Source organism: Streptomyces sp. NPDC091682 (assembly GCF_044756625.1).
Classification (GTDB): Bacteria; Actinomycetota; Actinomycetes; order Streptomycetales; family Streptomycetaceae; genus Streptomyces.
Genome location: NZ_JBIVTH010000010.1, coordinates 137,684 through 246,635, shown reverse-complemented (window position 1 = coordinate 246,635; position 108,952 = coordinate 137,684). Strand labels below are relative to the sequence as shown.

The following is a 108,952-nucleotide window of genomic DNA, read 5'->3' as shown; positions in this document are numbered from 1 at the left end:
CTACATCTGGGTAGAAGAGCCGGACCCCAACAAACAGGCGCTCCAGCAGAGCAACGTCTACAAGTACTCAGACGGCACGATCATGGCCAGCAAGGGCAAGGTCAACCGCGAGATCCTGCCGATCGACAAGATCCCGATGGACGTTCAGGAGGCGTTCATTGCGATCGAGAACAAGTCCTTCCGCAGTGACCAGGGCGTGGACTTCAAGGGTCTGGCCCGCGGTCTGTGGAACACGGCGACCGGGCGCGGCAAGGCCGGTGGCTCCACGATCACCCAGCAGTACGTCAAGAACTACTACTTGACGCAGGACCAGACGGTGACCCGCAAGCTCAAGGAGCTGGTGATCTCCCTCAAGGTCGACCAGAGCAAGGAGAAGCCCGAGATCCTCGCGGGCTACCTGAACACCAGCTACTTCGGGCGCGGCGCGTACGGCATCCAGGCGGCCGCCCAGGCCTACTACGGCGTCGACGTCGGCCAGTTGACCCTGGAGCAGGGCGCGTACCTCGCCACCCTCGTCCAGGCCCCCAGCCAGTACGACTGGTCGACCGCCAGCGAGGAAACCAAGAAGCGGATCACGATCCGCTACAACGCCACCTTCGTGAACATGGTCGAGAACGGCAAGCTGGACGAGGCCAAGCGCAAGACGCTGAAGTTCGTCGAGCCGCAGCCGCCGCAGCCGGCGATGGGCATGGACGGCCAGAAGGGCTACCTGGTCCAGGCGGCCGAGGCCGAGCTCAACGCCCAGGGCGTCGAGCGGAAGCTGATCGAGGCCGGCGGCTGGACCTTCACGCTGAACATCGACGCCAAGAAGCAGGAGGCGCTGGAGAAGGCCGTCCAGGACGAGCTGGAGTCCAAGCTCGACCGCAAGGACACCAAGGGCAAGCCCCAGGACCAGAGCGTGCAGGCCGGTGCCACCTCCGTGGACCCGAAGACCGGTGCGATCGTCGCGATGTACGGCGGTACGAGCCTGAAGGAGCACTGGTCGAGCAACGCCCTGCGCAAGGACTACCAGCCGGGCTCGACCTTCAAGCCGATCGTGCTCGCCTCCGCCCTGGAGAACGGCGCGAAGACCCAGGACGACAAGCCGATCACGCCGAACGCGCTCTACGACGGCACCAGCAAGCGCGCGGTCGTCGGCAGCGACATCCACTTCGCCCCGCAGAACCAGGAGGACCGCAACTTCGGCACCCCGATGATGACGGTCCAGGAGGCGACCAACTTCTCGGTCAACTCCGTCTACGCGCAGATGATCGTGGACACCAAGCCGCGCAACGTGAAGAAGACGGCCCTGGCCCTCGGCATGAAGGACCGCGAGGGCTGGCCCGAGGACAAGCCGGCCATGTCGCTCGGCACCATGAGCGCCAACACCGTGGAGATGGCGGGCGTCTACGCCACCTTCGACAACCACGGCAAGAAGGTCACGCCGACCATCATCAAGAAGGCCGAGCACAAGGACCGCGAGGTCGAGCCGGCCCAGCCCATCGGCTCCCAGGCCATCAGCCGGCAGACCGCCGACACCGTCACCAAGGTGCTCACGGGCGTCGTCAACGACGAGGGCGCCTCCGGCAACAAGGTCCGCAGCAGCTCCTACGAGGCCGCCGGCAAGACCGGCACCACCGAGAACAACGTCTCCGGCTGGTTCTCCGGGTTCACCCCGGAGCTGGTCACCGTCGTCGCGATCTTCGGTGAGGAGCCCGGCACCGCCAAGCAGGTCACCCTGACCGGTACGGCCGGCCTCGGCCGACTGGGCGGCTCCAGCTTCCCGGCCTCGATCTGGAAGGCGTACACGCTCGCCGTCCTCAAGGGCAACGCGGGCAAGTTCCAGCTGAGCGAGGCGGAGATGGGCGCCGTGCAGACGCCGTCCCGCAGCGCCTCGCCGACGCCGTCGACGTCGCCGTCCTCCAGCGCTCCGGCGGCCAGCACCAGCCCGACGACGCCGACCCCGTCGACGTCCACGTCCCCGTCGCCCACCGCGACCAAGACGTCCCCGTCGCCCACGACGAGCACGTCCCCGTCGCCCACGGCGACCAAGACCGGCGGCCCCAAGCCGCCGGACCCGCCGCTGCTGCCCGAGAACTAGGCCCTGCCGGTAGACCACGCACCGCCGCCCCGCAGCCTTCCAAGGCTGCGGGGCGGCGGTCTTTTCGTTCTCGCGCGATCAGCGGCGCTCGGGCGTCGCCGGCAGCGACAGCTCGAACCAGACGACCTTTCCGCTGCTGAGTCGCGTCGCACCCCAGCGCCGGGCCATCCGGTTGACCAGGAACAGGCCGCGGCCGCCCTCGTCGGTGTCCCGCGCCCGCCGCTGGCGCGGCAGCTGCGGCGAGTCGTCGCCGACCTCGCAGCGCAGGACGTCCGTACGCAGCAGGCGCAGGGTCACGGGCCGCTCCGCGTACCGGACGGCATTGGTGACCACCTCGCTGACCAGCAGCTCCAGCGAGTCGCTCAGCTCCTCCAGGCCCCACCGGGTCAGGGCGCGGCGGGCGAACCGGCGGGCCCGCCCCGGGGCGGTCTCCTCCGGGTCCAGGAACCAGTAGGCGACGTCGCTGGGCGCGATGCCGTCGAACCGGGCCGCGAGCAGCGCGATGTCGTCGTCCCGGTCGCCCGGGCCGAGCATGTCCAGGACGTCGTCGCAGAGCGCCTCCAGCGGCGGCGGGTGGTCCAGGCCCGTCAGCTGGGCGGTGGTGGCCAGGCGCTCGCGGAGCTGCTCGATGCCGGTCCACACGTCCCGCAGGCGCGATTCCACCAGACCGTCGGTGTAGAGCAGCAGGGTGCCCCCGGCGGGCGCGTCCAGCTCCACGGCCTCGAAGTCGACGCCACCGACGCCGATGGGGGCGCCCGGGGGTACGCGGAGCACCTCCGCGCGGCCGCCCAGGTGCAGCAGCACCGGCGGCGGATGGCCCGCGTTGGCGATGGTGATCCGGTGCGCGACGGGATCGTAGACGGCGTACAGGCAGGTGGCCATGCGGTCGGAGCCGAGGCGCTGCGCCTGCTCGTCCAGGTGGTGCAGGACCTCCGCGGGCGGCAGGTCCAGCTGCGCGAGGGTCTGCGCGGTGGTGCGCAGCTGACCCATGATCGCGGCGGAGGTCATGGAGTGGCCCATGACGTCGCCGACGACGAGCGCGACCCGGCTGCCGGGCAGCGGTATGGCGTCGTACCAGTCGCCGCCGACCCGTGCCGTCTCGGCGGCGGGCAGGTAGCGGGAGGCCAGCCGCACCCCGGTGGGCTGCGGGAGGCCGTCGGGCAGCATGGTGCGCTGCAACTCGTCGGCGATGTACGCCTCACGGCCGTACAGGACCGCCTTGTCGATGCCGAGCGCGGTGTGCGTGGCCAGCTGGGCGGCGACCAGGAGGTCGTTCTGCTCGAACGCGGGACGCTCGGGGCTGCGCAGGAACACGGCGGCGCCGATCACCCGGCGGCGGCCGCGCAGCGGTGCGAGGACGGCCCGGTTGCCGCGCGGCAGCGGGTGCTCCACGCCGAGCAGCTCGGGCAGCGCGGCCCGGGCGGCGGCGGAGGACCCGAAGACGGGCCGTACGCCGCGCAGCACCTCGGCGAGCGCGCCGCCGGGCCGGATCTCGCACAGCTCGGCCGCGGGCAGGTCACCCTGCGGTCCGACCAGCGGCAACTGGCTGAAGTCGAGCTCGCCGGTGGCCCCCGCGGCCCCGGCGAGGTCCATCCCCGCGCCGATGGTGCTGCTGATGTCGGTCAGGTCGTCGATCGGTCGGAGCCGATCGGTGCGCCGGAGCCTTAATACGACCGGGCCGACGGGCCGCTCGTCGCCGACCGGGAGCGGGTCCCGCAGGTAGACGAGGATGGCGTCCGAGAAGGTCGGTACGGTCGCCCGGCACAGGCCGAGCACGATCTCGTCGAGGTCGATGCCGCGGGCGATCCGCCTCGTTGCGGCGCCGACGAAGCGCAGCCGGTCCCCCTCGCGGCGCGCGACGGTCACCTCTGCGACCGGTACGCCGCCCGCACCGCCCCCGTGGCGTCCGGCGCCGCCGTCACCGCTCGTGAGCGTGCCGGCCGCGGGGCCGATTCCGTCATCGGCCATGTCGTCACTCCCGCCGCGCGGGCGCGGGGCCTCGTCGGGACCACCGTGCCCGGCCGCGCCGATCGACGCGTCCAGGCCGCTCGCACCGGGCCGGGGGCGGGCCGCGCCCTGGCCGGGCTCGGCCGCGGCCGGCACCTCGCCGGGGACGGCCGCGTTGCGGCGGGGCCGGGGGAGCCCGGCGCTGCCGCCCGCGCCCGCCGCGGAGCGGGCCGCTCGCGCGTCGGAGGCGGCCGCGGCAGCCGTGCCGTCCGGCTCCGCCGCCGCGCCGGTGCCCGCGGCATGCGTGCGTACGGCCTCGGTGGCGGCGATGGGCGCCTTGCCGTGGCCGGCCTCGTCCGTACCTCCGCCGGAGGCGACGGGCTGCGGGCCCTCCTGGGAGGTGGGGTACTCCGTCACGCGTGGATTTCCGTCCGTTTGCGCTCGATGTGCGCTGCACTCAACTCGGTCAGTCGCGGTATACCCGCTCAGCGGCCGGGGCACCATCACCCCGAGGTTCCTGCCCCAAACTTCTCTCCCAACCTCCGGCCGGGAGGTGCCCCTGACGGACCCCCGCCCCCTCGTCGCCTCTCGTCGTGCGTCCGACCTCCGGTCAGATCCCGTGTGCGGAGCGGCACTTGCGCAACGGCGCAGCGGCCGCACCGTCCCGCGCGCGTGACCTCGTGGAGGACGATCCTACGTTTGAACCCTGGGGGCGCATCAAGGGTCTCATGAGGTCATATGCGCCGGGGTGGTGTCCCAGTCATCCGGAAGGGCCGGAATCCTCCAGGCTGGATCCGGCCGCCAGTTCTCCCAACCGCCGGAGAACGGGGCTCCCCATTCCTCGATCACCTCGACCGCCGCGCGGCCGGACTCGCGTACCCGGTCGGCCTGCTCACGGTCCATCAGACCGCACTGCTGGGCCTGGGCGAACTCGTCCTCGTCCAGCCACTTCCAACTGCGGTCCGGATGGACGGCGATGTCCAGGAAGTGGTCCACGGAGTCCACTCCGCCGGCCCAGCGCGAGCGCGGCTCCTCCAGGTTCACGTACCAGTTCTTGAACTGCCAGCCGGGGCCCCAGAACAGCCACACCGACCAGGGTTCCCCGGGCCGGGCCAGCTTCAGGACGCCGCTGCCGAACCAGCGCGACCGCGCGGTCGTCCGCGGTGCCGTGTAGCGGGTGGCGAGCGGCTCCGCGTGGACGGAGGTGCCGTCGGCGAGGACCGGCTTGACGCACTCGGTGCCGGGGGCCATCCACACCGCCAGCAGCTCGTCCGTGTCCTGTACCACGGTCACCGGGCGGCAGATGTGGACCGGGCCCTTCAGCCCGGGGGCGTGGTCGCGGTAGCGCCAGAGGACCTGCTCCCCGGGTGCCCAGCGCGGGCCCTGCGCGGGACTCCGCGGCGCGCTCGGCGCCGCGGAGTCCCGGGGCTTGAAAGTACCTGTCATGCGCAGATCTTAGGGCGGGGGTCCCCGCGCCCGCTGCGGCGCAGGTCACCGGGGGGGTTCGGCGGTGACGATCGACCGGATCCGGCCCCCGTCCGCGGGTGCGCCCGGACGGGTCAGGGACGCGTCATGCGCAGCACGTCGAGGGCCTCGTCGAGCTGCTCCAGGGTGAGGGCGCCGCGCTCCACGTAACCGGACTCCAGGACCACCTCCCTGATCGTCTTGCGCTCGGCGAGGGACCTCTTGGCGACCTTCGCGGCCTCCTCGTAGCCGATGTAGCGGTTGAGCGGGGTGACCACGGAGGGCGAGGACTCGGCGTATTCCCTGGCCCGGGCCTCGTTGGCGGTGATCCCGTCGATCGTGCGGTCGGCCAGCAGACGGCTCGCGCTGCCGAGCAACCGGATCGATTCGAGGAGGTTCCTGGCCATCACCGGGAGCATCACGTTGAGCTCGAAATTGCCGGCCGCGCCCGCCACGGCGACGGTCGCGTCGTTCCCCATGACCTGTGCGGCGACCATCAGAACGGCCTCCGGGACCACCGGATTGACCTTCCCGGGCATGATCGAGGAGCCCGGCTGGAGATCCGGGAGATTGATTTCGGCCAAACCGGTGCGCGGTCCGGAAGCCATCCAGCGGAGGTCGTTGGAGATCTTGGTGAGGGAGACGGCGATCGTGCGGAGCATTCCGGAGGTTTCCACGAGGGCGTCCCGGGCCCCCTGCGCCTCGAAGTGGTCGCGGGCCTCGGTCAGCGGCAGCCCGGTCGTGGCGGCGACTTCGGCGATCACCGCGGCGGAGAACCCGGGCGGGGTGTTGATGCCGGTGCCCACGGCGGTGCCGCCCAGCGGCAGCTCGGCCAATCGCGGCAGGGCCGCCCGCAGTCGCTCGATGCCGTAGCGGATCTGGGCGGCGTACCCGCCGAACTCCTGGCCGAGGGTGACCGGGGTGGCGTCCATCAGGTGGGTCCGCCCGGCCTTGACGACCTGGGCGAACGCGTCCGCCTTGCGCTCCAGCGCCGCCGCCAGGTGTTCCAGGGCCGGGATCAGCTCGCCGGTGACGGCGGCGGTGGCGGCGATGTGGATGGACGACGGGAACACGTCGTTGGAGCTCTGCGAGGCGTTGACGTGGTCGTTGGGGTGGACCTCGCGGCCCAGGCGCTCGGTGGCGAGGGTGGCGATCACCTCGTTGGCGTTCATGTTGGACGAGGTTCCGGAGCCGGTCTGGAAGACGTCCACCGGGAAGTGGTCGTCCCAGCGGCCGTCCGCGACCTCCGCGGCGGCGGAGCGGATCGCGTCGGCGAGGTCCTGGTCCACCACGCCGAGCTTCGCGTTCACCACGGCCGCGGCGGCCTTGATCCGGGCGAGCGCCTCGATGTGGGCGCGCTCCAACCGCTGCCCGGAGATGGGGAAGTTCTCCACCGCGCGCTGGGTCTGGGCCCGCCACTTGGCGTGCCGGGGTACCCGTACGTCGCCCATGGAGTCGTGCTCGGTCCGGAACGCGTCGGCCTGCTGGTCATCCGTCATTTCTATGGCCTCCTCAAAAACTTGAGCAATTGTCTTGTTCGAAGTGTTCCCAACTCCCCTACCGGCCAGTAAATACCGGGGGTAACACCCATATCCGGGGAGGCGTTCCATGGCACGTGTCCGTACGAGACCAATGCTCAGATCTACCTTCGCCGCCGTCCTGGCGATCGCGGCCGGCCTGGGGGGTGCCACCGCCGTCACCCCCATGGCCCAGGCGGCGCCCGCTTCGGGGGCCGTTGCAGTGCCGCTGTCGCCCGAGCTGGAGGCCGTCCGGGCCGCGGAGGCGACCAAGATCTACGGCGATCCTGCCGTACGTCCGCTGAACGAGCGCAAAACCGGCTTGATATCGCTGGGCGACAGCGAGATTTCGGGCGAAGGCGTCGGCACCTACGACCCCGCGACCAACACGCCGAACAACCAGTGCCACCGTTCGCCGGACGCGGCGATCCACCGCACCGGCATCCCGGCCGACCTGACCTTCAACGTCGCCTGTTCCGGCGGCTACACCGGCAACATCAGGATCGGCGGCACCAAGCAGTACGCCGACGAGCTGGTGCAGAGCGACAACCTGGCCGTCAAGGCGCGCAACACGAAGATCAAGATGGTCCTGCTGGTCGCCGGGGCCAACGACGACCTGCAGTTCGGCCCGGTCATGACCGACTGCGTGACCCGCTGGGTGCTCATCCAGGGCACCTGCGAGCCCAAGTACGGGCCCGGCTGGCCGGCGCGCGTCGACGGGCTGAAGCCCAAGGTGGAGGCCACGGTCGCGGACCTCAAGACCGTCATGCGCGACGCCGGTTACGCCGACTCCGACTACAAGCTCGTCGTGATGGGCTACCCCAGTCCCATCGGGCCCGACTTCTACGACAACCCGAACTTCCCCGGCAAGCTCCCCGGCGGCTGCGCCGGATACGACTCCGACGCCGCCTGGGGCCGCAACCACGCGGTGCCCGCCTTCGAGAAGGGCGTGCGCGCCGCGGCCCTCGCCTCCGGCGCGGTCTACCTGGACAACTCGCGGCTCTTCCACGGCCACGAGGTCTGCATGGAGGACACCTGGGCCCGCGGCCTCTATCTGGACCTCGGGGACCACTTTCCGTGGGACGAGAACACCGCCCGCCAGTCCTTCCACCCCAACTACCGCGGCCACGGCGCCTTCGCGTCCTGCCTGACCCAGCTCTACGACTCGGGTCTGCGCGAGGCCTCCTGCGCCGACCCCGCGAGCACCGGGACGCCCGTCCTGCAGGCCGGCGCCTGGGACGACAAGTTCAAGGCCCTCAAGAACGAAGCGACCGGCAACTGTCTGGACTCCTTCGGCGGCTCCAGCACCAACGAGACCAAGATCGCCGGATGGGACTGCCACGGCGGTCGCAACCAGGGCTGGTGGTACGACGGCGTCCGCAAGTCCGTCCACATCGAACTGACCCAGGACCGCTGCCTCGACGTCCCCGGCGCCCGCTACGGTTCCGGCACCGGCCTGATCATCTGGAACTGCCACGGCGGCGCGAACCAGCAGTTCGTCCGTGACGGCGCCACCTTCCGCCCCGCCGCCGCCCCGGGCATGTGCCTGACGGTGGCCGCCGCCCACGAGCCGCTGCGCCTGCAGACCTGCAACGGGTCGGCCGACCAGCGTTTCGTGTAACCGCCCCGCACCCGCGGCCCCCGTCACCCGCAGCCCCCGCACCCGCAGCCCCCCACACCCGGCCGGCGCACCCCGGCCGGGTGTTTCCCGTACCGGTCCCGCCGACGGGCCGCGCGTCAGATGCCCGCCAGCTGCTCCCGCACCTGCCCGGGCCGGTTGGTGATGATCGTGTCCACGCCGAGCCGGACGCACAGCTCCACGTCCTCGGGCTCGTCGACCGTCCACACCCGCACCCGCAGCCCCTTCGCCTTCAGCCGCGCCACCAGCCCCGGATCCTTGCGGACCAGATCGATGCCCGGCCCGGCGTGCCCCGCGAACGGCGGCCGGAGCGGCCGCAGCCGCCGCTCGATCAGGTAGACGGCGGGCAGGCCGGGCGCGAGCCGGTTCAGCCTGATCAGGGCGTTGCGCGAGAAGCTCATGACCTCGACCAGACCCGACGAGCCGTCGGCCAGACCGTGGTCCTTCAGGACCCGTACGAGTTCGGCCTCCAGCCGGCCGCCGGCGCGGGTGGGGTGCTTGGTCTCCACGGCCAGCCCGACGGGGCGGCCGGCGGCCAGCGCCTCCTTCAGCAGGTCCTCGAAGAGCAGCACCTGCGCCCCCCGGTGCTCCGCGCCCTTCCAGCCGCCGAAGTCGAGCGCGGACAGCTGTGCGTGGGTCATCTCGGAGACCACCCCGCGGCCGTCGGAGGTCCGCTTTACTCGCCGGTCGTGCACGCACACCAGCTTGTGGTCGGCGGTGAGGCGCACGTCGCATTCGAGCGCGTCGGCCCCGTCGGCGATGGCCTGCCGGTAGGCGGCGAGGGTGTGCTCGGGGTGCTCGTGGGAGGCCCCGCGGTGGGCGATGACCCGGACGGCGCGGGCGGTGGCGGGGAGCGCGGTGGCGGGGAGCATGGACTGCCGGTTCATGGGACAGACGTTATCCGGATGCGGTGACCGGCCCGGTGCCGCATGCTGCTCGGATGCCGGAACAGGAGATGTACGCCGTCCTGCGAAGGCGCGGTCCACCTGCCGGTCGGCGGCCCCGACGGGGTGCCGATCGCCCGGCTGCGCCGGATGTACGGGCTGACGATCGCCGAAGTGGCGGCCGCGGAAGACGGGGTACCGGGCCACCCCCGTTGAGGCCCGGTACCTGGTGGGCCCGACGCCGTGACTACGACGTCGGCCGCGGGGCCAAGGGCGCAGGCGACCCGTTCGACTACGGGAACAGCCTCGCCGGGCGCCCGCCGGCCTGCCATCTGCCGATGGGCGGAGATGCCTGAGGGCCCCTCCCCCGAACGGGGGAGGGGCCCTCAGGTCATCGCGGCCCCGGTCACCCCAGGGCGGAGTCCGCCGCCACGTGGAAGACCCGCGAGAGGCCCGCACGCACGGCCCCCCGCCTGGTCAGTACGGACCGGTCGACCCCTGCGAAGACGAGGGCGAGCGCGATGTCGGCCCCGAGGGCCCGGCCGGCCACGTTCACGTCGACGCGCTTCCACTTGGCGATGCCGGATTCCTTGACCTTGACGGTGACACCGCGGTCCTCGTTGTCCGCCTCGCGCATGAGGACGTACTCCCGGCGGTTGACCGCCCAGAGCCGGTACCGGTCGCCGGCGTGCTTCATGTGCAGGGCGCGGCCCCGATGCGTGGCTCCCCACCGGTTCCGCTTCAGGTACACCACGGCGTCCCCGATGCGCAACGTCGCCCCGTTCAGCGTCGGCCGCTGGGTTGTCGTCACGTGCATGCCGCGCGATTCGAAGACGGCCTCGGGGATGTGGTGACCGGCGACCTCGGTGGACCGGACATCGTCCCGCGCATGCGGCAACGAAGCCACGGTGATCTCACCCCACTCGGGGGACTTCCCCTCCCATTCGATCCGGCGGCGTTCGTCCTTCTCCCCGCCCTGCCATGCGCGCAGCACGAACGGGGCGCTCTGGGTGTGCACGTCCTGTCCTCCCGGTCGGCCGGGTGCCCGGTGGCGTCGCAACGCCCCGGGCTCCCGGCCGTCGCGCTACAGACCCGGACCGCGGACCGGGATGTGGGTGAAGGTCGGCTCCGGGGCCGGGTTCTGGAAGAAGTCGTTGCCCTTGTCGTCGACCACGATGAAGGCCGGGAAGTCCTCGACCTCGATCTTCCAGACCGCCTCCATGCCGAGCTCCTCGTACTCCAGGACCTCGACCTTCTTGATGCAGTCCTGGGCCAGGCGCGCCGCCGGCCCGCCGATCGAGCCCAGGTAGAAGCCGCCGTGCCGGCCGCACGCGTCCGTCACCTGCTGGGAGCGGTTGCCCTTGGCCAGCATGACCTTGGAGCCGCCCGCCGCCTGGAACTGCTCGACGTAGGAGTCCATGCGGCCGGCCGTGGTCGGGCCGAAGGAGCCCGACGCGTAGCCCTCGGGGGTCTTCGCGGGGCCGGCGTAGTACACCGGGTGGTCCTTCAGGTACTGCGGCATCTCGGCGCCCGAGTCCAGCAGCTCCTTGATCTTGGCGTGCGCGATGTCGCGCGCCACGACCAGCGGGCCGGTCAGCGACAGCCGGGTCTTGACCGGGTGCTCGGTGAGCGTCGCCAGGATGTCGTCCATCGGCTGGTTCAGGTCGATGGAGACGACGTCCGAGGCCTCGTTCAGGTGCTCGTCCGTGGTCTCTGGCAGGAAGCGCGCGGGGTCCCGCTCCAGCTGCTCCAGGAAGACGCCCTCGGCGGTGATCTTCGCGGTGGCCTGGCGGTCCGCCGAGCAGGACACGGCGATGGCGACCGGCAGGGACGCGCCGTGCCGGGGGAGGCGCACGACGCGGACGTCGTGGCAGAAGTACTTGCCGCCGAACTGCGCGCCGATGCCGATCTTCTGGGTCAGTTCGAAGACCTGCTGCTCCAGGGCCTCGTCGCGGAAGCCGTGGCCCAGCGGGGAACCCTCGCGGGGCAGCTCGTCCAGGTAGTGCGCCGAGGCGTACTTGGCGGTCTTCAGCGCGTGCTCGGCGGAGGTGCCGCCGACCACGATCGCCAGGTGGTAGGGCGGGCAGGCCGCCGTACCGAGCGAGCGGATCTTCTCCTCCAGGAACTTCATCATGGAGGCCTCGTTGAGGACCGCCTTGGTCTCCTGGTAGAGGAAGGACTTGTTGGCCGAGCCGCCGCCCTTGGCCATGAAGAGGAACTTGTACGCGCCGCCGTCGGTCGCGTACAGCTCGATCTGCGCGGGCAGGTTCGAGCCGGTGTTCTTCTCCTCCCACATGGTGAGGGGGGCCATCTGCGAGTAGCGCAGGTTCAGCCGCGTGTAGGCGTCGTAGATGCCGCGGGAGAGGGCGGCCTCGTCACCGCCCTCGGTGAGGACGTTCTGGCCGCGCTTGCCCATGACGATCGCCGTGCCCGTGTCCTGGCACATCGGCAGGACGCCGGCCGCCGCGATGTTCGCGTTCTTGAGGAGGTCGAGCGCGACGAACTTGTCGTTCGCGGAGGCCTCGGGGTCGTCGATGATGCGACGCAGCTGTGCGAGGTGCGCGGGGCGCAGGAAGTGCTGGATGTCGTGGATTGCCTCTTCGGCGAGCTTGCGCAGCGCCTCCGGCTCCACCTTGAGGAACGTACGGCCGTCCGCCTCGAAGGTGGACACGCCCTCGGCGGTCACCAGCCGGTACGGGGTGGTGTCCTCGCCCAGGGGCAGCAGGTCGGTGTACGCAAACTCTGGCATGACGGCAGTCATTCCTCACTCGGCAGACGGCGCTGACGACCAATTGGCAGCGCGGCTAACCAGCGTAGGACCTCTCCCCGGGGGCGTGTCTGTGAGGTAAGGCTCACTCGGCAGTATCGCGATCTATCGTGTCTGGCTATGCTGGGCGTCGTGGACCTGGAAAAGCACCCCGCCGCCCCCGCATCCGCTCCCGCGGGCGCCGCCCCCGCCGAGCTGCGCGCCTCCGACGCGGACCGGGACCGGATCGCGCAGATCCTCGGCGAGGCCCTCGCCGAGGGCCGACTGACGGCCGAGGAGCATTCCGACCGCCTGGACACGCTCTACGCGGTCAAGACCGTCGGCGAGCTGGAGGTGCTCGTACGGGATCTGCCCGCGCCCGGCGGCGCCCATGCCCCGTCCGCCTACGCGGCTCCCGCGACCGCCCCGGGCGGCCCCGCCGAGACCATAGTGGCCGTGTGCAGCAGCTCCGCCCGCAAGGGCCGCTGGCGGCCGGGCCCGCACACCCGCGCGATCTCGGTCATGGGCGACATCAACATCGACCTCACCGAGGCGGTCTTCGAACAGCAGGTCACCGAGATCAACGTGACCTGCGTCCTCGGCAACGTCGAGGTCCTGGTCCCGGAGAACGTCACCCTGCGCGGCTACGGCAGCGGAGTCCTCGGCAACTTCGAGGTGCGCGGCGAGGGGCGCGGCGAGAGCGATCCGCAGGCGCCGGTGGTGATCGTGCGGGGTTTCGCCCTGCTGGGCAACATCGAGGCGCGACCCAAGCTCGGTGCCCGACTGGTGGACCTGGCCCGCAAACTGCGCAAGCGCCTGGACGGCTGAGCCCACAGGGCCTGACGAGGCTGCGGATCCGACGGAATTCGGCCGACGGCCAGCCCGGTCACAGCACTAGGGTCCGGACCATGACGACGACCGAGTGGGAACTGCTCGACCAGGCGTACGCGACGCTGCGCGAGGCCGCCCTGGGGGTACCCGCCGATGGCTGGCACCGCCCGACCCCCTGCGCGCAATGGAACGTCACCCAGGTCCTCCAGCACGCCGCGGGCGACCAGTTGGCCTACGCCGCCCGGCTGACCGGTGGGCCCGGACCCGCCGAGGACCCCTTCGCCCCCTCCGGAGCCCTGGCCGGGACCCCGGCGGGCCTGCTGGACCCGGCGCTCGCGGCCGCGGCCGAGGCCTTTGCCGGGGTCACCCCCGGCGACGTCGAGGTGCCCGTGCCGCTGCCGCCCTTCTTCGTACCGGCCGAGACGGCCATCGGCGCCGCCGCCCTCGACGCCGCCGTGCACGCCTGGGACATTGCCGTCGCCACGGGCCGCCCGCCGGGCCTGACCGACGCGCTGGCCGCCGCCCTGCGCCCGGCCGCCGAGGTCCTCGTCGACCCCCTGCGCGGCTTCGCCTACGGTCCGGTCCGCTCCCTGGCGCCCGGCGCGGACGACGGCGCCGCGGCGCGCCTGCTGGCCTTCCTCGGGCGGGATCCCGACTGGGTCGCACCCGCGGGGTGACGGCCGCCCGGCGGGGTCTCGTTTCGGACGAACCCCCGGCGGCCCGTGGCGCGTGGTGCATAGGGGCGCCTACAGCGGGTAGGGACAGGTGCGTCGTCTCTCGCTCACGTATACGTCGTCAGGAGTAGACCGTGCCGCATCCGCCGCATCAGTCCTTGCAGGTAGCCGCCGTCCAGAGTCTTCCGGGGCGTGCGGCGGCCGTGCCGAAGCCGCGGGTGCCGGCGAGGGCGGAGGACGGCCCATGGCATGCGGAGGCGGTGTGCCGCCGTGACGAGGCGGGGCTCTTCTTCGCGCCGTCCAAGGAGCCGACCGCGGCCCGGCTCTCCCGCGAGGAGGCCGCCAAGCGCGTCTGCGCCCGCTGCCCGGTGATGGTCGCCTGCCGGGAGCACGCGCTGCTCCAGCCCGAGCCGTACGGGGTGTGGGGCGGGCTCACCGCGGCCGAGCGCCGCGTGGTGCTGGCGCGGATGCGGCGCAGGGCCGCCGAGCTGCGCCAGGCCCCGGGGGCCGGCCCGATCGCCGCGGCGGGCTGAACCGGTCGCGGGCCGCCGGTCGCGGGTCGCCCGTGGTCGACCTCCAGGACGCCGGACACCGGACGCAGGACGCCGGACGTGGGTGTGCGAGAGGGGCGGTCCCGCCGCACGCGGTGACCGCCCCTCTCGCTTCCTCACGCCGGTGGCTAGTGCGCGCGGTCGAAGTCGATCGCGCTGTACGCGCGCAGCTTCGACAGGCGGTGCGTGGAGTCGATCCGTCGGATCGTGCCCGACTTCGAGCGCATGACCAGCGAGGACGTCGTCGCGGTCTCCGAGCGGTAGTGCACGCCGCGCAGCAGTTCGCCGTCGGTGATGCCGGTGGCGACGAAGAAGACGTTCTCGCCGGACACCAGGTCGTTCGTGGTCAGGACGCGGTCGAGGTCGTGACCGGCGTCGAGCGCGCGCTGGCGCTCGGCCTCGTCCTTCGGCCAGAGCTTGCCCTGGATGGTGCCGCCGAGGCACTTTATGGCGCACGCCGAGATGATGCCCTCGGGGGTGCCGCCGATGCCGAGGAGCAGGTCGACGCCGGTGCCCTCGCGCACGGCCATGACCGAGCCCGCGACGTCGCCGTCGGAGATGAACTTGATCCGGGCGCCGGTCTCGCGGATCTCCTTGACGATGCCCTCGTGGCGGGGGCGGTCCAGGATGACCACGGTGACGTCCTCGACGGCCATGTTCTTGGCCTTGGCGACCCGGCGGATGTTCACCGAGACGGGCGCGTTGATGTCGACGAAGTCGGCGGCCTCGGGACCGGTGACCAGCTTCTCCATGTAGAACACCGCGGACGGGTCGAACATGGTGCCGCGGTCGGCGGCCGCCAGGACGGCGATGGCGTTCGGCATGCCCTTGGCGTTCAGGGTGGTGCCGTCGATCGGGTCCACGGCGATGTCGACCTCGGCGCCCGTGCCGTCGCCGACCCGCTCGCCGTTGAAGAGCATGGGGGCCTCGTCCTTCTCCCCCTCGCCGATGACGACGACGCCGTTCATCGAGACGGTGGAGATCAGGGTGCGCATCGCGTTGACCGCGGCACCGTCCGCGCCGATCTTGTCACCGCGTCCGACCCACCGGCCCGCGGCCATGGCTGCGGCCTCGGTGACCCGTACGAGTTCCAGTGCGAGGTTGCGGTCGGGGGCCTCCGGAGAGACTTCGAGCTGGGGCGGCAGGTTGTGCTCGGTCATCGGAGCGCACCTTTCTGTACGGCGACGGCCGGGAAGTGAGGGTGCTGGAACTCTATCGGTACGTCGACATATTGAGCAGGGCGGGTCACGTATGAGCGGCATATCGGTCAGTCGATTGTCCTGAGCGGACGTCTTGCGGTCCCCCAGGACTTCCCGGGCCTTCCGTGACCTTCCGGGATGTTCCGGGACTCTCCAGGGTCCGCCGACGCGCGCCGCACCGCGACCCCGGCGGTGATCGCCGCCCCGCGATGCGGGACGATGGGTCCCGTGGCAGGTATGAAAGGCAAGCAGACGGTCTGGGACATGGTCCGGTCGCTGGGGGTGATCGGCATCGTCGTCGCCGGGATCTACCTCTTCGTCCCGCATGACGAGGAGGCCGACCCGACGCGGACGGTCGACTACCGGGTGGAAACCGTGACGGCCCGGCGCGCGGCCCCGTATCCGGTGGCGGCCCCCGTCGGGCTCCCGGAGCAGTGGCGGGCGACCTCGGTGACGTACGAGCGCAAGAACGCCAGCGCCTGGCACCTGGGCTTCCTCGACCCGGAGCGGCAGTACGCGGCGGTGGAGCAGTCCACGGACACCTCGGCGAAGTACCTCGCCAAGGTCACCCAGCACGCGACGGCCACCGGGCAGACGCAGCAGGTCGGCGACCTGGCCTGGGAGCGCTGGGACGGCGAGAAGTACGACGCCCTCGTGCGGCAGGAGCAGGGCTACGTCACGGTGGTGACCGGCACGGCCTCCTTCGAGCAGCTCGGTGCGCTCGCGGCGGCGCTGGAGTTCAAGCAGGGCAAGTAGGCCGCGCAGGGCGAGCGGACCGCGCAGGGCGGTCGGGGCCGAGCGCCCCTGCACGGAACCCGTGCGGGGGCGGGGCCTCGCGGAACCTGTGCAGTACGTGCATGCGAGAAGGGCCGTGCGCCCCGGAATCCCGGGGCGCACGGCCCTTCTGCGCGTGCTGCGGCGGCGTCGGCGCCGATCAGACGGTGGTGATGACCTCGTCGAAGCCCAGGCGCGGGGAGCGGTCGAACCAGGCGCCCTCGGCGGCCGGCTTGCCGATGTTGATGACCATGATCGGGGTGTGGTCGGCGTCCAGGAACTCCTTCTGGATGCCGCCGAAGTCGGCGCCGGTCATCGGGCCCGCGGCCAGGCCGGCGGCGCGGATGCCGATGATGAAGTAGGCGGCCTGCAGCGCGGAGTTCAGCAGCGCGGACTGCTCGCGGACCGGGCGCTCGGCGAAGAACGCGTCCTTGGCCTGCGGGAAGTGCGGCAGCAGCTGCGGGAGCTCCTCGTGGAACTCGTTGTCCGCGGAGAGGATCGCGACCAGCGGGGCGGTGGCGGTCTTGGCGTCGTTGCCCTTGGCCATGTGCTGCACGAGGCGCTCGCGGGCCTCGGGGGAGCGGACCAGGGTGATGCGCAGCGGGGTCTGGTTGAAGGCGGTGGGACCGAACTTCACCAGGTCGTATATCGCCTGGACCTGCTCCTCGGTGACCGGCTCGTCGGTGAACGAGTTGGCCGTGCGGGCCTCGCGGAACAGCAGGTCCTGCGCGGCGGAGTCAAGAACGAGAGACATCGGAAAGCCTTCTTCCATACGGAGGTGAAGCGATGTCCCAGACTCTACGGCGAGGTAGATGAATTTTCAACTAAATCGGCGTCCGGGTGACCGGGCTCACTCTCCGGTCAGCCCCCGGTCAGACCCCGGGCCGCTCCTCCCCGGTCACTCCTCCTCGGCCGGCTCGCGTGCCGCCAGCGCCGAGTCCAGCCGGGCCCGGGCCCCCTCCAGCCAGTGCCGGCACACCTTCGCCAGCTCCTCGCCGCGCTCCCAGAGCGCGAGGGAGTCCTCCAACGAGGTCCCGCCGGCCTCCAGCTTGCGGACGACCTCGATGAGCTCGTCGCGGGCCTGCTCGTACCCCAGCGCCGTTCCGGCCTCTGTCATTCCCGTACTCCATCCTCTGTGTGTCGTACGACCGCGTGATTGCGGCCGTGTGTCGCTATTCCGAAGCGACCGTTGCGTCCTCGGGGGCCTCCGGACCTTCCGGGGCGTGCGGCGAGGGGACCTCCACGGAGAACGTGCCCTCCGCCACCCGCGCGCGCAGCACGTCGTGGGGAGCGACTTCCCGCGGCGAGCGCACCACGTGGCCGTCGGCCCGCTGCAGCACGGCGTACCCCCGCTCCAGGGTCGCCGCCGGGGACAGCGCCACCACCCGGGCGAGGGTGTGCGCCAGTTCCGAGTCGGCCCGGTCCAGCAAGTGCCCCAGCGTGCGCCGGGCCCGGGCCAGCAGGGCGTCCAGCTCGTCCTCGCGGATCTCCACCATCCGCTGGGGGTGCACGAAGACCGGCCGGGCCAGGGCGTGCGCGAGCCCCCGCTCCTCCCGGTCGAGCAGCCCGCTGACCGCGCGCAGCCCCCGCGCCTGCAGCTGTCGTACGCGCTCCAGCTCCTCGCCGACGTCCGGCACCACCTTCTTCGCCGCGTCCGTGGGCGTGGAGGCCCGTACGTCCGCGACCAGGTCCAGCAGCGGGGAGTCCGGCTCGTGGCCGATCGCCGAGACCACCGGGGTACGGGCCGCCGCGACCGTCCGGACCACCTCCTCGTCGGAGAAGGGCAGCAGGTCCTCCACGCTGCCGCCACCGCGCGCCACGATGATCACGTCGACCTCGTCCAGGGCGTCGAGCTCCTTGACCGCCTGGACCACCTGGGGCACCGCGTGCACCCCCTGGACGGCGACGTTGCGCACCTCGAAGCGGACCGCCGGCCAGCGGCGCCGGGCGTTCTCCAGGACGTCGCGCTCGGCCGCCGAGGCCCGCCCGACCACCAGCCCGATCAGTTGCGGCAGGAAGGGCAGCGGCTTCTTGCGCTCCGGCGCGAAGAGCCCCTCGGAGGCCAGGGACCGCTTGAGGCGTTCCAGCCGGGCGAGGAGTTCCCCGATGCCGACCGGCCGTATCTCCGTGGCCCGCAGGGACAGCTGCCCGCGCGGGGCGTACCACTCGGGCTTGGCCAGCAGGACGACCCGGGCACCCTCGGAGACCACGTCCGCGACCTCGTCGAAGACCTGGCGGAAGCAGGTCACGCTGACGGAGATGTCGTGCGAGGGGTCGCGCAGCGTCAGGAAGACCACCCCCGCTCCCGGCCGTCGCGAGAGCTGCGTGATCTGCCCCTCCACCCACACCTGGCCGAGCCGCTCGATCCAGCCCCCGATGAGCCGGGACACCTGACCTACCGGCAGCGGCGCCTCGGCCGACGTATTCAGAGCCATGTGCGCAGGCTATCCGGCGCCGCCGACAGTGCGTCAGGCTCTGGAGCCGACACCGGTGCCGGTGCCGGTGTCGTGGGGCGCTTCCCGGCGGCCGCGCTGGACGAGCAGCACGACCAGGCCGACCGCCAGCCACACCGCCCCCACCCGTTGCGCCGTCCAGGAGGCCTCGAAGATCACCGCGATGGTCACGGCCGCGCCCAGCACCGGCATCACCAGGTGCCCGAACCAGTTCGGCGGGCCCTCGCGCCGCTTGATCACGAACCAGCCCACCACCGAGGCGTGCAGCAGGGTGAAGGCCACCAGCGCCCCGACGTCCACCACCGACACCAGCTGGTCGAGCCCGTCGTCGCGCCGGGCCGCCCATACGGCCGCGACCAGGGTGATGGCGGCCGCCACCAGCAGCGCGGGTCGCGGGGTGCCGTCCGAGGCCCGGGCGAGCGCCCGGGGCAGCCGCCGCTCGCGGGCCATCGCGAAGACCAGCCGGCCGGCCGCCGCCTGCCCGGCCAGCGCCGCGAAGGCCGCCCCGATCGCCTTGCTGACCGCCACCAGGTCGTGCAGCCAGGAGCCGACCGCGGACTCCACCGCGTCGTAGAAGGCCGGTCCCTGCAGCTCCGGCTCGGCCGCCAGCTCCGCCGCGGACACGGGCACGAGCAGCGCCGCCAAATAGCTCTGGGCGATGAACAGCACCCCGGCCAGCGCCAGGCAGAACAGCACCGCCCGCGCCACCCGCTCCGATCCGCCCGTCACCTCCTCGGCGAAGGAGGCGATCGCGTCGAAGCCGAGGTAGGACAGGACCGCGACCGACACCGCGCCCAGCACCGCCGCCGTGCTGAAGCCGAGCGAGCCGTCGCCGGTCAGCGGGGACAACCAGCCGCGCCGCGCCCCGCCCCCGACCAGCACGGTCACCGCGGCGACCACGAAGACGAGCAGGACCACCAGCTCCATGGCCAGCACGGCGAAACCCACGCGGGCGGCCGCCCGTACGCCCCACAGGTTCAGCAGGGTGGTGATCACCACGGCCAGGGCCGTCCACACCCACCGGGAGACCTCCGGAACCAACGCGTTCATCGCGATCCCGGAGAAGAGGTACGCGACCGCCGGGATCAACAGGTAGTCGAGCATCGCCATCCACCCGGCGATCAGCCCGGCGCCCTCGCCGAGACCCTTCCGGGCGTACGTGAAGACCGACCCGGCCTGTGGGGCGACCCGCACCATCTGCGCGTAGCTGAAGGCCGTGAAGGACATCGCGACGGTCGCGCAGAGGTAGACGAGGGCGACGGCGCCGTGCGACTTCGCATCGAGCGTGCCGAACACCCCGACCGGGGCCATGGGGGCGATGAACAGCAGGCCGTAGACGACCAGATCCCGGAAGCCGAGGCTGCGCCGCAGCGCCGCGGGCGCCGCCGCGCCGGGATCCGTAACGGAAGCCATCCGTCCTCCGGGGTAGGGGCAGGTGTGCGGGGTACGGGCTGTCGGGCCAGTGTGTGCCGTACGGGGGACGCCCGGCCTCCTGGAGACCCCCGTACGATGGAGCACATGACTGCTCCCGCCCCCGCTCCTGCTTCCCGCCGTGTCCTGCTCGCCGCGCCCCGCGGCTACTGCGCGGGCGTGGACCGAGCCGTGATCGCCGTCGAGAAAGCCCTCGAGCAGTACGGTGCGCCGGTGTACGTCCGCCACGAGATCGTGCACAACAAGTACGTCGTCCAGACCCTGGAAAAGAAGGGGGCCATCTTCGTCGAGCGGACGGAGGAGGTGCCCGAGGGCTCCATCGTGATGTTCTCCGCACACGGCGTGGCGCCGGTGGTGCACGAGGAGGCGGCGCGCGGCAAGCTCGCGACGATCGACGCGACCTGTCCGCTGGTCACCAAGGTGCACAAGGAAGCCATCCGGTACGCGAACGAGGACTTCGACATCCTCCTCATCGGCCACGAGGGCCACGAGGAGGTCATCGGCACCTCCGGCGAGGCCCCGGACCACATCACGATCGTCGACGGCCCGCACGACGTGGAGAAGGTCACCGTCCGTGACGAGTCCAAGGTCGTCTGGCTCTCCCAGACCACCCTCTCGGTCGACGAGACGATGGAGACGGTCGACGCGCTGAAGACCAAGTTCCCGCTGCTGGTCTCGCCGCCGAGCGACGACATCTGCTACGCCACCTCGAACCGGCAGGCCGCCGTCAAGGTGATGGGCGCCGACTCCGACCTGGTCATCGTGGTCGGTTCGAAGAACTCCTCGAACTCGATCAGGCTCGTCGAGGTCGCCAAGGACGCCGGCGCCAAGGCCGCGTACCTGGTCGACTTCGCGAGCGAGATCGACGAGGCCTGGCTGGAGGGCGTCACCACGGTCGGCCTCACCTCGGGCGCCTCGGTGCCGGAGGTCCTGGTCGAAGAGGTCCTGGAGTGGCTGACGGTGCGCGGCTACGCGGACGTGGAGATCGTCAAGACCGCCGAGGAGTCGATCGTCTTCTCGCTGCCGAAGGAACTCCGCCGCGATCTGCGCGCCGAGGCCGCCGAACTGGTCGCCGACAAGTAACTCCTTTCGTACGGTATGTCCATGCAGATCTTCGGTGTGGACATCGGCGGAACCGGGATCAAGGGCGCTCCCGTGGACCTGGAGCGCGGCGACCTGGCTCAGGAGCGCCACAAAGTACTGACACCGCATCCGGCCACCCCCGAGGGGGTGGCCGAGTGCGTGGGCGAGGTGGTGCGCCACTTCGACTGGGACGGGCCGCTCGGGGTCACCTTCCCGGGCGTGGTCACGGGCGGCGTCATCCGTTCGGCGGCCAACATGGACAAGTCCTGGATCGGCGTCGACGCGGCGGCGCTGATCGCGCGCGAGCTGGGCGGAGCGCCGGTCACGGTGCTGAACGACGCGGACGCGGCGGGCGTCGCCGAGATGACGTACGGGGCCGGGCGCAGGCGGGGCGGCACCGTTCTCCTGCTCACCCTGGGGACGGGCATCGGGAGCGCCCTGTTCACGGACGGGCGGCTGGTCGCCAACTCGGAGCTCGGTCACCTGGAGCTGAAGGGCCACGACGCGGAGACCCGGGCGTCGGTGAAGGCGAAGGAGGACCACGACCTCACGTGGGAACGCTGGGCGCACCGCGTGCAGAAGTACCTCCAGCACGTGGAGATGCTGTTCTCCCCGGACCTCTTCATCATCGGTGGCGGAGTCAGCCGCAAGCCGGAGAAGTTCCTGCCGCTGATCGAGGGCGTGCGGGCCGAGATCGTCCCGGCGAAGCTGCAGAACAACGCGGGCATCGTGGGAGCGGCGATGGCGGCGAAGGATGCGAAGGCGACGGTGGCGAAGAAGGCGACGAAGGCGACGAAGGCGACGAAGGCTGTGGGCAGATAGAGGTCGGACCTACGGGGTGAGACGGCGGGGCGTCCGCCGCCTGCCGATCAGTACGGCCTTGCGCACGACGGCGATCAGCGCGGCGACCAGCGTCCCGGCGTACAGCCAGCCGGCGTGCAGGGACAGCGCGGACACCAGCCCCATCAGCTGCCCGCCGATGCCGCCGGAGCCGCCCGAGATGGGCCACACTCCGGCGGCGAAGGCGATGGGCACGCTGATCGGTGCGGTGATCAGGTCGGCGGGCCGGACCCAGAGCGCGGTGGCGGCCGCGACGGGCAGGAAGAGCAGTCCGTAGACGAAGAGCGAGGAACCGAACAGCAGCCAGCAGATCCCGCCCACCAGCACCATGGCGGTGCAAGCGAACAGCCCGCCACCGAGCCCGGTCAGCCGGGGCCGGGGCATCCGCCGCGCGAGCGAGGACTGCCGCGGACCGCCGCCGGCCTGGGCGGGCACCGAGGCGGGCCGGGGCCCCTGGCGCTGGGCCGGAGGTCGCTGCTGGTGAGGGGCCGATCGCGTGCTGTATTGCTCCACCCCACCAAACTAGGCGGGGAGCGGGCCGGATCGGGCCCCGGACACGCGTACATCCACCCCCGCTCATCGGAAAGTAAACTGTCCGGTGGCCCACTCCCGGGCCGCCGCCCCCTCCAGCTACGGGAAGTCGCCAACGTGTCGCTCACGATCGGAATCGTCGGCCTGCCGAATGTCGGCAAGTCGACCCTGTTCAACGCCCTGACCAAGAACGACGTGCTGGCGGCCAACTACCCGTTCGCCACCATCGAGCCGAACGTCGGCGTCGTCGGTGTCCCGGACCCGCGCCTGGCCGTCCTCGCGGGCATCTTCGGCTCGGCGAAGGTCCTCCCGGCGACCGTCGACTTCGTCGACATCGCGGGCATCGTGCGCGGCGCCTCGGAGGGTGAGGGCCTGGGCAACAAGTTCCTGGCGAACATCCGCGAGTCGGACGCCATCTGCCAGGTCATCCGCGCCTTCAAGGACGAGAACGTCGTCCACGTCGACGGCAAGGTCTCGCCGAAGGACGACATCGAGACGATCAACACCGAGCTGATCCTCGCCGACCTCCAGTCGATCGAGAAGGCCGAACCGCGCCTGACGAAGGAGTCCCGCCTCCAGAAGGAGAAGGTCGCGGTCCTCGCGGCCGTCGTCGAGGCCAAGAAGATCCTCGAAGCGGGCGACACCCTCTTCTCCAAGGGCATCACCAAGGGCACGGAGCAGGGCGACCTCCTCCACGAGCTCCACCTGCTCACGACGAAGCCCTTCCTCTACGTCTTCAACGTGGACGAGGACGAGCTGACGGACGACGCCTTCAAGGCCGAGCAGAGCGCGCTCGTCGCCCCGGCCGAGGCGATCTTCCTCAACGCCAAGCTGGAGCAGGACCTCTCCGAGCTCGACGACGAGGAAGCCCTGGAGCTCCTCCAGTCGGTCGGCCAGGACGAGCCCGGCCTCGCCACCCTCGGCCGCGTCGGCTTCGACACCCTGGGCCTGCAGACGTACCTGACGGCCGGCCCGAAGGAAACCCGCGCCTGGACGATCAAGAAGGGCGCCACGGCTCCCGAGGCGGCCGGCGTGATCCACACCGACTTCCAGCGCGGCTTCATCAAGGCCGAGGTCATCTCCTTCGCGGACCTCGTCGACTGCGGCTCGGTCGCCGAGGCCCGCGCCAAGGGCAAGGCCCGCATGGAGGGCAAGGAGTACGTCATGCAGGACGGCGACGTGGTCGAGTTCCGCTTCAACGTCTGATGGGTCCCATAACACGGCACTGCTGATCTGGCAAACATGCAGGTCAGATGGGGTCCACCCCCTCCGGGGTGGGCCCCTAGTTTTTTCCCGTGCTGACTTGGTGCTGACCTGGAAGCACCTCTGAACACCCCTGATCACCCGTCCCGTGCTGACTTGGTGCTGACTTCTGCCGTTAGCGTCGGCAGCCCTGGAAAAGGGAACTCAGCTGACGGAAGCTGGTCGATGCAGCGCCGGACAAGGAAGGGCACCTCCTCGGGAGCTTGGTCCAGCGAGAAGGTGCCCTTGGTCTGTCCCTTGCCGAGCTTTTGATCGCTTCCGCAACGCGCTACGGGCAGAGGAGGACGTGCGTTGTTCTCTTGGCCATGGGCCGATCGGCCCAGCTATGGCCGGACGGCCCGAACGACGAGCGTGCCGATGTGGTCAGCCTCGGGTGCGTCGAGAACCTCGGCGCGGACATCGGTGAACCCGGCTGCGCGGAGGAAGTCCGCCCAGGTTTCGGGGGTGTAGCTGTACCGGTAGGTGAACATCGCCGGTCCGGCGAAGCCGCCCTTGTACATCCCCTGCGGCCCATACGCGCCCGGGATCGCAGGCGGCTGGGAGAAGGCGAACACGCCGCCCGGGTTCAGGGTGCCGGCCACGAGCGGAAAGAGCCGCTCGGGGGCAGCGAACCAGGCAGCGCCGAAGATTGAATAGACCGCGTCGTAGGTGGCCTCTCCGCCAGCGAGGTGAGCCAGGATCTCCGCACACACGAACTCGGCGCCGAGGTGGCCGTACCGGTCGGCGCTCTTGGCGATAGCCACAGGGGACAGGTCGACGGCGGTGACCTTCACACCCTGCTCGGCAAGGTACGCGGCAGCACGGCCGGTACCGCTGCCGATCTCCAGGGCGGTCGCCGGATTCCCGAGGATCTTCAGGCCCGGGTCGGCGGGGTGATCTTTGTACTGGGTCCAGCGGAGCACCGGATCGCCGTTGGAGGGGTCTTTCCACGCGCTCTCGGCGAAGGCGTCCCAGAGGGCCGTCTCGTGCTCATAGTTGTGCGGTGCGGTCATGCTGGTGTCCTTCGTGGAAATGAGTGCGGGGCCCCGCCGGTCGCGCTGGCGAGGCCCACACCCTAGGGCGGATCGGTCGGGGCGGCGGGTGAGATCAGCCGCCTGTCAGTCGTCAGTGGGAGTCGGGCACCTTCGAGTCGCACGGAGAGCAGTTGGCGCCGTCCTTGGCCCACAGCTCCGTGTCCGGCGAGAACCCGCAGGAGCGGAGGAAGTCCGCGGTGCGGATGACCAGGCCATCCGTCCGGCGCTTGATGAAGGGGGCGTGGTGCTTGTACCGGCCCCCGTTGTAGAGGTCGCAGAACGCGAAGTAGACGGGCGTGTCGAGGATGACCTGGTGTACGCCCTTGTCGACGACCTTGCCGACGCCGATGTGCACGTCCGGGTGCTCCATCGACGCGATCATGTACATCACGGCGTTGCCGAGGATGCGCTCGGCCGTCTCGCGGGTGTCGACCTCGTCGCGCAGCAGGAGTTCCACCTCGCGGTCCCAGATGGACATCCCGTCGTCCAGGATGTTCACGGTGAGGTGCTCGATCCGGTCCTGAACCGCGTTCAGCAGTTCCTTCGGGTCGCGCGAGCGGGTAGTGGTGTTCGGCTTCTCGATCATGATGGTCATGCGGTGGTGCTCCTCTCGATCGGTTCGAGTGGTGCAGGGTGTGGTGCGGCCCGCCCCGGCCTCGGGGCCAACGGCGGGAGTCTGGGGAGTCAGGCGGTGGCGAGTTCGCGCGCCCCGCGCTGGGTGAGGAGGTCGCAGACAGCCAGCGCGGCCGTCGTGGCGTCGTCGCCGGTAATGCGGGCGTCGATCGTGACGCTCCCGTCCGGGCTGAACGCGCGGGCGCGAACGGTGTACGTGCTGCCCTCGTCGTGGTGGTTGGTGGTGCAGTAGCCCGCCAGCGGGGCGTTACAGAAGCCGCCCATCTGACGGAGGACCAACCGCTCGGCCTCGGCCTCGACCTCGGTGTCCGCGTGGTGGAGCTTGAAGACCCGCTTGCGGGTTTCCATGTCGTCCTCGCGGGTCTGGAGGGCGATGATCGCGGCGCCGAGCGGGGGACAGATGATCTCGGGATGGATGCGGTGGTCGATCCGGTGGGACTGGCCGAGGCGCTCCATCGAGCAGGTCGCAACGATCAGGCCGTCCACTTCGCCCTGTTCCATGGCGCGCAGGCGGCTGTTGATGGGGCCACGCATGGCAACAACCTCGACATCGGGTCGGATGTGCTTGAGGGCTACGGTGCGCCGCACGGAGGAGGTGCCGATGCGTGCACCTGGCGGCAGAGTCAAGAGGTTCAGGCCGGGTTCGCGGGTCACGAGGGAGTCGCGGCGGTCGTCTCGCGGGAGGTAGGCGGCCATGACGGTGCCGGCGGTGTCGTGGGTGGGCGCGTCTTTGAGGCAGTGCACCGCGACGTCGATCTCGCCGGAGAGCAGGGCAGCCTCGATCTCCTCGGAGAAGCCGCCGTCCGCCTCCAGGGGTGCGCGGTTCCGTTCCCGGTCGCCTCCCGCACCATGGAAGGGGCGTAAGAGCATGGGAGTGGGGCCGAGCTTGGCCATCAGGGGCGCGGTCTGCATGAGGGACATCAGGGACGCGCGAGCGCCGATGCGCAGTGGCTCCACCGGGTTTCTCCTTTGGTGACATTCTGTCGGAAACTGCATGGTTCTGGTGCAAGTAGGCTTGGGGCCCAACAAGCCTGCCAATGCGAGGAGTTGAGCCGGATGAGCGATGTGCTTCGAATCGGTTCCAGAGCGAGCAAGCTGGCCCGAACGCAGGTCACAGAGTGGCTCGCCCCGATCGCCGAGCAGTTCCCCGGCGTGACGTTCAAGCGAGAGATCATCCTCGAAGGTGGAGATCAAGATCGCGTGACCCCGACGCTCGCCGAAGTCGCCAAGACGACCGGCGGGAGCGCCTTCTCCACCAACCAGGAGGCAGCCCTCGTAACTGGGCAGGTCGACGTGATTGTGCACTCGCTCAAGGACCTCCCCACCTCGGTGCATGAAGGCACGCTCCTGTTGACGACTCCCGGCCCGCGCGAAGATGTGCGGGACGTGCTTTGCGGCTCGACGCTGGACGACCTCCCGAAGGGGGCCCGTGTCGGAACTGGTGCTCCGCGCCGGATTGCCCAACTGCTTGTGCTGCGGCCCGACCTGGACGTGGTGCCGATCCGTGGAAACGTTCCCGGGCGGCTTGCCCGGACGACGAAGGGCGCCCTCGATGCCGTGGTGCTGGCGGCAGCGGGTCTGAACCGGCTCGCTCTGACCCCCGAAGTGCACGAGGTTCTCGACCCCGCTGTCTTCCCTCCGTCCCCAGGGCAAGGCGCGCTCGGCATCCAGGTTCGTGCCGGCTCCAAGGCCGCCAGCCTCTTGGCGTGGACCGGGGACGCGCATGTCGACGCATGTGTGCGTACCGAGCGGGCGCTCTTGGCCGAACTTCATGGAGGCTGCTCCGTCCCGGTTGGCGCCTGGGGGCGGATCGGTCCTGACGGACTTCTGCACCTCTTCGCCGCCGTGACTTCCTTGGATGGCGCACAGCAGGTCACGGCATCTGGGGAGGGGCCGATCGACGACCCTGAGAAGTTGGGCGCATGTGTCGCGGCCGACCTCCTCGCGCAGGGTGCGGCCAGCATCCTGGAGTCGATCAGGAAGCCCTGAGTTCGCGGGCGATCTCAAGGGCGCCGTACGTGATGACTCGGCTGGCGCCCGCGCGCTTCAGGACGGTGTACGCCTCGATCAGCCCCTTCATGTCCCGCTCGCCGTCCTCGCGGCGATCGGTCAGGCGCAGGTATTCGCCCGACACGGAAAAGGGGACCAGGGGGACGGGGACCTTGTCCTTGAGGTGGACAAGGGTGTCGACGGTGTGGAGGGCTGGCTCGGTGAGGATCATGTCCGCGCCCTCGTCGACCATCTCGCGGGCCACGTGAACGGCCTGCTCGGGCCGACCTGGGTTGATCTGGAATGCGCGGGCTCCCGAGCGCGGAGTGGCCCCCATGGAGACCCTGTACCCCTCGTACAGGGATGACTCGAAGATCAGGTGCGGCATGATTCCCACACGGTTGTGACCTGCCGCGTCGAGAGCCTCGCGGACGGCACGGACGGACCCAGGGATCATCGCCGCCGGGCCTACGATGTCCGCCCCCACATCGGCCTGCATTACCGCCTGGGCCGCCAGGACCTCGACCGTCTCCTCCAGGTCTATGTTGCCGCGCTCGTTGGCGAGCCAGCACTCGCCGGAGTCGTTGTGCGAGCAGACACACGTCTCCGTCATCACGAGCATGCCTGGAACGGCCTTCTTTGCCGCACTGATGGAGCGGGCCATCAGGCTGGTGGGGGACGTGCCCTGGGATGCGCGGGGGTCCCTGACCCTGGAACCCGCGAAGATTTTTACCGACTTCACGCCGAGGGACTCAAGAGCCCTAACGGCTCCGGGCACCTCCCGCACGGTCAGCGTGGGCATCGGGCGCGGCCTCGTGTCGTCGTCCTCGCGCATAAGAAAGACCATGGCCAGGTCCGCGGAGGTTAGGCCGGGACCGTCAAGGAAGCTCCGAACGGCTAAGCGGTGGGCGCGCATTGCTCCTCCTGCATGGTCAAAGACGGTTGACTGCGTGGGGGGCCTTGGAAGCCCGCCCCGGCTGGATCACTCATGCCGTGGGGGAAGTACGGATCTGAGTGCGAGACACAGCCGAGGCGGGCGGTCGGCGGGGGTGTTGCGCTACGCGATGAGCAGCGAGTAGCCGTCGAGCGGCTCGGCTACTCCGTGGCCGTTCTCGTCGCCGTCCGGCTCCGTGGCGATCTCGGTGTCACTCGTGGTGACCGTGGGCTTGGCGGTCTCGGTATCGGTGGTCGCGGCCATTGCGCGCCCCCTTCTCTTGTCGGTCCCGGCCCGGTCGGGCGCGGGAAACTGGTGTCAGTCGTCATTGACCGGTCGTGCCGGCGAGGGCCAAGGCGACCACCGCAGCACTGACGGCCGCGATGTAGAGCAGGACGGCGAGGCGCTGACGCATGAGTCACCGACCGTCTGCCTGTCGGAGGACCTCGGGAGCGACGATCCATTCCATGCCCCCACCCTCGGGCCGCAGGAAGACTGCGCAGGGCATGATCCGTCGCGTGTAGGGGTCCTCGTATGGGCCGATGAACTGCACAATCGCCTCGCAATCCCTGCCGGGGTCGAAGATCCGGGCGCCCTCATGCAGCCAGTCGGGAAGATCCCGGTGGGCCGTGGGGCGAGGCCGGGCCTTCACGTGCGACTCTCCTGGCCGAGGTCGAAATCGGCCCCGAGCATGAACCTCTTCAGGCCGTGGGCCGCCCGCAAACGCAAGGGCCTGCTGGGCGCTCCGGGCTGAACTTCGGGTTCGGCGTGGGTGCGTCCAGCGGCGCGAGGGTTATGGCGGGGCAGTTCGGAGGCGGTGGTCACGGGTCGCTCCTCTCCGGCGGGCGCAGCGGGCCGCAGGGCGGCAGGATGGACTGCGGCCCGCTGCAAGGGGGAACCGCCCGAGGTCCTCGTTGCCCCGGTCGGCTGTGATTAGTAAACGACCGTCAGGCGTGACGAAACAGGAAAGGTTGCCCGCCGTGGCAACGCGCGCAAGCGGAAAACTTTACGCGCGCTTTGCAACTCAGCTAGGCCGGAGAGTGAGTGCGGGGCTACTTTCGGTGCATGGGCGAGAACGCTGTCTTACGCGCGCGGATGGCCGATCTTGGCTTCAAGCAGGACGAGTTGGCACGTCAGATGAACGACGCCCTCTTGAAGATCACCGGTCGGCCCGGCGATGTCTCGGCGCGAACGGTACGGAACCTGATCAGCGGAGCAACTAAGCGCCCGATCGGTCGTACACGCGCCGCGCTTGAGCAGGTGTTCCAATGCCCGATCACGGAATTAGGCTTCGTATCAACCGCAACCGCTGCACCACCGGAGGACCCCGTGCTCCGCCGTTCGTTCTGCAACCTCACTGCCGGCGTGCTCGTCAGCCCCCTCTCCGGGCCTGCCGCGAGACGGACGGTGGGGATGTCGGATGTACTCCGGCTGCGTGACGGTATGGCCGCCCTGACGGAGCTTGACCAGTCTCGGGGTGGGCATTCCGCGCTGGAGAAGGCCGCACTCGCGGGGGCGGCAGAAGCGATCGGTTTGCAACAGAACGCCGCGTCGCAGACCGTTCGGCAGCGCCTGCTGTCACTGGGCGCGCACTACACAGCATCGGCAGCCTGGTCCTGCATTGATGCCAGGCAATTGGACCGAGCCCGGTCTCACCTGGCCGAGGCCCTCCGCATGGCGGGCATGGCACAAGACCCCGTGGCACAGCTCCGGGTGTGGAACTCAACTGCGATGCTCGCGCATCAGCGGCACGAGTACGGCGAAGGCATCGCTGCCTCTCAAGCTGCACAGGCCACTACCGCGGCTCGCCGCGACCCGATGTTCTCCTCTCTGGCCCACGCGCGTACCGCGATTGGGCATGCTTCATGCGGTGACAGCAAGCCTGCACTGCGCTCGCTGGGGTACGCGGAGGCCGCCCTTGCGAAAGCCGATCCAGGCACACCGCGCCCCCCGTGGATTGGCTTTTACGGCCGCGCCGAACTTGCCGCGCTTACCGCGATCGTTCACGAACTGCTAGGTGCGCCTGCGGATGCAGAGGCCGCATCGCATCGAGCCCTCGCCTCCCTGCCCAAGGAGCTGCGGCGAAACCGTTCGATGACGATGGTCCGGCTCGCTGTCGCCCAGCTCCGCCAGGGCGAGGTGGAACAGGCGTGCGCTACGACCGGGAACGCCTTCGACTTGATGGCCGGAGACCCCCTCCCCGGGCGCCTGCGGACGATGCTGGGGGACTTCCACCGCAACCTGTTCACGGTTGCCCCCTCGGCCGAGGTTGCTCGAGAGTGGGCAGATCGCTACCGCACTGAATGGAGAACTTCGTGACCACCGAGATAAGGCACTACGGGCACGGTGACCTCGGCGACATCCGGCAGACCCTTCTAGACGTACACGAGGACGCATATGCCGACCGTCGGCATGAGGAGTTCGTGCAGCGGTTCCCGTGGTTCGTGGATCACTGGGGTGGAAACCCCGGCTTCTCCTGCGTGATCGCCTGGGAGGGGGAGGTGCCGGTTGGATTCTCTTACGGAGCGCCCGCTGTGCCGGGTAGGGAATGGTGGCAGGGGCATCTTTCCGCTCCTCCGGGAAACACGGCCACTTTCTCTGTGTCAGAACTGATGGTGCGTCCGAAGTGGCGGAAGACCGGACTCGGCCCCAGCTTGCATGACGCGCTCCTTGGCGGGCGGGAAGAGGCTTGGGCGGTCCTCACTGTGGACACAAAGCGCCCGAGGCTCCAGGCGATGTATGAGGGTTGGGGATACCGGAAGGTCGGGGAGAACCAGCCGTTCCCGGACTCACCGGTCTACGCGGTGATGATGAAGGGGCTCGCCGCAACCGGCGAGTAGACGGCGAGGCGCGCAAACGCACACCTGCGTCAGGATGCCGGGCTGAGGACGACGAGGAGGGGACCGGCCGCACCATTCCAACCACGTCCTGCCTTGACCGCCTCCTTGCCGCCGCCTGCTATCCCGTTGCAGAGCGGAGCAAGGAACGTCTCGCGGAAGTGCGTCTGAGCACCTTCGTTCATGCCGCTTGCTGAGACAGCGACGCCGACCTTTCGGTTCAAGACGGATGCAGCCTCCGTGAAGTCCTCGCCGGTCCAATCGTCCACGTGCTCAGCAAGGAGTGCCCAGGTCATCTTGAAGGTCATGCAGTCATTCTACCTGCGGAAACGCCAGAAGGGCCCTCGCATGAGGGCCCAACTGGCCTAAAGGCCAGGGTAGTTGCCTGCGTCGGTAGGCGGTCAAGGTTAGATCGGCTTGTTCAACATGACGGCCAGGACCTTGATCAAGCGCTTGAGAGTCCCAGCGCTGTAGGCCGAGAGGTCGGACAACACCCGAACCTGTGCTGCCGTCTCCGCGTCGGTCGGTGCGGGCAGGGCAAGATAGGCGAGGCTCAGGTCGATTCGTCCGTCGAGATAGTCGATCGCGAACCCGGCTTCGTCGTGCAGGCTGTCAAGCGTCAGCTCCTCCTCATGGTGCGCGACCTCGGTTCCTGAGTAGGGCCGGGCAACGACTATGCCGTCTGAGCGGCGCTCGTAGAAGGTCAGCGTCGCGTCGTCCCAGAACTCGAAGTCTTCCGGGTTCATGCCGACGGGCGGGTTCACGGAAGGCTGGGGCGGTTCAGCCGGCGGCTCCTCGGGCAGGGCTTCGCTCATGCTGCGGTGTCCAATTCGTCGTAGCTGTCGATGTACTCGCCGCCGTTGAGGTGCGCCGCGAGCTTGCCCACCCCACGCTCCAGGCGGTAGCGGACGGCCCGGTCAGTAACCGTCTCGCGGGCTGCGATCCGCTGGTCGTCCCAGTCGAGGGCGAAGCGCATGAACAGTGCTCGTCTCTCGGCGAGGGACAGCGGGGCCGCCTTCCACCCCCGCCGGATGTCCGCGAGGTGGGCGAACAGGGTTCCCGCGGCTTTCCTGTCCACCGTGCCCCGCGGCATGTCCGCATCGGGGGCCTGCGGGTTGCGGATGCCATACGCGGCTTCCGCGTCCCACACGGCGGGAAGCAGGTGTTCGACGAGGCGTCGCTCGTATCCGCTCACACGCGCCCCCTCTCGGCTGCTTCGCAGGCCGCTTCGTAGGAGGTGTGGCGGATGCGCCGCTTGGCCTCCGTCTTCACGCGGTCGACCAGATCGAGGACCAGGCGGTGATAGAGCACGCCCAGGCCCAGCGAGGGGTCTGCCAGGCACTCGTTCACCATGGCGGGCTTCGTAGCCAGGATGATCAACGCTTCCTGCCGGGCGTCCTCGTATTCCATGGTCAGGGTGTCCTCATAGCCGTCCGCGATTCGGCGGGCGGCGCGGCCCGCAAGGGCCACGACCGCGGGCAGGTCGAGGATTCGCCAGTCGGCGACGGATGAGGTGCTCACCTGACGACCTCCTTGACTGGCACTTCGCCGTCCTTGGTGATGAGGACCATCAGGCCGGGGGCACCACGCGAACCCTTCCTGTGCCGCCACCACGTCGACTCCGACTCCATCGCCGGCACCTGCGCGAAAGTGCGCGGGCCATCCGTGTCAATGAACTCGTGGTGCAGGTGACCGGCCAGCAGGAGATCGGCGGTGTGCATGGCGCTCGTCTTGTCGAATGCCTGGCCCCGCCACCAGTCGAAGTGCTTGCCGGCCTTCCACTGATGGCCGTGCGCGTGTGCGACGACTGTGCCCGAGCAGTCGACGACGACCGTCAGCTCGTCCGTTTCGGGTACGTACACCTCTACGTGTGCGAACTCCTCGCCCGCGAGCGTGAGGGCTTCACTGACGGAGATCAGGGCGTCGGTGTCGTGGCTGTCGTCGTAGCGGGTGATGCCCTTGCCGAACCGGACGGCCTCGCCGTGGTTTCCGGGGACGGCGGCGACGGTCAGGCGGGATGCCTCGGGAGCGAACTTGATGATCGCGTGTGCCATGAGGCGCCGGGTAAGGCGGATCTGCTCCGTGAGGGTCAGGCCCGTACGCCACGCGTTCGCGCCGCCCTGGCTCTGGAATCCCTCGATGTGATCACCGAGCCACGCGAGGTGAACATGCTCGATCTTGAAGCGGGTCCGGTACACGTCGAGGAGATCCGCGGCCTTGTCGATGCACTGCATCGCCCGCAGGAGCGTGCCCTCGTAGCCGTCGCCGTCGATCTTCCCGAACTGCATGTCGCCCAGCGCGACGATCAGCGTGTGCTCACCCTCCATGTGCAGGGGCACCCAGCCCGGCGCCTCGTCGAACACCTTCAGCAGCTCGTCGATACTCGGTCGCTCAGCATTTGCCAGCGCCTTGCGGCGATCGAAGGAGAACCGGGCGGAGACTCCCGGCTCACCGTTGGCCATGGTCCACTCCGAGGATCGGAAGCCCGTGACCTCCCACTCGGCAGGGTCGAGTTGGTGTGCGCGGAGTACGTCGGCCGCCGTCGACTCGGGGTCGATGCCCTCGGGGCCCCGGACGGTCACCTCGGCCGCGTCGCCAGTGATCTTGATCTGACGGGTGAAATCCCTGTCGGGGTCGGTCTGCCGTACCGCGACGGCCGGTGCGGTCGGTGTGGCAAGCAGGTCGTTCAGCAGTTCTGTCTGGTTCAAACTTTACACTCCATCGCGAAGGGATCGGCGGTACGTGCGGATGGTTGACGCGCTCACGGTGTGCCCGTGCCGGCGCAGGACCAGCGCCAGGCGCTCGGCCGATGAGCCGTCCAGTAGCCGGATGAGGACGGTCTCGCGCACATCCGGTTCCAGCTCCCCGTACAAGCGGGTCAGGGTCGGACCTGGGCTGCCGGGCAGAGGCTCGCTCACTGTTCCTCCCGGTCGATCTGCTCAATGGCGGCCACGGCGAGCGAGGCGAGCTGGACCAGGCCCTCGCGGATCTCGGCTGGGGAGCGTCCGCCGAATGCGGCGAAGGCGACCTGTACGGCCAGGCCGTCGACACCGAGCCGTCCCTGACTTGCGCGGGCCCGGTTGATCTCGCGCCAGTCGGCGCCGCGCTGGTGGTAGATGTTCACGGCGCTGTCTGGGTATTTGCCGCCGACCAGGTGTGCGGGAAGGTCGGGTGTCGCCCGCGCCCCGGCCCGCACTTCGGCCAGGATGCCGGTCAGCGGATCGGTCTTGCGGCCTGTTGCCTTCCTCGCGGTCGTCTCGCTCACTGTTCGTCCTCCTTGATCAGGTTGAGCAGGGCTTCGGCGCCCTCCTGCATGTAGGTCTCGGTCACGTCGCCAGCCCGAAGGCGCATGCCTTTCGCGGAGCGCAGGGCGCGGCAAATCCGGGCGGTGAACTCCGCGCCGGCATCATCGGGATCACCCCAGACGCGGACCCTGTTGAAGCCCGCCAGCATCCGCCGATGGCGTCCCTGCCAGATGGAGGCACCGGGAATCGCGACCGCGTGCAGCCCGAGCTTCTCCAGGATGATCCGGTCGAGTTCACCCTCGGTCACCTCGATCACGCCGTCGGCTTTGTGGACGGAGGCGACCCCGTACATGCGAGGCAGATCGTCCTTGACCGTGGCGTACTTGCCGTGGCCCAAGGCGCGGTGGTCGTGCTCTTGCAGGCAGCGGAAGCGGATCGTCAGCGGGTTGTTCTTGCGGTCGAGGTACGGGATGGCCAGCATCCCCTTGTACTTCTCGTGGCCGGGGTAGGGGTGGCTACCCACGACGCCAAGCCGGTACGTAGCCGCCTCCGCGCGGCCGATTCCCCGGCCGAGGAGATACCGTGCGGCGTCCGCCGTAAGCGCTCCCTGATACGCCGCGGTCGCTTCCTCCAGCATCTCGCGTTGCGAGGGAGACAGAGGCCGCAAGGGCTCGCGCTCCGACAAAATCAGTGCCTTCCTTTTCCATGATCAGAGTGAATGAGTCGCCGCCCCTCCCGCAGGAGTGGCACTTCCAGACCTGCCGGTCCGTGTTCCACGAGAAGGACGGGGTCTGGTCGTCGTGGAGCGGGCACTCGGCCATGCCGGATGCGCGCTGGTCGTTGAAGTCGACTTCGTAGTAGGCGAGTACCGATTCGAGCGTTGGCTTCTCGCGCTCCTGGTCGTCGCTGTCGATCCGGCTGAACCTCATGGCACACGCCTGCCGACGAACCAGCCCTTGTCATCGTCGTACCCGAGTTCGTCGAGGCCCTGACCGGCGGCCGTGCTCAGGTCGAAACGGCCCAGCTCGACGACCAGCCGGTTGCGTTCTGCTTCCTCCTCGAACGTCACCGTGATCACTCGGCATTCAGCCCGAGATACGCCTCGACCGTGGTCAGGACGAACGCCTTGCGCCAGCCCTTGCCCCGGCGCTTGACGATGACGATCGACTCGACCTGGTCCGGGCTGATGCCGCGGTGCTTCGCGAAGTTGAGCCGCTCGCGCTCGGCCTCGTCGAGGAATGGGCCGGGCTCGAAGCGGGCGTTCTTCGTCTCGATGACGATGAAGAGGCCGCCGTCCTCGCGGATGACGAGATCCCCTTCATCCTCGGCGCCGGTCAGTCGCAGCCGCTCGGCGTCCTCGCCGACGGACCGCAGGCCCGCAAGGAGTTCCGTCTCCCAGGCGGCGCCCTTGCGCCGGTTGGCCTTGTTTCGCTCTGCAATCGTGGTCAATCTTTACACTCCTTGCTTCTGGAGGACTGCGGTCGGCGACCAGGGCTGCGCCGACACCGAGGCAGGGGCAAGGCGTTCGAGCTTCGAGAAACGGGTCAGCTCGGGGTGACAGCGCATAGACGCGTACCGCTTCGCGGTCGGGTCAGAGGGCCCCATCCTTTGCTTGACCACGGCGACCCGGTACTCGTGCGAGGTCGGGTCGAGCGCCACGGACAGGCTCAGCTCGGGCTTCTCGCTCAAGCCGCCCTTGATCTGATCTCGGGACGGCGGTGCCCACGGGTCGCTCTTGGCCTCCCACGACTTGTCGGAGGCGTGATGCAGGACGATCACGGTCGCACCGGTCGCGCGGGCCAGTTCAGTGAGGCCGCTCATGACGGCCATCTGCTCGACGTAGTCACTCTCCGCCGAGTCGAAATCCATCAAGTTGTCGAAGACAAACAATTGGGGATAGGCGTCCCACAGCTCTACGAAAGCCTCCAGTTCCTCGTCGACGTTCTTCCAGGTGATCGGCGAGCCGAAGGCGAAGGTGATGTTCGACTCCGCAAGGGCATCCAGATACTCCTGGCGGTGCCGTCCGCCCGCGGCCATACCGGCTTCGACCATCTCCGTGGTGTCGCCGGACGCCATCGACGCCAGACGCGAGCTTGCCGTGAAGGGGGACATGTCCGCCGAGAAATACAAGGTCGGCAAGTTCATCATCGCCGCCCAGAACAAGGCGAATCCGCTCTTCTGGGTGCCGGAGCGGCCCGCGATCATGATGACCTCGCCGTGCCGTGGGCGGCACCCCATGGCATACAGGGCGTCGAAGGCTTCGACCCTCGGCAATTCCTTGCCGGACTCGGCGTGCAGCGCGAGCGATCTAGCGGGGGTCAGCACTGCTGTCTCCTCTCTTGAGCAGTACGGATGAGGCAGCGGGCTCCTTCCGGGCCCGCGGGGGCGGGGGCCAGCCTTGATGCCGGCCCCCGGCTCCCCACGTCGATCAGTCGAAGTCGGGGGCTTCGGTGACGGCCGCCTCGACTGCGGCTTCACGCTGTTCGGCGTACTTGATAACGGCCTGCCGTACGCTCGCGTCCGCCACCGGCCGCCACACCCAAGCCGGGTAGGACCCCGGCCGCTTGGGCGGGATCTGGGCGAGGGTCACAATGGTCGCGCTGCCCACGAGCGGGGCCAGGTCGCGGGCGAGGAGGGTCTGCTCAATGCGCATCCCCTTGTTGATCTCAGGGTTGAGGGCCTCCAGCGCCGCGCGGTCCTTGAAGACCGTCACCGTGCAGAGCGCGCTGTCCTTCGGGCCGTTCGGAGTGGGGCGCTGGGCCTCGTAGGAGTTGACCTCAATGAGCAGGGCGGGGGCGTCCTTCACGTCAGCGGGCTTCAGCCAGCCGCCACCAGCGGTCGCGATCTCGACGAGGTTCAGGGGCACTCGGTTTCTCCTTCAATTCGGAAATGGGGGGTCGGCTCGGAGAGCCGCCGTGTGATCGCTGCGCCCCGTACGGAGACAGCAAAGATGAGGACAAGGGCGACGACAGGCACGCCTACTGCTCCTTCAGCGCCCGGCCTCGGGACTTGTAGGCGGCCATCACGGCGGGGTCGCCGAACATCGACTGGTTCGCCGCCCAGAGCAACTGAAGGTCGGCGATAGTCCCCTGCTTCTCGATCTCCCCGAGAATCCAGGCGGACCCGCTGTCGGTCTTGGTTCCGGGCTGAACTGCCGATGCGGCTGCCCAGGGATCGTCCTCCGGGGCCTGGGCAGGAGAGTCCTCCGGAATGATCCGGGCATCGAGAAGTGCGGCGATGTTGCCCTTCCCGTGGGCGAGGTTCGTCGCGTTGACGACGAGGTCACTCAGCGAGAGGTCGGTTACATCTTTACTCTCGAACCCGAAATAATCACAGATCAGCACGCGAACCTGCTTCACGGAGCCGCGGAAGACGGCCCAGGTGTCCTCGTAGCTTTTGCCGTATTTGATGGTGACGCCGATCGTGCCGTCCGCGTATGACGCGACGGGGTCTGCCTGGTCTGCCTTCACTTCAACTCCTTCATCTGGTTACAACTTAACACTTGCGCCGACGTTATGCATCTCCCGGCTTCGTGACGCCGGTCACCCAGGGGCGCATGGCGCCCTTCACGCTCCGCATGGCACGGATCTCGCGGGCGAGCCGGGCTGCGGCCCATCCGATCTCAAGGTCCACCCAGTGGAGGGTGCACTCGGCCGAGCCTGACGGGAGGCTGATGATGACGCCCCACTTCCGCGACACCTGGGGGAGCGGGTTGTACGCCGCCGCGGCCTCGTCCGCCGGCACCGGCCGCTTCTTCCAGGCGGCGAACGCCTTCTTGTCCGCAGTGTCAACCGGGAACCGGCTGAAGTCGTACAGCTCCCCATGCGCGTAGACGGCAAGCTGTGTTGCCATCTTCAGGGCGCCGTACTCGATGCTGCCCGTCTTCAGATCGCCGATGAAGTGGCCTTCGATCGGCTCGCCGTCCGGGCCTGGGCCGCTGTAATCGAGCAGCCGATCGAACGTGCCGCCCGTGCCCAGCTCGGGCACGACGACGAACTTCTCCACGGCCTTCACGTCGAACGCGACGGTGGTTCCCATGTAGGCGGCTATGTCGAGCTTGTCGTTCACAGTGGTGCCGGCGGGCAGGGGGTCGCCTCGGTCGGCGTACTCCGACAGCGTGTGAAGGTGGGTCCCCTTCTCGCGCTTGGCGTTGGCGCCGGAGATGTCCATGGCCTGGTCGGCCAGGGCGTTCAGCCGGCGCTTGTCGCTGGCGTCCTCGGGATCGAGCTGCCGCACCACGTCCAGCAGGGACGGGCGCTTCGCCGCGCCAACCAGGGTCATCCGGGACTTCCAGCCGGACAGGGCCGTCTTGTCCTCAATGCAGTCGATGTACGTAGTGGTCCGGGTGAGGGGAACGGGCTTGCCGCCCTGCTTGGGGACGACGAGGGGGCGGTCCCAGCCGTCCCGGGGGACGGTCTGGGCGGGCGTCAGGTCAACAATCTTCAAGCGGCGGACTCCATGTCTTGTGGCGGGATGACCTCGGTAAACGGGTCGTCGGGATCGGTGGGAACGAGCCAAAGGCGGACCGTTCCGTCTTCGAGAAGCTCCGGCTCGTGCTCCTCATCGGGCAGCGGCTCCAGGCCGCACAGGCGTACTGCGCTGACGGCTTCCAGCATGTCGGCCGCCGGGGTCTCCGGGCGGACGATCAGTGCACAGTTCCACTCGGCGGGGTTGCCGACGAGGCGGATGGTGTGCGGAAGCGTCAACGAGTCGACACCGATCATGAACAGAGGCCCCCCTACGTGTAAACATTGAACTACTCGGTCCGTTCTACGTGGACCGTGAAGGTGGTGTCAACCTGCATAAATCCCCCCGCAGGTGATCACTACGACATGCCTGACTCGCCAGGGTTGCCGATGGTTGTACGAATCCGAACGTGGCCTACCGAACGGCCTTGAACACTAGCGCGTCGCAGGTCAGGGGCGCTATGGGCATAAACGGAAGCACCCCCGCCGGGGTTCGGTGGGGGTGCATGCGAACGCACGTTCGAGTATCATTCGAGCATCAGTCGCGGGCCTGATTACCGGTCTTCTCCTTGGGTGCGCGGATGAGGTCAGAGTCCTGCTCCTCGCGGGGCACGAGGAAGAAGCCGTCGGAGGTGTCGGGGTCGTAATGGACGACAAGGCCGTCTTCGGTGAGGTCCTTCTTCCAGCTCGCGAGGCGCTGCTTGTCGCGGTCCGAGACTGGACGTGCGGGGGTGTCGCCACGTGAGAGAGCGTCGTTTTCGGCGCGCAGGCGCGCTTCAGCCCGCAGCATGATCGCCGGGTATTTGTGCCTGTGCTCCGGCTTGACCTTCCAGGGGATCAGGTCGTCGGCGCGGAGATTGCGCCGGTCAAGGCCTCTGCGGCGGCGGAAGGCCGCCCACATGGGGATGCTGGTCTCCTCGTTGTAGACCTCGCGGTAGTACTTCTGCATCTGCGTGTAGGTCCAGCCGTCCCTAAACCAGCCGAGGACCTCCGACTCATTCCGGATCTTGCTGCCCGCCATGGCGTCCCCTTCACGTGACCCCCGCCTTCTTCTGTTCGAGTAAAGGTTGACCCGGAGAAGGCGATCATGTCAAGCTGTGACCGACGCACAGCGTCCTTGTTACACAACATCTGTACATAGGTGACCCCGGCGGTGCGCTAACACCCCGGGGTCCGGCACCAGGAGCTAGCACTCCCCATGCAGATCCATCGTATCCCGACGCATGAGCGGGACTTCGTGATCATCGCCAATCGGGCGATCCAGGACCCGCGCATCAGCCATACAGCTCGCGGCATCCTCGCACTCGTCCTCTCTCTGCCCAGTGGGGTGAAGGAGAACGTCCGGACCCTCTCGGACAACTACCCGCAGGGCCGGTCCGCGGTGGCGAAGGCCGTGACCGAGCTGCGCGAGTTCGGGTATTGGGTGACGAAGACCGGCCGCGACGAGGAGTCGAACCAGATCGTCTCGTCCGTGGACGTGTACGAGCTGCCGAACCTGGCCTCGTCCCCGGTTCCCACCCGCCCGGTCACCAGTCCCTCGGCCACCGCCGCCACGGGCACGTCCCCTAACGGGGAAAAGGACTCTTTCAAGGACGGGCGAAAGAACCCTCCCAACCCTCCCGCCGCCGAGCCTGCACCGTCCGAGCACGGCGCCGGCACGGAGAGGGAGGGCGAGAGCCAGAAAGACAGCAGGCAGGAGACCGAGGCCGCCCGCCTTCTCCGCCGGTTCGCCGCGATCGACCCCCGGCTCAAGCTCACCGAGCGCCAGATCGGCAAGCTCGTTCCGTCCCTCGCCGACTGGCTGGACCGCGGGGCGACCATCGCGGAGATCACCGACGCCGTCACGCAGGGCCTGCCCCGGAAGCTCTACAGCGCCTCGAAGCTGATCGAGGACCGCCTCGACCGTAAGCGTCCCGAGCGCAAGCGCCAGTGGCGCACCTACACCGACTGCGCCACGAGCGGCTGCGGCCGCCTTTTGCCCGCAGGCCAGGACTTCGGCATCTGCGGCGTCTGCTCCGGCGTCGAGCCGAGCGACTTCGCCCGCGAGCTGCTTGCCGCATCCCAGCCCGAGGCCGAACAGGCCCAGCCCGGCGAGAACGCCTTCGTGGCCAACTACCGCGAGCGCGCCGCCGAGGCCCGCGCGGCCATGGCCCGGCCGTCCCACGCCTGACGGCCCTCGCACCCCTCCTGCTGCACTGCCCTTGAAAGGCACCCCCATGTCTCAGCCTGCCCGTATGCCCTGGTACGCCCACGTCCTCGGCGGCCTGGTGCTCGCCGTCGCCCTCGCAATGTCCGCCCCCGGCGAGTACCAGCTCGCCCGCACCGCCGGATGGGGCGAATGGGTCGCGGCCGGAATGCCGGTCTGCATGTCCGTCTACGCCTGCTTCGCCGTCTGGTTCGTCGAGACCAGGAGGAAGGGCGAGAAGGGCCGCGGTACCGCAGTCGTCGGCACGGTCGGCGCCCTGGGCATGACCGTGGTCGGCCAGATCATCGCCCACTGGATTGCCGCGGGATACATGCAGTCGTCCATGGCGCTCACCGCCGCCGTCTCCTGTGTTCCCGGCATTGTCGCTGGCCACGTCGCCCACATGATCATCCGTGCCGCGAGGATGGTGCCGGCGGAAGCCAGGCTGGTCGTTGAGGACCAGGAGCAGCACCTCGGCGAGAACGCCGAGCCGGTTCAGCCGACGCTCGACGGCAAGGAGCTGCCAGTCGACGAGGTGGCGAAGGCCCGCAGCAGGCGCCGTCCTGGCCGTCCGACCCCCAGCCTGGATGAAATCAAGGAGGCGGCGAGGAAGCTGATGACCCAGGGCCGCGAACTCAACGGGCCCAACCTTGCCGAGGTCATGGGGCGAGACCGCCGTACCGGCAGCCGCTACCTCGCCAGGCTCAACGAAGCGACCGCCTGACGACTGCGACCCCGTCCCCTCGGTGAGGGACAATCTCTGCCCAGAGAGACACGCTTACCGAGGGGCAGCGGAGAATGGACCTGACGATCACGATGCGCGTATGCGACATCTGCAAGAGCGGGGACCGACCCACCTCTCGCTACACGCTCACTCCTGAAGAGGGAGAGCCCCGCGCGAAGGATCTGTGCGACGAGCACGCGGCGCCGGTGAGGGCTGTCTTCGGCAAGGACATCACGGCCGACAAGACCGGCGAGCCTACCCCCCTGGAAGCCGCTCTCACTCAGACGAAAGCGGCCATCGCAGAGGAGCTGAAGCAGCACGGCACTCCCGCCCAGAAGGCGCAGACGGCCCCCGCCGGGGCGGAGCCGTCCGCGGCGAAGCCGCCGGCAAGGAAGGCTTCGGCCAGGAAGGCGTCGCCGGGGAAGGCCGCAGCGAAGAAGGCGGATGCTGCGCCTGCTTCCCGGCGCTCCCGGCGCACCCCGGTCATGACCATGGAGCAGATCGAGGCCATGAAGAAGGCCAGCCAGTCCTGAGACGACGAAAGGCGCCCCTCCGCCGACCGCAAGGTCAGCAGAGGGGCGCCGGGCTACTCGGTGTCGTCGGTGTCGGGTGCCTCCACGATGCCCAGGGCGGTCGCAACCTGGACGATCACGGCAACCTCGGGCCTGTCCGCGTAGACGATGGCCGCAATGGACACACCCACGCCCAGAGCTGCGAGTAGAGCCCCCGCTCGCGAGCGGTAGCGGACGGGCAGCAGGCTGGTAAGGGTGATCGGCTTGGAGCCGGGCATCAGCATCTTGCTCATCAGCGGCCCGCCGGGGCCATCAGGCGGGACCAGGTCGTCGGGCCCGGGTATCCGTCTGCGTCGGAACCGCTCCAGCCCTGCGCCCGCTGGAACGCAGCGGTGGCCGAGCGGTCGACCTCGGTGAAGCGCGGTCCAGGGCCCTCCTTGTAGAAGTGACCGAAACCGTGGGCCACCAGGCGCTGGCCGAGCACGGTCACCGCGGGGTGGGTCTTGCCCAGGACGAACGCGCTGCGGCCCGGGAACGGCGTGCTGTCCCCGCTGTCGTGGCCGGAGCCGCTGACCGGCATGCCCGCCTGCACCCAGGCGTAGAGCCGCGGACCGGGGCACTCGGTGGCGAACCCATCCTTGTGGCCCTTCTTGGCCAGAGTCCGGCCGGTACGCCGGCACGCCTCTTCGTACAGGGCTCGGGCCGAGCGCAGGGCCGCCTCCGAGGGGGCCTGGTCGCCGCCGATCGCGATCTGCACGCCAAGCCCACTTACGTTGTGCCCCGGGCAGTGCGCGCCCTGAAGGGTCCAGCCGCGGCCTTCGAAGACGGTTCCGCCCTGGTCGATGACGAAGTTGTAGCCGATGCCAGCCCAACCCTGGGCGCGGTGGGTCCGCTCGATCGCCTGCGGGACCGCGATGCCCGTCCGGGTGACAGGGTCGCCGCCGTCGTAGTGGATGAAGTACTCGGTGCGCTGGCCGAGGCTGACGTAGCCGGGGGTGTCGTTCCACGGCTTCGCGCCCCAGGACGCGCGGGAAACAATGTTGATGCTCAGGGCTGTACTCCTATGGATATGGAAAAGGCCCCGTCCCGGATCGGGAGGGGCCTGCAAGAAAGGTGTTAGGTCAGCCGGTCTGGGGGGCTGACGCAAGGTGGTGGTCGAGGCGCTCGGACACGGCAAGCCGTTCGGTGCGCTCGTGGGCCAGGTCGGCACGGAGGTCGCGAATGTCCCGGCTGTGCCGGGCCTGTCCCGCAAGGACCTGGTCGAGTCCCGCGATCACCCTGTCCAGGTCGTCTCGCAGGTTCGTCGTGTGATCGTTGGAGACTTGCTCGCGGGCTTCCTGCGCGTGTTCGCGGACCTCGGCAAGCGCTGTCCCCTGGCGCCGGACAAGCTCAACCAGGACGCCCACCAGAGCTGCTGTGACCACTCCGCCGGCGGAGACAAGTGCTACCTGAACGGCCGGGTCAAAACTCATCGGGCCATGTCCCTGACGAGCTGTTCCAGGCGCTCGATCCGCTTGGCCTGTTCCTGCACTACGGGTAGGAGCGCCACGCCGATGAGGTCGTATCGCACGCTGTCAATCTGTCCCTCCTCGTCATGGAGGACGATCTCGGGCAGCGTCTCGTTGACCTCTTCGGCGATCAGGCCGAACTCGTCCCGGCGCCCCTCGACGGTCTCGCCCTCGTCGTTGACGGTGGGCTTGCGGTCGTAGATGCGCGGGCGCAGGGACAGAACTGCCTCCGGGGCAATGTCGATGTCCCGGATGTTCTCCTTGAACCGCCGCGCGCTGGTGTTGCGGCAGAAGTTGTGGTTTCCATCGACCCACACCGCGTACCAGGTGGCGCCCGTGGGGGAATAGCTGTGAGGGCGGTCCGAGCCGTTCGCGCGGTGGATCGTGCCTCCGGAGTCGAGGTATTGGCCGTGCCAGTGGTCGGTGGGCGGGAACTGGCCCGGCTTGCCCTGGATGTCGTTCCAGTTGTGCGCGTGGCCGGCGGGCGGATACGTCGAAGGCGTCCCGCTGATGTCTGCCCAGGCGTGGCCATGGGCGGTCGGGACGAAACTCGTCGGCTGGCCGGTGACCTGGGACCAGTCGTGCGTGTGTGCCGCGGGGGGCAGGGTCGAAGGTCGGTCGCTGATCTGGGACCAGGTGTGCGTGTGCGTGGACGGGGCGAAAGTCGCGGGCTTACCGGAGAGGTTTGCCCAGTCCACTGTCGAGAACAGCGGCTTCCAGGCGGAGCCGCTCCAGTACTCCCAGGCGTCCGTGGAGTCGTTGTAGCCGAGCTGTCCCACGCGCGGCGACGTGGGACGAGTTGCGGTGATCCACGCGCCGACCCGGTGTCCCACGAACGGCCGGGTCGTAGCGATGTCCCCGGAGTTGATTCCGGTGACGCTCGCACCGACCGTGATCGACGCAAGAGGCAGCTCGTAGATGCCCGTGTCCGTCTGCACGAGGGCAGCCGGGGTGGTGGACCCCGCGGTGCCGGCCTTCACTGCCAGGGTGATCGAGTTGGTTGCCGGGTCGAGCCTGAGGACCACGCGGTCTACTCGGACCTGGGCGCTGGAGGCCGCGAGGGTCACGTTCTCCGTGGCCGTCGACTGCACCATGTGCCCCCGCAGGAAGGCGAGGCCCGGCCCGACGGTAACCGTCATGCCGGTCCCGGTGCTGACGGCGAACCCCGAAGCGCCGAGAGAGCCCGCAATCCCCGAGTCCTGAAACTCGCGGAACATCTGGCTGAACTGCGTCTCCGTGACGGCCTGGTTGTCAAAGGGGTACGACGTGATTGCCAAAGGTGAAGCTCCTTAAATGGCCGCGCCTGCGTCTTCGATGACGAGCGTCGACAGGCCGCCCGGTATGTAGCGGACCATGCCGTAGGTCGCAGCGGCTCTGCGGGTGTTGAGCGTGATGCCGACCGTGATCGGTCCGGCAGGGGGATTGTTGATGTAGCAGTTGATGTCCAGGCCGTTCGACGTGTTCGAGTCGTCGTCGAAGGTCGTGCTGTATGCGTCCCCGACGAGGGTGCTTGAAGTCGTGACGGTTGTCCCCGAAGCCCATCGGACGGTTGTGTACGCGCCCTGCTTCGCGTAACGAGCGGTCGCGCTGTCGCCCGCGTTGTCGGTGTCGACGGACGCAATCCTGAGGGCGACCTTGTAGCAGCGGCCCGCCTCGGCCGTGAACTGCTGGGTGTATACGAGGGTGGCGGAATCGGCGACATAGGCCGAGAGGGCGAGGTTCTGGATGGCTATAACGCCCTTTGCAGCCTTCTCGTTGTGGGCCGATGTGCGCCATGCCGTCCAGCCGCCTGCATCGTTTCCCGATCGGGTCCACTCCTCGGTGACCGTCGGACTCAGGCGTAGCCAGGTTTGATGGGCGAAGGTGGAACCCACGGGGTGGACGGTTCGAAGCACGCCGTACCGGCCGCCGGAGCCGAAAGCCCAGCCGCCCGTGATCGCCTGCGTCTCGTTCATGGTGAGCGTCGACGAGCCGAACGGGTAGGCGTTCGGCAGCGAGGCGGAAGTGAAGTCCGCCGGCGCCAGGTTGGTGTCGAAGCCGACTTGGCGCCAGGCACTCCAGCCCGTAGATCGGTTACCGCCACGCACCCACATCTCGTGTGAGGTGGCGCTTGCGTGCACACGGCGCCAGGTTTGGGACGCATCGCTGCCCTCCCAGACTCGGGTGGTCACGTAGCCGTACTTGCCACCGAAGTCCCATCCGCCTGCCGTGGCGGCGCTGCCGGTCAGGTAGAACTCGGTGGTCTCTCCCTGTGGGTAGTCGACAGGCTGCGTCGCCTGCGTAATGCCGGTCGGCAGGATGACGCGGGGGCCGGGAGGGGTGGCCTCTGCCGTGCGCTCGAGCGAGGAGACGCGGGACTCCAAGTCTTTCCTGTTGGAGGCGGCAGCCGCTTCGGGAGAGAGCGGGGTCGGGTCGCCCAGGACGGCGCCGAGCCTGTAGCCGTCAGAGTCGACCTTCAGCACCATGCCTGTGACGACGGCCGTCATCTCCGCATCGCCGACGAGCACGGAGACCTTGTCTCCGAGGAACCAGTCGCGACCGAAGTCGAGTGCGCTGTCTTCCATTGGTACGGCCTGTGCAGCCCGGAGGGTTGCGCCGCCATCAGCAAGGGCTTCCGTACCCTTCTGGGTCAGCGCGGCCATGTCGGTAGAGGACCGCTCGTCGATGAAGGACTCGATGCGGCGTCCCCAGTCGGTCTCGGCCGCGATGGAGTCCGCGCTGTCGACACCGACGAACAGACGGTTCGAGCCGTCGCCGTCTCCACCGACAATCACCCGCGTTCTCTGGGGTGTCGAGACGGAGACCCGCTGGCCTGCAAGGGTGTTGTTCACGACGCCGAGGCGGGCTTCCTTCGTGCGGTCGGCGACCGCGTATGTCTCGAAGACGAGGTTCGCGCCTCGTTGGACGATGCGGAAGCCGAGACCCGCAGGCTCGGCCAACTCCTTGCACAGCTCCCCTAGCTGCTGGAAGCGGGCAGACTTGCTGAGGATCGAGCCCCCGGCGCCGTTCGCTCCCATGATCAGCTCTGGCCTGCGCCGGTTGATCGGGGCTCCCGGTCCGCAGTTCGCATTGACGTACGCGTGCATGAGTGTCTCGGCCCTGTCGGTGCGCTCATCGAACGCGAAGCCCTGCGTGGCGGCGTCCCCGTTGCCGGGATCGGGCCAGGCGAGCATGTCGGACAGGATGACCGTGTCGTCCACGCCCTCGACCTTCAGCGTGCCGAGCGGGTCGGTGGCGGTGGATGCGTTCTCCGTCCTGGTGACCGGTCCCGAGAACAGGACATCGGAGGGGCCGGTCACGATGATGCCCGCCCCGGGCGTCGAGAGGACCGTCGCAAGCGGGTGCTCGGCGTTGATGCTGAGCTTCCACGTGCCGACGTTGTTGTGTATGTCCTCCGCTTCCAGGGTCAGGAGATCCGCGGGAATGGCGCCGACCCGGGTCAGGGCCTTGTCCCGCACCTCAACGAGGAGGTCCTCGGCTCTCACTAGATCACCACCCACTTCCGGGGACGCCAGGAGCACACGATCCGGGAGTCGGCCGTGATGTTCAGCAGGGAGGCCGTTGCCGTCGAGGTGCCCGGCGGTACAGACCAGAAGCTAGGAGCGGGCGCGAGGTAGCGATACCAGTTCGCTCCAGTCACGCCGTCACGAACGATGCCGGTCCCCATGTCGATGATCAGCTTCTTGCCGGCGACGATCGTTCCCGTCCAGTGCAGAACCTCGCCCGTGGGGCTGATCGCCTTGAAGTTGTCGCCTGGCCCCGTCACCTCCCAGACGGGATAGGAGGGAACGTCACCCTCGTTGGAGAGCTGCACTTCACCGATCGCCTGTGACGAAGCGAGCGGCATCGACGACAGGGACGACAGGAATGCGCCCGCCGGAGCGCCGCCGATCGAGACTGTCTGTGCGGCCTCGGCCATGAAGTAGGGGCTGGGTGCCCGCAGCGTGATCACGGTCTGCACGTCCCGTTCACCGGAGCCCGGGTCGATGTCCCCTCCGCCCGTCCAGTGGACGAGGGTGGACCAGCGCGCACCTTCGGCGTCGATGTAGGTCAGGGTGCACCCCGCGGAAAGGGCGCGAGCGAGCCGGTTGAGCAGCTCTGCGAGGTGCACCCTGTTCCGACCCACGATGTCGAGAGGGATGTCGATGTCACGGGGAAGGACCCGCCGCCCGCGGTAGGCGGCGCCGTCCCCCGCGCCCTCAAGCCACTGCACTGAGAGTTGGGGCAGGCCCAGGCCGGTTATCCCGGCGAGGGCCTGGAACCCGAACCCGCCCTTCTCGTACCCGTTCAGGTCCAGCCTGTCTGAGGCTGAAGCCAGTTCGAGCTTCACCAGCCGACCATCCTCGCCCGCGAGGCAGCCGCGAACAGCTCCTCCTCGGACGAGAGGGAGCTGCTGGCTGAACCCGCGTAGTAGTTCAAGACCTTCGTTACGGACCGGCCAGAGTCGGCCGCCGCCAGGCCGCCGGAGACAGCGGCCGTGACCTCGCGGGATGTCCCGGAGGCCGCGCTCATAGCGAGCGCGTTGGAAGCGCGCTTGACGCGCTCTTGCTCGTCCTGGACGCCGAGGCCGAAGCCCTTGCCGACGAAGGAGCCGAGCTTCCTGAACAGCCGCGAGGGCGAGTGGATGTCGAGGGCCTGCTTGATTGCCCTGACCATCGCGTCCGCGATCTTGAGCATCTGGGCCTCGATCGCGCCCTGCTGTGCCTCAAGGCCCTTCACCAGGCCCTCGGCCGCCTTCACCCCCGCGTCGTACATGTGGTGCGACGCGGTAGCCCCGGCCTTCCCGGCGTACTTCTCCAGCTCCTTCTGCAAGGCGTTGATCTCGGCGACGCCGGATGCGCCGGCGTTGGCGATGGCCTCGCCCGCAGCGAGCCCGGCCTCGGGGCCAGCCATGGCGATCTGGTCGAAGCTCTCGGCGTTCAGGCCAAGGGCCTTCAGCTTCTTGAGCACGTCGGCGAACTTCTTCGCGCGCTCGACCGCGTTCTTCAGCCCCGTGGAGATGCCGGTGAACGAGGCGTCGTCGACCTTCGTGACATCGCCCGTGCTGATGACCTTGTCCGCGATCGACTGCGCGTAGCGGCTCGCCTCCTCGCGGAGCTTGTCGAGCTTCGCCTGCGCTGCTTCGAGTCGCTTCGACCCGGCCTCCCACTGCGCGGCCAGCTTGAGAAGGGCCGCACGGTCCCGGTTGATCCGGTCCTTCAGGCCCTTCGACGCGGTGGCCGGGATCTTCGCAGTCAGCTCGTTGAGGGACTGCTTCACCTTGTCGTACTGGGACTCCAAGCCCTTGACCAGACCTTGGATGATGAGCCGACCCGCGTCGTAGAGGAGAACGGCGTCCTTGGGCGCCGGACCCTTCCAATCCTTGATCTTGCTCGTGAGGTCGCCGAGTGTGCTCTTGACGGAACCGATCATGCTCTTGAGTCCGTCAATCAGGCCGGTGATGATTTTCCGTCCCGCGTCCATCAGAAGGGACTTCGCGTCGCTGAATATCTGCTTCACGTTCTGCGGCAGCTCGCTGACAGACCGGACGCAGTCGGCCACCTTTTGAGAGAAGATCCGCTTGACTGCCTCCCATGCCTCACCGGCCGCGGACTTGATGTTTGTCCACGTGTCGGAGAAGAACTTCTGGATTGACCGCAGGGCTGCTCCGGGCGTCTCCTTCAAAGCCGTCATAAAGCTTGAGAAGTTTGCCCGTATAGAGTTCCAGAGACCTGTGGCGGAAGTCTTTAGTCCGTTCCAGATGTTGTCCCAGAGGGACTTGACTCCGGTCAGGATCTTCTTTCCGACGCCCAGGATTCCGATGTTCATGAAAACCATGAACAGGCCCTTGATTGTGTCCCACAGTCCTGACAGGAACGACTTGATGCCGTTCCAGAGCTGCTTCAGACCCTCGTCGAACATGCTCCAGTCGCCAGTGATGGAACCGACGAAGATTCCGATGATCACCTTGAAGTAGCCGACGATCATGTCCCAGACGCCCTTGAAGACGTTCCAGAGCCCGGTGAAGACATCAGCCACGCCGTTGATCGCTCCGACCAGGGAGCCGAGGAACAGGCCAGCGATGAACTCGATGGCCGGCGCGAGCACTGGCATCAGGAAGTTCACGACCTGGAGCAGGGCGTTCAGGAAGGGCTGGATGGCCTCCATTACCGCGGAGAAGGCTTCCGAAATCAGAGGCAGGTATTCGGCGGCCAGCGACTGCACCACAGGAATCAGAGGGAGAATCGCAGCCGTCAAAATCTGCATCAGAATTTCGATTACCGGCTGTAGCGCAGCCGACATTGCGGCGAGCGCTTCCGAAATTAGTGGAATAATCGGGGCGAGTCCAGCGACCAGCGCCTCGATAAGCGGCGCGCAGGCTTCGACCACCGTCATGATGAGCGGAGCAAGCGCGGCGACAATTCCCATCAAGCCCTCGCCCAGCAAGCCGATCAGGGGCTCGATTGCGGGGACCAGAATTGAAAATGCCTCAGAAAGCGGCGTAAGAACAGCAGCCACCAGCGGGCCGAGCGCCGAAAGGAGAGAAGAGACCAGTGTGAGAATTGCGCCGAAGGCAACCCCGAGGGGAGCCATCGCGGGGGCGAGGGCGGTTACCGCGGTCTGGATGCCGTTGAAAAGGGCGTAGACCCCAGCGAATACCTCGGGCTGGTTCAGCGCCCCGGCAATGGCGCCCAAGGCCGTGCCGAGGATGGTGCCGACCTGGGGAAGGATCTGCGTTAGCAGGCCGACGAACTGGCCGAAGAAGGCTTTCACCTCGGCGCCGCCCTGCGACGCCATGTTGGACATCGCTTCGTGGGCTGCCGTGAACAGGCCGATCAGCTTGGCCTGTACCCCGCTGCTGTCGACGGCCTCATGGACTCCGGCAAGGGTCTGCCGGATCATGCCGAGGGTGGAGCCGCCCGCGGCGGTGGCTGCGCGGGAGATGCCGGCGAAGATGCCGCCGGTCTCCATGAGGACGCCGCCGAGATCCTTGAGCGCCTGGACGCCTGCGTCGATCTCCTCGCGGAGCCCGGACTCACCCTTCTGGTTCAGCCAATCCGAAGCCTTCGCGGCAACGTCCACGAACCACTGCGCGAGCTGCGGGAGGTAGCCCGCGCCGACTTCGCCGAGAACCTTGATGATGTTGGCGAAGGAGCCGGTGCCCGTGGTGGCGATGTCGATCGACTTCGAGAGGTCGTCGAACATGCCGCCCAGAGCGGGGGCGAGAGCAGACTTCATTGAGGAGGCAAAGCCCCCGAAGAACTGGCCGAGCTGGGTCGAGGTCTGAGCGAATCCGTCACGAAGCTGCGGAAGCAGGCCGTCGATCAGGTCCTTGATCGGAGCCTTGGCCTCTGCCCAAAAGTTGGTGCTGATCAGGTCCTGGAGGGCAGAGAGCTGCCCCTTGACCTGTGGCAGGACCTTGTTGAAGTCCTTGAAGGCGGCGACCGTGGCACCAACGCCGATCGCCATGCCGCCGAGAATTCCCGGCAGTGCAAGGGACGTTGCCCCGATCTGCGCCAGCGAGGCGGACATCGTGAAGAGGTTCGAGGCCGCGGAGATGCCCCAGCCGGCAAGGCCCGCTATCGCCGTCGCCAGGGTGCCGATGATCGGCGCCGACCGGTCGAGGTTACGGACCATGTTGCCCAGGCGTTCGAACATGTCGCCCAGGACCCGGGCCCCGGAGAGGGCCTTCAGCATCGCGGCGGCCGTGGCCGCAGCGGAGGCGTTGACCTTCGGAATCAGGTCGACCACACGGTTCCTCGTGAGAACCGCCATGTGCGCGATCGTGGCCATAACACCCGTACGCGACAGCTCGGGTTCGATCTCCGCCTTCAAGCCGTCGATACGGTCCTGGAGGTCATCGATGTCCCGCTGGACCTTGCGCGTCGCGAGTGCGTCCAGCTCGGGCGTGATCTGCGCCCGCAGGTTCCGCATCTGCTCGAAGGCCGCTTCGAGCTGCCGCTTCGTCTGCGCGACCTTCTGCTCGTCCAGCTTCGGGCGGACCTGAATCTCGTCCAGCAGAGCCTGAATGCCGTCGGCTGCCTGCTGTGCCGCTGCCCGGTCCGCAGTGACCTTGGCCAGGATCTCCTGATCGAGGATCGCCTTCATCTGCGCCTGGGCGGTCAGGAGGGACCTCTTGTCCACCTTGACCTTGATCTCTTCCCGGCCCAGTTCACCGAGCTGGTCTTCGATCTGCTTCAGCGCGCCCTCGACTGAGGACATCGACTTCTTGTCGACGGAGAGATCAAGCGTCAGGTGCTTCTCAAGGCGGGCCCGCGCCTTCTGGAGCGACTTCTCGTCCATCTTGACCGAGAGGTCGATCTCCTTGAACTTGGCCAGCTCGGCGTCGATCCGCGCGATAGCGGCCTTCACCGAGCTCGAAGACCGGGGGTCGACCTTCAGCTCCAGGCGGAGCGCCTTCTCCAGCTCCCGGCGCGCGGCTTCCAGCGATGCGCGGTCCGTCTTGACCTTGATCTCGACGGCCCGGAGGTCGGACAGCTCGCGGTCGATCTGGCTGATGGCGGCCTGTACCGAGGACTGCGAGTCCTTGTCGACCCGGAGCGTGATGTGCTGGATCTCGTCTAGGCGCTCCTCGAACATGTCCACGGCCGCGGTCAGGTCGTCGGTGTTGATCCCGATCTCGATGTCGGTTTCGCCGAGTGCTTCGATCGCCGACCGCACCTTGCCCACGGCCGCCATGACCGACCCCTGGGAGTCGAGGTTGACGCCGAGGTGCAGGTCGGACAGCTCGCTCTGCGCTTCCTGCCGGGCCTGCTTCGCGGCCTGCACGACCTGTCGGCCGGTCGCACTGAAGACGATCTTGTGCTGGCTGGCACGGGCCTGGTACTCGCGGGCGGCCTTCGTGACCTCGGTGGCCATGCCGGCAAGGTCGAGCTTGGTGTAGAAGCGGATCTTGCGGCTGTCTGTCTTCTTGTTGTCGCCGTTAATCGCCCGGACCGCTTCGAGAACGTCCTTGCGCGCGCCGGTTGCATCGGCCTTGGTGCGGATGGTGACCGCGAGATCGTGCTCGATCTTTTCGAGCTTCTTCTTCAGGTCTTCCTTGAAACCGGACGTATCCGGCATGACCTTGACCGCGACACGGCCGACGATCTGAGCATCCGACACCGGCTACCTCCGCTGGAAATGCTTGTAGATATCCGCGACCGAGCGGGGCCTCTTCGGTTTCTGTTTCTCGGCCTTCTTCGCCTGCGGTCTCGGATAGTGCGGAATCTTCGGGGCTTTGCCCTTGCCCCACTGGCCGGTTGCGCGAGTATTTTGATTCAGTGCGTCAAAGAGGTCGGCGGAAAGGTGCCGGTCCTGGCCCCAGCCGAAATGCTCACGGCCGCCAGACGCGAGAGCTACCGTGAGGGATGTGTCGGGAAGCCTCTGCACGAGCAGAAGGACGAGTGCAGGGGAGGGCCCCCGGCCTGCTATCACGTCGCGCAGGTCAATGCCGAAGTGGAACAGCAGGTCGGGGTAGAGGCCCTCCCCGTATTCGTCGATCAGTCCTGCGAGGCCGAGGCTTCCCCCGCCTGGGTGCTCTCGCCGTAGTGGCCGAAGATTTCAGCGAGGATGGCGAGGTCGCCGTCCACCTCATTCAGGAGGTTCTGGGCCGCCTTTTCGGAAGCTGCGATTGTGAGGATCGCCTTGGACAGAAGCGCTGCCTGGTCGGACTCTTCCTTGCCCATCTCCTCCTGGAGCGCCATCAGTGCATCGCGCCGGGCCTTCGGCAGGCGAAGAGGGTTGAGAAGGCGGACGGTGTCGTCGCCGACCTGAATGTCAGTGCTGCCGTACTTGCGCTCCGCGGCAGCGCGGATGTCATCGAGAGAGTAAGAAGCCATGGGGTTGCGGACCTCCGGATAGAAAGCAGAACAGGGAAGCGGACCGGCGGCTGAAAGCCCGGCGCAGACGGGTCCGAAGGCATCTGCGCCGGGAGTTGGGGTTCGGTCAGGTAGCGGTGCCGGCGACCCACGCGGTCGCGTTCCACCACGCCTTGGAGCCGTCGCCGAGGATCAGGTGCTGACCGGTGGTCCACTTGGTGGCGGGCGTCGCGGTGACTCCCGCCAGGGCGGCAAGGTTGGCCGGGACGGTGGCGCCGTTAGGGGTGAAGGACCCCGGGGTGCCGGCCGTCGCACCGGTCGCCAGGACGCCGCCCAGTGGTGTGATGGCGTACGTCCACACATTGGTGTTATGGACCATCGGCTTAACGCCGATCGGAAGTCCGGCCAGGCTCTCCGTGTCCGAGATCGCCATGTCGTCCGCACGGTAGATTTCGGCGCGGGGAGCGTAGAAGGCGAAATGATTGTCGCCGTCAACGAATACCGCGAGAAATGCTGACTGGGTGGGTTCCGGATTGGTAGGAACGCCGACCGAACCGTCCGGAAGGATGGGCGCATTGGCGCCGAAGTAGAGCTTCAGCCCGGCAGTGTCAAACTGCTGCAAAGTGAACGTCATGGTCTCGGTTCGGGCAGAGTACTTCGTTCGGAGGGACTTGTTCTGGAGGCTTCCGATGGTGGTTGCCTCGCCGCCTTCGGAGGTAATGCCGAAGATGTCCTCAAGGGAGGTATGACCGATGTTCTGCCATGGGCTGAGGGGTGTCAGAAGGTCCGATGGCATCGTGGTGCCAACCGGGGCCGTCAGGTAATTGCCACTTCCTACAACGAGGGTGGCCAGGTCATTGATTGCCAAGAGGCTGCATCCTTGCTCGCGCATGCAAAAGGCCCGGCTCCCCGCGAAGGGAATCCGGGCCTCGTGCGGTAGGGACTTTTAAGGGGTGTAAGGGCGAGTCCGCGGCTTGCGGATCTGCACGTCGTAGATCGACTCGTAGCGCCAAACCCCGGTTGGGAGGTCGGCGTACTGGACGGGCCCTGTTGCCGTGGCCCAGTCCGTTGCCCGTCGCGGCGCAGAGTTCAGATCGACGCGAATGATGTGGCCGCGGCGCGGATATACCTTCTGGTTCAGCCAGGCGTTCCGGAGGACAACGCGGACGGCCTCGGAGAGGATCGCTGCTTCCTCGTCCCCATTCGGGTCCGGGACAAAGCAGTTGATGACAACGCGCGCTGCGTCGGTGAAGCGGGTGTCGCCCTGCCATTCACCCCACGTCGGATCGCGGCGGACGAGGACGAGCGGAAACTGCTCGTGGAGGTCGACCAGGGACTTCACCCGGATGCCGGGCAGGCCCTCGCGCAGCACGGCGAGGAGCAGGTCCTCGACGGGCGACAGCTCGGCCAGGGCCTTGATGTGGTCGGGAAGTCCTGCCATCAGTCGAGGTGCACCTTCCCCTTCCTCTTCTTGGGGAGGTTCGCGGCACGGGCCAGGATGAACAGGCCCTCCGCGGCCGGGATGATGTCGAGGTAGGTCTGACCGTCCTTGCCCTTGCGGACGATGAACTGCTCGGCGCGGCCGTACTCGATCGACAGGGCAGCCTTCTTGCCGCGCTCGTCGTCCAGGACCACGTACTTGTCCACGTCGCCGTCCACCACGTCGATCGACGCATGGCCTTCCTGCCGGTGCTGGAGAAGCAGGGCCTCGGCGCGCGCAGCGATCTCGAACCGCGCCTCATCGAGTGCGTCCTGTACGCCGGGCAAGGTGGCGATGTACTTCTCCAGCTTGAAGCGGCCTACCTTGTTTTCGATCTTCGCCATCAGGGCCGCTCCCTGATGTCGATCGACCAGTGCCGTGTGCGGCGGTCGCCGTGGTGGTAGGCGGGCGGCGACACGATGTCCCACGTGCGGCCCTGGTACTCGACGCGGGACCACAGGGTCACGCCCTCGATGTGCGGGTCGACAACCATGCGGACGACGTTGATCTGTTGCTGGCCAGGCACCTCGGCCTTGCCGGAGCGCTGCGGAATGAATGCGGCCTTGACGGTGACGGCACTGTCCTCGTCCACCGCGATCACCCTGTTGCCCCGGTTGTCGACGACCTCTGTAGTCCGCCACACGCGTGCGCTCTGGCCGCGCCTTCGCTGCACGCTCACCAGGGGCCCTCGTTCCCGAAGAGAGGGAAGGGCGAGGCGGGGGAGTAGTCGACGGGTACGAGACCGCTGGTATTGGCCTGCTGGGGCTTCGTGCCCCAGGCGAAGACGGCCACGCTGGTGATGCCGCGCTTGCGGCCGGCAAGTTCTTCCAGGAGGCGTATCTCCTCGCGGGTGAAGTAGACGCTGCCAGCGTCACGGCCGTGGGCGTCTGACCAGGCGAGCGTCTCGTCGCCCGCTCTCGACTGCGTGTAGCCGTTCGGGTTCCGCAGGTACCTGGCCGCGGACTTCAGGACCAGCGTCCGGACCAGTCGCGGCGCTGTAGCCTCGGGCCACTCCCGGCCGTAAGTGGCCGCCAGGTCCGATGCATCTTCCAGCGCACCGGCCGCGATGCGCAGCTCGTCGGCGTCCAGATCCCAGTCGAGACGGCCTTTGAGCTCGTCCAGGGTGGCGTACTTCAGGCTTCCTCCTTCCGCCGGGAACGGGAGGCAGCCATGCACCCATGGGTTACATGTTTACACAGCTGCCTGTTTTCAGGCGTTGGCAGGATCGGCCTCGGCCTTGTAGCCGGTCGGGGTCCATACCTTCGCGTCGCTGATGCCGGTGATGGTGGCCAGCTCGGATGCGGCTGCCGGGTAGTCGGACTTGGCGTCGAGGTGGAGCTTGATGCCGCGCACGAAGTGCTCGCCGGAGCTGATGACTTCCTTGTTGTTGGCGTTGTCCCAGCCGACAAGGATGTCCGTCACGCTCCGGAAGCCCGCGTAGGTGTTCACGACCGATCGGTCCTGCATGTACGTCGGGTCGTAGTCACGCACCCAGCGGGCCGCAATGCCTTCGAAGGACTGCGTGGCACCGAACGGAACCGACTGTGGAACAGCCGGCGCGCCGGTCACGAAGACGAACGCCGAAGAAGCGAAGGCGTAGGCGCAGTCGGCCGGGATGGTCTGGTCGACCACGATCCGGAAGCCGTACCGGTCGCCCAGGGTGGCGGTCCGGAGTGCCGACTCGGCCGCGCCGTCGCCGACGTTCTGCGCGAGGTTCATCTTGTCGTCGTTCAGGAGCGCGGACTCGAACTCAGTACCCACCAGAAGGTAGCGGTCGCCGTCGGGCACGTTGAACTTGTTGAGGACCCGGCGGGCCTCGATCAGTGCACCGCGAAGGTTCGCCTGGGCGTTGCCGATGGTGACGGCGTACGACTGGCCGGTCAGGGTGTTGACGGCCCGGCGCTGAAGTCCGCGGGCAACGGCCTTGACCTGCGGACGCAGGAGCTTGGACCAGCCGTCGAGGTCGAAATCGTACTGCTCGTCGGTGACCTTGACGGCGGAGTAAACGTTTCCGCCGAAGCTCACGGCGATCTTGCGCTCGGAGTAGACATCGAACTCGATCGGCGAGGACCGGTCGTTTCGGAAGGCGTACTCACGGAAGGGCAGGATGCCTTCCACGGTCATGTTGACCGTGTCGTTCTCGGCGCCCTTGAACTGGTCGATGCCCTCCCGGCGGAAGAGCCGGGGGACGATCAGCTCCTGTTCGAGCATGCCGACTGCGGTTGCGGCGAGCTTCTGCGGCTTGACTACCTGGTGCTGAGGGGTGGGCAAGGGGTGCTACCTCCGGGGCATAAGAAGTCCCCCGGCCGGTCAGCACGGGGGTTGAGGAAGGGGGATCACCCGAGCCGCTAAAAGCGCCGGGTTCGCCGCGCGAGCTTGCGCGGGTCCATCTCTCCGTCGTCCTCATCGGACGGGTTGAGGCCACCGCCCAGGGAAGGCGGAGTCTCGGGGGCGAAGAGCGCCTGAAGGGCCTTCGCGTCGGCTTCAAGCTCCTCGGGAGTCGCACCGCGAAGTCGTCCCGCCAGAGCCTCCGGGAGGTCGAACTTTCGGGCCACGGTGGCCACGACGAGCGAGTGCTCCAGCTCGGCGTTCTTCGCCTTCACGTCGGCGAGCGCGGCCTCGAATTCCTCCGGAGTCTTCGCGCCGGAGAGCTTCGTCTCGGCCTCGCGCAGACGCGTGCGGTATCCGGCAGACTCACCGCGGGCCCTGGCCAGCTCCTTGCGGGCCCAGTCGGGCAGGTCGTCTTCGGGGCTGGGCTGTCCGCCGGCACCGGCCTTGTCATCCGGCTTCTGCTCCTCGTCCGGCTTCTGGCCGGGCTGGGTCTCGCCGGTCGGAGGGGTCTCGTCGGGCTTCTCTTCGGGCACTTCACGCCTCCGGGGTCGTGTCGGCAGCGGTCTGCGCCTCCTGGGCTGCCGCTCGCTGCTTGCTGCGGATGAACCGGCGCCAGACGCTCACCGCGTCCTTGCCGGTGTGGCCCTTCGTGACCTGTGGCCACAGGGCCTCGTACTGCCGCGACAGGGCGGTCAGCTCGCTCGACTGGTACTGACCCCGGTTCCAGACCGGCATCGCGTAGCAGTGGCAGTTGTCGTGGTATCGGTCACCGTCGTTGAAGGTGGCCGACTCGCGGGTCTTGTAGACCGGGCCCCGGCTGATCAACATGGCGCACCAGCCGCACGGGGTGCCTGTGCGAGACAGGCGTACGTAGCCGAGCGCCCGCCGGTCGCGGGTCATGTGGTTCCAATTCGTTGAGCGGGCACCGTTCATCGCGATCCGTGCGGCGGCTGCCGCCTGTTGCGAGCCCGCCTGACGGTGGGCCTCGTCGGGATCGGCGTCTTCGAGGGTCAGACGGCGGTCAAGGTTCGTGGGGCCGAGGGCATCGAGAACGAGCCGAAGTTCCTCCTCAGCCTGACGCTCGATCCGTTCCTCGGCCTCCCGGAGCTGGTCCAGCTCCTCTACAAGGATTCGGTCCCAGTCCTGATCGTTGTCTTCGCCGTCCCCCTGGTCACGGTGCTCGTCAAGGGCCTCGTCGTCCTGGTCCTGATACTCATCGTCGTCCGGCCCCGGGGGGTGGCCCCGGGTCTGACCGTGGGCCCGCGCGGGCCGGGTCTCTTCTGCAGCGCCGGCAGGCAGCGCGCTCTCACCGTCCGCGGGTGGGGGTTCATCCAGCGGTCTGCCGGGCGGCTCGTACGTACCCGCCAGTGCTGCGAACTCCCGTCGCAGGTCAGCGAGCGTTACGTAGGTTGGCTCTGGGTGGTACGGGTCGGCAACGGTCGCTCCGGTCTGAAGGGCGCGTGCCAGCCTGAAGTAGGCCCGCGCGAGGTCGCGGGACTGGCGCCGCCGCCCCATGACGAGCGTGATGGCGCGCCGCAGCCAGGCACCAGCCGTAGCCGTTCGCCGGTCAGCCGGAACGTCCGCCCACAGCGCCAGCGCCTCCGCGGTGGTCTGCGCTCCGATCTGGGTCAGGGCAATGTGGAAGGCCGCCGAGACCTCGTCGGTCTCGGCCTGCCTCTTCGTGCGCGTCACGCTGCCGCCGGGAGCGGTTCCGCAGTGATTGGTTCAGGAGTCGCCCGTGTGAGCGCGGAGGCGAGCTGGCCGACGGAGTCTTCCTCGTCCGCGAGGTCATCCCATTCATCCAGCTCGGTCTGCGTGACGTTCGGAACCCGCTTCCACAAGCCCTTCGCCGGAATGCCGAGCTGCTCGCGCAGCTTGCCCAGTGCGTCAGCAGACTGGGCGAGAGAGCGCTGTTCCATGTCGCGCCAGATCACCTCGCCCGTGAAGTCCTCCGCGCCGAGGGCGCCTTCCAGCTCGGCGGCCAAGCGGAAGACTCTCTCCCACGCCTCGCCGAAGGCTGTACGGAACTCCTGGATCATGCGGCTCAGGCTGATTTCGGCGGCCTGGAGGGCCTCGGCGCTAAGGTTCGCGATCTGGCCCAGCATCGCGTGGGGCGGTACCTGCGCGATGGCGCTCAGGTGCCGGACGCTCATGTCGATCGAGTCGATGAACCCCTGCAACGGAGTCTCGTCCAGGCTGCCGAATCGAACATCCGGGTCCTCGGCGAACAGGAACCGCTTGGCGTTGTGGTTGATCGGCAGAGGGATGGGGTTGCCCTGCTCGTCATAGACGACCTCGCCTGTCTCCGGGTCGCGCTGTACCGGTGGCGCCATGCCCGTGACGGTCCGCACCTTCGTGCTGCCGTAGGACTGCGCGAGCAACAGGTCGAACACGGTCTGGTTGATCCGGTTCTGGAGCGGGATCATCGGCTCCACCAGACCGACCGTGCGGCCTTCAAGGTCAACCGACGCGGCGAACCGCGTCACGGGGCACTCGGCCGCACCGTGGCGCTTGCCCTTGCCGACCGTGACGCTGTCGCTGTCATCCAGGCCCTTGAAGGTCACCGCGTACTCGAGGCGGCCATCCCACATCCGGGCCCTGCCGGCCTTCTCGCCGACAGGCCAGGTGACCACGGTGAGGGCCGCGTGGGGGGTGTCGTCATTGGCCGGGTCCTCGTAGAGGGCGCTGGTCCTGAGCGCGGACAGGCCCTTCGTGAGGACCACGCCCTTCACCCGCTCGGTCAGGGTGAAGCTGTGCCCGTACGTCAGCGCGCCCTTGTAGACGGCCGACTGCCGGGCGTCGAGACGGGACCGCTGCCAGTGCCGCCACTGCGGGGAAGCAAGATCCGTTGCCGTGCCGCGGCCCACCTCGCTACCCGCACGGTAGCCGTCCACATAGAGCGCCTGGCTCGGAGTGTTGACCAGCAGCGGGGCCCAGTTCGAGACGGCCCGCTTCGCCAGGAGGCGGTACTCGTCGTCGGCCTGCGCCGGCATGTACGGATCGTCGTGCCGCCCGTGAAAGTAGTCGTCGATCCGAGTCAGCCGGGCCTTGTCCCGGCCCAGGGTGGCAAGGAGCTGCACCGCGAGGGCGGCAGGCGTGTACTCAGCCATGGTTCACCACCCTTGTTCAATGTTTACATCGCTACAGGAAGAAGCCTCGACCAGTCCGCTTGCGGACCCGCTTGCCGCGGGCTCGGAGGTCGACGAGGGCTTCGTGCGCCAACATGAGTGCCGCGTAGGCGTCGACCTTTTTGGGTGACTCCCGGCTCTCCTTGCCGAAGCTGACGCCGTAGTTGTTCACCCGGCGCCGGGCGTTCAGCACGTGCCGGCGGAGCTTGAGGTCCCCGTCGTGACGGAGCTTGCCGTCGAAGATCGAGCGCATCAGGCGCTCATGGGCCATCGTCGAAGACTTCAGCGACGACCGCATGTCCCAGCCGATCCGGTCCTTACCGAGTGGCGACCGCACCGCCAGGCCCTCGCCGTACTGCTCATCCCACTCGGAGATGTACGACTCCCAGAGAGCCACGTCGGCGTAGTAGCCCTGCACCGAGAACATGCGGAAGGCGTCGTGCACAGCCGAGTCGACCTCGATGCGCGGCACTTCCCAGTTCTTTCCGGACGGGCCGTCCGGCTTTTCCCACAGACCGACCAGAAAGGCCGCCATGTCGGAGACGCGGAGAGCGACCAGCGAGGTCGCGTCGTCGGACTTGCCGCCGTCGAAGCCGAGGACGATCTCGTCTCCGGGGTTCAGCATGAGCGAGCTGTCCCCCAAGGGGTCCCACTGCGCCGGGCCGTAGACCGCATCCTCTTCGGCGACGATCTGATTCAGGTACATGCGCCGCGAGCGCGCGGCCGAGATCGTCAGGTTCAGAACGGACTTGATGATCGACTCGACCTTGAGCCACACCGCGTCCCCGCGGATCTTCGGGATGACGATCCGCAGGGCCTCGGCCGTGAGCGGGGTCTTCGGGTGTGCCTCGATCGAGTCGTACATCGCGCTGACGTCGGCCGCCAGGCCCGCCCGGACCTTCTCGTACGCTTCGCGCATTCGCTCGGCGACGCTGTCCTCACCAGGCATGAAGGCGTTGGTGATGCTCAAATAGCGAGAATCCATCTTCGTGGCATTGCCGTCGATGGTCTCGTACATCTTGTGGCCGCCGTTGCCCAAGATCCAGTGGTGGGTTTCGTTGAGCAGGGTGAAGGTGGTCCGCTTGCCCTCGATCGCGCGGTACGAGCTGGTCACGGCCTGAAGGCGCTTGCGCCCCCGGTCGGCGCGGATCAGCTCGGCGCCCATCTTGATGCCGTACGTCGAGATCAGCTTCTCGGACATCAGGACCGGCAGGTAGCCCATGGTGTTCGTCGTCTGCTCCTGGCTGACGGCGGTCACCTGCACCCATGCCTGGGGGTGTGCCTTGGCCACCGGCTCGCCGTTCTCGTCCCAGTGGGAGAAGCGCGACGGCCCGACAAACTCCACGAGCGAGATCACTGCGAGGAGCGGGTCCTTACCCCAGCCCTTGAGCCGCTGGAGGACGCCCGTGCGGTAGATGAACTCGGCTTCCTCGTCGATGGCGTACCACCACAGGAGGAAACGGAGCTGCTCTCTGGTGAACTTCCAAGGCACGCGCCTGTCGTCGGTGGAGCCTTCGCCGTCCAGGTACTCGGCGCACCATCCGGCGATCTGCCAGCCGAGCGTGCGCGCTGGCAGCTTCCACTGTCCGAACGCGTCCTTCTGCCAGGTCGGCCCGTGGAACTCGGGCTCCAGGGCCTCGATCTCTTCGAGGGTGAGGTCTGCCGTTGCGGCCATGGCTCACCCCCCGAGATCAGGCTTCGAGGCCGAGATCCTTCTTGTAGTCAGCGATTGCGAGGACCGCAGCGGATTGCTCCTCGAGCACGGGCTCGTGCAGCTCGATGCGGACGCGGCGCCGGTCGCCCTCAGCGACGAGGAGTCGCTCGAAGGCGGAGTAGATCGTCTGGAGCATCTGCCCCGACCGCTTCCCCGACTTCTTGTAGAAGGAGAGGTCTTCGCAGAGGGAGAAGGCGAGCGCCCAGTCGGAGTCCTGGTAGAAGTCCGCTTGGCCGCTCGTCTTCAGGGAGTCCCACAGGCGCTTGGCGATGGGGTGCCAGGTGCGGTCGGCGTTCGGCACCTTCGTGGGCCGGGCGACGCCGCGCGTCACGGGCTGCGCGTCGCCGCCCTTGCGCTCGCGGGGGCGGGCCAGATCGGCTTCACGGTTGGGTACGGGGCCGGGCACTGGCTCACCTCCTTGATCAGATCAGAACGCGCCGCCGGTCAGAAAGTGCGTCCACAGCCAGGTGCAGAAGGCGAGGAGCACGAAGCGGCGCAGCCGCACCGAGCCCGTGACGGCAGGCCGAGGTTCATCGTGTCGTCCGATGCCGAACCACTTCCAGACGTGCTCGGAGAAGGTGTCTCCTCGGTCGTCTCGGGCAAGGGCTACTCCTTCGATCACAGCGAAGGCTCCGAGCCACCCGACCCAGAGCCACGACCAGATGTTCATGCAGGTCGAGAGGGACTTGAACCCCCAGCCGCCGGCTTTGGAGACCGGCGCTCTACCAGTTGAGCTATCGACCCTTGCGGCTCACAGCAGGCCGGGATGCCCCTCGGTCCTACGGAACCGCCGCTCTATGCGCTTGCGCTTCGCGGCCAGCGCGAGCGCGCCTTCGCGCGAGGATTTGGCCTGGTGATGCCACCCGCAGAGCGATCTCAGGTTGGCGTCTCGGTGGTCGTCACCAGGCACGATGTGGTCCACGTCCGTGGCAGGCTCCTCGCAGCGCTTCCCGTACTGATCACGGGCAGTGCAGCGGTGTCCGTCGCGCCGCAGAATGCGGATTCGGGTTCGCGGCCAGTCCGCCGGCAGCCTCTCCCGTCGATCGGAGCCGTGCCAGTTCGGCATCTACACCCCCAGGTCGAGGAGAGCCTTGAAGGCCGTGGTCGCCTGCTGGGGGACGACGCCGTTCCCGAGGATCTGGAGCTGCTGCCCGCGCGTCAGGCCCGGGACGCCGGTCACATGGCCGTGGGGGAGACCCATCAGCCACTCGACCCACTCAGCCGTAACCCTGGGGCCGCCCTTACGGCCGACCTCAGCAGGTGGGGGAGCTGCGCGGCCGGTCACGTCTTCCCACCGTCGAATGGAGGGGAGGTACTCACCCCACCAGTGGGAAGGGGAGCGCAGGCCGTCGATCGAGGACTCGGGTTGCCGGCCTTCCCGGATCGCCTCCGAGTAGGGGAGGAGGTAGCAGACCTCGTCGTCGAGTGTGGGGCCGTGACCGCCCGCTCGGCGTTCGTCAGGGTGCCGGGCACCGCCGTTACTGCCCAGGTTCGCGGTCGGTGTCTTCAGGGGTCGCAATACAGAACCAGCGGTCACGGAGGTGAGGAGCTTGAGCTGCGGTAGCTCGTACGCACACCCACCGCGCGCTGTACCCGATCTGGGCCAGGTCACCGAGGACAACTTCGAGCCCGCGCGTCCGGATATTCGAGACGTTTTCCAGGAAGACGAGCTTCGGTCGAATGACGCGAATTGCGTCAACGACATTGACCCAGACTCCAGAACGAGCGCCTCGAATTCCAACCCGATTCCCCGCAATACTGATGTCCTGGCAGGGGAATCCCGCCGTGATTACGTCGACCAGGCCGACAAGCTCGGTCCAGTCGATCTCGCAGATATCGCCGAGGTTCGGAGCTTCCGGATACCTCTCGGTGAGCACTGCACTTGGGCCTGGCGCGGTCTCGGCGACGTACGCCACACGACCACTGACTAGGGGAGCCACAGCCATACCCAGCCCGCCGTAGCCAGCGCAGAGTTCGAGGATCTTCAATCTGACCCCCCGCGCGAAATGCGTAATTGCGCATACGCGTCTTCCTGCTGGTGGCCCCTTCGGGGCCCAAGGCGTCTTTATGCTGGCGAGCCCTTTAGGGCTCAAGCCTCGCAAGCCTTGCGACTTACGTACTTACATATATAAGTCGCTAGTTGATCTTGATTCCGGAAAGGCGAACCCTTGTGACCCCAGTCACACTTCGGCGGCGCCCGCAGGGCGGCGGCGGTAGAGCAGCGGCGAAGGAAATGATGCCGCCCGGAAGGCGGACATGGTGAAGACGGCATGCTGCTGTGGCGGCCGTAGGCCGCGCCTTCGTGAAGCCAGGCATGCAAGCAACGGCGGAGCCTGCCGCGTTGGCAAGGCTCCGCCTCGAACTACGCCTTCGTGGCGATTCTGTCTAGGACATCCTGTGCGGGCAGCACTTCGCCGATCATGCCGTTCCAGGTGAACTGCCGGCGCCCGCGGCTGTGCTCGCGGACCCATGCCAGGTCTGCCGGGGCTGACCGCCTACCAGCCCCTTGCCGCAGTCGCTTGACGCGCGGGAACGGTGAACGGTGTTGCTCCGGTGGTTCTCGATACACGGAAGCCGCGGAAGTCGTTGCCCGCTCCGGTACCGCGCTGCCTCTGGGCCTGGCGATCGAGGCTATGGGCGGGGCCGGCTTGAGTGGGTTGTGCCCGCGCCTACAGCACCCCGAAGAACATCCCCCCGATCCCAATTTCCCATTCCCACGCCTCCCTCAACACCGGCTCCACCTCCGGGTCCGGATCCATTTTCGGCTCCGGCTTGGTCAGGAAAGTGCGGATTGCCCGGTCGATGCCAACACCACTCGGAACGTGCCTTCCGGCCTGTGAGAAGGCCGCCCACACGTCGGACTCGGGGGCGTCGGCGATGGCCTTCGCGAGGCACACGAACAGGTCCTGATCCATGTCGGTCCGGATCGGGTCGCGTTCGATGGCAAACGCACACATGCGCTTGGCCAGTTTCGGGAACGCGGAGATTTTGTCGCTGGAGGCGAGCTCGCTCAGCGCGGTGACGAATTGCTCCTTGGACAGCTTCTTGCTGCCCTTGCCGTAAGGCTCCAGCTCCAGCCAGAAGGACATGAAGCTGCTCTTCAGATTTCCGACGCGGATTTCATGGAACCTGTCAGACCCCTCGGTCAGGTCAGGCTGCTCGAATGCTTTGCCGACGCGATCGGCCATGTCTTCGTAGTCGGACCAGCCCACCACACCGTCGTTGTCCTTGTCGGTGGCATCGAAGATCTTCTCAAACCGGGCGGTGATGGTATCCGCGGCCATCAGGTGGTCCTCTCATAGCTGGGCAGTGCGGCGAAGTGCCGGTGACAGGTCGTATCTGCCAGACCTACCCGTCCACGTATACACGGACAACGATCATGGTGGCGAGCCCCACCGGCCCACTCGTCCGAGTGACGCTCCTTCGCACCTAGGGGGCCACTTGCCCACAGTTGACCTGCGTTCGGGGGCGTTCTCGTGCATGGCTTGACATGCGTAGGTGCAGGTGGCGCCGCGTATTCCGGCCGCTGGTCGACCCTGGAACCGTGGCGGAATCCGAGCTGCTAAGACGTGGCGGCCGGGAAAGCCACGCCGGCTGGGTCATACCCCCACCCCCCGGGCCATCCATCGCCAATCCGGACATGCTGTGCACTCATTCGCGGATCACCCCGATATTCCCAACTGTGGATATCTGCTCTGTCTTTTCTCATAACCATTCATGAGCGCTAGATCGGAAGCTACGGGATAGAACCTCTCGTAGAGGCTCAGACGCGCCTGCATGCGGCACACCAGGGCAGAGCGGATGCACACGCACACGCGTAAGAGGCTAAGGACTCCAGCGCTGCCGAGCGGTCGGGGTTGCGGCGCCCCACGGACAGCGTGTTAAGGTGTAGCCACATCGCACCGAACGAACCGGCAACGGGGCAGGCGGAACGACACGCAAGGCCGGTAAATCCGCAGCTCGCAAAGGGAGTTGCGGAATGATCCGGAGATAGTGTTAAGATGTAGCCACATCGAACGGATCGAGTCCGGGAGATCGCAAGGCCAGGGGTCCTGGCGGTGGGACATGGGAGTGCCTACCGCTGACCAGGCCAAATGCGAAACTCCACACGATGGATGGTGTAAAGTTGGAACCAACGCCGAGCCAAACGGTTCGGTGAAACTCTCCGGCTAGTGTAAACTTTGAACACGTCGGGTTCCGAAAGGTAAGGCCACATGAGCGAGTTCGTCTTCTCCGACTGGGAGCGGGAGAACGGCAAGGCCGTAGGGCTCAAGCGGGCGGACGGTGACTTCCGGTGCTACCAGTGCGTCGACTTCAGCTTCTACCAGCGCGGGGTCGCCGCCCAGGATGCAGGGGAGAGGTGCACCTACTGCGCCGGCTCCGTGTTCCTCACGGTCGAGGACATCGCTGCGATCGAGCGCCCCAAGCGTCATGTCAGCCTTGCGAAGAGTGAAATCCAGCGCTTCCCCCTGCTGGACATCGCCCACAACTTGGGTCTCCGGTGCGAGGAGCTGGCCATAGCTCTCGATCGAGCGAACCGCGTCATCGCTCAGCAGGCTGCCGAGATCGACCGCCTGAACGGCGTCGAGCCCAAGACGGAAGAGGAGATGGAGGTCGCCTTCATCCCGGTCGGCCTTGATGTCCGAGTGTAAACATTGACCCTGTCAAGGCGAAACGCCCTGCGGTCCCACCGTGCCCCCGGTCTGGATGCGGTGGGGGGTGTCGGCGGGAGGTTCGGTGCCTCCCCCCTGACGAGCCAGCCCGTCAGTCCATCCCTGAATGCGAGGACACATGATCAGCTACCTGTGCGACGACGACACCTTGCGGGAGTACGCCGACAAGCTCTTGGAGCGGCCGACGAACTTTGGGGGCGATGACCGGTACTACCGGACGCACGCCCCAGTGATCGGCAAGGCGGACCAGGCCGACGACCTGCTGGCCGAGTCCAACTACGACAGCGCGCTTGACCTCCTTCGAGCCGCCGCTGATGAGGGACGCAACGACACCGAGGTTTCGGACGAGCATGTTCTCGACGCCGCTATACGGCACTGGGGCTGGGGCCAGTGCTCCCAGGTCTTCGTACAGGTCTACGCCGACGACGTGATGCTCTGCCGGAAGTGCGACAGCATTGCGGACTGGGCCGTCAGCCGGAAGAAGCACGGCCGCCGTCGCTTCCTGTGCGCCTCCTGCAAGAGCGACTGGGAGTGGGACACCGAGCAGTACGGCCTTCCCGCCCTGGCCCCGATCAAGTACCGCCCGAAATTCACCGCGGCCTGGCGCGAGGCGTGCTCGATCCTCTCCGCCCTGGAGTGCTACCCGATCCTCGACGACTCGGACTACTCCGAGCGCGAGTGGGAGCGCTGGCAGTCCAACGTGAACGAGGCCCTGGAACACGCCCAGCGCGAGTACGAGGACGACACCGAGGCGGAGTCGGCCGAGATCGCCGACTCCTGCCACGACGAGATCGGCGACCTGTACGGCCACGAGCCGGACAGCGGAGTGAACTGGCAGCGCGTCGAGGACATCTACCGCGAGGCCCGCGACGCCTACTTCACCGCACTCGCGAACGAGCACCTGAACGCCCCGATCGCGGGCCAGCTCGCCTTCGCCTGACTGGCAGGGGATATCCATGCCTGCCGGCCACGAGCCCGAGTGGGTCGATGGGCTCCGTCGAGCCCTAGACGACCACCCAGCAAAGATCCGTATCTCGTTCGACAGCACCACGGGCTACCTCGCCCTTGACCTCCTGGTCGTCACACGAGTCCGACGCAACGAGGGGACGGGTACCGCGATCATGCGGGCCCTGATAGCCGCCGCTGACCTGTACAGCGCGCCGATGGCTCTTACCCCGGCCGCCGACTTCGGGGGCAGCGTGCCGCGCCTGAGGACCTTCTACCGACGCTTCGGCTTCATCGGTAACCGAGGCCGAGGCAAGGACTACGCGACCAGCCACGCCATGATCCGGCGCCCCCATTCCTGACCAAAGGCGAAACGTCCCTTCGGGGCGTCAGCGGCAGGCGGACCCTGCCCTCTGACGAGCCAACCAGCGTCAGCACCAACCACCGAAGTACGAGGACGCATGAACACCCCCATCGAATCCGCGGTGGACTCCGCCGCCGGCACCCTGCTGACCCACAGCGCGACCTACTGCCTCGCCCTCGGCTATGACCGCGAAGAGTTCCGGCTCATGGCCCGCAAGGCGGAGGACAACGGGCTCCCGCACATGGCCGAGGAATACCACCAGCAGGCCGACCTTGCGGCCGGACTGCACCACGCGGTCAGTTGGCGCTTCTGCGAGGACACCGAACTGATCCGAACCCACTGGGAGCACCTCCTCGCCGCCGTCGTGCGCCGGGAGGCGTACGAGCTGGTCGAAGCAGACCGAGCCAAGAAGCACCTCGCGGACAGCCCGGACGACGCGGCATGGGGTGACATCTGGCAGTGGGAGCACAAGCGCGCCGACCGGAACGCAACGAACTTGGCCTACCTGAAGACCAAGCTCACCGCCGTGCGTGACGCCTTCCGTACCCCCTCCGCCTGACCCCTCCTAGCTCGGGCCTCTCCGCACACAGGGAGAGCGGGGAGGCCCCTTCGGAAAGTGGCCCCAACCATGATCAAGCCCGACGATGAAATTGCCTTCCGCGCCCCCGACTGCGGCGCACACTCTCTCGTCCTTCGATTCGGCGACGTACTGGTCGCAGGACTCTTCGTGCCCTTCGCTCTCGAACCCCTTGCCGAGCTGACCCTGACGTACGACCTGCCGACCTTCGAGGAGCGCGAGGCGCAGGCGAAGGCCCAGATCGACGACCTCGCCATCGCCCACATCCTCGGCGGCTGGGACCCGATCACGGTCTGACCCTTCCCCGGATGCAAAGGCGAAACCTCCCGAAGGGAGGTCAGCGGGAGGCGGTCCCTCCCCTCTGACGATGCCAGCCCGCATCAAACCCCCGAAAGGCTCTGACATGGCTACCCCCATGCCCGAAGACGGCAAGCTCGCCAAGATCCGCGCCATCCTGGCGAAGGCTGAGGACCCGGCGACCAGCCCCGAGGAGGCGGACGCCTACTTCGCGAAGGCCGCCGAACTGATGGCGAAGTACGGCATCGAGAAGGCCATGCTCGCCGACGCGGACCCGTCGCAGGACCGTCCCGGAGACCGCATCATCAAGATCACGGGCACGTACGCCAACGACCGGGAACTTCTTCTCGGCTACATCATGGACGCGCTCGGCTGCAAGGGGATCAACCTGCGCAACGGCGAGGCGCACCTCTTCGGCTACGAATCCCAACTCGAACGCGTCGAGATGCTGTTCACCTCGCTTCAGCTTCAGGCATTCAACGCAATGCGGCATGGCCGCCCTCGTCCCGGCGAGAAGACGATCACTTACCGAAAGTCGTTCCTTGCGGGCTTCATGGTCACGGTCTATGCCCGGCTGAAGGAGATCGAGGCCCGAGCCCGCCAGGAGGCCGCGCCCAGCGCGACCGGCCGGAGCGCCGAACTGGTCCTCGCAGACCGCAAGGCCGTCACCCTGGCTCGCTTTGCCCAGGCGTATCCGAACTCGCGGAACGGCGGGGGTGTCCGTCGAGGCGGCTCCGGCAAGGCCGCCGGAGAGTCCGCAGGCCGACGAGCCGACCTCGGACAAACCCGCGTCGCCGGTCGCCGGGCTATATCCGCCTGACCCACCTTCCCCCGGGGCGCCCCTGCACACAGGGAGGGCAGAGGCGCCCCCAACCGCACCAAGGAGCAGTGCACATGATGCCGTCCATCCAGAACGCCCAGTCGATCGGCTTCGACAGGATCAAGAACCTCGTCGCCGAGGTGCTCAAGACCGCTCGCGAAGTCAACGAATGGCGCAACGACTACGACCCCGGCTCGCAGGAGTGGTACACGCTCCTCAACCTCGCCGAGACCTCCGAGAACCTGGCCCTGTCCCTCCCCGTCGAGATGCTCCCGGACTCCGAATGGCGCCACGTCAGCCCCTCCGAGTACGCGGCCGTCGACGAGATCCTCGCGATCCTCGAAGAGGTCAGCGCGAAGTGAAGCCGCTTCGAGCCGTCCCCGCGGTCCTGCTCGCCGCCCTGGTCCTGATCCTCGCCGGAGCGATGACCACAACCCACGAGCCGTCCGCCACCTTCAACCAGCGAATGATCGCCGAACGCCGCGACTACTTGGGCGACGTGGATGGACACCCGGACTGCTGGTCCCTGGTCGACGCCACCCCATACGTCCTGTGCCGCGATGGCTTCTCGATCTCGTCCTGACGCACGCGACCCCTCCTCACAGGGAGCGAGGAGGGGCCACCCCGAAAGGCTACCCGTGATCACCATCATCTGCGCCGAGTGCGGCAGGGCCCCCTTCGGCGCTACGGCCCAGGGCCTCTTCCGCTGCGACTCCTGCGCCTTCGAGATCAGCACCCGCGATCTCGTCCTCGACCCATGCGAAGCCTGGGCCGTCGACTCCGCCGGCACGCTCGGTTACCTCCCCGCACCCGACAACGCCTGACCCCCACCCCTCGCCCGAAAGGCAGGACACATGACCACCCCGTTCCTTTCCACCTTCCTGCGCGACAACAAGCGCAACCGCGACGGTCTCAAGGCCGCCTGGGTCCGGAAGCTCGAACTCGGATACACCACCCGCACCGAGCCGGTCACCGAACCCGACGGCTGCACCCGCACCCGGTGCGCCGGAGTCCACGAGGGCTACCCGGGTAGCGAACACCGCTGGGCCCTGCACTGCCTGCTGTGCGGCGTCGACATCGAGGTCTTCTACAGCCACATGCGGGAGCGCACCGGCAAGAACCCGGCCCCGCCCCGCCGCCACAAGGGATGCGAATTCTCCGGAGCCAGCCGCGCCAAGAAGCGTGCCGCCCGATATCTCGAACTCGGCCTCGCCATACCTGCATGGGATCTGGACGCCCGCGCAGCACTCATCGCCTGACTTGCTTCCCGAGAGGACCCATTACATGAACACCCGCACGATCCGCGTTCAGTTCAACGCTGAAGAGGTCTTCCTCCACACCGTTCTTGTTGACATCGAGATCGACGCCGATCAGGCCGACGAACTCCTCGAAGACGAGGACGTGCTGACTGCCTGGCTGGATTCCAACGTGAGCACCTGGGCCGACAAGCTCGTCCGGGCCAGGGGGGAGTACGCCGAATCCTCCGTCACCGAAATCATCGGCGCGCACGAACTCTGACCTACTCCAGCCCCCTGTAAGGACCGACATGACGAACGTGCTCGACACCACCGAAGACGGCCGCTACCGCGTCCGCCTGGTTCACGACGACCACGCCCCCAACCCTCGTCGCGACCGCGACACCCAGGTCCACGTGATCACCATCGACACCCACCTCGGCCAATACATGCCCGTCGACCGTGACGGCGGACCGCTTGCCGAAGCCTGGCACCGTCTGTGCTGGAACCGGTGGAAGGGCGTGGAGATCTTCACCCGCTACGTCTCCATCTTCCACGGCGGCATCGTCCTGGAGTCCGCGCCCGACAAGGGCGCCCGCTCCCTCTGGTACATGACCGGCGAGGAAATGGTTGCTCTCGACGCCGGGCTCCTCTCCGAGGGCTACATCGAAGCCGAGATGGAGGAGTACGAAGCCTGGGCCGAAGGCGACACGTGGGCCTGGGTCATCGAGGAGCGCGTCGGCTGGACCCGCGACTCCAACCCCGACGAATCCATGCAGACCTGGGACGAAGTCGACTCCTGCTTCGGCTTCTACGGCGGCGCTTTCGCCCGAGCGCAGGCCCGCAACGCCCTCCGCGTTTATGCGAGCCAGTCCGCCGACATCGCCACCTGATCCAACACGGGCCGCTCCTGTCCACACAGGGAGAGGGCAGGGGCGGCCCCCCTTCAGCACACGAAAGAGAGCACAACATGAGCACGCTGAACCTGTCCTTCGGCTCCGTCACCGTCGAGCGAGTCGAAGCCTCAAAGCCCTGGGTCACCGGGTACAGGCTGACTGGACCCCGGGTCCGTGGGACGGTTGAGATCGCCCCCGAATTTCATGAGCTGCGAGTCTCCGACTCCGAGCGGGCGTGGGAGTTCCTCCCCACAGCCTTCACGGTCGCCTACGGCCGCAGCACGTGGAATCGCTCCGGGGCATCCGGGACACTGGAAGTCTGCGGCTCCCGCCTGGCCGAGTACACCGTCGTACGCCCCGGTCAGACTGACTGGGACATACATGTCCGCCGCATGCAGACCGGCATAGGCGACTACCAGGCACCCGAGGGAGCCACCGTCCGGACCGGCGAGATCGTCCGGGCTCTCACCGAGATGCACCGGCGGGACGCTCAACTCGTCCATGAGAAGGCCGTCGAGTTCCTCCGCAGCCGCCGGAGCGACCGCCTGACGGCGATCGAGCGCGAGGCACGCGAGGTTGAGATCCAGCTCCGCACCCTCCAGAGCCGACACGCCAAGTTGCGGATGCGCGAGTCGTTGATGGCTGGGGAATGGGCTTTCGAGACCGCGATTGAGGAGGCCGCCCCGAAGGCCGGCGGAACGTGGACGCTCGGCCCGGCCGTACCCGCCTTCGGCGCCGTGGCTCAGTGATGCACGGCCTCCGTAAGCGTCCGGAAGGCCGCCTCCAGTGCACCCAGTGCCGGGCGGCCTTCCGGGACCGCGAGAGCGCGGACCGCTCCCGCTTTCACTGCCCCGGCGGACACCTTGCTCACGGACTGCTCAGCCAGCGAGAGCACGTCATCCATCCAACCTGGAGCCGCGACCACACCTGCGAAGGCTGGGGCTGTGAGGAGCCCGACCCCGAGCACTGGCACGGTCCCGACCCCTACTGCGACGAGCCCACCTGCCCGCTCTGCCTGCACGACTGCGACTGCGACGTGTGCGAGGGCCGAGAGCAGGCGCCGGGCTTGAACCGACTCAACGACAGCCACGAAGGATGAACACCATGAACACTCCGATCACCGAACTCGCGCCCGCCGGCACCGCGGAATCCGGTAGCGAGCCCGCGCTGCTCGTCGGCCTCGCGGGCGCGGCACGCTCGGGGAAGGACACAGCTGCCGAAGCACTCCTCAGCTCGGGATGGCAGCGAAAGGCGTTCGCGGACAAGGTCAAGGAGATGCTGTACGCCCTCGACCCGATCATGTTGGAGAAGGAGTGCGCCGAGGGTGTGACCAGCCTCCGATACGAAGTAGACGGCTACGGGTGGGAGACCACGAAGGACGTCTATCCCGAGGTGCGTCAGTACCTCCAGAGGCTCGGAACGGAGGGCGGCCGGGCAGCCCTCGGGGAGAACGTGTGGGTCCACGCGCTCCTTCGCGACTGCGAGACCTGGGGCCCCACCGTCGTCACGGACGTGCGCTTTCCGAACGAGGCCGACGCGATCCGTTCGCGCGGGGGCCTGGTGCTCCTCGTCGAGCGGGCCGGGCAAGACCACATTGCCCATGCCGGGCACGCCAGCGAGAACGCCCTCGCCGGATACGAGTTCGACGGGGTGATCCGCAACGACGGCACGGTGTGGGACCTCTACGTGAGCGTGAGGGAGGTCATCATGGCGGCAGGTGTAAACATGGAACATCTTTGTTAAGGTGTAGCCATGAGATTGACTCCCCGAAAGGAAGAGGTCGAAGCCATCAAGGCGCTTCTGGAGGACCCGACCTTCGAGAGCGCCGACCAGATGGCTAAGGCCGTTTACAAGACAGCTGCCGAACTCCTCCAGATGCGGGACCTGTTCGCTCTCGTCCACACCTGGAAGGACGGCCACCGCGGCCTCAACTTCGGCCCCTTTGGCTCCGAGGCCGAGATCAAGACCTTCGCTTCGAAGATGGCCTTCGGCGGGACCGGCCGGGTGGTCAAGCTCTACAGCCCCGGTGCCATGCTCGCCAACGTGGACGGCAAGAAGGGGTGGAAGGGGTACTGCTTCCACGCCGACTGCGGGCATGCCCCCTTCACCCACTCCCTTGCCGGCGCCGCCCGAGGTGCCTGCCAGATCCCCACATGCCCATGCGGCAAGTTCCAGCAGAAGTGACCCCAGATAGGGATGCCCATGACCAGCGCCAACCGGGACGACATCCTCCGCGCCCCGAGCATCACCGAGGCCGAGGTCGCTGAATTGCGCGCACTACGCGGTGACACGGCGCGGGTGACGAATGCCTTCCTCATCCGCCTTGCCGCCCACATCGCGAGGGCCGAGGCCGAAGGTGTCATCAACCCCGCCCGGCACTTCGCCCAGTACCTCGGAGTTCAGCGTCCCGCCGTCCTCACCTACATGCGGATGGTCCGAAACCGGAGCCTCACGCCACCCCGCTACTGAACACCCGAAGGAGCCAGACCATGAAGACCGTCGAATTCCACACCTGCGAGTGCTCCGACAAGCGGGGCTTCGCCAACGAACGAGCAGCCGAAAAGGCGCTCGGTCGCGCCCAGGCCAAGCGGGACCGCACTGCCGAACGCCGAGGGCAGCGCCGTGCCATCGACCGCGAGAACCGCACCTACCAGTGCGACTTCGGCATGTGGCACCTCACGAAACAGTCCCGCCGCTCCTACGGGGAGCAGACCGCACTTTACGCGGCCTAACTGTAAACATGTAGCCGAAAGGGGCTGTGTGACGGCAGGAGGAAGCAACCGGCTGCTGACGCCGGCAGAAGTGGCTGACTGGCTCAAGGTCAGCGACATCACCGTCAGGAACAAATACCGATCTTGGGGTCTCAAGCCTCAGAAGGTCGGACGACTCCTGCGGTTCCGCGAGCGCGACATCGTCGCGTACCTCGAAGACCACTACGGGTGACGGCTCCGCCCGTTCCCAACTGAGGAGAGGAGCCAGATGGCTACCGTTTTCCAGCCGTGCAAGGAGGAGGAGCAGGACCGCTTCTTCCCCTGCGAGAAGGCGCGCTGCGGCCACAAGTGGACCGTACGGTACCGAGAGCCGGGCGGGCGGACCGCGAGGCAGCGGGAGAGGAGCTTCGCCAAGAAGACCGGTCCCGACGGCGCCGACGCCTTCGCCACGAAGGTTGAGAACGACAAGGGGATGGGGGTCTACCTCGATCCCGCACGGGGAGCGATAACCCTTCGCTCGTGGGTCAAGGAGTGGCTGGAGCGGCAGGTCCTCAGCGAAGGCACCATGCGGAACTACACGGGCTTCGCGAAGAACCACCTCGTCCCCCACCTCGGCCGCAAAACGCTGGCCGGGCTCGCCAAGGCCGACTTCGAGAAGTTCGTAGCCGCTCTCCACCGATCGGGCGAGGGCATGGCGGCCTCGACGATCAACGACCGCATGAAGTTCGTGACGGCGATGATCGAGGCGGCCGTTACAGACAAGCGCATCGCCGCCAACCCGGCTGTCGGCGTCAAGATCGACCGCGTCAGCTCGCTCGCCGTCGACGAGGACGAGATCCCGACGCTCGGCGAGGTCGAGCTGCTCGCGAAGCACATCTCGCCGCAGTACCGCCTCACGATCTACTTGCAGTCAGGGGCGGGGCTGCGAATCAGCGAAACCCTGGCCTTTGCGAGTGAGTGCCGGCGGCCCGAGTTCATCCGGGTGCGGTGGCAGGTGAGCGCCAAGGCCAACCGCGGCGAATCCCGCACCACGTTCGTCCCCCTCAAGCACCGTGCCGAGGGGGAATACAGGGACATCCCCACTGCCCCCTTCCTCGAGGAGGAGATCGACACTCATGCGGGTGAGTGGGGTGGAGTGCCGGTCGTCTTCCAGGATCAGGCGGGGGACAGCCGACAGCTCGACGTCTTCTTCGCCCCGCGCGAGCGAGGCAAGGGGGTCATGCCCACGGCCACGACCTACGGCTACCACTTCCGCAAGGCGTGCAAGGCCGCCGGACTGGTGGATGCGAACGGCAAACCGAAGTACACCCCACACTCACTGCGGCACTTCTTCGCCTCGACCGCACTCGCAAACGGCATCCCGATCCACGAGGTCAGCAGGTGGCTCGGCCACAAGTCGATCAAGACGACGGTCGACGTCTATGGCCACCTCGTCCCAGGGGCTTGGCACCGATGCCGCGAGGTGATGCAGAATGCCATGAGGCCGGTGCCCGTGTCGGTGTCGACCGAGGCGCCGAGCGTGGCGGCGGGGTACGAGGAAGTTGTGTAGGTGCTGACCTTGTTTTCCCGTGCTGATTCCGTGCTGACTTGGCCCGCTCAGAACCACGTTTTCGCAGGTGAGAGCCCTGCACTGCACGTTCCGCTTCAACGTGTAGTCGTTCTCTTACTGCACGTGAGGCATTGGGTCAAACGCGCAGCTCAGAAGGGGTCGGACTCTGTCGAGTTCGACCCCTTCGCCGTCACCGTGCTGGATGGGTGCTGGATATTCTGACGTATGGTCAGCGGTGGTCAGGTGTCGTAAACGGTGGACCGGTGTCACACGTGAACGACCCCGACCACCAGTTCCCCGTTGCCGATCGTGTAGACGACGCGGTAGTCGCCAATCCGTAGCCGCCGGCGGTCTGGCTGGGACACGAGTGCGGTGGTGTTGAAGCCGAGCGGATCGCTTTCCAGCTCGGTCAGCTTGGCCAGGATGCGCAGCGCCATCTCGCGCGGGATCTTCCGAAGCTCGGCCTGCGCCTCGGGGCGGAAGACGGTTCGGTACTCACTCACCGCGCGCCAGCGTCTCCCTCATGATGTCCTCGATCGGGATGCCGGGTGCGGGGTTGGCCATGCGCTCGTCGATGATCCGATTGATCTCGCGCTCTTCCCACTCCTGGTACTTGCGCAGTACCTCGATGGAGACGACGGCGGCGACTTCCTTGCCGCGGCGCGTGATCACGGTGGGCACGTCGTCGCGATCGGCGCGCTCCACGACCTCCGCCAAATGCGCACGCACGTCGCGGATGGACTCTATGGGCAGCGGCTGTGTCATGCACCCAAGGGTACCGAGTGTCCCATGTGTACACAACAGATAGGGGTGGAGGGTGGGCCTCCTCCGTTGCAGCTGCGCGTGCTGCACGTTGGATAGTTTCATCAAGCGTGCAGGTCAGAAGGGGTCGGACTCCAGGGAGTCCGACCCCTTCTGTATTCCCGTGCTGACTTGGTGCTGACCTGGGGGCGCCTCGCGGTAGGCGCCAATGAGCGCGCCGGTGAGCGTGCGGGTGCAGATTGTTACTTTCATTGGGCGCTTGATATCCTGCGTCCAATGAAAGTATCGCCAAGCCTGCTCCCCATCCTCCGGTCTCGCATGCAAGGCGAGCTCCTCGCGCTGGTGCTCCTGCACCCGGACCGCGAGTACAGCATCACTGAGCTCGCGGCCGAGGTCGGCGTGACGCCCACTGCTGTCCTGCGGGAGGTTGACCGGTTGGCAGGCGGTGGAATCCTGGCCGATCGGCGAGTGGGGCGCAGTCGCCTCGTCAAGGCCCGCACGGATACTCCGCTGTACCGTCCGCTGAGCGAGCTCATGGCCGTCTCCTTCGGCCCCGTGCCCGTGCTCACCGATGCGCTCGCCGGACTCGAAGGCGTGGAGCGCGCCTATATCTATGGCTCGTGGGCCGCTCGGTACAACGGTGAGCCGGGGCTGCCGCCTGCCGATGTGGATGTCCTCGTTGTGGGTGCCCCCGATGCCGACGCGCTCTTCGACCTGGCCGAGGAGGCTTCACGGCGCTTGCGTCGTGAGGTCAACGTTCATCGGGTCTCCGTCGAGTCGTGGGAGGCCCGTACGGACGATCCGTTCCTCACCAGCGTTCGCGAACGTCCTCTGGTACAGCTGAATCCCGACTTGGAGGCGCAATGACGCGCTGGAATCAAGGGCGGTCGACGGTTGACGCGCTCATCGCCGGTGGCGGACTTGAGCGAGTCCCCGCTTCTCGGGAGGCGGCCGAAGCGGAACTGGTCCGGGCGCGTACCCATGTCGGCTCCGCGCGGCAGTTGGCGGCCACGGACCCGGAGGGTGCGTACACGCTGGCCTACGACGCCGCGCGTAGAGCGCTAGCCGCGGTATTGCAGAACCAGGGACTGCGTGCGACCAGTCGTGGCGGCCATACCGTCATCTACGAGGCTGTGCGGGCGCAGCTCGACCCGCCACTCGGTTCCATGCTGCGTCCTTTCAACCGCATGCGAGCCCGGCGAAACGAAGTCGAGTACCGGTCGTCGGAGGCCCCCGCCGTGACGCCGGAGGAGGTCACGGCCGACTTGGCGAAGGTGGAGGTGCTCGTCGAGCTCGCGGAGAAGGCGATCCCGAACATGCCGCGTTACTGAAGGTGGCGACTGCCTTGCCCCGGCGCGTGATCACCGCGGGCACATTGTCGCGATCGGCCCGCTCCACGACCTCCGCCAGGGTGGCGTGAGTTTGTCGAGGTCCACGCTGATCTCGAAGGGCACCGGGCGCTGGAAGATGCCGGCGGGTGCGTGGACCACGGGTGCCCCGCCCTCGTCCTCGATGCACCAGTAGTGCGGGGTACCGGCCTCCGCGTACTTGCGGAGCTTTACTGTGCGATCGCGATGGGCGGACTCGGGTGAGACCGTCTCCACGACGAGCTTCACGTCCTCCAGGTCGTACCAGGTGCGGTCGGGGTCATAGGCCAGGTTCGTCAGCAGGAGGTCCGGCTCGGGCCGGTTGCGGGCATCGAGGCGACCTCGAAGGTGTCCGACGCCTGCGCCATGAGGGTGGCGGTCAGGGCGGTGACGAGGCGGCCGTGCCAGGACCGCTGGGGCGACGTCATGAAGACGAGGGCTCCGTCGATCAGCTCGGTGTGGCGGGGTGCCTCGGGGAGGTGATCGAGGTCCTCCGCGAACCAGCCTTCCGCGCGCGGCGGGCGCATCCAGTCGGGGAGCGCGGTCATTGGGCAACCCTAGCGATTGCGGCCGTCACGAGGGGGGTGTGCAGCTGATCCACAATGGGCGCATGGACGTCGTCGGGATGCTCGAAAGAGACGGGGGAGCGCCCGAACTGGATCCTGTGCGCCTCTTGATTGAAGACCGTGCCCACTGAACGGAACATCCGCACCAGCTTCGCCTTCTACCCGCCCAAGGGAGATGGTGGAGCGTGGCGTGCCACTGCCGAGGCTTTGGAGACGGCTCTGAGGGAGGCCTTCCCCGATTCCGGGGTGGAGTATCGAATCTCCGGGATCCACGGTATGCCGGTCCTTGATTTCGAGATCGAGCTGGTGTCGGGCGTATGGATCGACGGGACGGCGTCGATGCCCAAGCCCGACCATGCCTACATCACATTGACCGATGTGACCGCGGACGAAGCCGCTGTCTTCGCGCGGTGGCTCCGGGACTTCTTCGCGCCTGCACCCCACCTCGTCCGGTTCGCGAGCAGCCTTGCCGTGGCGAACGGAGAGCAGGATCCCTGGCCACTGCCGGCCGAGGGCGGCGAGGAGGAGCTCGCGGCGGGGCTGCGCAGGCACCTCGCCTCCGTCGAGACCCTGTAGGTCGGTCCGCAGAGAGTCCGTGGGGCACCCGTAAGCGACCGTCGGAGCCCAATGTAGCCAACGCGGAGATGCCTGTTCAGGGTGTTGAATGCGACTCCGCCGCAGGTCAGGACCAGGCTTCAGGCATTCCGCTTCAACGTCTGAGCGGATGAAGTAACACCACGTCACTGACATGTCAAACATGCAGGTCAGAAGGGGTCGACTCCTCCAGGGGTCGGCCCCTTCGTGTTTCCCGTGCTGGGATGGTGCTGGGAAATCTGGCTAGCCGTCAGCCATTTGACCCGCCCGATGGACGTCGAGAGTGGTACGTTATTAGGTACCACTTGAGGGGAGAGGTCGGCCATGTCCATAACCGCGAGCGAAGCCCGCAAGGAACTCTTTCCGCTGATCAAGAAGGTCAACGAGAATCACGAGGCCATCGAGATCGTCTCCAAGCACGGCAACGCCGTGCTCGTCTCGGCCGAGGACTACGCGGCGCTGCGCGAGGGCTCGTACCTGCTGCGCTCCCCGGCGAACGCCCGCCGGCTGCTCAAGGCGTACGAGAACGCCCTGGCGAGCATCAACGTGTCGGAGCGCGAGCTGATTGATCCGGACTCGGCGGACGCGGGTGCGGGTGCCGCGTGAGGCTTGTCTTTGAGGATCAGGGCTGGGAGGACTACACGTCCTGGCTCAAGAACGACCGCAAGATGCTCGCCCGGATCAACAAGCTCATCGAGGACGTCAGGCGTGACCCGTTCTCAGGGATCGGCAAGCCCGAACCCTTGAAGTACCACCTGCCCGGCGCGTGGTCGCGGCGAATCGACGACGAGCACCGCCTCGTCTACCTGGTGACGGAGAAGGAGGTCATCATCCTCGCGGCTCGGTATCACTACTGACCGCCCGTGCTGGGATGGTGCTGGGAGAGGCCCCTCCGAAACGACGTTTCCGCAGGTCGCAGCTCTGCGCTCGAGTTCCGCTTCAACGTGTAGTCGTCTCATTGCTGCAAGTTAGTCGGTTTCGCCAAGCATGCAGGTAGGAAGGGGTCGAACTCTGTCGAGTCCGACCCCTTCTGTACTCCCGTACTGACTTGGTGCTGACTTTCAGCTGCTTCGGGGTGGCGTGAGTTTGTCGAGGTCCGTGCTGATCTCGAAGGGCACCGGGCGCTGGAAGATGCCGGCGGGTGCGTGGACCACGGGTGCCCCGCCCTCGTCCTCGATGCACCAGTAGTGCGGGGTACCGGCCTCCGCGTACTTGCGGAGCTTTACTGTGCGATCGCGATGGGCGGACTCGGGTGAGACCGTCTCCACGACGAGCTTCACGTCCTCCAGGTCGTACCAGGTGCGGTCGGGGTCATAGGCCAGGTTCGTCAGCAGGAGGTCCGGCTCGAGCCGGTTGCGGGCATCGAGGCGGATCGTCATCTCACGCTCGACCTCGAAGCCGTCCGGCGCCTGCGCCATGAGGGTGGTGGTCAGAGCGGTGACGAGGCGACCATGCCAGGACCGCTGGGGCGACAGCATGAATACGAGGGCTCCGTCGATCAGCTCGGTGTGGCGGGGTGCCTCGGGGAGGCGGTCGAGGTCCTCGAAGCTGCCTCCTTGCTGGTGCCCGAGGATGCCGCCACGGACCGGGACATCTCCGTATCCGACGTCTGGGACCACCTGGCGCGCGAAGAGTGGGAAGCGGCGCTCGACCTGCTCCAAGAGCTGGGCGACGGATGGGCGGCGCCGGCGGGATTCCGGGCACCCCACCTCGTCCGGTTCGCGAGCAGCCTTGCCGTGGCGAACGGAGAGCAGGATCCCTGGCCACTGCCGTCCGAGGGTGGCGAGGAAGAGCTCGCGACGGAGCTGCGCCGGCACCTCGACTCCGTCGAGACCCCGTAGGCCAGTCCGCATGACACCCGTGAGCGACCGTCGGGACCCGATGCGCGCCAACGGAGAAGCACCTGGTCGGGGCAGTCTGCTGGGCTCCGCCGCAGGCATTCCGCTTCGACGTCCGATGCGTTCGGCGAAAGGTCGCCTGACCTGCGGTGGAGCGGCTGCGTCTTCTCGCCGATTTGTGGCTGGGCATCGGCGGACCGGCGGGTTCGGAACGCTTGCCGGTGCCGCCGAGGCCCATGGGGGTTGTGCGGCAGGTCGGGGCGGCGCAGCGATGGTTGGCTTCGACCAGGAGGTCTCTGCTCAACTGGCGGGCATGCGCGGCAGGTTGCTCGCGCGCTAGGACACGGAGTCTGCAGGTCGGTCGAGAGACGGGTTCGGGGGCGAGGAGCGGGACCAGCCGTTGGCGAAGTCGCATTGGAGGTCCGTCCAGCGGCGAAGCTCGACGGGGGTGTAGGCGGGGTGGTCGCGGAGGTGGGCCAGGGCATTGACCCACTGGTCCCAGAGGCCGTCGGGCTGGGTGAAGCGGTCGGCGTGGTTGGTGCCGAGGTGGGCGTCGAGGCGGAGGAGGGCGCCCAAGGCGGCGGGCTGGTCGTAGCGGAGGTCGGTGCGGGGAAGGTAGTGGTCGAGGTAGGCGGTGAGGATCTCGGCGTCCGCGTGGGTGCCGAAGCGGGCCAGGGCGAAGCAGTAGGCGCTGCCGGAGAAGCAGAACTCGCTGGCCAGGAGCAGGTCGCCGATGCGTTCACGGAACGTGGCGCGTCGGCCTACGCCGATCAGCCAGGCGGCGGTGAGGCGTGAGCGCCACTCGTAGCCGAGAAGGGCCTCCAGCTCAACATCGGTGATCGTGGCCGAGTCGTCGATGAGGTGACGGGCGAAATGTTCGGCGTGAGGCCACTCGGGTCGCAGGAATCGACCACTTTTCAGGACGAGGTAGCGGGCGTGGCTTGAGTCCTTCCTCGCCGCGTAGCGCTCGATCACGTAGCCGTAGCCGATCTCCTCGGGGTGCTGGAACGGCATCGGTCACCTCTCTGGGTACAGGTCGGTACGGTCGATCCAGGTGGGGGCGACGAAGATGTTGTCGCCGACAGGGGCTTCGGAGGCCTCCAGAAGCGACCACGTGCGGGCCTCGTCGACCAGGTGCTCCCAGGGCGCGGTCCAGTCGAGTTCCCAGTCCAGGCCGGTGCCAGAGATGCCGTACGTGCGGCCGGCGTCCACCCGCCAGAACTGGGAGTAGAGGATCGCCTGGGCGTGGTCGGCCAGCGGAACTGGACCCCGTCGTCCTCCCAGAAGCAGACGGGGCAGATCTCGTAGGAGCCGGGCATGGCGTCGAGCACGCGGTGCCCGCAGCAGGGACAGGGGTAGCGGTCGCTCACCCGCGCAGTCTCGTTGGAGGTCCGGCCGGTGCGCCACGGGTTTCTCCGCCCCGGTACCCCTGGCCGGTCCGTAGCAGCCGGGCCTCCGGGCACTCGTCTGGTCCCGGCGGACACCGGCGGAGAAACGGCTACTCAAGGGGCCGTGGGCAACCGTGCGGACACGGCCGCTTCGGGTGGGGTGCGTGGGGGCTTCCCGCCCGTCGCGCGTTGCCCGCTGCCGCACCGGCTGTTGGGCAGTGGCGCGCGGGCGGGCGCATCCGGTGGGGGAGGCCTAGCCTGGGCGGGGCGCGGAACGCGGGGCGCGGGGCGCGGGTGCGGCGGGCGGAGGGGTGGGCGTGGGGCCGGGTGAGCGGGGGGAATGGCCGGGTCGGAGCCTGCTCGGGGTGCTGTCCGCGCCCGCGCGGGCGGAATTGCTCGGGTTGGGTACGGAGTTGACGCTCGGCTCCGGCGGCGTGCTGCTCACCGAAGGCGCCACCGATCGGCATCTGTACGTGATTCTCCGCGGGTTCGCCAAGGTCACCGCGACCGTCGAGAACGGGCAGGAGTCGCTGCTCGCCGTCCGGGTCGGCGGGGACAGCGTGGGTGAGATGGCCGCCCTCGACGGTGCGCCGCGGTCGGCCGGGGTGGTGGCCTGCGGGCCGTTGCGGGCGCGGGTGATCGGGCCCGGGGCCCTGCACGGGCTCATGGTGCGGCGGCCCGAGGTGGCGGTGGCGCTGACCCGGATCGTGGCCGACCGGCTGCGCTGGGCCAACCGGCGGCGGCTGGAGTTCCGCGGGTATCCGGTCAAGGTGCGCCTCGCGCGGCTCCTGGTGGAGCTCGCCGTGGCCTACGGGCGGCCCGGGGCGGCGGGCGGTCACGTGATCGGCTTCCAGCTCACCCAGCCCGAACTCGCCGCGCTCACCGGCGCCGCGGAGACCACCGTGCACAAGGGATTGCGCGAGCTGCGGGACGAGGGGCTGCTCGGCACCGGATACCGGACGACCACCGTGCACGACCTGGCCCGGCTGGCCCGGGTGGCCGAACTCGCCGGGCCCGTGGCGCCGCCCGCGCCGCGCCGGCCCCCGGGGTCAGCCGAGCAGCGGCCGTAACAGCAGGCAGAAGCCGGCGGTGGTACCCATCACCGCGGTGCACACCACGGCGGTGGTGACGCAGCGGTACTTCCGCAGGGCCACGTCGGAGAGGAAGCGGATCATCGCGTGCAACTGCCGCTCGTCCTCGGCGGCGTTGGTGGGCGGCGACGGATCCGAGGCGGCGGCCAGCCAGACGAAGCTGTAGTCGTTGGGGCCGGTGGGCCGCCAGACGCGCGGCCGGATCGCCAGTGCGAGCGAGGCCGCACCGCCGAAGAGACCGCAGGCGAAGAGGACCAGCAGCACCCCCGCCAGAGCACCGACCGGGCCGCCGCGCCGCCAGCCGTCGAGCGCCGCCTCGCTCCATGCGCCCGCCGTCCCCACGAGTGCCGCCTGCACGGCGGAGAGGATGCCGGCCTTGGCGTCGGCGTGTTGGTGCGTCGTCTGCAGGACGGTCAGCATCGTGCGCGGGGCGAGGCCGGGCGCACCCTGGACGGGGGCGGGCACCGCCGTGCGTGCGGTGGGCGGGCTGGATGTCACGGAACCTCCAACGCGGTTCGGATGGAATTCCATTGAGCCGCCCGCCCGCCGGACGAACCAGGCACTTCTACGGGATCGGACGGCTGCGCCCGATCCCGTATGTCCGCCCACGGCGGTCGCGGTGGCCGGTCACCGTCGGATCCGGCCGGGACCTGCCCTTTCGGCGTTGCGGGACGGCGGTGGGAGGATGCGGGGAAACGGAGAGAGAGGCCGGGGCCGGATGGGGCGCAGGGAGCGGGAGGCGGTCGCCGGAGGAGAGCGGCTGTACGCGGCCGCGCAGGCGGTGGCCGGTGACCACCGGCAGGCCGTCGACGCGGTTCGGGAGGCCCTGAAGCCGATCCACGACGCGGCGGCGGAGCAGGCTCTGGCGACCATCCCGGTGGCCCGGCTGAAGGAGGTCACCGAGGGCCGCCTCCGACTCGGGGAGGTCGAACGGAGCGGGCTGCGCTCGGTCGGGCAGGTGCTCGACGCCGGGTCGTACCGGCTGCGCCAGATTCCCGGCGTGGGCCAGCGGACCGCCGAGCAGGTCATCGCGGCGGCACGCCAGATCTCCGATGCCGTCCGGGAGACCATCGCCGTCCACATCGACGTGGACCGGCCGGAGCCCCGGACCACCGCGCTCGTCACGGCCCTGCACGTCCTGGTGGAGGCGGGCCCCGACGTGCAGCGCGCCCTCGACGCGGCCGTGGTGCTCGTGGAGCGGCTGGGCCCGCTGCTCGCCGAGGCCAAGCCGGCCGCCGGGCGGTTGCGGATGTTGCTGGTGGGGCAGGCCAAGCGGGACCGGGTGCTCGGCGCCGTCGCCGAGGTCCGCGGCCTGACCGAGGAGGCGGTGCAGGGGGCGGTGCCCGAGCTGCTCGCGCAGGCTTCGGTGGACCTGCTGCGCGGCCCCTCGACCGAAGTGGCGGCCTGGGTCGACTTCGAGCTGCGGTCCGCCGAGTACTACAGCCTCCTCGCGGAGATCTCCAGCCGCAGCCCCGACGCGGCCGCCGCCGAAGGGTTCCTGCCCGACGAGGTGGCCGAGCGGGTCCGCCGCCAGCTGCTCGACGACACGCACCGCAGGGTGTCGCTCCGCGGCTACCAGTCCTTCGGGGCGCGGTTCGCCCTGGCGCAACGCAAGGTGATCCTCGGGGACGAGATGGGGCTCGGAAAGACCATCCAGGCCATCGCCGCCCTGTCCCACCTCGCCGCCGAAGGGCAGAGCCACTTCGTGGTCGTCTGCCCGGCCAGCGTCCTGATCAACTGGGCGCGGGAGATCGAGGCCCGCAGCAAGCTGCGCGCGATGTGCCTGCACGGCCCGGACCGGCAGGAGGCGTTCGCCGACTGGAAGGGACGGGGCGGGGTCGCGGTGACCACCTTCGACGCCCTACGCGGATTTCCCGCGCCCGGCGGCGGCGAGATCGGGATGCTGGTCGTGGACGAGGCGCACTACGTGAAGAACCCGAAGACCCGGCGGGCCCAGGCGGTCACCGAATGGTCCGGGCGCTGCGACCGCGTCCTGTTCATGACCGGGACGCCGATGGAGAACCGGGTCTCCGAGTTCCGCAGCCTGGTGCACATCCTCCAGCCCGACCTGGCCGCGGCCGTCGGTGACCGGGACGGCGTGGCCGGCTCCAAAGCCTTCCGGAAGGCCGTCGCCCCGGTCTACCTGCGCCGCAACCAGCAGGACGTGCTGACCGAACTGCCCGCACTGCAGCACACGGACGAGTGGGAGGAGCTGAGCGCCTCCGACGAGTCCGCCTACCGCGAGGCCGTGCGCTCCGGCAACTTCATGGCGATGCGCAGGGCTGCGTACGCGCACCCCGAGGGGTCGGCGAAGCTCAACCGGCTGCGCGAGATCGTCGAGGACGCCGCCGAGAACGGTCTGAAGGTGGTGGTGTTCTCCAACTTCCGGCAGGTCCTGGGGGTGGTGAAGGATTCCCTGGAGGCCGCGCCGGGTCCCGGCGGTGGCCGGGTGTTCGGTCCGCTCTCGGGGAGCGTGCCGCCCGCCCGCCGCCAGCAGGTGGTGGACGAGTTCGCCGCCGCGCCGGGTCACGCGGTGCTGGTGGCGCAGATCGAGGCGGCGGGAGTGGGGCTCAACGTGCAGGCCGCCTCCGTAGTGATCATCTGTGAGCCCCAGGTCAAGCCGACCATCGAGAACCAGGCCGTGGCGCGGGCCCACCGGATGGGGCAGGTGCGCCCGGTCCGGGTGCACCGGCTGCTCGCCCCGCGCGGAGTGGACGAGCGGATGGTGCGGATCCTGAAGAACAAGAGCCGCCTGTTCGACGCGTACGCGCGGCGCAGCGCCGTCGCCGAGTCCACACCGGACGCGGTCGACGTGTCGGACGTCGCGATGGCCCGCCAGATCGTCGAGGAGGAGCAGGCGCGGCTGGGCACGATCGGCCGGTAGGACGCCGGACCGGAGCGACCGGAGCGACCAGTGTGACCAGCGTGCCCGGCGTGCCCGGCGTGCCCGGCGTGAGATTGTCTTGCGGTGCAAGGAAGTTGCTGACTATCTTGTACCGCATGACAAAGGAGCCGACCGCGCCCGCCGACCAACGGCGCAGCCAGCTCCTGCGCGGAGTGCTCGACCTCTGCCTGCTGTCCCTCATCGCCGAACGGCCCAGGTACGGCTTCGAGTTCGCCCAGGCGCTCGCCGATGCCGGCCTCGACCTCGTCAGCGAAGGCAGCATCTATCCGCTGCTCGCACGGATGGAACGGGCGGGGCTCATCTCCTCGTACCGTGCCCCGTCCCCCAGCGGCGGCGCCCCGCGCAAGTACTACCGACCGACCGGGGCCGGGCACGCCGAGCTGGCCGGGGGGCGGGCCGACTGGCAGGCCTTCGCCGGGCCCATCGGCCGGATCCTGAGCACCGGTACGCACTCCACGGGGGAAGACGCGCCATGACGAACGAGCAGATACTCGCGGCCTGCCGCAGCAACTGGGAGTACCGCGGCGTCAGTGACGCCGCCGCGCGGGAGATGCTCGACGAGCTCTCCGCGCACCTGGAGGACGCGGAAGCCGCCGGGCGCACCGCGCAGGACGTCGTCGGCCCGGACGTACGTGCCTTCGCCGCGGCCTGGGCGCGCGAGCGCGCCCCGTTCGCCCAGCGGGCCCTGCGCACGGCGGCCATGGCCTGCTTCATCCTCGGCGTCCTGCCGGTCCTCTCGCACCTGGTCCGGTGGACCCTCCAACTGCCCGTGACCGCCGACTACCTCGCCTTCTGGGTGGCCATGGGCTCGATCACCGTCGCCTGGGAGCTGCGCCGGGGCCGCATGCGCACGCACCAGCATTGGCTGCTCTTCTTTGCCGTCGGCCTGCCCGTGACGCTCCTCACCAAGTGGCTGAGCGGAGACGGGGTGCTGTTCACGCTCCCGCTGTGGGGCGCGATGCTCCTGCTGCTGCCCGGGCTGCCGTACGCATTCGCCGACTTCCGGTCCCACCGCAAGGCCAAGAACGCATCAACTCAGCCGTTCTGAAGACGATGTGACGATGCGTCCGGGCCCGGCGGCCGTTCCGTGCGCCGATCCGCCGGGACCGGGGCCGCCACCGCCATCGCCGTCACCCGCACCCGCTCCCGCACCCTCAGCAGCACCCGCACCGGCACCCGCACCGGCGCCGGTCACAGGCCGCGGACCGCGGCGACCGTGAACGTGGTCGGGGTGCCCGAGCCCGGGGACATGGGGCCGCCCTTGTCGAACTGGGAGCGGACCACCAGCGTGCGGCCCGGGGTGTGCGCGAGGGTCGTGGGGATCTGCAGGGACGGGTCCGCGATCGTGCGCGTCAGGCGGGCGCGGGTGCCGTCCGCGCAGACCTGCCAGCGGGTCAGCGTGTTGGTGACGTTGTGCGCCACGCGCAGGGTGCCGTCGGGGGAGAGGTCGAGGCCGTCGGCCGCCTTCAGGTCGCCGCCGCCGAGGTCGACGCGGCGGACGGCACCGGTGCGCAGGTCCACGCGGTAGAGGTCGCCCTCCGGCATGTCGACGGTGAGGAGGTAGCGGCCCGCCCGGTCGGCAACGATGCCGTTGAGGCTGAAGCCGCCCGCCGGCCGGGGGCGCAGGGCCCCGGAGAGGTCGTAGGCCTCGGTCAGGGTGCCGCTCCCGGCGGCCAACTGCTCGGGGGTCACCCGGTAGATCACGCCGCGGATGCTGTCCGTGAGGTAGGCGGTGCCGTCCGGGGTCAGGGCCAGGTCGTTGACGAAGCGGGCGGGGGCTCCTGCGCCCCGGGCCACCTCGAAGTGGGCCAGCCGGGACCCGCTGGTGGTGTCGTAGACCGCCACGCCCGTGGTGGAGTCGGTGACCCACAGGCGGCCGAGCGCGTCGACGCGCAGGCCGTTCGCCGTGCGGCGGCCGTCGGTTCCGGAGGGCAGGAACACCTCGGCCTCGGACCGGCCGGGGCGGGCCCGGTAGACGGTGCCGTCCGCGTACGAGCCGACGTAGACGGTGCGGGTGCGGGGGTCGGTGGCGATGCCCTCCGGGTAGACCTTCGCGCCGGGCAGGGTGAAGGCCGTGGATATCCGGGCGTCGCCCGCCGGGGCGTGCGCCTGCGCCGGGGCCGCTCCCAGCGTGAGGGTCACGGCCAGGGCGGCGAGAAGAGACGACTTCGTCTTCATGAATGTCCTCTAGTGAGAAGGTGAGATCGAATCTATGTGAGAGCTCTAATGCTTGCAAGGGTGGCCGTAAGATGCGGACATGACCTCCATGGCCCCCGAGGAGCGGATCGGCTCTCACCTCAAGCGTGCTGAGCAGGCGCTTCTCGCGGCGAAGAACACGGCGTGCAAGCCGGCCGCAGTAACGGTTCCGCAATACGCTGCGCTGCTCTGGCTGGCCGAGAAGCCCGGCATCTCCGCCGCTGCGCTCGCCCGCCTGTGCGGGGTGACGCCGCCGACCATGAACACCGTGCTGAAGAACCTCCAGGAGCGCGGGCTCATCGAGCGGACCCCCCACGAATGGCACCGCAACGTGTTGGAGACCCGGCTCACCGACGAGGGGCGCACGGCGATGGAGCTGGCGGACTCCGGCGCGGTGCGGGTGGAGCGGGCGCTCGCCGCCGCATTCACCCGTGAGGAGCGGGAGGTGCTGATCCAGCTGCTCGGGCGGTGTGCGGAGGTGCTCGAAGCCCAGCGCTGAGACGGCCGGCCCGCCGAGACCCACGGCAGGATTTTGCTCCGTCTTGGAACTGTGTTGGGGTTCCTCACATCAGAACAATGGGGGCGCCTTGCCGGTCGGGCCGGATCGGGGAGCGGTGTCCGGCGCGTGCGATCGCAAGGCCGCGGAGGGAGTCGACGCGGAGCGTCGGCGACCGACGAGAACGCGGTGGGCACGCGTGCCGGGCGTCGCGAGCCCGGCCCGGCCGGCAGGACGCCTCCTCGGGGATGCCAGCCGTTCTGCCCTCGGGGGCAGCATGACCGTTCGGAGCGAAGTCCGTGCACCAGTACCCGCAGCGCCCGCGGCCTGACGAGCAGCCGTCGTACCAGGAGTACCCGCCCCAGGAGCCGTACCAGGGGCACCAGGACTTCCCCGGATACCCGGGCCCGGCGCAGCAGCACCCGCCGTACGGCGAGCAGCCCGCCTCCGTCCGGACCCCGCAGCCGAAGCGCTCCCGGCGCCGAATATGGATCGGCGCGGCCCTCGCCCTCGCGCTCCTGCTCGGCGGCGGCGGGTTCGCCTCCTGGAAGCTCGACTGGTTCGCCGGCAACGGCGAGGAGGTGAGCTTCGGGAAGGGCACCCCGCCCCCGGCCACGGGCAAGACGGACCCCAGCGCCCCGGCGACCGCCGCCACGCCCTCGGGCGACCCGGACGTGGCCCTGCCGACCGGCCCCAAGTCCGGCTTCAAGCAGACCACCAAGCTCGACGACGGCACGATCATCGCCAAGACCCGCCTCGCCGGCGCGAAGTCCGGCTTCGAGGGCGACGTATGGGTGTGGGCGCCCAAGGAGTACGACGACCCCAAGTACGCCAAGAGCGGCTTCCCGGTCCTTATCGCGCTCCCCGGCGGCAACGGCTTCCCGGACAACTACTGGTCCGACCGCAGCCTCGGCCTCCAGAAGGCCATCAGCGACGGCGCCAAGGCGGGCACCAGCCTGCCGTTCGTCGTGATCATGCCGGTGCTCAACCCGGACGCCAAGTACTACTACGACGGCTCCGACATCCCCGGCCAGGCCAAGATGGGCACGTGGATCGCCGAGGACGTACCGGACTTCGTCAAGGCCAACTTCCGTACGTACAAGTCCCGTGACGGCTGGGCCTTCATGGGCTCCTCCTCCGGCGCCTTCGTCGGCATGAAGACCGTCCTGCAGCACCCGGACCGGTTCAAGGCCGTGATCGCCAGCGGCGGCGAGATCGTTCCGGACTCCCCGCTCTGGAAGGGCCACCAGGTCGAGATGGACGCGAACAACCCGGAGAAGCTCGCCCAGAAGCTGATTGATAGCAAGGGCCCCGAGGTCTACATCAACTTCCAGATCGGCACCAAGGAGAGCGGGAAGGAGCGGATGACGAAGTTCCAGCAGCAGTACGGCAAGGGGCCCGTCAAGATGACCATCCGCGACATCCAGAACGGCGAGCACAACGGCTGGCACTACGTCCGGGGCATGAAGGAAGGCTCCCTGGAGTGGGTCAGCAAGGTCCTGAAGGGGCCGAAGCCCGAAGCCGGCTGACCTGCCCGGCCGCGCCGCAGACGCGCGTCCCGGCCGGCCGCGTGGCGCTCGCCACGTCACCCCCGTCCCAGGCAACCCATCCCGTCGTTCATACCTCTGTAAAGGGTGTAAGGGGGACCGATCGGTCCGACCCGCGCTCCTGGTGGGCGCCGGAGAAGGAACGGGACAAGAAACCGTGCAGCAAGACCAGCAAGGCGACGGCAGCCCCATGACCGAGGGCGGCCGTCGCCCCCATCGCCTGCGCATGATCCTGATCAGCGGCGGGCTCGCGCTCACCCTCGCCGCAGGCGGAACCGCCGCGTACAAGTTCGGCCTCTTCTCGGACATAGGGGATCCGGTCTCCTTCGGCCAGGCCCAGGAGAAGGCCGGCGCGACCGCCGAGCTGCCGCCCGAGGTGCAGATGCCGACCGGGCCGAAGGCCTCGTTCGTCCGCACCTCCCGGCTGCCGGACGGAACGCAGATCGGCCGCACCACCCTCACCGGCAAGAAGTCCGGCTTCACGGGTGACGTGTGGGTGTGGGTGCCCAAGGAGTACGACGACCCGCGGTACGCCAAGAGCGGCTTCCCGGTCCTGATCTCCCTGCCGGGCGGTCGCGGCTACCCCACCAACTACTGGGGTACGGGTCCCGGCCTCGGCCTCCAGAAAGCCGTCAGCGACGGCGCCAAGGCCGGCACCAGCCTGCCCTTCATCCTGATCATGCCGGTGCACAACGCGGACACCAAGCACCACTTCGACGCCTCCGACATCCCCGGCCAGCCCAAGATGGGCACCTGGATGGTCGAAGACATCCCGGATTTCACGAAGGCCAATTTCCGGACCTTCACCTCACGCGACGGCTGGGCCTTCATGGGCTCCTCCGCGGGCGGATTCGGCGCCTTCAAGCACGTCCTCAAGCACCCCGACCGGTTCAAGGCGGCCATCGCGAGCGGGGTCGACATCGTCCCCGACTCCCCGCTGTGGCAGGGGAACACGCAGGCCATGGACGCCGACAACCCGGAGAAGCTCGCCGCGAAGCTGATCGCGGCGGGCGGTCCGGACGTCTACATCAACTTCCAGATCGGCACCGCGGAGAGCGGCCGCGACAAGGCCGAGAAGTTCATGAACGACTTCGGGAAGGGCCCCGTGCACACCTCGCTCCAGGTGATCCAGGATGGTGAGCACAACGGAAAGTCGTACGTGCGCGGTATGAGGGAGGGCGCTCTGGAGTGGATCAGCAAGGTGATGAAGGCACCGACACCCGACCCCGGCGTGCGATGAGCACGGTGGTGAAGGGGGCGTCGGCGGCCGCCGCGGCGGGGGTCGCGGCGGTGTTCGCCGTCGCGTTCCTCAAGGTGCCCGGCGAGCGGCTGGTGTTCCCCTTCCCCACCGTCGGAGTACTCATGGCGGGCGGCGAGCACTGGTGCACGGCGAGCGTCGTCGACAGCCCCGGGGGCAACGTCGTCGCCACCGCCGCGCACTGCGTGGCCCCCGCGGGCGAGGACGGGCAGCCGGGCGAGGTGGCCCATGACGGGCTGGCCATCGGCGAGCTCTCCTTCGCCCCGGCCTTCTCCGGCGAGGGCGCCGGCACCCGGCCGCTGGGCGTGTGGAAGGTCAAGTCGATCCACGTGGACGACCGCTGGACGAAATGGGGCGAGGACACCGCCGACTTCGCCTTCCTCACCATCGAGCCGGACGAGGACGGGCGCAGCATCCAGGACGCGGTCGGCGGCGGCGCCGAGGCCCCGAAGCCCGAGTGGACCTCGGGGTACGAGCGGGAGGTGACCGTCGTCGGCTACCCGGAGTCCGAGCACAACCCGCAGAACAAGCCGGTCTCCTGCACCACCCGGACCCGCCACGACGAGGACGACCCCGACATGCTCTACATGAGCTGCGCCGGGTTCTGGACGGGGACCAGCGGCAGCCCCTGGATCGCGGACCGGGGCGGGCCGGACCGGGCCGGTCGGCTGATCGGGGTGCTGAGCGGCGGGGACACGGACGTGGACTCCACGGCCGCGCTGTTCGACGAGCACGCGAAGGCCCTGTACGAGGCGGCCGCGCGGGGCTGAGCCCGCCCGCCCGGGCCGGCACTGCTGCCGCTACTTCTTCCGCTCGGTACTGACGATCACGCCCACCGCCGCCACGACGATCGCACCGCCGACCAGGATCTGCCAGGTCAGGGCCTCGTCGAGGATCAGCGTGCCGAGCGCCACGGCGACGACCGGATTGACGTACGCGTACGTGGACACCAGCGACAGCGGCGCGGCCTGGAGCAGCCACACGTACGCCGTGAAACCGACGAGCGAACCGACGACGGTCAGATACCCGAGGGCCCACCAGGAGGCGGTGGAGAACGCCGTCGGGTCCAGGCCGCGCTGCTCGCCGCGCAGCAGGCCGACGACCACGGCGGCGGCCCCGCCCACGAACATCTGGTAGGCGCTGCCCGTGAGGGGGTTGTCCGGCAGCTTCAGCCGCGGCGCCGAGAACGAGCCCAGCGACCACAGGACCGAAGCCGCCAGGACCATCAGCACCCCCGACAGCCGCACCGAGCCGCTGAGCCCCGGGCTGGTCAGCACCGCGAGCCCGGAGAGGCCCACCAGCACCCCGGCCAGGGTGCGCAGCGGGGGCCGGTCCCCGCTGCTAGCCCGGAGCACCACCACCCACATCGGCACCGCCGCCACCAGCAGCGCGGCGAGGCCCGACGGCACCGAGGTCTCGGCGAGGACCACCAGGCCGTTCCCGCCGAGGATCAGCAGCAGCCCGACCAGGGCCGCCGAGGCGAGCTGTGCGCGGGTGGCCCGCAGAGCGGCCGGACCGTACCGCCAGGCGACGACGGCGGACAGCAGCAGACCGGCGGTGATGAACCGGGCTCCGGCGGAGAGGAAGGGCGGCATGGTCTCGACGACGACCCGGATGCCGAGGTAGGTCGAGCCCCAGACCACGTAGACGAGGGCGAGGGCGGCCCAGACCGCGCCCGAGATCCTGCCGAGGGGGGCGGTGGCCGGCCCGGCGGCCTTGCCGTCGACCGTTGTGGAGGTGCTCATGCCCGGATCCTAAGGTCGTTGGCCCATGCACGCTTCCGGATATCTCAACCCTTGAGCAGGTCGTTCAGCTCGCCGTAGGGGAGGGAGTGCGCGAGTGCTCCGTAGCTACCCCCCGAGACCAGCTCCTCGGCGGCGCGGCGGACGACGGCGTACGCGGCTTCGGCGACCCAGGAGCCGAGGCTGACGCGGGAGACGCCGAGGGCGCCGAAGGCGGCGACGGTCGGGGCGCCCGGGCCCAGCAGGATGTTGAGGGGCGCGTCGATGCCCTTGGCGAGTTCGGCGACGGTGTCCGGGTCGAGGACGCCGGGCACGAAGACGCCGGTGGCTCCCGCCCGCAGGTACGCGGCGGCGCGGGCGAGGGTGTCGTCCAGGCGGGTGGCGTCCTCGCCGAAGCCCCGCAGGTAGGTGTCGATGCGGGCGTTGACGTAGAGCGGGACCCCGGCGGCGTCGGCCGCGGCGCGGGCCGCGGCCAGGCGCTCGACCTGCTCGGCGGGGTCGCGGTGGCCGTCCTCGATGTTGATGCCGACCGCGCCGGCGGCGAGGACCCCGGTCACGGTCTCGCCCACGGCGGCCGCGTCGGCGCCGAAGCCGCCCTCGATGTCGGCCGTGACGGGCACGGGGACGGCGGCGACCACGCGGGCGATGAGGTCGAGGGCCCGGTCCCGGGCGAGCGCGTCGCCGTCGGGGGACCCGAGGGACCAGGCGACGCCTGCGCTGGTGGTGGCGACGGCGGGGGCGCCGGCGGCCGCGACGATGCGGGCGCTGGCCACGTCCCAGGCGTTGGCGAGGGCGAGCGGGGCGGCGGGGGTGTGCAGGGCCGCGAACGCGGCGGCCTTGGCGGCGAGATCAACATGGGTGGTCATGCGCTCAGTTCACCAGACCGGACGCGTCCGGGCTCGCGGAATTCCGACATGGGCGTGGGCGTGGGCGGGCGGCGTGGCGCGGATGCCGCGCTGCCGCGCCAACTGGCCGCCGGCCCTCCGCCCGTGCACAGTCCGCTGCCTGCCTGCCTGCCTGCCTGCCTGCCCGTCGCCGGCCTGCCTGCCCGTCGCCGGCGCGCCCGTCCGTCTATCCGCCCGCGCCGCACAGAGGGAGCACGGCGGTGCGGCCCTGCAGGGGATCCCCGGGGGCCGACGGGCCCACCGCGGCCCAACAGGCCGCGGCGGTCGGCTCCACGGAGAGCCCGCGGCGGGCCAGGTCCCGCTGGGCCTCGTGCAGCCGGTCGTCCGGGACGGTCAGGACGGTGCCGCCGGACTTGCGGACCGCCGCCAGGATCTGGCGGGCGCGGGGCGGCGCCGGGATCGCGATCCCCTCGGCCAGGGTCGGCCGCTGTTCCACCGGAGCGGCTTCCTCGGCGCCGGCCGCGAAGGCCTGCGCCACCGGGGCCACCGCCTCCGCCTGGACCGCGATCAGGGCCGGCGGCCTGACCCCGCGCCGGGCCAGTTCCTCCACGGCCAGGGCGGCCCCGAGCAGCAAGGTGCCGTTGCCCACGGGGACCACCAGGGCCTCCGGGAGCCGGCCGCCCAGCTCCTCCCACACCTCGTACACGTACGTCTTGGTCCCGTGCAGGAAGTACGGGTTGAACACGTGGCTCGCGTAGAAGACCCCGGGTGCGTCCGCCGTCGCCCGGGCGGCCTCGGCGGCGTCCTCGCGGCCACCGGGGATCACCCGGACGGCTGCGCCGTGCGCCCGCATCCGTTCCGTCTTCTTCTCCGAGGTGCCTTCGGGCACGAAGATCTCGCAGTTCAGTCCGGCCCGCGCGCAGTACGCGGCCACCGCCGTCCCGGCGTTGCCGCTGCTGTCCGCCACCACCCGCTGCGGTGCGAGCCGGCGGGCGAGCTCCACGAGCATCACCGCGCCCCGGTCCTTGAAGGACCGCGTGGGCATCAGGAAGTCGAGTTTGGCGTGGATCCGCTCCGCCAGCGGGACCAGCGGGGTGTGCCCCTCGGCCAGCGATACGGAGAACGCTCCCGGCAGCGGCAGCACGGACCCGTACCGCCACAGCGAATTCGGTCCCGCGGCCGGTTCCAGTACCGCGGCCGGGTCCGGCGTGAAGTCGAGGTCCCAGGGTCCGCCGCAGACCGGGCACGCCCAGGGGGCGGTGCGGACGTCCGCGCGGGTGCCGTCCTCGGAACAGATGTAGCCGGGGAGTGCATGCGTCATGTGAGGAACACCTTTGCTCGGTCATGGCCGGTGTACAGCAAGGATGTTACGTGCCGATGATCATGATCGGGGTGAGTGTTGCGCGGCGCCGAGCGGGAGCCGCGGGCACCGGCGGGGCCGTGCGGGGCGGCGGGGGCGACCGTCCTGCCGGGCGCCCCGCTGCGTACTATTTCGCGCATCCGTTCGCGCATTCGTTCGCGCCTTCCGCGGCGCGCCCCGCGATGCCGCCCCGCGATGCCGTCCTGCGACGCCGCCCTGCGATGGAGTCCGCCCCGTGAGCACCCCGCCGAGTCCTCCTCCCGGACCGGGCCACTCCTGGCCCCCGCCGCCCCCGTGGCAGGGCTGGGGTCCGCCCCCCGGTTACGGGCAGCAGCCGCCGGCGCTCAACGGCTTCGCCCTGGCCTCGCTGCTGTCCGGGCTGCTGTGCTTCCCGCCGCTCGGCATGGCCTTCGGCATCGCGGCCCTCGTGCAGATCGCGAAGCGGGGGGACCGGGGCAAGGCCCTGGCGATCGTGGGCCTGGTGGTGTCGGTGGTGATGACCGGCGCTCTGGTCCTCACCGCCGGGCGGGTCCTGAGCGCCGCCGACGACCGGTTCCCGGCGCTGAGCGAGTACGCCGACGTCGAGGGCGACCTCACGGACCTGGGCGATCTGCGGGCGGGCGACTGCTTCAACGTTTCCGGCGGGGACCTGATCGACGAGCGGCCGGTGACGTACCGGATCGACTGCGCGCGCGTGCACCACGGTGAGGTCACCGCGGCCAAGACGCTGGACGTGCCGGACGCCCCCGAATCGCGCGAGGCCGACCGCGCCTCCGAGGACGCGTGCTGGAAGGCCCAGGACGACTACGCGATGGACACCTGGGCGCTGCCCGAGTACGCGGAGATGTTCTACTACGCCCCCTCGCGCCGGTCCTGGCGCGAGGGGGACCGGACGCTGCTCTGCGTGATCGGTACGACCGAGGAGGAGTGGCGGGGCAGTCTGCGCAAGGACGCCGGGATGCTGGCGCCCGAGCAGGTGGCCTTCCTCCGGGCCGCCAACAGCGCCGAGTTTGTCATGAGCCGGCCCCCGGACGGCGAGGTGGAGGACGTGCTGCCCGAGTACCGGGCGTGGGCGCGCGAGGTGCACGCGGCGCTGGGCGCCGAGGCGAAACTCCTCCAGGGGGACGCGGCCCGGGCGGGGCTGGAGAAGGCCGTTCCGGCGCAGCTGGGGGAAGTGGAGGCGGCGCGCGTGCAGTGGCAGCGCGCCTCGCAGGCCAGGACGCCGGAGGAGTTCGACCAGCAGTGGGACCGGGCCCTGGCCGCGATGTCCTTGGAGACGGAGCGGGCGCTGCGCGGTGCGTACGGGCTTTCGACGGTGATTCCGCAGTGGATGCGGGACAGCAAGAGCGACCCGGAGGGTTCGGACGGCGGGACCGGCGGGGGGCCCTCGTCCGAGTCGGTGTGACGTTGCACAGGTAACGCAGGGTAACGGGTTTGAGTGACCTGGCTTCATCACTTCGAGTGAAACTCTGGCCCTTGCTTGCGGTCTTCAACCGTCGGTTGCCAGGGTGTAGCTGTCTGTCAACCTGATGGGAGTGGCCAGTGACTTTCGGTGAGCAGCCGGCCTATCTGCGCGTGGCCGGGGATCTGCGACGGAAGATCGTCGACGGTTCTCTGCCCCCGCACGCCCGGCTCCCCTCTCAGGCACGCATCCGCGAGGAGTACGGGGTCTCCGACACCGTGGCCCTGGAGGCGCGCAAGGTCCTCATGGCGGAGGGGCTGGTCGAGGGCCGGTCCGGATCCGGCACGTACGTGCGGGAGCAGCCGGTCCCGCGGCGGGTCGCCCGCGCCGGCTACCGCACGGGCGGTGCCTCGACGCCGTTCCGGCAGGAGCAGGCCGACGCCGAGGCGCGCGGCACGTGGGAGTCGAGCAGCGAGCAGACGGGCGCGCCCGCGGAGATCGCGAAGCGGCTCGGCATCGAGCCGGGCGAGCGCGTGATGCGCACGCGGTACGTCTTCCGCGACGCGGGCGAGACGATGATGCTGTCGACCTCATGGGAGCCGCTGGCCGTGACCGGCCGGACCCCCGTGATGCTGCCGGAGGAAGGGCCGCTGGGCGGCTCCGGGGTGGTCGACCGGATGGCCGCGATCGACGTCGTCGTGGACAACGTGGTCGAGGAGGTCGGCGCACGGCCCGGTCTGGCGGAGGAGATCCTGCTCCTCGGCGGGGTGCCGGGACACGTGGTGCTGGTGATCGGCCGCACCTACTACGCCTCCGGCCGCGCCGTGGAGACGGCCGACGTGGTGGTCCCGGCGGACCGGTACCGCCTGGCGTACCACCTCCCGGTGCGGTAGCGGCCCCCGCTGTCGTGCGAACCCCCGGGCGCCGCCCGGGGGTTCGCACGCGCCCGCCGCAACGCCCGCGACCCGGCGGATTTCGGCGCGATGGTGAACGCCCGCGCCCACCCGCCCCCGGCGTCCCCGGACCGTTCGGTCCGCATGTCGGGACCACCGCCTCCGGCGCCCCGGCCGGCGGCGCGCCGGACGCTCCGCCACCCCCCTCGGCGCCACCTGCGCGGATGGCGGCCGAGCGGCGGCGCTGCGGTCCCGCCTGGGCCTCCCGCACGCCCCGTTCGGACCGGCGCGCACGGCCCGCTCGTACGCATGGCCGGATGCGTACGCCTGTGAGGTACCTCTTCGTGAAAAACCGTATCCGCTCCGTAAAGGTCGGGCGTAAGCTCGGGCATATGCGCAATGCGGTTTCCCGGACAGGTACGTCGGCGGAGGGTGAAACGCAATGAACGACAGCGGTGCCCTGCTTCCGTGGTTGGTCATACGCGAGGACGACAACGGCAACCGCTACCGGGTGGGTCGGTACGCCACCCGGGCCGAAGCCCAGAAGGTTGCCGGCCGCTGGGAGCTGCCGGGCGGGAAGGCCGAACCGGGTGAGTCCGTCCCCGACGCGCTGGTGCGCGAACTGCGCGAGGAGCTCGGCGTGGAGGCCGAGCCGCTGGAGCGGATCCCGGGCGAGTGGCCGCTGCGTCCCGGGCTCGTCCTGCACGTGTGGACGGCCCGGCTGCTCTCCGGAGTGCCCGCCCCGCTGGAGGACCACGACGAGCTGCGCTGGCTCGGGCCGGAGGAGCTGGAATCGGTGGACTGGCTGGACCAGGACCGGCCCGCGGTGGCCGAGGCCGGACGCAGGCTGCGCCACGGCGCCGGCGGGGGCGCGTGACGCTCGCGGTCTAGGCCGTCTGCGCCACAGTGCGCCGGTGGGCGGGGATCGAGTGGTACGACGCCCCGAATATCGGGTATGTCGCTATTAATCCCTATCTCGTCCCCCTTTCGTCCCAGACGAACCGGACTGGGGTCGCTGTTGGCCCGGGAAGTGATCGGCGTGATCGACACAGACGGTGAGTGCGCCGAGTGGGCCTTTCCCGCCGAGCCCGGTGCCGTCCGCACCGCCCGCCACGCCGTCCGCGGCACCTTGCACGACTGGGGCCTGGAGGCCGTGGGCGATGTGACCGTCCTGCTGGTCAGCGAGCTCGTCACCAATTCCCTCCGGTACGCCTCCGGCCCCATCGGAGTCCGCTTGGAACGGCGCAATCCAGCCGCCGGCGGCCCCGCGGGCGGCCCCGCACTGCTCGTGGAGGTTTCGGATCCGCTTCCGGATCCACCCCGCGAACGGGTCGCCGACCACGACGACGAGGGGGGCCGTGGCCTGCACCTCGTCGCCGCCTCCTCGCAGCGCTGGGGGACCCGGCACGGGAAATCGGGCAAGACTGTGTGGTTCGAATTGGCTCTTCCTGGTGAGTAACAAGGAGAACGGTGGCGTGTGACCTTTCGAGAACGCCTCCCGGCGGCAGCTGGGAGAAGGTGCTCGGGAGGGATCGCGCGAGATGGCTCGAAATCATCGAGACCGTGCTGTGATCGTGAACGCCGTGCCGTCCGGGGCCGTGGTGCTGAATACTTCGGTCATGGCCGGTCCGGTTGCGGTGAGCTGGAGGGGACGGTCGCGTGAGCGAGATACCTGCGCAGGCACATCAGACCGACGTGCCGCGAGAGACATGGCACGACGCCCTGTGGCACAGCAGTCCGCCTGGCTCGATATATGACTACATAAAGGTTGCATCCTTCTCGATCGGACCCGACGGGCTCATCGATCAGTGGAGCCTGCGCGCCGAGGAACTGTTCGGGCTGGGCGCCTCCCAGGTCGTGGGCCGCGACCCGGTCGACGCCTTCATGCCGCCCGAGCTGCGTCCTGACGCGCACCGCAAGGTCGCCGAGATCCTCGACGGCAAGGAATGGACGGGCCTGATCCCCTTCCGGATCCCGGGCGGCAACGGCGCGCACGGCGTGGCCGAGATCTATGTGATGCCCACCCAGACCGAGACCTCCGAGCGGGCCGCGCTGTGTGTCGTCGTCGACGTACGCGCGCTGCGCCGGATCGAATCCGACCTCGCGGCGTCACAAGCGATATTCGGCCAATCCCCCTTCGGGTTCCTGCTCTTCGGCACCGACCTCACCGTGCAGCGGGCCAACCGCCGCTTCGCCACCGTCTTCGGGGGCGCCGTCGAGGAGCACCGCGGCCGGACCGTGCACGACTACTTGCCGGCGCACGAGGCCGACCGGATGACCGAAGCCCTGCGCCGGGTACTGGACACCGGGGACTCGGTCACCGATCTGCGGATCACCGGCGCCACCCCGCGCAGCCGGGAGAACCGCCACTGGTCCATCAACCTCTACCGCGTCCACGGCGGCAGCGGCCGCCCCATCGGTGTCGCCGGGATCGGCACCGACGTCACCCGTCGCCACCTCGCCGCCCGCGAGGCCGCCGGGGTCCGGCGCAATCTGGCCCTCCTCAACGAGGCCGGGCACCGCATCGGCAACTCCCTCGACCTGGAGACCACCGCCCGCGAACTCCTCGACGTCACCGTCCCCGGCTTCTGCGACCTGGCCGCCGTCGACCTCTACCAGGGCCTGCTGCTCGGCGACGACGACCGGCCGGCCCGGCCGCAGGGCCCGGGCGTGCCCAGCCTGCCCGGCCAGGGCCCGGCGCGGACGCCCTCGGCCGCCCTGCGCCGGGTGGCCTTCGCCTCCGCCGTCTCCGACGCCCCGCTGTCGGGACCCGGCGCCCTGGTCTCCGTCGGCGACGTCCACCGCTACCCGGCCGCGTCGCCGGGCGCGCTGGCCCTGCGTACGGCGCGACCGCGGCTGATCGAGGGCGGCGGACCGGAAGACCTCGTCCAGTCCACACTGGTCGTGCCGATGGTCGCCCACGACACGGTCGTCGGGCTCGCGCAGTTCTCCCGCACCAAGGGCAGCGAACCCTTCGGCGAACGGGACCGGGCGGTGGCCGGCGAACTGGCCGCACGGGCCGCCGTGTGCATCGACAACGCCCGCCTCTACCGGCGCGAGCACGAGCGGGCGCTGATCCTGCAGCGCAGCCTGCTGCCCCCCGGTGACCCGGAGGCGGCCGGCCTCGACATCGCCTGCCGGTACTTGCCCGGCAACGCGGCCACCGAGGTCGGCGGGGACTGGTTCGACGTCATCGAGCTCCCCGGGCACCGCACCGCGCTGGTCGTCGGCGACGTCATGGGCCGCGGCCTTCGGGCCGCCGTGGCCATGGGAGAACTGCGGACCGCCGTACGGACCCTCGCCCTGCTGGACCTCGAACCGGCGGAGGTACTGACCGCGCTCGACGAGATCGCCCGCGGCCTCGGCGCCCCCGGCGGCTCCCAACAGGCCTCCCGGGCGGCCCTGCACTCGCGGGACGCGGACCGCTCCGAGGTGTACCTGGCCACCTGCGTGTACGCGGTCTACGACCCGGTGACGCGGCGCTGCACGATCGCCAACGCGGGCCACATGCCGCCCGTACTGGTCGAACCCCCGGACGAGGCCGGCGTCCCGCGGCCCGCACTGCTCCTGGAGGTGCCGCCCGGGATGCCGCTGGGCGTGGGCGGCGAACCCTTCGAGGAGGTCGAGGTCGACCTGCCGGAGGGCGCCCTGTTGGCCCTCTACACGGACGGGCTCGTGGAATCCCGCGACCATCCCCTGGAAGAAGGGCTGCGCGGACTGCGAGCGGCCCTCGCCGATCCGGTCCGGCCGCTGGAGGACGTCTGCGACCACGTGCTGAACACCCTCGACACCCGGCACGGCGAGGACGACATCGCCCTGCTCATGGCACGGGTGCAGGGCCTGCCGCTGGACGCGGTCGGCGACTGGCAACTGCCCCGCGAGGCCCGCTCGGTGGGCCGGGCCCGCGAACTGGCCCGGGCCAAACTCCCGGCCTGGGGCCTGGAGGGCCTGCTGGACACGACCGAACTGCTGGTCAGCGAACTGGTCACCAACGCCCTGCGGTACGGGGAGGGCGAGATCCGGCTGCGACTGCTGCTGGACCGCACGCTGGTCTGCGAGGTCTGGGACGCGAACCTGGTCCAGCCCCGCCGCCGGCGCGCCCGCGACACCGACGAGGGCGGCCGCGGCCTCCAGCTGGTCGGCCTGCTGTCGGCGGGCTGGGGCACGCGCCGCACCCACCGCGGCAAGACGGTCTGGTTCGAACTCCCGCTGCCCGGCGCGGCGTCGGAGGCCGTCACCGAACTGTCGGCGGAGCAGCTGCTGAGCATGTACGGATAACGAGTGGCGGCCCCGTACCGCGACGGGGCAGGGTGCGGGGCGATGAGCGACGAAGACGAGATGTTCTACGCCCCCCACGACTGTCTTGAGGGTCTGCTGCAACGCGGCCGGGGCCTGGGCGCCGCGAGGGCGCTGCGGGACCCGGCGGCGGCCGCGCCGTTCGTGTACGACGGGATCCGCCGGGACTGGCGGTGGGACGGGATCGACGAACGCTCCCTCTACCTGGCCCGCCTGGTCCGGGACCTGGAACTGTCCCCGACGCCGATCGTGGACCAGCTGGCGGGGGACGAGGACGCATGCCTGCGGGCCGCCCGCGTGCTGGAACTGCTCGCGCTCTCGGGTTCGGTCGAGGCCCGGGACGGGCTCCGGGCCCACATCCGGGAGGGCGAGCACTGGGCCGACGTACTGGAGTCGGTCGCGGACCGCTGGCCGGCCGACTGGTGGGAGGACCTGGGCGAGGTCGCCCGGGCCCGCACGGGCGGTCAGGCGGAGCCGCCGTGGCCCCGCGAGCCCTGGATCCGGTTCGGCATAGCGACGCGGGGCGTCCCGGCATGGTCGCGCCGGGGCCCGGACGACCGCAGCGACGGAGAACTGCTCTCGCTGCTGGCCGACGTCCGCGCCAGCGACCGGGCGAAGGCGGACGCACTGCGCGAGCTGGCCGACCGGCCGGCCACGGAGGACCTGATCCCGTTCGTGCCGCTGCTCGGCGCCTCCCCCGGCGGACGGCCGCTCGCGCCGCTGCGCCGGGCGGTCGAACGCCTCGGAACCCGGGCCGTGCCCGCCGCCCGCGGGTGGGCGGCGGACGACCGGGAGTGGCTGGCGGAACTCGGGGTGGACGTGCTGGCCGACCACGGGGAGGCCGAGGCACTGCCCGCCCTCGTCCGCCGGCTCGCGGACCAGTGGGAGGTACGCGCCTGGTGCGGCCCCGTCCTGACGGCCGGGCGGCTGGCCCGCTTCGGGCCCGCCGCCGCCCCGGCCGTGCCCCACCTGAGGCTCTATTGGCTGCGCAACCCGCACTCCAGCGAACGGCCCGGCTACCTGGAGGCGCTCGCCGCCATCGACCCGTCCGGCCTGGACTACGTGCACACCGAATCCCTCTGGGACTGCCAACAGCAGGCGCGCCTGCTGGGCACCGCGCACGCTCCGGACGTTCCGGAGGTGCGCGAGCGGCTGGCCGCGCTGCGCGACGACCCGATGGAGGACCCGGAGGTCCGGGCGGCCGCGGCGGAGCGGGCGGCGGGATTCCCGGCTTAGCCGGCCCCGGCGACCCTAGGCGGCCTCGCGGGATTTGAGGGCGGCGAGCCGGGCCTCGATCTCCGAGGTCTTGCCCAGGTCGTCCAGGGCTTCGAACTGGGTGTCCAGGGAGGACGCGGCGAGCTCCTGCCTGCCCAGCGCCCGCGCCTCCTCCCGCCGCACCTTGTCCTCGAAGCGCGCCAGGTCGCTCGTCGGGTCCATGACGTCGATGTTCTTCACCGCGTCCAGCATCGTGTTCTGCGCCTGGGCCGTCTTCGCCCGGGCCACCAGCTCGTCACGCTTCGCCTGCAGCTCCGTCAGCTTGTTCCGCATCGCGTCCAGGCCCGACTTGAGCTTGTCGACGACCTCCGTCTGGGCGGCGATCGTCGGCTCCGCCACGGTCGCCTCCTTCTCGGACTGGATCTGCCGGCCCAGCGCCACCTTCGCGAGGTTGTCGAACGTATCGGCCTCCGCCGTCGCCCCCGACGCCCGCAGCTCGTCCGCCTTCTTGCTCGCCGCCAGGGCCTTGCCGCCCCACTCGGCGGCCGCCTCCACGTCCTCCTTGTGGTCCGCCTCCAGCATCCGCAGGTTGCCGATCGTCGTCGCGACCGCCTGTTCCGCCTCCGAGATGTTGTTCGTGTAGTCGCGGATCAGCTGGTCCAGCATCTTCTGCGGGTCCTCCGCCTGGTCCAGCAGCGCGTTGATGTTCGCCTTGGCGAGCTGGGTGACGCGGCCGAGGATGGTCTGCTTGCTCATGGTGGGTCCCTCCTGGTCAGGGCCGATGTGTGTGCCGTTCAGAAGCGGCCGCCGCCGCCCATGCGGCCGCGCGTCCCGCCGCCGCCGAAGGAGCCGGGACCGCTGCCGCCCCCGCCGCCCCCGAAACCGCCGCCGAAGCCCCCGCCCCGGCCGCCCCGCAGGATCTCGCCGAGGATGATCCCGCCGAGTACCGCGCCGCCCTGGCCGCCGCCATGCCGCCGACCCGCGTACGGGTCCTGGTACGCCCGTACGTCCTGCTCCGCCAGCTGCTGCGCCTGCCGCGCCAGCCCGTCCGCCCGCTGGGCCTCCGCCAGCGCCCCCGCCGGGTCGGCCGCCGCCACCGACACCGCCCGCTCCAGGTGCCGGCCCGCTTCCGCCAGCCGGGTGCGGGCCTGGCTGCCCACCGCGCCCCGGGTGGTGGTGACGTAGTCCGTCGCCGCACCGATCGAGCTGCGCGCCGCCAGCAGGGCCTGGTCGAGCAGGGCCACCGCCCGCTGCCGCCCCGATTCCCGTTCCCGCGCCCCGGCCAGCGCCTCGTCGAGGGCCGCGTCGGCCTCCTCGATCCGGCGCAGGGCGTCGATCGGGTCGTACCGGCCGGCCGCCTCCTGCTGCCGTACGTCGGCCAGTACGGCCTCCGCCCGGCCGATCCGTCCGCGCAGGTCCGCCGTCGAGGTGCCCTCCGCGGTTCCGGTGAGCAGCCCGCGGGCGTCCGCGAGGTCGGTGTCCGTCTCGGTCAGCGCGCCCGGCAGCTTCCCGGCCGCCTCCGCCAGTTCCTGCGCCCGCCGCTCGACCGCGTCCATCAGGGTGGCCGCCTGGTCCACCGCGCCCTCGGCGGACCGTACGTGCACGGCCGCCGTGCCGTTCTCGCCGGCGTCGACGGCCGCGTGGGCCAGGCCCAGGTTGGTCGCCGCGAACAGCAGCCGGTCCTTGGCCTGTTCGGCGTTGGAGGCGACGGGCGCGGACGCCGAATCCGCGTACCGCCGGGCCAGCGCGGTCAGCGTCGCCTCGGCGGTGGTGGTGCGTCCGGTCAGCTCCAGGTAGCGCTCCTCCACGGACGCCAGGACCTGCGGGGCGTTCTTCTCCAGGTCCCGCAGCCGGTCGAAGTCCGCCGACTCGGCGTCGAGGCGCCGGTTCGCCCCGGTGCACCGGGCGACGATCTCGTCCAGCATCCGGCGCCGGGTCGCGTCGTCCTCCGGGTAGGCGTCGTCGAGCTGCTGGCGCAGCCGGAAGGCGTGCGTCAGCTCGTCCTTGGCGTACGCGACGGCCGCGACGAACGGGCGGGCCGCCTCCTCGCCGAACTGGGCGGACGCGAAACCGAGTTCCTCGGTGCTGGTGCGGACCGCGTCGTCGGTCTCCACCAGCAGGGCCTTGGCCGTGGCGTCCAGCTCCGGCAGCGGGAGCCGGTCGGGCGCCCCTTCGGGCCAGCCCGGCCCGGTCGTCGTACCGCGCCCGCCGGCGGCCGCGTCCTTGCGCTTGCGGCGGGTGTACGCGTACGCGGCGAGCGCCCCGGCCGCGCCGACGGCGACCACCGGGAGCACGAAGTCCCCGGCCCCGCTCTCGCCGCTCCCCGTGCCGCCGGGGTTCGCCGGGCCGGGGGTGATGGTGGGCACCGGGACCGGCTGACCACCGAGGACGGCGTTGTAGCCGTTGGCCGCGCCGATGGCGGCGCCCGCCCAGTCGTTCTGCTTCAGGGCGGGCTCGATGGCGGTCTGCGCGACCGTGGCCAGCTGCTGCTCGGTGAAACCGGAGTCGACATCGGCCGAATAGGCGTACTGGCGGTCCCCGGTCGCCACGGCCAGCAGGACGTCGTTCTGGCCGAGGCCGTTGCGCTGCGCGGTGGCGTCGGCCCAGCTCTGGGCGGAGCGGCCGGAGAAGTCCCGTACGTAGACGACGAAGAGCTGGATCTTCCGGTCGGCGTACAGCTCGTCGAGCGCGGCGGTGACGGCGCCCTGCCGGTCGCCCAGGGCACCCACGAGGTCGGTGATCTGCCCCTGCTGGGACAGGGCGACGGGATCCTCGGCCCGCGCGGGCGTCGCCCCGGCCGCACCCCAGCCGCTGATCGCGAGCAGCCCGGCCGCCAGGGCGAGCCCGGCCCGTACGGACCTCCTGCGGCGGGGCCTGCTTCTCGGCGGAATCACAATTGGGAGGTTATGGGGGGTTTCCCGGACCCGCATGCGGAGTCGTTCCGGTGACCGTCCCGCTCCCGCCTCGTTGGCAGGGCATGAAGAAGATCATCTCCGCCGCCGCGCTCGCCGTGGCCGCGCTCGCCCTCGCCACGCCCGCCCACGCCGACAGCAACTTCGGCGGCGGGGTCAACGCGGCCAACAACTGGAACTTCACCGCGGCCGCCGTCTGCCTCCAGGAGGTGGCCGTGGTCCCGGTGGCGGGAGACTGGGTGGGCGACCACACCAACAACTGCTCCAACGGCAACGTCATCGACCACTCCGGGCGCTGACCCCGCCGGGGGACGCCGCCGCCCGCACCCACGACGGCACGATCGCCGTGGGCGCGGGCGGCGGGACGTCCGGGATGTCCGGCACGTCCGGGACTACCGGGGGTCGGCGGACCGGCGGGCGATCTTGTTGCCCAGCCACACCAGCGGGTCGTACTTGCGGTCCACCGCCCGCTCCTTCAGCGGGATCAGCGCATTGTCGGTGATCTTGATGCCCTCCGGGCAGACCTCCGTACAGCACTTGGTGATGTTGCAGTAGCCGAGCCCGTGCTCCTCCTGCGCGGTGCGCTTGCGGTCCAGGCCCGCCCCCTGCGCCGCGTCCAGCGGGTGCATGTCCAGCTCCGCCACCCGCATCAGGAAGCGCGGGCCGGCGAAGGCGCCCTTGTTCTCCTCGTGGTCGCGCACCACGTGACAGGTGTCCTGGCACAAGAAGCACTCGATGCACTTCCTGAACTCCTGCGAGCGCTCCACGTCGATCTGCTGCATCCGGTACGCGCCCGGGGCCACCCCCTCCGGCGGTACGAAGGCCGGGACCTCCCGCGCCTTCGCGTAGTTGAAGGACACGTCCGTCACCAGGTCCCGGACGATCGGGAAGGCGCGCAGCGGGGTGACGGTGATCGTCTCGGACCGCTCGAAGGTCGACATGCGCGTCATGCACATCAGCCGCGGCCGGCCGTTGACCTCCGCACTGCACGAGCCGCACTTGCCCGCCTTGCAGTTCCAGCGCACCGCCAGGTCCGAGGCCTGGGTGGCCTGGAGCCGGTGGACGATGTCCAGGACCACCTCCCCGTCGTGCACCTCGACGGTGAAGTCCCGCAGTTCCCCGCCCTCCGCGTTGCCCCGCCAGATCCGGAAGCTCGCGTCGTACGCACTCATTGGTACAGCTCCTCTTCGGCGAGGTACTTGACCAGCTCTTCCTTCTCGAAGAGCGCGAGCAGGTCGGGACGGATGGGCTCGGTACGGGTCCGTTCGAGGGCGATCTTGTCGGCGGCCGGATCCGCCGGCACCGGGTCGACCGGCCGGCACAGCAGGTTCACCGGGCGCCAGCTGCGCTCCATCGACGGACAGTCCTCGCGGGTGTGCCCGCCCCGGCTCTCGGTGCGCTCCAGGGCCGCGCGGGCCACGCACTCGCTGACCAGCAGCATGTTCCGCAGGTCCAGGGCGAGGTGCCAGCCGGGGTTGAACTGCCGGTGCCCCTCGACACCGGCCCGGGAGGCCCGTACGCGCAGGGTCGCGAGCTTCTCCAACGCCTCGGTCATCTCGCCCGCGCGCCGGATGATGCCGACGAGGTCGTTCATCGTCGTCTGCAGTTCCTGGTGGAGCGTGTACGGGTTCTCCGCGCCCTCGGCGGCGTGGAAGGGGGCCAGCGCCTCCGTCGCCGCCGCGTCGACCTCCGACTGGGCGACCGCCGGGCGTCCGGCGGCGGCGGCGTACTGCGCCGCGTGCAGCCCGGCCCGCCGTCCGAAGACCAGCAGGTCGGAGAGGGAGTTGCCGCCGAGCCGGTTCGAGC

At 69.1% G+C, this 108,952-nt stretch carries 127 protein-coding genes, 1 tRNA gene, 1 other RNA gene and 2 pseudogenes (2 of these 131 cut by a window edge); 56 read left to right on the top strand and 75 right to left on the bottom strand.

From position 1 onward, the window contains the following. Positions 1–2,080, top strand: partial view of a transglycosylase domain-containing protein gene (locus ACIQK6_RS24160; protein WP_402695411.1) — the 3' portion only. Its footprint begins 194 nt before the window's first position; only the last 2,080 of its 2,274 coding nucleotides appear in the window; its start codon lies off the left edge, out of view; the stop codon is at positions 2,078–2,080. A 78-nt stretch (positions 2,081–2,158) separates the two neighbouring features. On the opposite strand, the gene ACIQK6_RS24155 is transcribed toward ACIQK6_RS24160, so the two are convergent. The 3 genes from ACIQK6_RS24155 to ACIQK6_RS24145 all read right to left on the bottom strand — a co-directional run bounded on the left by ACIQK6_RS24155 (position 2,159) and on the right by ACIQK6_RS24145 (position 6,990). Next, positions 2,159–4,444, bottom strand: a complete 2,286-nt coding sequence (locus ACIQK6_RS24155) for a SpoIIE family protein phosphatase (RefSeq protein WP_402695410.1) — start codon at positions 4,442–4,444, stop codon at positions 2,159–2,161. Positions 4,445–4,753: 309 nt separating this feature from the next. Beyond that, positions 4,754–5,473, bottom strand: coding sequence for a DUF402 domain-containing protein (locus tag ACIQK6_RS24150; protein ID WP_329099301.1), 720 nt, complete (start codon positions 5,471–5,473; stop codon positions 4,754–4,756). A 113-nt stretch (positions 5,474–5,586) separates the two neighbouring features. Further along, positions 5,587–6,990, bottom strand: a complete 1,404-nt coding sequence (locus ACIQK6_RS24145; protein ID WP_329099300.1) for a class II fumarate hydratase — start codon at positions 6,988–6,990, stop codon at positions 5,587–5,589. A 133-nt stretch (positions 6,991–7,123) separates the two neighbouring features. Here ACIQK6_RS24145 and ACIQK6_RS24140 point away from each other — a divergent pair, with 133 nt between their 5' ends. Continuing rightward, the gene (locus tag ACIQK6_RS24140; protein WP_402695409.1) at positions 7,124–8,629 is read left to right on the top strand and encodes a ricin-type beta-trefoil lectin domain protein; all 1,506 of its coding nucleotides are present in this window, start codon (positions 7,124–7,126) and stop codon (positions 8,627–8,629) included. 116 nt (positions 8,630–8,745) lie between these two features. Here the strand turns inward: ACIQK6_RS24140 and ACIQK6_RS24135 are convergent, their stop codons facing one another. Continuing rightward, positions 8,746–9,534, bottom strand: a complete 789-nt coding sequence (locus ACIQK6_RS24135) for a glycerophosphodiester phosphodiesterase (protein ID WP_402695408.1) — start codon at positions 9,532–9,534, stop codon at positions 8,746–8,748. A 42-nt stretch (positions 9,535–9,576) separates the two neighbouring features. Between ACIQK6_RS24135 and ACIQK6_RS24130 the strand changes: the two genes are divergently transcribed. Continuing rightward, a complete protein-coding gene (locus ACIQK6_RS24130) occupies positions 9,577–9,747 on the top strand; it encodes a hypothetical protein (RefSeq protein WP_329099297.1) in 171 nt (56 codons plus the stop codon). Between the two features lie 190 nt (positions 9,748–9,937). On the opposite strand, the gene ACIQK6_RS24125 is transcribed toward ACIQK6_RS24130, so the two are convergent. Both ACIQK6_RS24125 and ACIQK6_RS24120 read right to left on the bottom strand, forming a co-directional pair. Then, positions 9,938–10,549, bottom strand: coding sequence for a hypothetical protein (locus tag ACIQK6_RS24125; protein ID WP_329099296.1), 612 nt, complete (start codon positions 10,547–10,549; stop codon positions 9,938–9,940). A 66-nt stretch (positions 10,550–10,615) separates the two neighbouring features. Next, positions 10,616–12,280 (bottom strand): fumarate hydratase, encoded by a 1,665-nt coding sequence (locus tag ACIQK6_RS24120; protein ID WP_329099295.1) that lies wholly within the window; start codon positions 12,278–12,280, stop codon positions 10,616–10,618. 150 nt (positions 12,281–12,430) lie between these two features. Between ACIQK6_RS24120 and ACIQK6_RS24115 the strand changes: the two genes are divergently transcribed. The 3 genes from ACIQK6_RS24115 (at position 12,431) to ACIQK6_RS24105 (ending at position 14,315) form a co-directional block, all read left to right on the top strand. Then, entirely contained in the window at positions 12,431–13,105 is a 675-nt protein-coding gene (locus ACIQK6_RS24115; RefSeq protein ID WP_329099294.1) for a DUF1707 domain-containing protein, read from the top strand. Positions 13,106–13,185: 80 nt separating this feature from the next. After that, positions 13,186–13,785, top strand: a complete 600-nt coding sequence (locus ACIQK6_RS24110) for a TIGR03086 family metal-binding protein (RefSeq protein WP_402695407.1) — start codon at positions 13,186–13,188, stop codon at positions 13,783–13,785. Positions 13,786–13,916: 131 nt separating this feature from the next. Further along, positions 13,917–14,315 carry a WhiB family transcriptional regulator gene (locus ACIQK6_RS24105; RefSeq protein WP_373297353.1) on the top strand — a complete coding sequence of 133 codons (399 nt, stop codon included), beginning with the start codon at positions 13,917–13,919 and terminating at the stop codon, positions 14,313–14,315. Between the two features lie 146 nt (positions 14,316–14,461). Here the strand turns inward: ACIQK6_RS24105 and glpX are convergent, their stop codons facing one another. Then, on the bottom strand, positions 14,462–15,493 hold the full coding sequence (gene glpX / locus ACIQK6_RS24100) for a class II fructose-bisphosphatase (RefSeq protein ID WP_030011229.1): 1,032 nt from the start codon (positions 15,491–15,493) through the stop codon (positions 14,462–14,464). A 276-nt stretch (positions 15,494–15,769) separates the two neighbouring features. On the opposite strand from glpX, the gene ACIQK6_RS24095 reads away from it, so the two are divergent. Then, entirely contained in the window at positions 15,770–16,288 is a 519-nt protein-coding gene (locus ACIQK6_RS24095) for a DUF4245 domain-containing protein (protein ID WP_329107682.1), read from the top strand. Between the two features lie 178 nt (positions 16,289–16,466). Here ACIQK6_RS24095 and ACIQK6_RS24090 read toward each other — a convergent pair whose 3' ends face one another. From ACIQK6_RS24090 to ACIQK6_RS24075, 4 genes are all read right to left on the bottom strand, one after another. Further along, the gene (locus tag ACIQK6_RS24090; protein WP_329099292.1) at positions 16,467–17,060 is read right to left on the bottom strand and encodes a malonic semialdehyde reductase; all 594 of its coding nucleotides are present in this window, start codon (positions 17,058–17,060) and stop codon (positions 16,467–16,469) included. Between the two features lie 144 nt (positions 17,061–17,204). Next, complete coding sequence (locus ACIQK6_RS24085) at positions 17,205–17,423, bottom strand: exodeoxyribonuclease VII small subunit (protein ID WP_030385819.1); 219 nt, start codon at positions 17,421–17,423, stop codon at positions 17,205–17,207. A gap of 55 nt (positions 17,424–17,478) precedes the next feature. Then, on the bottom strand, positions 17,479–18,741 hold the full coding sequence (gene xseA, locus ACIQK6_RS24080) for an exodeoxyribonuclease VII large subunit (protein ID WP_402695406.1): 1,263 nt from the start codon (positions 18,739–18,741) through the stop codon (positions 17,479–17,481). A gap of 33 nt (positions 18,742–18,774) precedes the next feature. Continuing rightward, a complete protein-coding gene (locus ACIQK6_RS24075; protein ID WP_329099290.1) occupies positions 18,775–20,172 on the bottom strand; it encodes an APC family permease in 1,398 nt (465 codons plus the stop codon). Between the two features lie 96 nt (positions 20,173–20,268). Here ACIQK6_RS24075 and ACIQK6_RS24070 point away from each other — a divergent pair, with 96 nt between their 5' ends. Continuing rightward, positions 20,269–21,273, top strand: coding sequence for a 4-hydroxy-3-methylbut-2-enyl diphosphate reductase (locus ACIQK6_RS24070; protein WP_030012188.1), 1,005 nt, complete (start codon positions 20,269–20,271; stop codon positions 21,271–21,273). Between the two features lie 21 nt (positions 21,274–21,294). Next, complete coding sequence (ppgK, locus tag ACIQK6_RS24065; RefSeq protein ID WP_402695405.1) at positions 21,295–22,095, top strand: polyphosphate--glucose phosphotransferase; 801 nt, start codon at positions 21,295–21,297, stop codon at positions 22,093–22,095. A 9-nt stretch (positions 22,096–22,104) separates the two neighbouring features. Here ppgK and ACIQK6_RS24060 read toward each other — a convergent pair whose 3' ends face one another. Then, the gene (locus ACIQK6_RS24060) at positions 22,105–22,497 is read right to left on the bottom strand and encodes a DUF6542 domain-containing protein (RefSeq protein WP_402695474.1); all 393 of its coding nucleotides are present in this window, start codon (positions 22,495–22,497) and stop codon (positions 22,105–22,107) included. 264 nt (positions 22,498–22,761) lie between these two features. Between ACIQK6_RS24060 and ychF the strand changes: the two genes are divergently transcribed. Continuing rightward, a complete protein-coding gene (gene ychF, locus ACIQK6_RS24055) occupies positions 22,762–23,850 on the top strand; it encodes a redox-regulated ATPase YchF (protein ID WP_329099287.1) in 1,089 nt (362 codons plus the stop codon). A 380-nt stretch (positions 23,851–24,230) separates the two neighbouring features. Here ychF and ACIQK6_RS24050 read toward each other — a convergent pair whose 3' ends face one another. From ACIQK6_RS24050 to hemC (ACIQK6_RS24040), 3 genes are all read right to left on the bottom strand, one after another. Further along, entirely contained in the window at positions 24,231–24,899 is a 669-nt protein-coding gene (locus tag ACIQK6_RS24050) for a class I SAM-dependent methyltransferase (protein ID WP_393721256.1), read from the bottom strand. Between the two features lie 112 nt (positions 24,900–25,011). Continuing rightward, complete coding sequence (locus tag ACIQK6_RS24045; protein WP_393721255.1) at positions 25,012–25,515, bottom strand: hypothetical protein; 504 nt, start codon at positions 25,513–25,515, stop codon at positions 25,012–25,014. 89 nt (positions 25,516–25,604) lie between these two features. Next, positions 25,605–26,510 (bottom strand): hydroxymethylbilane synthase, encoded by a 906-nt coding sequence (hemC, locus tag ACIQK6_RS24040; protein ID WP_393721254.1) that lies wholly within the window; start codon positions 26,508–26,510, stop codon positions 25,605–25,607. A gap of 99 nt (positions 26,511–26,609) precedes the next feature. Between hemC (ACIQK6_RS24040) and hemC (ACIQK6_RS24035) the strand changes: the two genes are divergently transcribed. Beyond that, entirely contained in the window at positions 26,610–27,542 is a 933-nt protein-coding gene (hemC, locus tag ACIQK6_RS24035; RefSeq protein ID WP_393721253.1) for a hydroxymethylbilane synthase, read from the top strand. Here hemC (ACIQK6_RS24035) and ACIQK6_RS24030 read toward each other — a convergent pair. Both ACIQK6_RS24030 and ACIQK6_RS24025 read right to left on the bottom strand, forming a co-directional pair. Further along, a complete protein-coding gene (locus tag ACIQK6_RS24030; protein WP_393721252.1) occupies positions 27,529–28,458 on the bottom strand; it encodes a hypothetical protein in 930 nt (309 codons plus the stop codon). The genes hemC (ACIQK6_RS24035) and ACIQK6_RS24030 overlap by 14 nt on opposite strands. 141 nt (positions 28,459–28,599) lie before the next feature. After that, positions 28,600–28,740, bottom strand: coding sequence for a hypothetical protein (locus ACIQK6_RS24025; protein WP_393721251.1), 141 nt, complete (start codon positions 28,738–28,740; stop codon positions 28,600–28,602). 801 nt (positions 28,741–29,541) lie between these two features. Between ACIQK6_RS24025 and ACIQK6_RS24020 the strand changes: the two genes are divergently transcribed. Both ACIQK6_RS24020 and ACIQK6_RS24015 read left to right on the top strand, forming a co-directional pair. Next, a complete protein-coding gene (locus ACIQK6_RS24020) occupies positions 29,542–30,795 on the top strand; it encodes an XRE family transcriptional regulator (protein ID WP_402695404.1) in 1,254 nt (417 codons plus the stop codon). After that, a complete protein-coding gene (locus ACIQK6_RS24015; RefSeq protein ID WP_393721249.1) occupies positions 30,780–31,316 on the top strand; it encodes a GNAT family N-acetyltransferase in 537 nt (178 codons plus the stop codon). Before ACIQK6_RS24020 ends, ACIQK6_RS24015 begins: the two co-directional genes overlap by 16 nt. A gap of 29 nt (positions 31,317–31,345) precedes the next feature. Here ACIQK6_RS24015 and ACIQK6_RS24010 read toward each other — a convergent pair whose 3' ends face one another. The 17 genes from ACIQK6_RS24010 to ACIQK6_RS23930 form a co-directional block, all read right to left on the bottom strand. After that, complete coding sequence (locus ACIQK6_RS24010) at positions 31,346–31,621, bottom strand: hypothetical protein (protein ID WP_393721248.1); 276 nt, start codon at positions 31,619–31,621, stop codon at positions 31,346–31,348. A 99-nt stretch (positions 31,622–31,720) separates the two neighbouring features. Further along, positions 31,721–32,128 (bottom strand): hypothetical protein, encoded by a 408-nt coding sequence (locus ACIQK6_RS24005; RefSeq protein ID WP_393721247.1) that lies wholly within the window; start codon positions 32,126–32,128, stop codon positions 31,721–31,723. Beyond that, complete coding sequence (locus ACIQK6_RS24000) at positions 32,125–32,508, bottom strand: hypothetical protein (RefSeq protein WP_393721246.1); 384 nt, start codon at positions 32,506–32,508, stop codon at positions 32,125–32,127. Before ACIQK6_RS24000 ends, ACIQK6_RS24005 begins: the two co-directional genes overlap by 4 nt. Further along, positions 32,505–32,834, bottom strand: coding sequence for a hypothetical protein (locus ACIQK6_RS23995; protein WP_393721245.1), 330 nt, complete (start codon positions 32,832–32,834; stop codon positions 32,505–32,507). The genes ACIQK6_RS24000 and ACIQK6_RS23995 overlap by 4 nt, the downstream gene beginning before the upstream one ends. Next, entirely contained in the window at positions 32,831–34,021 is a 1,191-nt protein-coding gene (locus ACIQK6_RS23990; RefSeq protein WP_402695403.1) for a hypothetical protein, read from the bottom strand. The genes ACIQK6_RS23995 and ACIQK6_RS23990 overlap by 4 nt, the downstream gene beginning before the upstream one ends. Positions 34,022–34,024: 3 nt before the next feature. Beyond that, complete coding sequence (locus ACIQK6_RS23985) at positions 34,025–34,231, bottom strand: hypothetical protein (RefSeq protein ID WP_393721242.1); 207 nt, start codon at positions 34,229–34,231, stop codon at positions 34,025–34,027. Then, positions 34,228–34,578: a hypothetical protein gene (locus tag ACIQK6_RS23980; RefSeq protein WP_393721241.1), complete on the bottom strand. Its 351-nt coding sequence runs from the start codon at positions 34,576–34,578 to the stop codon at positions 34,228–34,230. The genes ACIQK6_RS23985 and ACIQK6_RS23980 overlap by 4 nt, the downstream gene beginning before the upstream one ends. Further along, complete coding sequence (locus tag ACIQK6_RS23975; RefSeq protein ID WP_393721271.1) at positions 34,575–35,192, bottom strand: topoisomerase; 618 nt, start codon at positions 35,190–35,192, stop codon at positions 34,575–34,577. The genes ACIQK6_RS23980 and ACIQK6_RS23975 overlap by 4 nt, the downstream gene beginning before the upstream one ends. Then, on the bottom strand, positions 35,074–35,487 hold the full coding sequence (locus ACIQK6_RS23970) for a CHC2 zinc finger domain-containing protein (protein WP_393721240.1): 414 nt from the start codon (positions 35,485–35,487) through the stop codon (positions 35,074–35,076). Before ACIQK6_RS23970 ends, ACIQK6_RS23975 begins: the two co-directional genes overlap by 119 nt. Then, the gene (locus tag ACIQK6_RS23965; protein ID WP_393721239.1) at positions 35,484–35,636 is read right to left on the bottom strand and encodes a hypothetical protein; all 153 of its coding nucleotides are present in this window, start codon (positions 35,634–35,636) and stop codon (positions 35,484–35,486) included. The genes ACIQK6_RS23970 and ACIQK6_RS23965 overlap by 4 nt, the downstream gene beginning before the upstream one ends. Then, positions 35,633–36,007: a hypothetical protein gene (locus ACIQK6_RS23960; RefSeq protein ID WP_402695402.1), complete on the bottom strand. Its 375-nt coding sequence runs from the start codon at positions 36,005–36,007 to the stop codon at positions 35,633–35,635. The genes ACIQK6_RS23965 and ACIQK6_RS23960 overlap by 4 nt, the downstream gene beginning before the upstream one ends. Before the next feature lie 3 nt (positions 36,008–36,010). After that, on the bottom strand, positions 36,011–36,883 hold the full coding sequence (locus ACIQK6_RS23955) for an AAA family ATPase (RefSeq protein ID WP_402695401.1): 873 nt from the start codon (positions 36,881–36,883) through the stop codon (positions 36,011–36,013). 103 nt (positions 36,884–36,986) lie between these two features. Next, a complete protein-coding gene (locus tag ACIQK6_RS23950) occupies positions 36,987–37,424 on the bottom strand; it encodes a hypothetical protein (RefSeq protein WP_393721235.1) in 438 nt (145 codons plus the stop codon). 112 nt (positions 37,425–37,536) lie between these two features. Continuing rightward, the gene (locus tag ACIQK6_RS23945) at positions 37,537–38,028 is read right to left on the bottom strand and encodes a hypothetical protein (protein WP_393721234.1); all 492 of its coding nucleotides are present in this window, start codon (positions 38,026–38,028) and stop codon (positions 37,537–37,539) included. Positions 38,029–38,071: 43 nt separating this feature from the next. Beyond that, positions 38,072–39,004, bottom strand: coding sequence for a hypothetical protein (locus ACIQK6_RS23940; RefSeq protein WP_393721233.1), 933 nt, complete (start codon positions 39,002–39,004; stop codon positions 38,072–38,074). Then, positions 39,001–39,282, bottom strand: coding sequence for a hypothetical protein (locus ACIQK6_RS23935; protein WP_393721232.1), 282 nt, complete (start codon positions 39,280–39,282; stop codon positions 39,001–39,003). The genes ACIQK6_RS23940 and ACIQK6_RS23935 overlap by 4 nt, the downstream gene beginning before the upstream one ends. A gap of 280 nt (positions 39,283–39,562) precedes the next feature. Further along, positions 39,563–40,045, bottom strand: coding sequence for a hypothetical protein (locus tag ACIQK6_RS23930; protein WP_393721231.1), 483 nt, complete (start codon positions 40,043–40,045; stop codon positions 39,563–39,565). A gap of 177 nt (positions 40,046–40,222) precedes the next feature. Between ACIQK6_RS23930 and ACIQK6_RS23925 the strand changes: the two genes are divergently transcribed. The 3 genes from ACIQK6_RS23925 (at position 40,223) to ACIQK6_RS23915 (ending at position 42,466) form a co-directional block, all read left to right on the top strand. Continuing rightward, entirely contained in the window at positions 40,223–41,194 is a 972-nt protein-coding gene (locus tag ACIQK6_RS23925) for a hypothetical protein (protein WP_393721230.1), read from the top strand. 64 nt (positions 41,195–41,258) lie between these two features. Then, positions 41,259–41,933, top strand: a complete 675-nt coding sequence (locus ACIQK6_RS23920) for a hypothetical protein (protein ID WP_393721229.1) — start codon at positions 41,259–41,261, stop codon at positions 41,931–41,933. Between the two features lie 74 nt (positions 41,934–42,007). Beyond that, positions 42,008–42,466, top strand: a complete 459-nt coding sequence (locus ACIQK6_RS23915; RefSeq protein ID WP_393721228.1) for a hypothetical protein — start codon at positions 42,008–42,010, stop codon at positions 42,464–42,466. 53 nt (positions 42,467–42,519) lie between these two features. On the opposite strand, the gene ACIQK6_RS23910 is transcribed toward ACIQK6_RS23915, so the two are convergent. The 25 genes from ACIQK6_RS23910 to ACIQK6_RS23790 form a co-directional block, all read right to left on the bottom strand. Next, on the bottom strand, positions 42,520–42,738 hold the full coding sequence (locus tag ACIQK6_RS23910; RefSeq protein WP_393721226.1) for a hypothetical protein: 219 nt from the start codon (positions 42,736–42,738) through the stop codon (positions 42,520–42,522). Continuing rightward, complete coding sequence (locus ACIQK6_RS23905) at positions 42,738–43,553, bottom strand: peptidoglycan-binding protein (RefSeq protein ID WP_402695400.1); 816 nt, start codon at positions 43,551–43,553, stop codon at positions 42,738–42,740. Before ACIQK6_RS23905 ends, ACIQK6_RS23910 begins: the two co-directional genes overlap by 1 nt. A gap of 13 nt (positions 43,554–43,566) precedes the next feature. Further along, positions 43,567–43,917, bottom strand: a complete 351-nt coding sequence (locus ACIQK6_RS23900; protein WP_393721224.1) for a DUF2746 domain-containing protein — start codon at positions 43,915–43,917, stop codon at positions 43,567–43,569. After that, complete coding sequence (locus tag ACIQK6_RS23895) at positions 43,914–45,230, bottom strand: tail fiber domain-containing protein (RefSeq protein ID WP_402695399.1); 1,317 nt, start codon at positions 45,228–45,230, stop codon at positions 43,914–43,916. The genes ACIQK6_RS23900 and ACIQK6_RS23895 overlap by 4 nt, the downstream gene beginning before the upstream one ends. Positions 45,231–45,242: 12 nt before the next feature. After that, the gene (locus tag ACIQK6_RS23890; protein WP_393721222.1) at positions 45,243–47,438 is read right to left on the bottom strand and encodes a siphovirus ReqiPepy6 Gp37-like family protein; all 2,196 of its coding nucleotides are present in this window, start codon (positions 47,436–47,438) and stop codon (positions 45,243–45,245) included. Beyond that, positions 47,438–48,283, bottom strand: a complete 846-nt coding sequence (locus tag ACIQK6_RS23885; protein WP_402695398.1) for a phage tail family protein — start codon at positions 48,281–48,283, stop codon at positions 47,438–47,440. Before ACIQK6_RS23885 ends, ACIQK6_RS23890 begins: the two co-directional genes overlap by 1 nt. After that, positions 48,280–53,058 carry a hypothetical protein gene (locus ACIQK6_RS23880; RefSeq protein WP_393721220.1) on the bottom strand — a complete coding sequence of 1,593 codons (4,779 nt, stop codon included), beginning with the start codon at positions 53,056–53,058 and terminating at the stop codon, positions 48,280–48,282. The genes ACIQK6_RS23885 and ACIQK6_RS23880 overlap by 4 nt, the downstream gene beginning before the upstream one ends. 377 nt (positions 53,059–53,435) lie before the next feature. Next, the gene (locus ACIQK6_RS23875; RefSeq protein WP_393721219.1) at positions 53,436–53,774 is read right to left on the bottom strand and encodes a phage tail assembly protein; all 339 of its coding nucleotides are present in this window, start codon (positions 53,772–53,774) and stop codon (positions 53,436–53,438) included. Between the two features lie 106 nt (positions 53,775–53,880). Next, the gene (locus ACIQK6_RS23870) at positions 53,881–54,621 is read right to left on the bottom strand and encodes a hypothetical protein (protein ID WP_393721218.1); all 741 of its coding nucleotides are present in this window, start codon (positions 54,619–54,621) and stop codon (positions 53,881–53,883) included. A 78-nt stretch (positions 54,622–54,699) separates the two neighbouring features. Continuing rightward, complete coding sequence (locus tag ACIQK6_RS23865) at positions 54,700–55,194, bottom strand: hypothetical protein (RefSeq protein WP_393721217.1); 495 nt, start codon at positions 55,192–55,194, stop codon at positions 54,700–54,702. Beyond that, positions 55,194–55,577 (bottom strand): DUF5403 family protein, encoded by a 384-nt coding sequence (locus ACIQK6_RS23860; RefSeq protein WP_393721216.1) that lies wholly within the window; start codon positions 55,575–55,577, stop codon positions 55,194–55,196. The genes ACIQK6_RS23865 and ACIQK6_RS23860 overlap by 1 nt, the downstream gene beginning before the upstream one ends. Next, a complete protein-coding gene (locus ACIQK6_RS23855) occupies positions 55,577–55,912 on the bottom strand; it encodes a phage head-tail adapter protein (RefSeq protein WP_393721215.1) in 336 nt (111 codons plus the stop codon). Before ACIQK6_RS23855 ends, ACIQK6_RS23860 begins: the two co-directional genes overlap by 1 nt. Next, positions 55,909–56,409 carry a hypothetical protein gene (locus ACIQK6_RS23850; RefSeq protein ID WP_393721214.1) on the bottom strand — a complete coding sequence of 167 codons (501 nt, stop codon included), beginning with the start codon at positions 56,407–56,409 and terminating at the stop codon, positions 55,909–55,911. The genes ACIQK6_RS23855 and ACIQK6_RS23850 overlap by 4 nt, the downstream gene beginning before the upstream one ends. A 33-nt stretch (positions 56,410–56,442) precedes the next feature. Next, on the bottom strand, positions 56,443–57,504 hold the full coding sequence (locus tag ACIQK6_RS23845) for a hypothetical protein (RefSeq protein ID WP_402695397.1): 1,062 nt from the start codon (positions 57,502–57,504) through the stop codon (positions 56,443–56,445). Positions 57,505–57,581: 77 nt separating this feature from the next. Next, positions 57,582–58,097 carry a hypothetical protein gene (locus tag ACIQK6_RS23840; RefSeq protein ID WP_393721212.1) on the bottom strand — a complete coding sequence of 172 codons (516 nt, stop codon included), beginning with the start codon at positions 58,095–58,097 and terminating at the stop codon, positions 57,582–57,584. A gap of 1 nt (position 58,098) precedes the next feature. Beyond that, the gene (locus ACIQK6_RS23835) at positions 58,099–59,256 is read right to left on the bottom strand and encodes a hypothetical protein (RefSeq protein WP_393721211.1); all 1,158 of its coding nucleotides are present in this window, start codon (positions 59,254–59,256) and stop codon (positions 58,099–58,101) included. After that, positions 59,253–60,674, bottom strand: a complete 1,422-nt coding sequence (locus ACIQK6_RS23830; RefSeq protein WP_402695396.1) for a phage portal protein — start codon at positions 60,672–60,674, stop codon at positions 59,253–59,255. Before ACIQK6_RS23830 ends, ACIQK6_RS23835 begins: the two co-directional genes overlap by 4 nt. Before the next feature lie 31 nt (positions 60,675–60,705). Next, positions 60,706–62,367 carry a terminase gene (locus ACIQK6_RS23825; protein WP_393721209.1) on the bottom strand — a complete coding sequence of 554 codons (1,662 nt, stop codon included), beginning with the start codon at positions 62,365–62,367 and terminating at the stop codon, positions 60,706–60,708. A gap of 16 nt (positions 62,368–62,383) precedes the next feature. After that, a complete protein-coding gene (locus ACIQK6_RS23820) occupies positions 62,384–62,812 on the bottom strand; it encodes a hypothetical protein (protein WP_393721208.1) in 429 nt (142 codons plus the stop codon). Between the two features lie 21 nt (positions 62,813–62,833). Further along, positions 62,834–63,028 (bottom strand): hypothetical protein, encoded by a 195-nt coding sequence (locus ACIQK6_RS23815; protein WP_393721207.1) that lies wholly within the window; start codon positions 63,026–63,028, stop codon positions 62,834–62,836. Between the two features lie 49 nt (positions 63,029–63,077). Continuing rightward, positions 63,078–63,150: transfer RNA gene (locus ACIQK6_RS23810), tRNA-Trp, on the bottom strand. A 7-nt stretch (positions 63,151–63,157) separates the two neighbouring features. After that, complete coding sequence (locus ACIQK6_RS23805) at positions 63,158–63,328, bottom strand: hypothetical protein (protein WP_393721206.1); 171 nt, start codon at positions 63,326–63,328, stop codon at positions 63,158–63,160. Positions 63,329–63,472: 144 nt separating this feature from the next. Next, a complete protein-coding gene (locus ACIQK6_RS23800; RefSeq protein ID WP_393721205.1) occupies positions 63,473–63,607 on the bottom strand; it encodes a hypothetical protein in 135 nt (44 codons plus the stop codon). A 277-nt stretch (positions 63,608–63,884) separates the two neighbouring features. Then, a complete protein-coding gene (locus ACIQK6_RS23795; protein WP_402695395.1) occupies positions 63,885–64,394 on the bottom strand; it encodes a DNA cytosine methyltransferase in 510 nt (169 codons plus the stop codon). Positions 64,395–65,075: 681 nt separating this feature from the next. Next, the gene (locus ACIQK6_RS23790) at positions 65,076–65,690 is read right to left on the bottom strand and encodes a hypothetical protein (RefSeq protein WP_402695394.1); all 615 of its coding nucleotides are present in this window, start codon (positions 65,688–65,690) and stop codon (positions 65,076–65,078) included. A 930-nt stretch (positions 65,691–66,620) separates the two neighbouring features. Here ACIQK6_RS23790 and ACIQK6_RS23785 point away from each other — a divergent pair. The 20 genes from ACIQK6_RS23785 (at position 66,621) to ACIQK6_RS23690 (ending at position 76,473) form a co-directional block, all read left to right on the top strand. Next, on the top strand, positions 66,621–67,058 hold the full coding sequence (locus tag ACIQK6_RS23785) for a hypothetical protein (protein ID WP_402695393.1): 438 nt from the start codon (positions 66,621–66,623) through the stop codon (positions 67,056–67,058). A gap of 139 nt (positions 67,059–67,197) precedes the next feature. After that, on the top strand, positions 67,198–68,019 hold the full coding sequence (locus tag ACIQK6_RS23780) for a hypothetical protein (RefSeq protein ID WP_402695392.1): 822 nt from the start codon (positions 67,198–67,200) through the stop codon (positions 68,017–68,019). A gap of 16 nt (positions 68,020–68,035) precedes the next feature. Next, the gene (locus ACIQK6_RS23775) at positions 68,036–68,386 is read left to right on the top strand and encodes a hypothetical protein (RefSeq protein ID WP_402695391.1); all 351 of its coding nucleotides are present in this window, start codon (positions 68,036–68,038) and stop codon (positions 68,384–68,386) included. 99 nt (positions 68,387–68,485) lie between these two features. Continuing rightward, positions 68,486–68,947, top strand: coding sequence for a hypothetical protein (locus tag ACIQK6_RS23770; RefSeq protein ID WP_402695390.1), 462 nt, complete (start codon positions 68,486–68,488; stop codon positions 68,945–68,947). A 69-nt stretch (positions 68,948–69,016) separates the two neighbouring features. Next, complete coding sequence (locus ACIQK6_RS23765) at positions 69,017–69,262, top strand: hypothetical protein (protein WP_393721197.1); 246 nt, start codon at positions 69,017–69,019, stop codon at positions 69,260–69,262. Positions 69,263–69,279: 17 nt separating this feature from the next. After that, positions 69,280–69,345, top strand: an RNA gene (locus ACIQK6_RS23760) — hammerhead ribozyme type II. A 35-nt stretch (positions 69,346–69,380) separates the two neighbouring features. After that, a complete protein-coding gene (locus ACIQK6_RS23755) occupies positions 69,381–70,082 on the top strand; it encodes a DUF2786 domain-containing protein (RefSeq protein WP_402695389.1) in 702 nt (233 codons plus the stop codon). A gap of 74 nt (positions 70,083–70,156) precedes the next feature. Further along, positions 70,157–70,444 carry a hypothetical protein gene (locus tag ACIQK6_RS23750; RefSeq protein ID WP_393721194.1) on the top strand — a complete coding sequence of 96 codons (288 nt, stop codon included), beginning with the start codon at positions 70,157–70,159 and terminating at the stop codon, positions 70,442–70,444. Then, entirely contained in the window at positions 70,441–70,665 is a 225-nt protein-coding gene (locus tag ACIQK6_RS23745; protein ID WP_402695388.1) for a hypothetical protein, read from the top strand. The genes ACIQK6_RS23750 and ACIQK6_RS23745 overlap by 4 nt, the downstream gene beginning before the upstream one ends. Before the next feature lie 55 nt (positions 70,666–70,720). Beyond that, positions 70,721–70,906 (top strand): hypothetical protein, encoded by a 186-nt coding sequence (locus ACIQK6_RS23740; protein WP_402695387.1) that lies wholly within the window; start codon positions 70,721–70,723, stop codon positions 70,904–70,906. A gap of 30 nt (positions 70,907–70,936) precedes the next feature. Then, a complete protein-coding gene (locus ACIQK6_RS23735) occupies positions 70,937–71,341 on the top strand; it encodes a hypothetical protein (protein ID WP_402695386.1) in 405 nt (134 codons plus the stop codon). Between the two features lie 25 nt (positions 71,342–71,366). Next, on the top strand, positions 71,367–71,600 hold the full coding sequence (locus tag ACIQK6_RS23730) for a hypothetical protein (protein WP_393721190.1): 234 nt from the start codon (positions 71,367–71,369) through the stop codon (positions 71,598–71,600). Positions 71,601–71,628: 28 nt separating this feature from the next. Further along, on the top strand, positions 71,629–72,210 hold the full coding sequence (locus ACIQK6_RS23725) for a hypothetical protein (RefSeq protein WP_402695385.1): 582 nt from the start codon (positions 71,629–71,631) through the stop codon (positions 72,208–72,210). 77 nt (positions 72,211–72,287) lie between these two features. Beyond that, complete coding sequence (locus tag ACIQK6_RS23720) at positions 72,288–72,962, top strand: hypothetical protein (protein WP_393721188.1); 675 nt, start codon at positions 72,288–72,290, stop codon at positions 72,960–72,962. Positions 72,963–73,317: 355 nt separating this feature from the next. Next, a complete protein-coding gene (locus ACIQK6_RS23715) occupies positions 73,318–73,956 on the top strand; it encodes a hypothetical protein (protein WP_393721185.1) in 639 nt (212 codons plus the stop codon). A gap of 9 nt (positions 73,957–73,965) precedes the next feature. Beyond that, positions 73,966–74,397, top strand: coding sequence for a hypothetical protein (locus ACIQK6_RS23710; protein WP_393721184.1), 432 nt, complete (start codon positions 73,966–73,968; stop codon positions 74,395–74,397). 18 nt (positions 74,398–74,415) lie between these two features. After that, positions 74,416–74,682: a hypothetical protein gene (locus ACIQK6_RS23705; protein WP_402695384.1), complete on the top strand. Its 267-nt coding sequence runs from the start codon at positions 74,416–74,418 to the stop codon at positions 74,680–74,682. A 20-nt stretch (positions 74,683–74,702) separates the two neighbouring features. After that, positions 74,703–74,945, top strand: coding sequence for a hypothetical protein (locus tag ACIQK6_RS23700; protein WP_393721182.1), 243 nt, complete (start codon positions 74,703–74,705; stop codon positions 74,943–74,945). A gap of 28 nt (positions 74,946–74,973) precedes the next feature. After that, positions 74,974–75,156, top strand: coding sequence for a helix-turn-helix domain-containing protein (locus ACIQK6_RS23695; protein WP_402695383.1), 183 nt, complete (start codon positions 74,974–74,976; stop codon positions 75,154–75,156). Positions 75,157–75,192: 36 nt separating this feature from the next. Continuing rightward, positions 75,193–76,473 (top strand): tyrosine-type recombinase/integrase, encoded by a 1,281-nt coding sequence (locus ACIQK6_RS23690; protein WP_402695382.1) that lies wholly within the window; start codon positions 75,193–75,195, stop codon positions 76,471–76,473. Between the two features lie 266 nt (positions 76,474–76,739). Here the strand turns inward: ACIQK6_RS23690 and ACIQK6_RS23685 are convergent, their stop codons facing one another. Both ACIQK6_RS23685 and ACIQK6_RS23680 read right to left on the bottom strand, forming a co-directional pair. Next, entirely contained in the window at positions 76,740–76,976 is a 237-nt protein-coding gene (locus ACIQK6_RS23685; RefSeq protein WP_329099269.1) for a type II toxin-antitoxin system RelE/ParE family toxin, read from the bottom strand. Then, a complete protein-coding gene (locus ACIQK6_RS23680) occupies positions 76,969–77,238 on the bottom strand; it encodes a type II toxin-antitoxin system Phd/YefM family antitoxin (protein ID WP_019434848.1) in 270 nt (89 codons plus the stop codon). The genes ACIQK6_RS23685 and ACIQK6_RS23680 overlap by 8 nt, the downstream gene beginning before the upstream one ends. A 315-nt stretch (positions 77,239–77,553) precedes the next feature. Here ACIQK6_RS23680 and ACIQK6_RS23675 point away from each other — a divergent pair, with 315 nt between their 5' ends. Both ACIQK6_RS23675 and ACIQK6_RS23670 read left to right on the top strand, forming a co-directional pair. After that, positions 77,554–78,102 (top strand): ArsR family transcriptional regulator, encoded by a 549-nt coding sequence (locus tag ACIQK6_RS23675; protein ID WP_329099268.1) that lies wholly within the window; start codon positions 77,554–77,556, stop codon positions 78,100–78,102. Then, positions 78,099–78,566, top strand: coding sequence for a hypothetical protein (locus ACIQK6_RS23670; protein WP_402695381.1), 468 nt, complete (start codon positions 78,099–78,101; stop codon positions 78,564–78,566). The genes ACIQK6_RS23675 and ACIQK6_RS23670 overlap by 4 nt, the downstream gene beginning before the upstream one ends. Positions 78,567–78,570: 4 nt before the next feature. Here ACIQK6_RS23670 and ACIQK6_RS23665 read toward each other — a convergent pair. Together ACIQK6_RS23665 and ACIQK6_RS23660 are read right to left on the bottom strand one after the other, a co-directional pair. Continuing rightward, positions 78,571–78,645 (bottom strand): annotated as a pseudogene (locus ACIQK6_RS23665) (type II toxin-antitoxin system prevent-host-death family antitoxin); the annotation flags it as partial. Then, positions 78,645–79,150, bottom strand: a pseudogene (locus ACIQK6_RS23660) (Uma2 family endonuclease); the annotation flags it as partial. The pseudogenes ACIQK6_RS23665 and ACIQK6_RS23660, both read right to left, overlap by 1 nt. Before the next feature lie 138 nt (positions 79,151–79,288). Between ACIQK6_RS23660 and ACIQK6_RS23655 the strand changes: the two are divergent. From ACIQK6_RS23655 to ACIQK6_RS23645, 3 genes are all read left to right on the top strand, one after another. Further along, positions 79,289–79,744, top strand: a complete 456-nt coding sequence (locus tag ACIQK6_RS23655; RefSeq protein WP_402695380.1) for a hypothetical protein — start codon at positions 79,289–79,291, stop codon at positions 79,742–79,744. Between the two features lie 342 nt (positions 79,745–80,086). Further along, entirely contained in the window at positions 80,087–80,368 is a 282-nt protein-coding gene (locus ACIQK6_RS23650) for a type II toxin-antitoxin system prevent-host-death family antitoxin (RefSeq protein WP_329099264.1), read from the top strand. Further along, positions 80,365–80,619 carry a Txe/YoeB family addiction module toxin gene (locus ACIQK6_RS23645; RefSeq protein ID WP_329099263.1) on the top strand — a complete coding sequence of 85 codons (255 nt, stop codon included), beginning with the start codon at positions 80,365–80,367 and terminating at the stop codon, positions 80,617–80,619. The genes ACIQK6_RS23650 and ACIQK6_RS23645 overlap by 4 nt, the downstream gene beginning before the upstream one ends. A 204-nt stretch (positions 80,620–80,823) precedes the next feature. On the opposite strand, the gene ACIQK6_RS23640 is transcribed toward ACIQK6_RS23645, so the two are convergent. The 3 genes from ACIQK6_RS23640 to ACIQK6_RS23630 all read right to left on the bottom strand — a co-directional run bounded on the left by ACIQK6_RS23640 (position 80,824) and on the right by ACIQK6_RS23630 (position 82,812). Continuing rightward, a complete protein-coding gene (locus tag ACIQK6_RS23640; RefSeq protein WP_402695473.1) occupies positions 80,824–81,336 on the bottom strand; it encodes a Uma2 family endonuclease in 513 nt (170 codons plus the stop codon). Between the two features lie 600 nt (positions 81,337–81,936). Continuing rightward, positions 81,937–82,614: a DUF6000 family protein gene (locus ACIQK6_RS23635; RefSeq protein ID WP_402695379.1), complete on the bottom strand. Its 678-nt coding sequence runs from the start codon at positions 82,612–82,614 to the stop codon at positions 81,937–81,939. A gap of 3 nt (positions 82,615–82,617) precedes the next feature. Further along, on the bottom strand, positions 82,618–82,812 hold the full coding sequence (locus tag ACIQK6_RS23630) for a hypothetical protein (RefSeq protein WP_329108308.1): 195 nt from the start codon (positions 82,810–82,812) through the stop codon (positions 82,618–82,620). Between the two features lie 541 nt (positions 82,813–83,353). On the opposite strand from ACIQK6_RS23630, the gene ACIQK6_RS23625 reads away from it, so the two are divergent. Then, entirely contained in the window at positions 83,354–84,058 is a 705-nt protein-coding gene (locus ACIQK6_RS23625; RefSeq protein ID WP_329099261.1) for a Crp/Fnr family transcriptional regulator, read from the top strand. On the opposite strand, the gene ACIQK6_RS23620 is transcribed toward ACIQK6_RS23625, so the two are convergent. Continuing rightward, the gene (locus tag ACIQK6_RS23620; protein ID WP_329099260.1) at positions 84,038–84,577 is read right to left on the bottom strand and encodes a Pycsar system effector family protein; all 540 of its coding nucleotides are present in this window, start codon (positions 84,575–84,577) and stop codon (positions 84,038–84,040) included. The genes ACIQK6_RS23625 and ACIQK6_RS23620 overlap by 21 nt on opposite strands. Positions 84,578–84,797: 220 nt before the next feature. Here ACIQK6_RS23620 and ACIQK6_RS23615 point away from each other — a divergent pair, with 220 nt between their 5' ends. The 3 genes from ACIQK6_RS23615 to ACIQK6_RS23605 all read left to right on the top strand — a co-directional run bounded on the left by ACIQK6_RS23615 (position 84,798) and on the right by ACIQK6_RS23605 (position 88,032). Beyond that, positions 84,798–86,963 carry a DEAD/DEAH box helicase gene (locus tag ACIQK6_RS23615; RefSeq protein WP_402695378.1) on the top strand — a complete coding sequence of 722 codons (2,166 nt, stop codon included), beginning with the start codon at positions 84,798–84,800 and terminating at the stop codon, positions 86,961–86,963. A 116-nt stretch (positions 86,964–87,079) separates the two neighbouring features. Then, a complete protein-coding gene (locus tag ACIQK6_RS23610; RefSeq protein ID WP_329099258.1) occupies positions 87,080–87,460 on the top strand; it encodes a PadR family transcriptional regulator in 381 nt (126 codons plus the stop codon). Then, positions 87,457–88,032 (top strand): hypothetical protein, encoded by a 576-nt coding sequence (locus ACIQK6_RS23605; RefSeq protein WP_402695377.1) that lies wholly within the window; start codon positions 87,457–87,459, stop codon positions 88,030–88,032. The genes ACIQK6_RS23610 and ACIQK6_RS23605 overlap by 4 nt, the downstream gene beginning before the upstream one ends. Before the next feature lie 143 nt (positions 88,033–88,175). Here ACIQK6_RS23605 and ACIQK6_RS23600 read toward each other — a convergent pair whose 3' ends face one another. Then, positions 88,176–89,162: a superoxide dismutase gene (locus tag ACIQK6_RS23600; protein WP_329099256.1), complete on the bottom strand. Its 987-nt coding sequence runs from the start codon at positions 89,160–89,162 to the stop codon at positions 88,176–88,178. Positions 89,163–89,241: 79 nt separating this feature from the next. On the opposite strand from ACIQK6_RS23600, the gene ACIQK6_RS23595 reads away from it, so the two are divergent. From ACIQK6_RS23595 to ACIQK6_RS23580, 4 genes are all read left to right on the top strand, one after another. Beyond that, positions 89,242–89,679, top strand: a complete 438-nt coding sequence (locus tag ACIQK6_RS23595) for a MarR family transcriptional regulator (protein ID WP_329099255.1) — start codon at positions 89,242–89,244, stop codon at positions 89,677–89,679. Between the two features lie 296 nt (positions 89,680–89,975). Beyond that, a complete protein-coding gene (locus ACIQK6_RS23590) occupies positions 89,976–91,205 on the top strand; it encodes an alpha/beta hydrolase-fold protein (RefSeq protein WP_402695376.1) in 1,230 nt (409 codons plus the stop codon). A 175-nt stretch (positions 91,206–91,380) separates the two neighbouring features. Then, positions 91,381–92,463, top strand: a complete 1,083-nt coding sequence (locus ACIQK6_RS23585; protein ID WP_329099254.1) for an alpha/beta hydrolase-fold protein — start codon at positions 91,381–91,383, stop codon at positions 92,461–92,463. Further along, positions 92,460–93,251, top strand: coding sequence for a trypsin-like peptidase domain-containing protein (locus tag ACIQK6_RS23580; protein WP_329099253.1), 792 nt, complete (start codon positions 92,460–92,462; stop codon positions 93,249–93,251). Before ACIQK6_RS23585 ends, ACIQK6_RS23580 begins: the two co-directional genes overlap by 4 nt. A gap of 30 nt (positions 93,252–93,281) precedes the next feature. Here the strand turns inward: ACIQK6_RS23580 and ACIQK6_RS23575 are convergent, their stop codons facing one another. The 3 genes from ACIQK6_RS23575 to ACIQK6_RS23565 all read right to left on the bottom strand — a co-directional run bounded on the left by ACIQK6_RS23575 (position 93,282) and on the right by ACIQK6_RS23565 (position 96,389). Beyond that, positions 93,282–94,226 (bottom strand): EamA family transporter, encoded by a 945-nt coding sequence (locus ACIQK6_RS23575; RefSeq protein ID WP_329099252.1) that lies wholly within the window; start codon positions 94,224–94,226, stop codon positions 93,282–93,284. Between the two features lie 44 nt (positions 94,227–94,270). Next, positions 94,271–95,089 (bottom strand): isocitrate lyase/phosphoenolpyruvate mutase family protein, encoded by an 819-nt coding sequence (locus tag ACIQK6_RS23570; protein WP_329099251.1) that lies wholly within the window; start codon positions 95,087–95,089, stop codon positions 94,271–94,273. A 205-nt stretch (positions 95,090–95,294) separates the two neighbouring features. Beyond that, on the bottom strand, positions 95,295–96,389 hold the full coding sequence (locus tag ACIQK6_RS23565; RefSeq protein WP_329099250.1) for a threonine synthase: 1,095 nt from the start codon (positions 96,387–96,389) through the stop codon (positions 95,295–95,297). 274 nt (positions 96,390–96,663) lie between these two features. Between ACIQK6_RS23565 and ACIQK6_RS23560 the strand changes: the two genes are divergently transcribed. The 6 genes from ACIQK6_RS23560 to ACIQK6_RS23535 all read left to right on the top strand — a co-directional run bounded on the left by ACIQK6_RS23560 (position 96,664) and on the right by ACIQK6_RS23535 (position 104,255). Continuing rightward, on the top strand, positions 96,664–97,833 hold the full coding sequence (locus ACIQK6_RS23560) for a DUF4190 domain-containing protein (protein ID WP_402695375.1): 1,170 nt from the start codon (positions 96,664–96,666) through the stop codon (positions 97,831–97,833). Between the two features lie 137 nt (positions 97,834–97,970). Further along, positions 97,971–98,723 carry a GntR family transcriptional regulator gene (locus ACIQK6_RS23555; protein WP_329099248.1) on the top strand — a complete coding sequence of 251 codons (753 nt, stop codon included), beginning with the start codon at positions 97,971–97,973 and terminating at the stop codon, positions 98,721–98,723. Positions 98,724–99,165: 442 nt separating this feature from the next. After that, positions 99,166–99,600 carry a (deoxy)nucleoside triphosphate pyrophosphohydrolase gene (locus ACIQK6_RS23550; RefSeq protein ID WP_402695374.1) on the top strand — a complete coding sequence of 145 codons (435 nt, stop codon included), beginning with the start codon at positions 99,166–99,168 and terminating at the stop codon, positions 99,598–99,600. A 153-nt stretch (positions 99,601–99,753) separates the two neighbouring features. Beyond that, entirely contained in the window at positions 99,754–100,182 is a 429-nt protein-coding gene (locus ACIQK6_RS23545; protein ID WP_329107672.1) for an ATP-binding protein, read from the top strand. A gap of 209 nt (positions 100,183–100,391) precedes the next feature. Then, on the top strand, positions 100,392–103,001 hold the full coding sequence (locus ACIQK6_RS23540; RefSeq protein ID WP_329107669.1) for a SpoIIE family protein phosphatase: 2,610 nt from the start codon (positions 100,392–100,394) through the stop codon (positions 102,999–103,001). Positions 103,002–103,043: 42 nt separating this feature from the next. Beyond that, positions 103,044–104,255 (top strand): hypothetical protein, encoded by a 1,212-nt coding sequence (locus ACIQK6_RS23535; RefSeq protein WP_329099246.1) that lies wholly within the window; start codon positions 103,044–103,046, stop codon positions 104,253–104,255. Between the two features lie 15 nt (positions 104,256–104,270). Here the strand turns inward: ACIQK6_RS23535 and ACIQK6_RS23530 are convergent, their stop codons facing one another. Both ACIQK6_RS23530 and ACIQK6_RS23525 read right to left on the bottom strand, forming a co-directional pair. Further along, positions 104,271–104,990, bottom strand: coding sequence for a PspA/IM30 family protein (locus tag ACIQK6_RS23530; protein ID WP_329099245.1), 720 nt, complete (start codon positions 104,988–104,990; stop codon positions 104,271–104,273). A gap of 38 nt (positions 104,991–105,028) precedes the next feature. Continuing rightward, entirely contained in the window at positions 105,029–107,164 is a 2,136-nt protein-coding gene (locus tag ACIQK6_RS23525) for a TPM domain-containing protein (protein WP_402695373.1), read from the bottom strand. 47 nt (positions 107,165–107,211) lie between these two features. Here ACIQK6_RS23525 and ACIQK6_RS23520 point away from each other — a divergent pair, with 47 nt between their 5' ends. Further along, positions 107,212–107,445, top strand: coding sequence for a hypothetical protein (locus ACIQK6_RS23520; RefSeq protein WP_402695472.1), 234 nt, complete (start codon positions 107,212–107,214; stop codon positions 107,443–107,445). A 93-nt stretch (positions 107,446–107,538) separates the two neighbouring features. Here ACIQK6_RS23520 and ACIQK6_RS23515 read toward each other — a convergent pair whose 3' ends face one another. Then, positions 107,539–108,318, bottom strand: coding sequence for a succinate dehydrogenase/fumarate reductase iron-sulfur subunit (locus tag ACIQK6_RS23515; protein WP_329099244.1), 780 nt, complete (start codon positions 108,316–108,318; stop codon positions 107,539–107,541). Continuing rightward, positions 108,315–108,952 carry the end of a fumarate reductase/succinate dehydrogenase flavoprotein subunit gene (locus ACIQK6_RS23510; RefSeq protein WP_329099242.1) on the bottom strand. The gene runs 1,276 nt beyond the window's last position, so 638 of the gene's 1,914 nt are visible here — the last part of the coding sequence; its start codon lies off the right edge, out of view; it ends in the stop codon at positions 108,315–108,317. The genes ACIQK6_RS23515 and ACIQK6_RS23510 overlap by 4 nt, the downstream gene beginning before the upstream one ends.

Bases quoted from the DNA above. Each gene is read 5' to 3' on its own strand.
- ACIQK6_RS24150 (WP_329099301.1), bottom strand. From the start codon at position 5,473: ATGACAGGTACTTTCAAGCCCCGGGACTCCGCGGCGCCGAGCGCGCCG.
- ACIQK6_RS24145 (WP_329099300.1), bottom strand. From the start codon at position 6,990: ATGACGGATGACCAGCAGGCCGACGCGTTCCGGACCGAGCACGACTCC.
- ACIQK6_RS24140 (WP_402695409.1), top strand. From the start codon at position 7,124: ATGCTCAGATCTACCTTCGCCGCCGTCCTGGCGATCGCGGCCGGCCTG.
- ACIQK6_RS24135 (WP_402695408.1), bottom strand. From the start codon at position 9,534: ATGAACCGGCAGTCCATGCTCCCCGCCACCGCGCTCCCCGCCACCGCC.
- ACIQK6_RS24130 (WP_329099297.1), top strand. From the start codon at position 9,577: ATGCTGCTCGGATGCCGGAACAGGAGATGTACGCCGTCCTGCGAAGGC.
- ACIQK6_RS24120 (WP_329099295.1), bottom strand. From the start codon at position 12,280: ATGCCAGAGTTTGCGTACACCGACCTGCTGCCCCTGGGCGAGGACACC.
- ACIQK6_RS24110 (WP_402695407.1), top strand. From the start codon at position 13,186: ATGACGACGACCGAGTGGGAACTGCTCGACCAGGCGTACGCGACGCTG.
- glpX (WP_030011229.1), bottom strand. From the start codon at position 15,493: ATGACCGAGCACAACCTGCCGCCCCAGCTCGAAGTCTCTCCGGAGGCC.
- ACIQK6_RS24095 (WP_329107682.1), top strand. From the start codon at position 15,770: ATGAAAGGCAAGCAGACGGTCTGGGACATGGTCCGGTCGCTGGGGGTG.
- ACIQK6_RS24090 (WP_329099292.1), bottom strand. From the start codon at position 17,060: ATGTCTCTCGTTCTTGACTCCGCCGCGCAGGACCTGCTGTTCCGCGAG.
- ACIQK6_RS24085 (WP_030385819.1), bottom strand. From the start codon at position 17,423: ATGACAGAGGCCGGAACGGCGCTGGGGTACGAGCAGGCCCGCGACGAG.
- xseA (WP_402695406.1), bottom strand. From the start codon at position 18,741: ATGGCTCTGAATACGTCGGCCGAGGCGCCGCTGCCGGTAGGTCAGGTG.
- ACIQK6_RS24075 (WP_329099290.1), bottom strand. From the start codon at position 20,172: ATGGCTTCCGTTACGGATCCCGGCGCGGCGGCGCCCGCGGCGCTGCGG.
- ACIQK6_RS24070 (WP_030012188.1), top strand. From the start codon at position 20,269: ATGGAGCACATGACTGCTCCCGCCCCCGCTCCTGCTTCCCGCCGTGTC.
- ppgK (WP_402695405.1), top strand. From the start codon at position 21,295: ATGCAGATCTTCGGTGTGGACATCGGCGGAACCGGGATCAAGGGCGCT.
- ACIQK6_RS24060 (WP_402695474.1), bottom strand. From the start codon at position 22,497: ATGCCCCGGCCCCGGCTGACCGGGCTCGGTGGCGGGCTGTTCGCTTGC.
- ACIQK6_RS24050 (WP_393721256.1), bottom strand. From the start codon at position 24,899: ATGACCGCACCGCACAACTATGAGCACGAGACGGCCCTCTGGGACGCC.
- ACIQK6_RS24045 (WP_393721255.1), bottom strand. From the start codon at position 25,515: ATGACCATCATGATCGAGAAGCCGAACACCACTACCCGCTCGCGCGAC.
- hemC (WP_393721253.1), top strand. From the start codon at position 26,610: ATGAGCGATGTGCTTCGAATCGGTTCCAGAGCGAGCAAGCTGGCCCGA.
- ACIQK6_RS24030 (WP_393721252.1), bottom strand. From the start codon at position 28,458: ATGCGCGCCCACCGCTTAGCCGTTCGGAGCTTCCTTGACGGTCCCGGC.
- ACIQK6_RS24025 (WP_393721251.1), bottom strand. From the start codon at position 28,740: ATGGCCGCGACCACCGATACCGAGACCGCCAAGCCCACGGTCACCACG.
- ACIQK6_RS24020 (WP_402695404.1), top strand. From the start codon at position 29,542: ATGGGCGAGAACGCTGTCTTACGCGCGCGGATGGCCGATCTTGGCTTC.
- ACIQK6_RS24015 (WP_393721249.1), top strand. From the start codon at position 30,780: ATGGAGAACTTCGTGACCACCGAGATAAGGCACTACGGGCACGGTGAC.
- ACIQK6_RS24010 (WP_393721248.1), bottom strand. From the start codon at position 31,621: ATGACCTTCAAGATGACCTGGGCACTCCTTGCTGAGCACGTGGACGAT.
- ACIQK6_RS24005 (WP_393721247.1), bottom strand. From the start codon at position 32,128: ATGAGCGAAGCCCTGCCCGAGGAGCCGCCGGCTGAACCGCCCCAGCCT.
- ACIQK6_RS23970 (WP_393721240.1), bottom strand. From the start codon at position 35,487: ATGAGGTTCAGCCGGATCGACAGCGACGACCAGGAGCGCGAGAAGCCA.
- ACIQK6_RS23935 (WP_393721232.1), bottom strand. From the start codon at position 39,282: ATGATCGGTGTCGACTCGTTGACGCTTCCGCACACCATCCGCCTCGTC.
- ACIQK6_RS23930 (WP_393721231.1), bottom strand. From the start codon at position 40,045: ATGGCGGGCAGCAAGATCCGGAATGAGTCGGAGGTCCTCGGCTGGTTT.
- ACIQK6_RS23925 (WP_393721230.1), top strand. From the start codon at position 40,223: ATGCAGATCCATCGTATCCCGACGCATGAGCGGGACTTCGTGATCATC.
- ACIQK6_RS23920 (WP_393721229.1), top strand. From the start codon at position 41,259: ATGCCCTGGTACGCCCACGTCCTCGGCGGCCTGGTGCTCGCCGTCGCC.
- ACIQK6_RS23915 (WP_393721228.1), top strand. From the start codon at position 42,008: ATGGACCTGACGATCACGATGCGCGTATGCGACATCTGCAAGAGCGGG.
- ACIQK6_RS23910 (WP_393721226.1), bottom strand. From the start codon at position 42,738: ATGAGCAAGATGCTGATGCCCGGCTCCAAGCCGATCACCCTTACCAGC.
- ACIQK6_RS23900 (WP_393721224.1), bottom strand. From the start codon at position 43,917: ATGAGTTTTGACCCGGCCGTTCAGGTAGCACTTGTCTCCGCCGGCGGA.
- ACIQK6_RS23875 (WP_393721219.1), bottom strand. From the start codon at position 53,774: ATGGCTTCTTACTCTCTCGATGACATCCGCGCTGCCGCGGAGCGCAAG.
- ACIQK6_RS23865 (WP_393721217.1), bottom strand. From the start codon at position 55,194: ATGGCAGGACTTCCCGACCACATCAAGGCCCTGGCCGAGCTGTCGCCC.
- ACIQK6_RS23860 (WP_393721216.1), bottom strand. From the start codon at position 55,577: ATGGCGAAGATCGAAAACAAGGTAGGCCGCTTCAAGCTGGAGAAGTAC.
- ACIQK6_RS23830 (WP_402695396.1), bottom strand. From the start codon at position 60,674: ATGGCTGAGTACACGCCTGCCGCCCTCGCGGTGCAGCTCCTTGCCACC.
- ACIQK6_RS23825 (WP_393721209.1), bottom strand. From the start codon at position 62,367: ATGGCCGCAACGGCAGACCTCACCCTCGAAGAGATCGAGGCCCTGGAG.
- ACIQK6_RS23800 (WP_393721205.1), bottom strand. From the start codon at position 63,607: ATGGGTCTCCCCCACGGCCATGTGACCGGCGTCCCGGGCCTGACGCGC.
- ACIQK6_RS23790 (WP_402695394.1), bottom strand. From the start codon at position 65,690: ATGGCCGCGGATACCATCACCGCCCGGTTTGAGAAGATCTTCGATGCC.
- ACIQK6_RS23785 (WP_402695393.1), top strand. From the start codon at position 66,621: ATGAGCGAGTTCGTCTTCTCCGACTGGGAGCGGGAGAACGGCAAGGCC.
- ACIQK6_RS23780 (WP_402695392.1), top strand. From the start codon at position 67,198: ATGATCAGCTACCTGTGCGACGACGACACCTTGCGGGAGTACGCCGAC.
- ACIQK6_RS23775 (WP_402695391.1), top strand. From the start codon at position 68,036: ATGCCTGCCGGCCACGAGCCCGAGTGGGTCGATGGGCTCCGTCGAGCC.
- ACIQK6_RS23770 (WP_402695390.1), top strand. From the start codon at position 68,486: ATGAACACCCCCATCGAATCCGCGGTGGACTCCGCCGCCGGCACCCTG.
- ACIQK6_RS23765 (WP_393721197.1), top strand. From the start codon at position 69,017: ATGATCAAGCCCGACGATGAAATTGCCTTCCGCGCCCCCGACTGCGGC.
- ACIQK6_RS23755 (WP_402695389.1), top strand. From the start codon at position 69,381: ATGCCCGAAGACGGCAAGCTCGCCAAGATCCGCGCCATCCTGGCGAAG.
- ACIQK6_RS23750 (WP_393721194.1), top strand. From the start codon at position 70,157: ATGATGCCGTCCATCCAGAACGCCCAGTCGATCGGCTTCGACAGGATC.
- ACIQK6_RS23735 (WP_402695386.1), top strand. From the start codon at position 70,937: ATGACCACCCCGTTCCTTTCCACCTTCCTGCGCGACAACAAGCGCAAC.
- ACIQK6_RS23730 (WP_393721190.1), top strand. From the start codon at position 71,367: ATGAACACCCGCACGATCCGCGTTCAGTTCAACGCTGAAGAGGTCTTC.
- ACIQK6_RS23725 (WP_402695385.1), top strand. From the start codon at position 71,629: ATGACGAACGTGCTCGACACCACCGAAGACGGCCGCTACCGCGTCCGC.
- ACIQK6_RS23720 (WP_393721188.1), top strand. From the start codon at position 72,288: ATGAGCACGCTGAACCTGTCCTTCGGCTCCGTCACCGTCGAGCGAGTC.
- ACIQK6_RS23715 (WP_393721185.1), top strand. From the start codon at position 73,318: ATGAACACTCCGATCACCGAACTCGCGCCCGCCGGCACCGCGGAATCC.
- ACIQK6_RS23710 (WP_393721184.1), top strand. From the start codon at position 73,966: ATGAGATTGACTCCCCGAAAGGAAGAGGTCGAAGCCATCAAGGCGCTT.
- ACIQK6_RS23705 (WP_402695384.1), top strand. From the start codon at position 74,416: ATGACCAGCGCCAACCGGGACGACATCCTCCGCGCCCCGAGCATCACC.
- ACIQK6_RS23700 (WP_393721182.1), top strand. From the start codon at position 74,703: ATGAAGACCGTCGAATTCCACACCTGCGAGTGCTCCGACAAGCGGGGC.
- ACIQK6_RS23690 (WP_402695382.1), top strand. From the start codon at position 75,193: ATGGCTACCGTTTTCCAGCCGTGCAAGGAGGAGGAGCAGGACCGCTTC.
- ACIQK6_RS23680 (WP_019434848.1), bottom strand. From the start codon at position 77,238: ATGACACAGCCGCTGCCCATAGAGTCCATCCGCGACGTGCGTGCGCAT.
- ACIQK6_RS23675 (WP_329099268.1), top strand. From the start codon at position 77,554: ATGCAAGGCGAGCTCCTCGCGCTGGTGCTCCTGCACCCGGACCGCGAG.
- ACIQK6_RS23670 (WP_402695381.1), top strand. From the start codon at position 78,099: ATGACGCGCTGGAATCAAGGGCGGTCGACGGTTGACGCGCTCATCGCC.
- ACIQK6_RS23650 (WP_329099264.1), top strand. From the start codon at position 80,087: ATGTCCATAACCGCGAGCGAAGCCCGCAAGGAACTCTTTCCGCTGATC.
- ACIQK6_RS23635 (WP_402695379.1), bottom strand. From the start codon at position 82,614: ATGCCGTTCCAGCACCCCGAGGAGATCGGCTACGGCTACGTGATCGAG.
- ACIQK6_RS23615 (WP_402695378.1), top strand. From the start codon at position 84,798: ATGGGGCGCAGGGAGCGGGAGGCGGTCGCCGGAGGAGAGCGGCTGTAC.
- ACIQK6_RS23610 (WP_329099258.1), top strand. From the start codon at position 87,080: ATGACAAAGGAGCCGACCGCGCCCGCCGACCAACGGCGCAGCCAGCTC.
- ACIQK6_RS23605 (WP_402695377.1), top strand. From the start codon at position 87,457: ATGACGAACGAGCAGATACTCGCGGCCTGCCGCAGCAACTGGGAGTAC.
- ACIQK6_RS23600 (WP_329099256.1), bottom strand. From the start codon at position 89,162: ATGAAGACGAAGTCGTCTCTTCTCGCCGCCCTGGCCGTGACCCTCACG.
- ACIQK6_RS23595 (WP_329099255.1), top strand. From the start codon at position 89,242: ATGACCTCCATGGCCCCCGAGGAGCGGATCGGCTCTCACCTCAAGCGT.
- ACIQK6_RS23580 (WP_329099253.1), top strand. From the start codon at position 92,460: ATGAGCACGGTGGTGAAGGGGGCGTCGGCGGCCGCCGCGGCGGGGGTC.
- ACIQK6_RS23575 (WP_329099252.1), bottom strand. From the start codon at position 94,226: ATGAGCACCTCCACAACGGTCGACGGCAAGGCCGCCGGGCCGGCCACC.
- ACIQK6_RS23570 (WP_329099251.1), bottom strand. From the start codon at position 95,089: ATGACCACCCATGTTGATCTCGCCGCCAAGGCCGCCGCGTTCGCGGCC.
- ACIQK6_RS23565 (WP_329099250.1), bottom strand. From the start codon at position 96,389: ATGACGCATGCACTCCCCGGCTACATCTGTTCCGAGGACGGCACCCGC.
- ACIQK6_RS23550 (WP_402695374.1), top strand. From the start codon at position 99,166: ATGAACGACAGCGGTGCCCTGCTTCCGTGGTTGGTCATACGCGAGGAC.
- ACIQK6_RS23535 (WP_329099246.1), top strand. From the start codon at position 103,044: ATGAGCGACGAAGACGAGATGTTCTACGCCCCCCACGACTGTCTTGAG.
- ACIQK6_RS23530 (WP_329099245.1), bottom strand. From the start codon at position 104,990: ATGAGCAAGCAGACCATCCTCGGCCGCGTCACCCAGCTCGCCAAGGCG.
- ACIQK6_RS23525 (WP_402695373.1), bottom strand. From the start codon at position 107,164: ATGCGGGTCCGGGAAACCCCCCATAACCTCCCAATTGTGATTCCGCCG.
- ACIQK6_RS23520 (WP_402695472.1), top strand. From the start codon at position 107,212: ATGAAGAAGATCATCTCCGCCGCCGCGCTCGCCGTGGCCGCGCTCGCC.
- ACIQK6_RS23515 (WP_329099244.1), bottom strand. From the start codon at position 108,318: ATGAGTGCGTACGACGCGAGCTTCCGGATCTGGCGGGGCAACGCGGAG.